The organism is Curtobacterium sp. PhB137, from assembly GCF_003814955.1.
Taxonomy (GTDB): Bacteria; Actinomycetota; Actinomycetes; order Actinomycetales; family Microbacteriaceae; genus Curtobacterium.
Window position 1 is genome coordinate 115,344 of record NZ_RKQO01000006.1, and the last position, 113,220, is coordinate 228,563.

General features: G+C 71.7%; 108 protein-coding genes, 3 tRNA genes and 1 pseudogene (2 of these 112 running past the window's edge). 41 read left to right on the forward strand and 71 right to left on the reverse strand.

Translation table 11 applies throughout. The annotated features are described in order from the left end of the window. Positions 1-645 carry the 5' portion of a heme oxygenase (biliverdin-producing) gene (locus tag EDF28_RS10205; RefSeq protein ID WP_123938194.1) on the reverse strand. It extends 39 nt beyond the left edge of the window, so only the first 645 of its 684 coding nucleotides appear in the window; its start codon is at positions 643-645; its stop codon lies beyond the left edge, outside the window. A 58-nt stretch (positions 646-703) separates the two neighbouring features. Between EDF28_RS10205 and EDF28_RS10210 the strand changes: the two genes are divergently transcribed. Both EDF28_RS10210 and EDF28_RS10215 read left to right on the forward strand, forming a co-directional pair. After that, positions 704-1,549, forward strand: coding sequence for a siderophore-interacting protein (locus EDF28_RS10210; protein ID WP_123938195.1), 846 nt, complete (start codon positions 704-706; stop codon positions 1,547-1,549). 495 nt (positions 1,550-2,044) lie between these two features. After that, the gene (locus tag EDF28_RS10215; RefSeq protein WP_123938196.1) at positions 2,045-2,611 is read left to right on the forward strand and encodes a GIY-YIG nuclease family protein; all 567 of its coding nucleotides are present in this window, start codon (positions 2,045-2,047) and stop codon (positions 2,609-2,611) included. Positions 2,612-2,691: 80 nt separating this feature from the next. Here EDF28_RS10215 and EDF28_RS10220 read toward each other — a convergent pair whose 3' ends face one another. The 4 genes from EDF28_RS10220 to EDF28_RS10235 all read right to left on the reverse strand — a co-directional run bounded on the left by EDF28_RS10220 (position 2,692) and on the right by EDF28_RS10235 (position 6,979). After that, positions 2,692-4,242 (reverse strand): GMC family oxidoreductase, encoded by a 1,551-nt coding sequence (locus EDF28_RS10220; protein ID WP_123938197.1) that lies wholly within the window; start codon positions 4,240-4,242, stop codon positions 2,692-2,694. Continuing rightward, positions 4,239-5,633 carry an alpha/beta fold hydrolase gene (locus EDF28_RS10225; protein ID WP_123938198.1) on the reverse strand — a complete coding sequence of 465 codons (1,395 nt, stop codon included), beginning with the start codon at positions 5,631-5,633 and terminating at the stop codon, positions 4,239-4,241. Before EDF28_RS10225 ends, EDF28_RS10220 begins: the two co-directional genes overlap by 4 nt. Before the next feature lie 76 nt (positions 5,634-5,709). Next, positions 5,710-6,678, reverse strand: a complete 969-nt coding sequence (locus EDF28_RS10230) for a hypothetical protein (RefSeq protein WP_123292853.1) — start codon at positions 6,676-6,678, stop codon at positions 5,710-5,712. Between the two features lie 49 nt (positions 6,679-6,727). Beyond that, a complete protein-coding gene (locus EDF28_RS10235; protein ID WP_123938199.1) occupies positions 6,728-6,979 on the reverse strand; it encodes a DUF4287 domain-containing protein in 252 nt (83 codons plus the stop codon). 131 nt (positions 6,980-7,110) lie between these two features. On the opposite strand from EDF28_RS10235, the gene EDF28_RS10240 reads away from it, so the two are divergent. The 3 genes from EDF28_RS10240 to EDF28_RS10250 all read left to right on the forward strand — a co-directional run bounded on the left by EDF28_RS10240 (position 7,111) and on the right by EDF28_RS10250 (position 10,168). Beyond that, positions 7,111-8,304 (forward strand): amino acid ABC transporter permease, encoded by a 1,194-nt coding sequence (locus tag EDF28_RS10240; protein WP_260154848.1) that lies wholly within the window; start codon positions 7,111-7,113, stop codon positions 8,302-8,304. Next, the gene (locus tag EDF28_RS10245) at positions 8,304-9,077 is read left to right on the forward strand and encodes an amino acid ABC transporter ATP-binding protein (protein WP_123938200.1); all 774 of its coding nucleotides are present in this window, start codon (positions 8,304-8,306) and stop codon (positions 9,075-9,077) included. The genes EDF28_RS10240 and EDF28_RS10245 overlap by 1 nt, the downstream gene beginning before the upstream one ends. Positions 9,078-9,142: 65 nt before the next feature. Then, positions 9,143-10,168: a transporter substrate-binding domain-containing protein gene (locus EDF28_RS10250; protein ID WP_123938201.1), complete on the forward strand. Its 1,026-nt coding sequence runs from the start codon at positions 9,143-9,145 to the stop codon at positions 10,166-10,168. 373 nt (positions 10,169-10,541) lie between these two features. Here EDF28_RS10250 and EDF28_RS10255 read toward each other — a convergent pair whose 3' ends face one another. From EDF28_RS10255 to EDF28_RS10315, 13 genes are all read right to left on the reverse strand, one after another. Then, complete coding sequence (locus EDF28_RS10255; protein WP_123938202.1) at positions 10,542-11,714, reverse strand: LLM class flavin-dependent oxidoreductase; 1,173 nt, start codon at positions 11,712-11,714, stop codon at positions 10,542-10,544. Then, complete coding sequence (locus EDF28_RS10260; RefSeq protein ID WP_123938203.1) at positions 11,711-13,375, reverse strand: ABC transporter substrate-binding protein; 1,665 nt, start codon at positions 13,373-13,375, stop codon at positions 11,711-11,713. Before EDF28_RS10260 ends, EDF28_RS10255 begins: the two co-directional genes overlap by 4 nt. After that, complete coding sequence (locus EDF28_RS10265) at positions 13,372-15,006, reverse strand: ABC transporter ATP-binding protein (RefSeq protein ID WP_123938204.1); 1,635 nt, start codon at positions 15,004-15,006, stop codon at positions 13,372-13,374. The genes EDF28_RS10260 and EDF28_RS10265 overlap by 4 nt, the downstream gene beginning before the upstream one ends. Beyond that, positions 15,003-15,896 carry an ABC transporter permease gene (locus EDF28_RS10270; protein WP_123938205.1) on the reverse strand — a complete coding sequence of 298 codons (894 nt, stop codon included), beginning with the start codon at positions 15,894-15,896 and terminating at the stop codon, positions 15,003-15,005. Before EDF28_RS10270 ends, EDF28_RS10265 begins: the two co-directional genes overlap by 4 nt. Continuing rightward, positions 15,893-16,921, reverse strand: coding sequence for an ABC transporter permease (locus EDF28_RS10275; RefSeq protein ID WP_123938206.1), 1,029 nt, complete (start codon positions 16,919-16,921; stop codon positions 15,893-15,895). Before EDF28_RS10275 ends, EDF28_RS10270 begins: the two co-directional genes overlap by 4 nt. Then, positions 16,918-17,940: an LLM class flavin-dependent oxidoreductase gene (locus tag EDF28_RS10280; protein WP_111085630.1), complete on the reverse strand. Its 1,023-nt coding sequence runs from the start codon at positions 17,938-17,940 to the stop codon at positions 16,918-16,920. Before EDF28_RS10280 ends, EDF28_RS10275 begins: the two co-directional genes overlap by 4 nt. Continuing rightward, positions 17,937-19,373, reverse strand: a complete 1,437-nt coding sequence (locus tag EDF28_RS10285; RefSeq protein WP_123938207.1) for an NtaA/DmoA family FMN-dependent monooxygenase — start codon at positions 19,371-19,373, stop codon at positions 17,937-17,939. Before EDF28_RS10285 ends, EDF28_RS10280 begins: the two co-directional genes overlap by 4 nt. Further along, positions 19,370-20,575 (reverse strand): LLM class flavin-dependent oxidoreductase, encoded by a 1,206-nt coding sequence (locus tag EDF28_RS10290; RefSeq protein WP_123938208.1) that lies wholly within the window; start codon positions 20,573-20,575, stop codon positions 19,370-19,372. Before EDF28_RS10290 ends, EDF28_RS10285 begins: the two co-directional genes overlap by 4 nt. A 10-nt stretch (positions 20,576-20,585) precedes the next feature. Beyond that, on the reverse strand, positions 20,586-20,957 hold the full coding sequence (locus EDF28_RS10295) for a carboxymuconolactone decarboxylase family protein (protein WP_123938209.1): 372 nt from the start codon (positions 20,955-20,957) through the stop codon (positions 20,586-20,588). Between the two features lie 408 nt (positions 20,958-21,365). Next, entirely contained in the window at positions 21,366-22,643 is a 1,278-nt protein-coding gene (locus EDF28_RS10300; RefSeq protein WP_207906708.1) for an NtaA/DmoA family FMN-dependent monooxygenase, read from the reverse strand. Beyond that, complete coding sequence (locus EDF28_RS10305; protein ID WP_123938210.1) at positions 22,640-23,461, reverse strand: LLM class flavin-dependent oxidoreductase; 822 nt, start codon at positions 23,459-23,461, stop codon at positions 22,640-22,642. Before EDF28_RS10305 ends, EDF28_RS10300 begins: the two co-directional genes overlap by 4 nt. Before the next feature lie 171 nt (positions 23,462-23,632). Beyond that, positions 23,633-24,232, reverse strand: a complete 600-nt coding sequence (locus tag EDF28_RS10310; RefSeq protein ID WP_123938211.1) for a hypothetical protein — start codon at positions 24,230-24,232, stop codon at positions 23,633-23,635. A 318-nt stretch (positions 24,233-24,550) separates the two neighbouring features. Next, positions 24,551-26,035 carry a reverse transcriptase family protein gene (locus EDF28_RS10315; protein WP_123938212.1) on the reverse strand — a complete coding sequence of 495 codons (1,485 nt, stop codon included), beginning with the start codon at positions 26,033-26,035 and terminating at the stop codon, positions 24,551-24,553. A 62-nt stretch (positions 26,036-26,097) separates the two neighbouring features. Between EDF28_RS10315 and EDF28_RS10320 the strand changes: the two genes are divergently transcribed. Further along, positions 26,098-26,658 carry a histidine phosphatase family protein gene (locus EDF28_RS10320; RefSeq protein ID WP_123938213.1) on the forward strand — a complete coding sequence of 187 codons (561 nt, stop codon included), beginning with the start codon at positions 26,098-26,100 and terminating at the stop codon, positions 26,656-26,658. A gap of 161 nt (positions 26,659-26,819) precedes the next feature. On the opposite strand, the gene EDF28_RS10325 is transcribed toward EDF28_RS10320, so the two are convergent. Next, entirely contained in the window at positions 26,820-27,629 is an 810-nt protein-coding gene (locus EDF28_RS10325; protein WP_123938214.1) for a DUF1684 domain-containing protein, read from the reverse strand. 93 nt (positions 27,630-27,722) lie between these two features. Beyond that, positions 27,723-29,003 carry an ROK family transcriptional regulator gene (locus tag EDF28_RS10330; protein ID WP_185094207.1) on the reverse strand — a complete coding sequence of 427 codons (1,281 nt, stop codon included), beginning with the start codon at positions 29,001-29,003 and terminating at the stop codon, positions 27,723-27,725. A gap of 134 nt (positions 29,004-29,137) precedes the next feature. Here EDF28_RS10330 and EDF28_RS10335 point away from each other — a divergent pair, with 134 nt between their 5' ends. Genes EDF28_RS10335 through EDF28_RS10355 form a run of 5 tightly spaced genes read left to right on the forward strand, consistent with a single transcriptional unit; the run spans position 29,138 to position 34,588 of the window. Beyond that, positions 29,138-30,136 (forward strand): carbohydrate ABC transporter permease, encoded by a 999-nt coding sequence (locus tag EDF28_RS10335; protein WP_111085648.1) that lies wholly within the window; start codon positions 29,138-29,140, stop codon positions 30,134-30,136. A 3-nt stretch (positions 30,137-30,139) separates the two neighbouring features. After that, entirely contained in the window at positions 30,140-31,084 is a 945-nt protein-coding gene (locus EDF28_RS10340) for a carbohydrate ABC transporter permease (RefSeq protein ID WP_111085649.1), read from the forward strand. Then, positions 31,081-32,472 carry an ABC transporter substrate-binding protein gene (locus tag EDF28_RS10345; RefSeq protein ID WP_185020955.1) on the forward strand — a complete coding sequence of 464 codons (1,392 nt, stop codon included), beginning with the start codon at positions 31,081-31,083 and terminating at the stop codon, positions 32,470-32,472. The genes EDF28_RS10340 and EDF28_RS10345 overlap by 4 nt, the downstream gene beginning before the upstream one ends. 44 nt (positions 32,473-32,516) lie before the next feature. Then, positions 32,517-33,521, forward strand: coding sequence for a Gfo/Idh/MocA family protein (locus tag EDF28_RS10350; RefSeq protein WP_123938216.1), 1,005 nt, complete (start codon positions 32,517-32,519; stop codon positions 33,519-33,521). Between the two features lie 44 nt (positions 33,522-33,565). After that, positions 33,566-34,588 carry a Gfo/Idh/MocA family protein gene (locus EDF28_RS10355; protein ID WP_123938217.1) on the forward strand — a complete coding sequence of 341 codons (1,023 nt, stop codon included), beginning with the start codon at positions 33,566-33,568 and terminating at the stop codon, positions 34,586-34,588. Between the two features lie 102 nt (positions 34,589-34,690). Here EDF28_RS10355 and EDF28_RS10360 read toward each other — a convergent pair whose 3' ends face one another. Further along, positions 34,691-35,698, reverse strand: a complete 1,008-nt coding sequence (locus EDF28_RS10360) for a transporter (protein WP_123938218.1) — start codon at positions 35,696-35,698, stop codon at positions 34,691-34,693. A gap of 79 nt (positions 35,699-35,777) precedes the next feature. On the opposite strand from EDF28_RS10360, the gene EDF28_RS10365 reads away from it, so the two are divergent. Next, positions 35,778-37,004, forward strand: coding sequence for a cobalamin-independent methionine synthase II family protein (locus tag EDF28_RS10365; protein ID WP_123938219.1), 1,227 nt, complete (start codon positions 35,778-35,780; stop codon positions 37,002-37,004). Positions 37,005-37,125: 121 nt separating this feature from the next. Here the strand turns inward: EDF28_RS10365 and EDF28_RS10370 are convergent, their stop codons facing one another. Further along, positions 37,126-38,088, reverse strand: a complete 963-nt coding sequence (locus EDF28_RS10370; RefSeq protein ID WP_185094208.1) for an SDR family oxidoreductase — start codon at positions 38,086-38,088, stop codon at positions 37,126-37,128. Positions 38,089-38,164: 76 nt separating this feature from the next. Between EDF28_RS10370 and EDF28_RS19240 the strand changes: the two genes are divergently transcribed. Beyond that, positions 38,165-38,428, forward strand: coding sequence for a hypothetical protein (locus EDF28_RS19240; RefSeq protein WP_123672725.1), 264 nt, complete (start codon positions 38,165-38,167; stop codon positions 38,426-38,428). A gap of 45 nt (positions 38,429-38,473) precedes the next feature. Here the strand turns inward: EDF28_RS19240 and EDF28_RS10375 are convergent, their stop codons facing one another. After that, positions 38,474-38,677: a hypothetical protein gene (locus EDF28_RS10375; RefSeq protein ID WP_123938221.1), complete on the reverse strand. Its 204-nt coding sequence runs from the start codon at positions 38,675-38,677 to the stop codon at positions 38,474-38,476. A 144-nt stretch (positions 38,678-38,821) separates the two neighbouring features. Between EDF28_RS10375 and EDF28_RS10380 the strand changes: the two genes are divergently transcribed. Further along, positions 38,822-39,820 (forward strand): alpha/beta fold hydrolase, encoded by a 999-nt coding sequence (locus EDF28_RS10380; protein ID WP_123938222.1) that lies wholly within the window; start codon positions 38,822-38,824, stop codon positions 39,818-39,820. Here EDF28_RS10380 and EDF28_RS10385 read toward each other — a convergent pair. Next, on the reverse strand, positions 39,814-40,068 hold the full coding sequence (locus EDF28_RS10385) for a Rho termination factor N-terminal domain-containing protein (protein WP_123938223.1): 255 nt from the start codon (positions 40,066-40,068) through the stop codon (positions 39,814-39,816). The two genes, EDF28_RS10380 and EDF28_RS10385, sit on opposite strands and share 7 nt — an antisense overlap. Before the next feature lie 53 nt (positions 40,069-40,121). After that, positions 40,122-40,460: a DUF3140 domain-containing protein gene (locus EDF28_RS10390; RefSeq protein WP_123938224.1), complete on the reverse strand. Its 339-nt coding sequence runs from the start codon at positions 40,458-40,460 to the stop codon at positions 40,122-40,124. A gap of 108 nt (positions 40,461-40,568) precedes the next feature. Here EDF28_RS10390 and EDF28_RS10395 point away from each other — a divergent pair, with 108 nt between their 5' ends. Both EDF28_RS10395 and EDF28_RS10400 read left to right on the forward strand, forming a co-directional pair. After that, entirely contained in the window at positions 40,569-41,468 is a 900-nt protein-coding gene (locus EDF28_RS10395) for an SDR family oxidoreductase (RefSeq protein WP_123938225.1), read from the forward strand. Positions 41,469-41,625: 157 nt separating this feature from the next. Next, positions 41,626-42,591, forward strand: a complete 966-nt coding sequence (locus EDF28_RS10400) for an isoprenylcysteine carboxylmethyltransferase family protein (RefSeq protein WP_123938226.1) — start codon at positions 41,626-41,628, stop codon at positions 42,589-42,591. Here EDF28_RS10400 and EDF28_RS10405 read toward each other — a convergent pair. The 3 genes from EDF28_RS10405 to EDF28_RS10415 all read right to left on the reverse strand — a co-directional run bounded on the left by EDF28_RS10405 (position 42,572) and on the right by EDF28_RS10415 (position 44,842). Then, positions 42,572-42,988: a VOC family protein gene (locus EDF28_RS10405; RefSeq protein WP_123672882.1), complete on the reverse strand. Its 417-nt coding sequence runs from the start codon at positions 42,986-42,988 to the stop codon at positions 42,572-42,574. The two genes, EDF28_RS10400 and EDF28_RS10405, sit on opposite strands and share 20 nt — an antisense overlap. Positions 42,989-43,200: 212 nt before the next feature. Continuing rightward, positions 43,201-43,782 (reverse strand): DapH/DapD/GlmU-related protein, encoded by a 582-nt coding sequence (locus EDF28_RS10410; protein WP_123938227.1) that lies wholly within the window; start codon positions 43,780-43,782, stop codon positions 43,201-43,203. 124 nt (positions 43,783-43,906) lie between these two features. After that, complete coding sequence (locus EDF28_RS10415) at positions 43,907-44,842, reverse strand: AraC family transcriptional regulator (RefSeq protein ID WP_243650021.1); 936 nt, start codon at positions 44,840-44,842, stop codon at positions 43,907-43,909. A gap of 104 nt (positions 44,843-44,946) precedes the next feature. Here EDF28_RS10415 and EDF28_RS10420 point away from each other — a divergent pair, with 104 nt between their 5' ends. Then, the gene (locus tag EDF28_RS10420; protein WP_123938229.1) at positions 44,947-45,279 is read left to right on the forward strand and encodes a hypothetical protein; all 333 of its coding nucleotides are present in this window, start codon (positions 44,947-44,949) and stop codon (positions 45,277-45,279) included. 68 nt (positions 45,280-45,347) lie between these two features. Here EDF28_RS10420 and EDF28_RS10425 read toward each other — a convergent pair whose 3' ends face one another. Further along, positions 45,348-45,662, reverse strand: a complete 315-nt coding sequence (locus tag EDF28_RS10425) for a hypothetical protein (RefSeq protein ID WP_123938230.1) — start codon at positions 45,660-45,662, stop codon at positions 45,348-45,350. A gap of 207 nt (positions 45,663-45,869) precedes the next feature. On the opposite strand from EDF28_RS10425, the gene EDF28_RS10430 reads away from it, so the two are divergent. After that, complete coding sequence (locus tag EDF28_RS10430; protein ID WP_123938231.1) at positions 45,870-46,706, forward strand: alpha/beta fold hydrolase; 837 nt, start codon at positions 45,870-45,872, stop codon at positions 46,704-46,706. Between the two features lie 172 nt (positions 46,707-46,878). Here EDF28_RS10430 and EDF28_RS10435 read toward each other — a convergent pair whose 3' ends face one another. Genes EDF28_RS10435 through EDF28_RS10465 form a run of 7 tightly spaced genes read right to left on the reverse strand, consistent with a single transcriptional unit; the run spans position 46,879 to position 55,725 of the window. After that, positions 46,879-48,504, reverse strand: coding sequence for an ABC transporter ATP-binding protein (locus EDF28_RS10435; RefSeq protein WP_185094209.1), 1,626 nt, complete (start codon positions 48,502-48,504; stop codon positions 46,879-46,881). Continuing rightward, positions 48,501-49,397, reverse strand: a complete 897-nt coding sequence (locus tag EDF28_RS10440; RefSeq protein ID WP_123938233.1) for an ABC transporter permease — start codon at positions 49,395-49,397, stop codon at positions 48,501-48,503. The genes EDF28_RS10435 and EDF28_RS10440 overlap by 4 nt, the downstream gene beginning before the upstream one ends. Beyond that, positions 49,394-50,377 (reverse strand): ABC transporter permease, encoded by a 984-nt coding sequence (locus EDF28_RS10445; protein ID WP_123938234.1) that lies wholly within the window; start codon positions 50,375-50,377, stop codon positions 49,394-49,396. Before EDF28_RS10445 ends, EDF28_RS10440 begins: the two co-directional genes overlap by 4 nt. Further along, on the reverse strand, positions 50,374-51,936 hold the full coding sequence (locus EDF28_RS10450) for an ABC transporter substrate-binding protein (RefSeq protein ID WP_123938235.1): 1,563 nt from the start codon (positions 51,934-51,936) through the stop codon (positions 50,374-50,376). Before EDF28_RS10450 ends, EDF28_RS10445 begins: the two co-directional genes overlap by 4 nt. A gap of 56 nt (positions 51,937-51,992) precedes the next feature. Next, a complete protein-coding gene (locus EDF28_RS10455; RefSeq protein ID WP_123938236.1) occupies positions 51,993-53,315 on the reverse strand; it encodes an NtaA/DmoA family FMN-dependent monooxygenase in 1,323 nt (440 codons plus the stop codon). Next, positions 53,312-54,688 (reverse strand): LLM class flavin-dependent oxidoreductase, encoded by a 1,377-nt coding sequence (locus tag EDF28_RS10460; RefSeq protein WP_123340444.1) that lies wholly within the window; start codon positions 54,686-54,688, stop codon positions 53,312-53,314. Before EDF28_RS10460 ends, EDF28_RS10455 begins: the two co-directional genes overlap by 4 nt. Beyond that, positions 54,685-55,725 carry an LLM class flavin-dependent oxidoreductase gene (locus tag EDF28_RS10465; protein ID WP_159573002.1) on the reverse strand — a complete coding sequence of 347 codons (1,041 nt, stop codon included), beginning with the start codon at positions 55,723-55,725 and terminating at the stop codon, positions 54,685-54,687. Before EDF28_RS10465 ends, EDF28_RS10460 begins: the two co-directional genes overlap by 4 nt. A 235-nt stretch (positions 55,726-55,960) precedes the next feature. On the opposite strand from EDF28_RS10465, the gene EDF28_RS10470 reads away from it, so the two are divergent. Further along, a complete protein-coding gene (locus EDF28_RS10470; protein WP_123938238.1) occupies positions 55,961-56,968 on the forward strand; it encodes an AraC family transcriptional regulator in 1,008 nt (335 codons plus the stop codon). A 118-nt stretch (positions 56,969-57,086) separates the two neighbouring features. Here the strand turns inward: EDF28_RS10470 and EDF28_RS10475 are convergent, their stop codons facing one another. Beyond that, on the reverse strand, positions 57,087-57,419 hold the full coding sequence (locus EDF28_RS10475) for an ASCH domain-containing protein (RefSeq protein ID WP_123938239.1): 333 nt from the start codon (positions 57,417-57,419) through the stop codon (positions 57,087-57,089). 3 nt (positions 57,420-57,422) lie between these two features. Continuing rightward, positions 57,423-58,412, reverse strand: coding sequence for a hypothetical protein (locus EDF28_RS10480; protein ID WP_123938240.1), 990 nt, complete (start codon positions 58,410-58,412; stop codon positions 57,423-57,425). 130 nt (positions 58,413-58,542) lie between these two features. Between EDF28_RS10480 and EDF28_RS10485 the strand changes: the two genes are divergently transcribed. Further along, positions 58,543-59,229, forward strand: coding sequence for an HAD family hydrolase (locus EDF28_RS10485; protein ID WP_123938241.1), 687 nt, complete (start codon positions 58,543-58,545; stop codon positions 59,227-59,229). An 80-nt stretch (positions 59,230-59,309) separates the two neighbouring features. After that, positions 59,310-60,476, forward strand: coding sequence for a N(5)-(carboxyethyl)ornithine synthase (locus tag EDF28_RS10490; protein ID WP_123938242.1), 1,167 nt, complete (start codon positions 59,310-59,312; stop codon positions 60,474-60,476). A 141-nt stretch (positions 60,477-60,617) separates the two neighbouring features. Here EDF28_RS10490 and EDF28_RS10495 read toward each other — a convergent pair whose 3' ends face one another. Further along, on the reverse strand, positions 60,618-60,815 hold the full coding sequence (locus EDF28_RS10495) for a hypothetical protein (protein WP_123938243.1): 198 nt from the start codon (positions 60,813-60,815) through the stop codon (positions 60,618-60,620). A 26-nt stretch (positions 60,816-60,841) separates the two neighbouring features. Next, a tRNA-Val gene (locus EDF28_RS10500) sits at positions 60,842-60,914 on the reverse strand. Positions 60,915-61,025: 111 nt separating this feature from the next. Here EDF28_RS10500 and EDF28_RS10505 point away from each other — a divergent pair. Then, positions 61,026-61,670 carry a SatD family protein gene (locus tag EDF28_RS10505; protein ID WP_123938244.1) on the forward strand — a complete coding sequence of 215 codons (645 nt, stop codon included), beginning with the start codon at positions 61,026-61,028 and terminating at the stop codon, positions 61,668-61,670. Next, positions 61,670-62,527: a hypothetical protein gene (locus EDF28_RS10510; RefSeq protein ID WP_123938245.1), complete on the forward strand. Its 858-nt coding sequence runs from the start codon at positions 61,670-61,672 to the stop codon at positions 62,525-62,527. Before EDF28_RS10505 ends, EDF28_RS10510 begins: the two co-directional genes overlap by 1 nt. Before the next feature lie 194 nt (positions 62,528-62,721). Here the strand turns inward: EDF28_RS10510 and EDF28_RS10515 are convergent, their stop codons facing one another. Further along, positions 62,722-63,738, reverse strand: a complete 1,017-nt coding sequence (locus EDF28_RS10515) for a hypothetical protein (protein WP_123938246.1) — start codon at positions 63,736-63,738, stop codon at positions 62,722-62,724. 142 nt (positions 63,739-63,880) lie between these two features. On the opposite strand from EDF28_RS10515, the gene EDF28_RS10520 reads away from it, so the two are divergent. Genes EDF28_RS10520 through EDF28_RS10530 form a run of 3 tightly spaced genes read left to right on the forward strand, consistent with a single transcriptional unit; the run spans position 63,881 to position 65,997 of the window. Next, entirely contained in the window at positions 63,881-64,408 is a 528-nt protein-coding gene (locus EDF28_RS10520; RefSeq protein ID WP_123938247.1) for a hypothetical protein, read from the forward strand. 60 nt (positions 64,409-64,468) lie between these two features. Continuing rightward, positions 64,469-65,449 (forward strand): aldo/keto reductase, encoded by a 981-nt coding sequence (locus EDF28_RS10525; protein WP_123938248.1) that lies wholly within the window; start codon positions 64,469-64,471, stop codon positions 65,447-65,449. Continuing rightward, a complete protein-coding gene (locus EDF28_RS10530) occupies positions 65,446-65,997 on the forward strand; it encodes a hypothetical protein (protein ID WP_123938249.1) in 552 nt (183 codons plus the stop codon). The genes EDF28_RS10525 and EDF28_RS10530 overlap by 4 nt, the downstream gene beginning before the upstream one ends. Positions 65,998-66,016: 19 nt before the next feature. Here the strand turns inward: EDF28_RS10530 and EDF28_RS10535 are convergent, their stop codons facing one another. Both EDF28_RS10535 and EDF28_RS10540 read right to left on the reverse strand, forming a co-directional pair. Next, complete coding sequence (locus tag EDF28_RS10535; RefSeq protein ID WP_260154859.1) at positions 66,017-67,600, reverse strand: phenylacetate--CoA ligase family protein; 1,584 nt, start codon at positions 67,598-67,600, stop codon at positions 66,017-66,019. After that, positions 67,597-68,634 carry a hypothetical protein gene (locus EDF28_RS10540; protein WP_123938250.1) on the reverse strand — a complete coding sequence of 346 codons (1,038 nt, stop codon included), beginning with the start codon at positions 68,632-68,634 and terminating at the stop codon, positions 67,597-67,599. The genes EDF28_RS10535 and EDF28_RS10540 overlap by 4 nt, the downstream gene beginning before the upstream one ends. Before the next feature lie 103 nt (positions 68,635-68,737). Between EDF28_RS10540 and EDF28_RS10545 the strand changes: the two genes are divergently transcribed. The 5 genes from EDF28_RS10545 (at position 68,738) to EDF28_RS10565 (ending at position 73,246) form a co-directional block, all read left to right on the forward strand. Continuing rightward, positions 68,738-69,115 (forward strand): holo-ACP synthase, encoded by a 378-nt coding sequence (locus EDF28_RS10545; protein WP_123938251.1) that lies wholly within the window; start codon positions 68,738-68,740, stop codon positions 69,113-69,115. A gap of 123 nt (positions 69,116-69,238) precedes the next feature. Then, entirely contained in the window at positions 69,239-69,547 is a 309-nt protein-coding gene (locus tag EDF28_RS10550) for an acyl carrier protein (RefSeq protein WP_123292585.1), read from the forward strand. Continuing rightward, a complete protein-coding gene (locus tag EDF28_RS10555) occupies positions 69,544-70,719 on the forward strand; it encodes an acyl-CoA dehydrogenase family protein (protein ID WP_221182558.1) in 1,176 nt (391 codons plus the stop codon). The genes EDF28_RS10550 and EDF28_RS10555 overlap by 4 nt, the downstream gene beginning before the upstream one ends. Beyond that, on the forward strand, positions 70,716-71,663 hold the full coding sequence (locus tag EDF28_RS10560) for an amino acid--[acyl-carrier-protein] ligase (RefSeq protein ID WP_123938252.1): 948 nt from the start codon (positions 70,716-70,718) through the stop codon (positions 71,661-71,663). Before EDF28_RS10555 ends, EDF28_RS10560 begins: the two co-directional genes overlap by 4 nt. After that, on the forward strand, positions 71,660-73,246 hold the full coding sequence (locus EDF28_RS10565) for an alpha/beta hydrolase (protein ID WP_123938253.1): 1,587 nt from the start codon (positions 71,660-71,662) through the stop codon (positions 73,244-73,246). The genes EDF28_RS10560 and EDF28_RS10565 overlap by 4 nt, the downstream gene beginning before the upstream one ends. A 172-nt stretch (positions 73,247-73,418) precedes the next feature. Here EDF28_RS10565 and EDF28_RS10570 read toward each other — a convergent pair whose 3' ends face one another. Next, the gene (locus tag EDF28_RS10570; protein WP_185094210.1) at positions 73,419-74,345 is read right to left on the reverse strand and encodes an alpha/beta fold hydrolase; all 927 of its coding nucleotides are present in this window, start codon (positions 74,343-74,345) and stop codon (positions 73,419-73,421) included. Between the two features lie 53 nt (positions 74,346-74,398). Further along, positions 74,399-74,887, reverse strand: coding sequence for a peroxiredoxin (locus EDF28_RS10575; RefSeq protein WP_111085695.1), 489 nt, complete (start codon positions 74,885-74,887; stop codon positions 74,399-74,401). A 241-nt stretch (positions 74,888-75,128) separates the two neighbouring features. On the opposite strand from EDF28_RS10575, the gene aceE reads away from it, so the two are divergent. The 6 genes from aceE (at position 75,129) to EDF28_RS10605 (ending at position 82,843) form a co-directional block, all read left to right on the forward strand. Further along, entirely contained in the window at positions 75,129-77,873 is a 2,745-nt protein-coding gene (aceE, locus tag EDF28_RS10580; protein WP_123292581.1) for a pyruvate dehydrogenase (acetyl-transferring), homodimeric type, read from the forward strand. Positions 77,874-77,910: 37 nt separating this feature from the next. Next, positions 77,911-79,125 carry a CdaR family transcriptional regulator gene (locus tag EDF28_RS10585; RefSeq protein ID WP_111085717.1) on the forward strand — a complete coding sequence of 405 codons (1,215 nt, stop codon included), beginning with the start codon at positions 77,911-77,913 and terminating at the stop codon, positions 79,123-79,125. Positions 79,126-79,203: 78 nt separating this feature from the next. Next, positions 79,204-80,145 carry an ACP S-malonyltransferase gene (locus EDF28_RS10590; RefSeq protein ID WP_123938255.1) on the forward strand — a complete coding sequence of 314 codons (942 nt, stop codon included), beginning with the start codon at positions 79,204-79,206 and terminating at the stop codon, positions 80,143-80,145. Further along, complete coding sequence (locus tag EDF28_RS10595; RefSeq protein ID WP_123938256.1) at positions 80,142-81,146, forward strand: beta-ketoacyl-ACP synthase III; 1,005 nt, start codon at positions 80,142-80,144, stop codon at positions 81,144-81,146. Before EDF28_RS10590 ends, EDF28_RS10595 begins: the two co-directional genes overlap by 4 nt. Before the next feature lie 120 nt (positions 81,147-81,266). Next, entirely contained in the window at positions 81,267-81,515 is a 249-nt protein-coding gene (locus tag EDF28_RS10600) for an acyl carrier protein (RefSeq protein WP_017886710.1), read from the forward strand. Positions 81,516-81,598: 83 nt separating this feature from the next. Then, on the forward strand, positions 81,599-82,843 hold the full coding sequence (locus tag EDF28_RS10605; protein ID WP_123292578.1) for a beta-ketoacyl synthase: 1,245 nt from the start codon (positions 81,599-81,601) through the stop codon (positions 82,841-82,843). A 202-nt stretch (positions 82,844-83,045) separates the two neighbouring features. On the opposite strand, the gene EDF28_RS10610 is transcribed toward EDF28_RS10605, so the two are convergent. The 6 genes from EDF28_RS10610 to EDF28_RS10635 all read right to left on the reverse strand — a co-directional run bounded on the left by EDF28_RS10610 (position 83,046) and on the right by EDF28_RS10635 (position 88,032). After that, positions 83,046-83,546 (reverse strand): DUF3145 domain-containing protein, encoded by a 501-nt coding sequence (locus EDF28_RS10610; protein ID WP_235035923.1) that lies wholly within the window; start codon positions 83,544-83,546, stop codon positions 83,046-83,048. Positions 83,547-83,716: 170 nt separating this feature from the next. Beyond that, on the reverse strand, positions 83,717-84,547 hold the full coding sequence (locus EDF28_RS10615) for a DUF1684 domain-containing protein (protein WP_123938257.1): 831 nt from the start codon (positions 84,545-84,547) through the stop codon (positions 83,717-83,719). Further along, positions 84,544-85,668 (reverse strand): AI-2E family transporter, encoded by a 1,125-nt coding sequence (locus tag EDF28_RS10620; RefSeq protein WP_185094211.1) that lies wholly within the window; start codon positions 85,666-85,668, stop codon positions 84,544-84,546. Before EDF28_RS10620 ends, EDF28_RS10615 begins: the two co-directional genes overlap by 4 nt. Positions 85,669-85,675: 7 nt before the next feature. Then, a tRNA-Ile gene (locus EDF28_RS10625) sits at positions 85,676-85,750 on the reverse strand. A gap of 10 nt (positions 85,751-85,760) precedes the next feature. Continuing rightward, positions 85,761-86,972 (reverse strand): glycosyltransferase, encoded by a 1,212-nt coding sequence (locus EDF28_RS10630; RefSeq protein WP_123938258.1) that lies wholly within the window; start codon positions 86,970-86,972, stop codon positions 85,761-85,763. Between the two features lie 148 nt (positions 86,973-87,120). Beyond that, positions 87,121-88,032, reverse strand: coding sequence for a DMT family transporter (locus EDF28_RS10635; protein WP_185094212.1), 912 nt, complete (start codon positions 88,030-88,032; stop codon positions 87,121-87,123). A gap of 39 nt (positions 88,033-88,071) precedes the next feature. On the opposite strand from EDF28_RS10635, the gene def reads away from it, so the two are divergent. After that, entirely contained in the window at positions 88,072-88,647 is a 576-nt protein-coding gene (gene def / locus EDF28_RS10640; RefSeq protein ID WP_123938259.1) for a peptide deformylase, read from the forward strand. A 59-nt stretch (positions 88,648-88,706) separates the two neighbouring features. Here the strand turns inward: def and EDF28_RS10645 are convergent, their stop codons facing one another. Further along, positions 88,707-89,195 (reverse strand): hypothetical protein, encoded by a 489-nt coding sequence (locus EDF28_RS10645; RefSeq protein WP_123938260.1) that lies wholly within the window; start codon positions 89,193-89,195, stop codon positions 88,707-88,709. 141 nt (positions 89,196-89,336) lie between these two features. Between EDF28_RS10645 and EDF28_RS10650 the strand changes: the two genes are divergently transcribed. After that, complete coding sequence (locus EDF28_RS10650; protein WP_123938261.1) at positions 89,337-90,755, forward strand: glycosyltransferase family 39 protein; 1,419 nt, start codon at positions 89,337-89,339, stop codon at positions 90,753-90,755. 106 nt (positions 90,756-90,861) lie between these two features. Here EDF28_RS10650 and EDF28_RS10655 read toward each other — a convergent pair. The 11 genes and pseudogenes from EDF28_RS10655 to dusB all read right to left on the reverse strand — a co-directional run bounded on the left by EDF28_RS10655 (position 90,862) and on the right by dusB (position 103,717). Next, positions 90,862-90,934, reverse strand: a tRNA-Asn gene (locus EDF28_RS10655). Positions 90,935-91,060: 126 nt separating this feature from the next. Next, on the reverse strand, positions 91,061-92,062 hold the full coding sequence (locus EDF28_RS10660) for a D-isomer specific 2-hydroxyacid dehydrogenase family protein (protein WP_243692470.1): 1,002 nt from the start codon (positions 92,060-92,062) through the stop codon (positions 91,061-91,063). Further along, entirely contained in the window at positions 92,059-92,988 is a 930-nt protein-coding gene (locus EDF28_RS10665; RefSeq protein ID WP_123938262.1) for an ATP-binding cassette domain-containing protein, read from the reverse strand. Before EDF28_RS10665 ends, EDF28_RS10660 begins: the two co-directional genes overlap by 4 nt. 175 nt (positions 92,989-93,163) lie before the next feature. Then, positions 93,164-94,840: an ABC transporter ATP-binding protein gene (locus EDF28_RS10670; protein ID WP_123292571.1), complete on the reverse strand. Its 1,677-nt coding sequence runs from the start codon at positions 94,838-94,840 to the stop codon at positions 93,164-93,166. After that, a complete protein-coding gene (locus tag EDF28_RS10675) occupies positions 94,837-95,841 on the reverse strand; it encodes an ABC transporter permease (RefSeq protein ID WP_123292570.1) in 1,005 nt (334 codons plus the stop codon). Before EDF28_RS10675 ends, EDF28_RS10670 begins: the two co-directional genes overlap by 4 nt. 2 nt (positions 95,842-95,843) lie before the next feature. After that, a complete protein-coding gene (locus EDF28_RS19700) occupies positions 95,844-96,509 on the reverse strand; it encodes an ABC transporter permease (RefSeq protein WP_395875174.1) in 666 nt (221 codons plus the stop codon). Between the two features lie 135 nt (positions 96,510-96,644). Continuing rightward, positions 96,645-96,953, reverse strand: a pseudogene (locus tag EDF28_RS19705) (ABC transporter permease); the annotation flags it as partial. 84 nt (positions 96,954-97,037) lie between these two features. Continuing rightward, on the reverse strand, positions 97,038-98,669 hold the full coding sequence (locus EDF28_RS10685; RefSeq protein ID WP_123938263.1) for an ABC transporter substrate-binding protein: 1,632 nt from the start codon (positions 98,667-98,669) through the stop codon (positions 97,038-97,040). A 553-nt stretch (positions 98,670-99,222) separates the two neighbouring features. Next, positions 99,223-101,136: a DNA primase gene (gene dnaG / locus EDF28_RS10690; RefSeq protein ID WP_123340415.1), complete on the reverse strand. Its 1,914-nt coding sequence runs from the start codon at positions 101,134-101,136 to the stop codon at positions 99,223-99,225. An 86-nt stretch (positions 101,137-101,222) separates the two neighbouring features. Then, positions 101,223-102,566 (reverse strand): deoxyguanosinetriphosphate triphosphohydrolase, encoded by a 1,344-nt coding sequence (locus tag EDF28_RS10695; protein ID WP_123938264.1) that lies wholly within the window; start codon positions 102,564-102,566, stop codon positions 101,223-101,225. Beyond that, positions 102,563-103,717 carry a tRNA dihydrouridine synthase DusB gene (gene dusB / locus EDF28_RS10700; protein ID WP_123292566.1) on the reverse strand — a complete coding sequence of 385 codons (1,155 nt, stop codon included), beginning with the start codon at positions 103,715-103,717 and terminating at the stop codon, positions 102,563-102,565. Before dusB ends, EDF28_RS10695 begins: the two co-directional genes overlap by 4 nt. Before the next feature lie 47 nt (positions 103,718-103,764). Here dusB and EDF28_RS10705 point away from each other — a divergent pair, with 47 nt between their 5' ends. Beyond that, on the forward strand, positions 103,765-104,250 hold the full coding sequence (locus EDF28_RS10705) for an aminoacyl-tRNA deacylase (RefSeq protein WP_123938265.1): 486 nt from the start codon (positions 103,765-103,767) through the stop codon (positions 104,248-104,250). A gap of 119 nt (positions 104,251-104,369) precedes the next feature. Here the strand turns inward: EDF28_RS10705 and EDF28_RS10710 are convergent, their stop codons facing one another. The 4 genes from EDF28_RS10710 to EDF28_RS10725 all read right to left on the reverse strand — a co-directional run bounded on the left by EDF28_RS10710 (position 104,370) and on the right by EDF28_RS10725 (position 107,987). After that, positions 104,370-104,579, reverse strand: coding sequence for a hypothetical protein (locus tag EDF28_RS10710; protein WP_123938266.1), 210 nt, complete (start codon positions 104,577-104,579; stop codon positions 104,370-104,372). Further along, entirely contained in the window at positions 104,576-105,310 is a 735-nt protein-coding gene (locus EDF28_RS10715; protein WP_123938267.1) for a DsbA family protein, read from the reverse strand. The genes EDF28_RS10710 and EDF28_RS10715 overlap by 4 nt, the downstream gene beginning before the upstream one ends. Positions 105,311-105,438: 128 nt before the next feature. Continuing rightward, the gene (locus EDF28_RS10720; protein ID WP_123938268.1) at positions 105,439-106,824 is read right to left on the reverse strand and encodes a glycine--tRNA ligase; all 1,386 of its coding nucleotides are present in this window, start codon (positions 106,822-106,824) and stop codon (positions 105,439-105,441) included. 107 nt (positions 106,825-106,931) lie between these two features. After that, a complete protein-coding gene (locus EDF28_RS10725) occupies positions 106,932-107,987 on the reverse strand; it encodes an aminotransferase class V-fold PLP-dependent enzyme (protein ID WP_123938269.1) in 1,056 nt (351 codons plus the stop codon). A gap of 70 nt (positions 107,988-108,057) precedes the next feature. On the opposite strand from EDF28_RS10725, the gene EDF28_RS10730 reads away from it, so the two are divergent. After that, positions 108,058-109,008 (forward strand): LysR family transcriptional regulator, encoded by a 951-nt coding sequence (locus tag EDF28_RS10730; RefSeq protein ID WP_123938270.1) that lies wholly within the window; start codon positions 108,058-108,060, stop codon positions 109,006-109,008. Between the two features lie 8 nt (positions 109,009-109,016). Here EDF28_RS10730 and EDF28_RS10735 read toward each other — a convergent pair whose 3' ends face one another. The 4 genes from EDF28_RS10735 to EDF28_RS10750 form a co-directional block, all read right to left on the reverse strand. After that, the gene (locus tag EDF28_RS10735) at positions 109,017-109,814 is read right to left on the reverse strand and encodes an isoprenyl transferase (RefSeq protein ID WP_123292559.1); all 798 of its coding nucleotides are present in this window, start codon (positions 109,812-109,814) and stop codon (positions 109,017-109,019) included. Continuing rightward, positions 109,811-110,677, reverse strand: coding sequence for a DNA repair protein RecO (recO, locus tag EDF28_RS10740; protein WP_123938271.1), 867 nt, complete (start codon positions 110,675-110,677; stop codon positions 109,811-109,813). The genes EDF28_RS10735 and recO overlap by 4 nt, the downstream gene beginning before the upstream one ends. 274 nt (positions 110,678-110,951) lie before the next feature. Continuing rightward, complete coding sequence (leuA, locus tag EDF28_RS10745) at positions 110,952-112,727, reverse strand: 2-isopropylmalate synthase (protein WP_123938272.1); 1,776 nt, start codon at positions 112,725-112,727, stop codon at positions 110,952-110,954. 431 nt (positions 112,728-113,158) lie between these two features. Beyond that, a protein-coding gene (locus tag EDF28_RS10750; RefSeq protein WP_123938273.1) for an ABC transporter permease crosses the window boundary here: on the reverse strand, positions 113,159-113,220 show its 3' portion. Its footprint extends 1,339 nt past the window's final position; only the last 62 of its 1,401 coding nucleotides appear in the window; its start codon lies beyond the right edge, outside the window; its stop codon occupies positions 113,159-113,161.

The window sequence follows — 113,220 nt, forward strand, 5'->3', positions numbered from 1 at the left end:
CGGGCGACGCCGGGCGTCGAGCCCCTCGAGCAGGCCGTTGTTGAGCGAGTACGCCAGTTCGACCTCGGCGATGACCCGCTCCTGCTCCGCGGCCGTCCACGGCGCCGCGTCGAGCTGCGCACGGTAGGTGTCCTTGAAGGCACTCGGGTCCGCGACCTGGTCGAAGATGTAGAACAGGACGCCGTTCGTGTCGAAGCCGAACTGGTCGGAGAGCATCCGCCCGATCATCTGCCCGCCGGACAGGTCGCCGAGGTACCGCGTGTAGTGGTGCGCGACGAAGCCGCCCGGCCACTCGGCCGCGACCTCGTTGAGCCGCCGCACGTACGCCGTCGTGGCGGGGAGTGGGCAGACCAGCTCGGACCAGTCCGGGCCGATCAGGTACTCGAGGTCGGCGCGGATCGCCGGCATCCGGGTCAGCTGCGAGGTGACGAACGGCGCCGCCACCGGGTGGTCCGCCATCCGTTCGGCCGCACGTTCGAGGGCGTCGTACACGAACGAGTACTGTCCGAGCAACGCCGCGTAGTCGGCGACGTCGCACTTCCCGCCGAGCAGGTCGTGCATGAAGCCGTTCCCGGCCGAGGAACCGTGCGAGCGACGCGTGCGCTTGCGCAGCAGCTCGGAGAACGGGATGACGGTCGTGTCCATGAGGTAAGGCTAACCTTAGTTCGACAAACGTCAAGCAGGAGAGAGGACGCTCGTACCGATGAGCTCCAAGCCCAAACGCCCCCAGCACGTCTTCGTCGTCGACCGCACCGAGCGACTGTCGCCCCACATGGTGCGCGTCCACCTCGGTGGCCCGGCCTTCGACGACTTCGTGGGCACGGCCGACCCGGACAAGCTGGCCGCCACCGACAAGTACGTCAAGCTCCTGCTCGCCAAGCCGTCGCTCGGCCTCGAGCCCCCGTACGACCTCGAGGAACTGCGCGAGACGCTGCCGAAGCAGGACCGACCGGCCCGCCGGACCTACACGGTGCGGGCCGTCGACCACTCGGCGAAGACGATCGCCGTCGACTTCGTCGTGCACGGCGACGACGGGCTCGCCGGGCCCTGGGCCGCAGCGGCGCAGCCGGGCGACAAGCTCGCGCTGTCCGGTCCCGGCGGTGGCTACGCGCCCGTCGACGACCCGGACGTCACCCACGTCCTGCTCGGCGACGACAGCGCCCTGCCGGCCATCGGCGCCGCGCTGGAGTCGATGTCCGACACGGCCACGGGCGTCGCCCTGGTCGAGGTCGCCGGCCCTGCCGACGAGCAGGAGATCGCGCACCCGGCCGGGGTCGACCTGCGGTGGCTGCACCGCGACGCCACCGGCGCCCAGCCGGGCACGCTCCTGCTGGACGCGGCCCGGGCGCTGCCCCGTGCCTCCCGGCCGGTCCAGGTGTTCGCACACGGCGAGCGGACCGCGATGAAGGCGATCCGTCGGCTGCTGCAGGACGACTGGGGGCTGGAGAAGCGCGAGATGTCGCTGTCGGCCTACTGGGCGCTCGGCCGCGGCGAGGACCAGTTCCAGGAGGAGAAGCGCGAGCCGGTCGGCGTGATCTTCACCGACTGACCAGTCTCGGCCTGCCCGGTTCTTCCCAGAGCGGTTGCGATGGGAAGCGGAAACGGGCGTACCTGGTCGTCCCAACCGACCAGGTACGCCCGTCCCCGGCAGGTACGCACCGGTCCGGCACGGGTGTGCCCGGTTTCGGTAGGTACGCCCGGTCCCGGCAGGTACGCCCGGTTCTTCCCAGAGCGGGTGCGGTGGGAAGCGGGAACGGGCGTACGTGGTCGTTCCAACCGACCAGGTACGCCCGTTCCCGGCAGGTACGCACCCGTCCGGCGCGGGCGCGCCCCGGTCCCGGTAGGTACGCCCGGTTCCGGCAGGTACGCCCGGTCCTTCCCAGAGCGGACGCGGTGGGAAGCGGAAACGGGCGTACCTGGTCGTTCCAACCGACCAGGTACGCCCGTTCCCGGCAGGGACGCACCGGTCCGGCACGGGTGCGCGGGTGCGCAGGGCGGCCGGGAGGCCCGGGGCGCGTCGGTGGGTCCGGCTAGCGTTCCGGGCATGGTCACCTCGTCGTGCTGCGTGCCGGGTTGCGCGGGTCCCGCTGCGGACGCGCTCGCGGGCGTGCCCCTGTGCGCGACGCACGTCACGCTGGTGACCGAGTTCGCGGCCGAGCACGTCGGCGTCGAGGACACCCTGCCGGGCCCGTGCCCGGTGTGCGGATCCCGTGTCGGGGTGCGGTTCCCGACGGCGTTCGTCTGCGCACGGTGCGAGTGGCGGTGGGGCGACGTGCCCGACGGCGACCTCGCTCCCCCGCGGGTCGACGTCGTGTACTACCTGCGGATGCGCGACGACTTCGGCGACCGGGTGAAGATCGGCACCACGATGAACCCGAGGCAGCGACTGGCCGCGATCCCGCACCAGGACCTCCTGGCGTTCGAGCGGGGCGATAGGACGCTCGAACGTCGGCGGCACGCGCAGTTCGCGACCACCCGGTACCCCGGCACCGAGTGGTTCCGAGCGACACCGGAGCTGCTCGCGCACGTCGACGCCGTCGCGGCCGGTGTGGAGGACCCGTGGGACCTGCACGCCCGGTGGACGAGCGAGGCACTCGCCCTGCGCGGCTGACCGAGCGGACCGGAACGCGTCCGCGCCAGCGGCCCGCCCACGCCGGCAGCCCGCCCACGTCGGCGGCCCGCCCAGGCCGGTCAGGCCGCGCGGAGCATCCGGTCGGCGGTGCGCAGGGACAGCGCCATGATCGTCAGCGCCGGGTTCGCGATGACGGCGCTCGGGAACACCGAATTGTCGGCGATCCACAGGTTCGGGACGTCCCACGAGCGGCCGTCCGGGTCGACGACCGAGGTCTCGCGGTCCGCGCCCATGCGTGCCGTGCCGATGGTGTGTGCGGTGCGCTCGAGGACCCGGACGTCCTTGCCGCCGGCGGCCTCGACGATGGTCGTCATGGTGCGGACGGCGTGGCGGCGGATCGCGTCCTCGTTCGCGCCCGGGGTGAACGAGACCCGGGCTCGTGGCACGCCGTGCTCGTCGACCTCGTCCGCGAGGACCAGCCGGTTGTCGTCGTACGGCAGGCACTCGGCGTTGATGCCGACGCCCGCGGAGTGCGGGTAGTCCTGCAGCGCCCGCACGAGCTCGGCGCCGCGCAGGCCGCCACCCCGGATGAGTGTGTTGGCGAAGGTCTGCGGCTGCACGCCGAGGCTCTGGATCAGGTACCCGCCGGCGAAGTCCGCGTCGGCGGGGCGGACGAAGTCCTCGGTGATGATCGACGACGGGTAGCCGCGGTAGGAGCGCATCGACTCGTCGAACCGTGCCCAGACCTGGGTGGCGCCGTGCGCGGTGAAGTTCCGGCCGACCTGGCCGTTGCTGTTCGCGAGCCCGGTGTGCAGCAGCAGGCGCGGGGTCTCGATGCCGCCGGCGGCGAGCACGAGGGCCCGGCAGCGCTGCCGGTGTTCGCGGCCGTCGTGGGTGTACAGCACGGCGCTGACCTCGCCGGAAGCATCGAGCTCGATGCCGTGCACGAAGGAGTCCGGCCGGATCTCGGCGCCGAACGCCACCGCGGCGGGCAGGTAGGTGGTGTCCATCGAGACCTTCGCGCCGTTGCGGCAGCCCTGGTGGCACGAGCCGCAGGAGACGCAGGCGTGCCGCAGGCCGTGGTGCTCCTGGTGGCGGTCCTCGGTGGTCAGCCCGACGGGGGCGTCGGTCGCGGTGATGCCGGCGGCCGCCGCCCCGCGCATCATCATGTCCGACGAGGCGTTGCGCGCCGGCGGACGCATCCGGTAGCGGCGCGACGGGTCCCACGGGTAGTGCTCGGGGCCAGCGACCCCGACGTCGTGTTCGACCTGCTCGATCCACCCGGTGAGCTCGGCGTGGCTGATCGGCCAGTCCTCGCCGACACCGGACGCGGAGCGCAGCGACAGGTCGTGCGTGCTCGGACGCGGGGTGAACGCGCCCCAGTGCAGCGTCGAACCACCGACGCCGGTGCCGCTGTTGTTCGGGCCGAACGCCGTCGGTGCGCCGCCGCCGCTCAGCCGCTCGTCCATCCAGTTGATGTCCCCGGGGGCGGCGACCTCGTCGGGCACGTGCTCGCCCGGCTCGGTGTTGCGACCGGCCTCGAGGGCGACGACCCGCAGGCCACGTCGGGCCAGGGAGGCCAGCAGGGGCGCTCCGCCGGCTCCGGTGCCGACGACCACCACGTCGACGACGTCGTCCGTGCCGTAGGTGCGCTGTCCGTCGAGTCTCATCGTGCTGCTTCCGTCGTCGTGGTGTCGTCGTGCGTGTCGTCGCGACGGTCGGGTGCCGCTGGCTCCCAGGCCTCGCGCTGGTCGGCGGCGAGCAGCTGGAAGCCCTGCTTGCGGACGCCGTCGCCCCCGTTCGCGAAGCCGTCGAAGTCGATGGCCGCCATCGTCGCGGGGTGCGCGAGCCAGTGCTTCACGAGGTCGACGCTGGCGTCCTCGTACCAAGCGCGCAGCTGTGCTGCATCCATCACGGCGTCGAGCACACCGTCGGCGCCGTACCGACCGGCGGCCACGTCCTGCAGGGCGCTGTCGAGCACGCCGTCGTGCGCCGGCCCGGCGAGTACGTCGAGCGCTGCCCGGTACGCCTCGAGGTCGGTGGGCATGCCGTCGACGCGCCATCCGTCACCGAGCCCCGCGGCGAGCTGGTCGTCGACGCGCAAGGCGAGGTCCACCTGACCGTCGCCGGGCTGCGGCACGACGATGCGCGCGATCGCACGGAGGGTGCCGAGTTGCCGAGCAGTGAGCGCTCGCGGTTCGGCGGACGGGTCATCGGGCAGCGCGCGGGCCGCCAACAGGGAGCGCATGCGCGCGCTGACCCGCGGCGAGGCGATCACCCGTGCCTGCTCGACGGGCACGACGGGCGCCCCGGTGAACCGGCGGGTCCAGAAGTCGCGGATGCGGTCCGCCACCGCCTCGGGCTGCTCCCACGGCAGCAGGTGGGCAGCACCCTCGACGACGTGGAGTTCCGAGTCGGGCCAGTGCGGCAGCGTCAGGCGCCGCTGTGCCTCGGCGTCGAGGTCGCCGTCCTCGGCACCGGCGAGCACGAGAGCCGGCACGGGGTTCGGGGCCGCGTCGGACCAGTCCTCGCGGCTGCCGCGTGTGAGCCACGCCGTCCACGCTTCGGGATCGGCGCGCTCGACGTCCTGCACGGCCGTCGTGTGCCGCTCGGGCGCCAGGGTGGACGCGGTGTTCGCGTCGACGAACTCGGCGGCGTGTGCCGCGCTGATCGGGCCGTCCGCCGCCCAGGAGAGCATCGCGGCGCGGCGGTCGTCGTCCATCGGTTCGGGCGCCAGCGGCGAGGCCGCGAGCAGCACCACGGCGCGCAACCCGAACAGGCCGTTCGCGCCGGACATCGTGCGGTCGGCGACGACCGTGGCGACCTTGCCCCCCATGGAGTGACCGACCAGTACCCACTCGCTCGCGCCACTGGCGCCGATCGCGCGCTCGACGAGGACGGCCATCTCCTCGACGGTGGTGCCGGACGACGCCGGGCTGCGGCCGAAGCCGGGCAGGTCGATCCCGATGAGTTCGAGGTCGTCGCGGATCAGGGCACGGCGGAGCAGGGCGAACTCCTCGGAGCTCGCCCCCAACGCGTGGAGGCAGAACGCAGGGGTCACTCCTCTTGCCTACCGGTCGCTCCGCGGTGGACCCAGGCGGGGTGTACCCCGTCGGCGAATCCTGTACCCCGATCTGTCACCGCGCGTACGCGTCCACGAAGAGGTCGCCGCGGATCTCCCGCAGGGTGTCGGCGAGCCGGTCGACGGTCCGGCCGGAGATGCCGGACACCTGCAGGTCGTACGGCCCGAGCGCCGGCAGGCGTCCGGTGCGGATGCGCACGACCTCCCAGCCGACGGCGCGGACGGCGCGGTCCTTCCTGCGGTCGGTGTCCTGCCGCGGGCCGACGTGCTCGAGGCCGTGGCGACCGGTCGAGTCGTACTCGATCGCGACGCGCAGCTCGGGCAGGATGATGTCCGGCCAGACCTCGACGTGGTCGAAGAACGGCCGGTCGAGGCGGATCGCGGAGTGGTCGTAGGTGAACGCGAACCGGTCGGACAGCGCCGCGCGGAGCTCCGCCTCGACCGCGGACGCCGTCGCCGGGGCGCAGACGCTCGTGAAGGACTCGCCCGAGGGCAGCCGCGGGGTCTTCGGGCAGATCGTGCGGGGCACCGGCTGACTCGGACGTCGCGGCGTGCCCGGCGCCGGTCGACGTGCGCGGGTGCGGCTCGAGGCGACGGCACCGGCCGGGGTGCCGCGGGAGGGCGCGGCCGGCAGGGTCTGGCGACCGGTGGCCCGGACGACCCGCTGTGGGACCGGTACCTGCGACGGCCAGTCGGACGGCAGGACCGGCCAGCGCTGGGGCTGCGCCTGCACCGCGCACTCCGGGCACCACACCGAGCGTCGGCGTTCACGACCCGGTCGGGACCGCTGTTCGGACGGCGTGGCGACGAAGACGTGGCCGACGTCGCACTCCCACGTCAGCAGGACCTCGGCCGCCGGCGGGACCTGGGTCAGGACGACGCCGTGGTTCCAGTCCGGGTGGTACTGCCGGATGAGCACCGGGTACGGCGCCCAGTCGGCGCGGAACTGCCCGACGGCGTACGGCACCGCCTCGCCGCGCGACCACTGTCGGCGGCGCCACCACGCGTCGACGGGTTCGGCCACGTCCACACGCTAGGCACCGCCACCGACACTGCGGGAAACCGGGGTGCACTCAGCCCGCGAGGGCCTGCTTCGCGTACGCGACGAGCGCGTTCGCGTGGCCGTGGCCGAGCCCGTGCTCGGTCTTCAGCCAGGCGACGACCTGCATGTGCGGGTGGTCGTCGAGCTGCTCGGCGACCAGGTCGAGCCACTCCTGGACCGGGCGGCCGTACGTCTTCTCGATGCTCGGGAAGTACGACGCCGGCCCCTTCGCCGTGCTGCCGTCCGCCGGGGGCGCTGGAGCGGTCACGCGGTGCGCTGTCATGGCAGAACAGTACTGCGCACCGGCCGTCACGGAACGTCATGCGCGCGGCGACTGTGACGCAGCGTTCCGCCCCGTAGCGGTGTGTTTCACGGTGCGTTGTCCAGGCACCGCGACCCTTCTACGGTCGCGACATGACCGACACCAGAACGGGACTGCCCCGCGACGCGACCAGCGCCGTCGCCGGCACCGACGGGGTCGACGCGACCGGCGTCGACCACGCGGCCGGAACGCCGGGCGCACCACGGGCCTCCCGGCCGACCGTCGCGACCGACGCGAGCGACGCGCCCGACCCGGCCGACGCGACCGACACCTCCGTCGACGCCGCCGGACGCGCCGCGCTCGACCGACCCGTCCTCCCGCTGCGGCACCCGCTGCGCTGGATCGCCGCGGCCGTCGTGCTCGTGGTGCTCCTGAACTTCGTCGAGACACTGTTCACGAACGAGTCGTGGGGCTGGCCGGCCGTCGGGAAGTGGCTGTTCAGCCCGGCGATCCTGACCGGCCTGCAGCTCACGCTCGTCGCGACGGCGCTGAGCGCGGTCATCAGCTTCACCGGCGGCATCGTCGTCGCGATCGCCCGGCTCTCGCACAACCCGGTGCTGTCCGGGTTGGCGTGGGGCTACGTCTGGCTGTTCCGCTCCGTGCCGCTCATCCTCGTGCTCGTCTTCCTGTACAACCTCGGGTCGCTGTACCCGACGATCGGCATCGGGATCCCGTTCGGGCCGCAGGTCGAGGTCACCACGGCCAACGTCCTCGGCGACCTGGCCATCGGGGTGATCGGCCTGAGCCTGAGTGAGATCGCCTACGCCTCCGAGATCGTCCGCGCCGGCGTGCTCGCCGTCGACCACGGCCAGCACGAGGCCGCGCAGGCCCTCGGGCTCCCCCGGCGTCGCCAGTTCGTGCGGGTGATCCTGCCGCAGGCACTGCGGTCGATCGTGCCGGCGTTCGTGAACCAGGTCGTCGGGCTGCTCAAGGCGTCGTCGCTGCTGTTCTACGTGTCGCTGCTCGACCTGTTCGGGGTGGTGCAGAACCTGTCGAGCACCTACCCGACCGACATCATCCCGCTGCTCGTGGTCGCGACGCTCTGGTACCTCGCGCTCACCAGCGCGGTGTCGGTCGTGCAGTACTACGTCGAGCGGTGGACCGCCCGCGGCTCGGTCCGGGCGTTGCCGCCCACGCCGTCCCAGCGGGTGCGGGCCGCCGTGCGTCGCGGTTCCGGACGTGGGTCGGGACGGCCTGGAGGCCCGGATCGCGCCCGGCAGGCCGCCTCCGGCGCGCGCGTGGTCGCGTCCGGCCCCGCTTCCACCATCGACGACAGGACCATCTGATGAGCGCAGCGATCAGCATCCACGGAGCCGTCAAGGCGTTCGGTGACACGGTCGTCGTCGACGGCGTCGACCTGTCGTTGCCGTCCGGGAGCGTCACCGTGGTGCTCGGCCCTTCCGGGTCCGGGAAGTCCACGCTGCTGCGCGCGATCAACCACCTCGAACCGCTCGACCGCGGCGTCGTCACGGTCGGCGGCGAGACGATCGGCGTCCGGCTCCGGACCGGGCGCGACGGGGTCCCCCGCTACAAGGAGCTGCCCGAGCGCCTGATCCTGCGGCAGCGGTCACGGATCGGGTTCGTGTTCCAGCACTTCAACCTGTTCCCGCACCTGACCGCGCTCGAGAACGTGGCCGAGGGGCCGATCGCCGCCGGGGTCCCCCGTGCCGTGGCGCGCGACCGTGCGGCGGCCCTGCTCGAGCGCGTCGGACTCGGCGACCGTGGCGACACCCGGCCGCGGCAGCTCTCCGGCGGGCAGCAGCAGCGCGTGGCCATCGCGCGGGCGCTGGCGCTCGAGCCGTCGGTCGTCCTGCTCGACGAACCGACCTCGGCACTCGACCCGGAGCTCGTCGGCGAGGTGCTCGGGGTCATCCGGGGGTTGGCGGACACGGGCACCACGCTCGTCATCGTCACGCACGAGATCACCTTCGCCCGCGAGGTCGCCGACCACGTCGTGTTCCTCGACCACGGCCGCGTCGTCGAGCAGGGCTCCCCCGCCCAGGTGCTCGACGATCCGCAGCACGCTCGCACGCGGGACTTCCTGTCCCGCGTCCGCTGACGCCGTCCCCTCGACGTTCCTTTCTCCCCTTCCGCCTTCCCCTTCCACCCGATCCCAGGAGAACCATGTCCCCCACCACCTCCGCACGCTGGCGGAACCGCGCCGGCGCCCTCATCCTCGCCACCGGAGTCGTCGTCGCCCTCGCCGGGTGCGCCACGTCGGCGTCCGCCGGCTCGGGCTCTGGCTCCGGCGCGTCCGACGGCACGGTCACGATCGGCGCCGCGTCGAACGGTGCCGCCACCGAGACGAAGGTCACCGTCGACGCGGACGAGAAGCTGCACGACGAACTCCCGGCGTCGATCAAGAAGTCCGGCAAGCTCGTCGTCGGCATCGGTGCGCTGCCGGCCGGGTTCCCGCCGCTCGCGTTCACCGGCGACGACCAGAAGACGCTGACCGGCTCCGAGCCCGACCTCGGTCGTCTCGTCGCCGCGAAGCTCGGCCTCGAGGCCCAGGTGCAGAACGCCACGTGGGACAACCTGTTCGTCGGGATCGACGGCGGCAAGTACGACGCCGGGTTCTCGAACATCACGGTGACCGAGCAGCGCAAGGAGAAGTACGACTTCGCCTCGTACCGCCAGGACAACCTCGCGCTGCAGGTGCCGGAGGACTCCTCGTTGGCGTTCGACGGCGACCCGTCCGTGCTCGCCGGCAAGACGGTCGCCGTCAGTTCCGGCACCAACCAGGAGCTCATCCTGCTCGGCTGGAAGGCCGACCTCGCGAAGCAGGGCAAGACGATCACGATCAAGTACTACCCGGACGGCAACGCCGTGAAGCTGGCGCTCGACTCCGGCAAGATCGACGCCTACTTCGGGCCGAACCCGACGGTCGCCTACCAGAACACGTTGAGCGCGGACGGCGCGAACCCCACGAAGACGGCCGGCACGTTCTCCGGCGCGGGCGGGGACCTGCAGGGGCTCATCGCGGCGACGACGAAGAAGGACAGCGGGCTCGCCGAGCCCATCGCGGACGCCATCGACGAGCTGATCGACGACGGCACGTACGCGAAGTGGCTCAAGTCGTACAACCTGTCGAACGAGGCCGTGGAGCACTCCGAGGTCAACCCCGAGGGGCTACCGCTCGACGCGAGCTGAGCCGGGTCCGAACGACTCGGAACGACTCGGAACGACTCCCTCGATGTCGCACGACGTCGAGGGAGTCGTTCTGTGCGCGCGCGGGTGGTCGGCGCCGATGCGGAACGAGATCGTCGACGTCGCACGACGACCACGATGTCGTTCGTCGCGCGCGCATCGTCCGACATTCCACGAGGCGATCGACGCGTGCATCGTCGGAACATGCACGCGCACGGACCGCACGCGCACCGACCCCGAACGACATCGTCGACGTCGCACGACGACCACGGTGTCGCTCGTTGCACGCGCCGCCGGTTGCACGCGCGCACGAACGACGAGCCCGATGTCGTGCGACATCGAGCTCGTCGTTCCGGGTCGACACGGACCCGTACGGTCAGCGCACCCCGGCACCCACGCCAGCCCCCACACGCGCAGCACCAGCACCCGCACCCCGCGCCGCCCACTCCGCCGCGAGCAGCTCGTACGAACGCACCCGGGCGTCGTGGTCGTGCGTGATCGTCGTCACCAGGAGCTCGTCCGCGCCGGTCGCCCGCTGCAGGACCTCGAGGCGGTCCGCGACGGCCGCAGCGTCGCCCACGAACCGGGTGGCGAGCCGATCGGCGACCGACGCCGCCTCTGCCGCAGCGAGCGGCGCAGCTCGTGCCGCGGACGGCGTCGGGTACTCGATCGCCCCGACGCCGGAGCGGATCGAGTGCACCCACTCCGCGTACCCGAGCGACAGCTCCGCGGCCTCGGCCTCGGTGCGCCCGACGACGACGTCCGCCGACACGATGACGTGCGGTGCGTCGAGCACCCCGGGGCGGAACGCGTCGCGGTAGGCCTGCACCGACGCCAGGACCGTGCCGGGCGACGTGTGGTAGTTCGCGCCGTACGGCAGTCCGAGTGCTCCGGCGACCCGGGCGCTCTCACCGCCGGTCGACCCGTGGATCCACAGTTCGACGGACGCTCCTGCTGCCGGCGGCGCCTCGACCACGGCGCCGTCCCGCGACCAGGTGCCGGCGAACAGCGCCCGGATGAGGGACAGCTCGCCCTCGAACCGGTCGACGTCACCGGGGACGCGTCCGAGCAGCTCCCCCTGCAGGGCGAACCGGCTGCCCGGTGCGATGTGGAAGTCGAACGGTGCGGGCACGAGCAGTCCGTCGACGACCTCGTCCGAACGGGGCGCGAGCGACGGCGGCTTGGGGGTACCGGGTGCCGGCGCCCCGGAGCGGCCGAGCCCGAGGTCGATCCGCGGCCCGTACAGCGCCGCGAGGGTGCCGAAGGTCTCGGCGATCTGCAGCCCGCGGACGTTGCCGACGAGCGTCGCCGCGCTGCCGACCCGGATCGTCGACGTGGCCGCGGCGACCGCTCCGATCACGATGGTCGGCGCGCTGCCCGCGACACCGGGGTTGAGGTGGTGCTCGGCGAGCCAGTAGCGGGCGTACCCGGCACGTTCCGCGGCGACGGCCAGGTCGACGGTGCGGTGCAGCGCCGTGGCTGCGGACGACCCGGCGGTGACCGGCACCAGGTCGAGCACCGAGAGCGGGACGGAGCCAGCGGCGCTCACGAGGCGTCCTTCCACGCGCCGGTCAGCTGGTCGAGCCGGGTGTCGGCCCCGAAGACGATGCCGTGCACGTCCGTCGCCGGCGCGATGATGCTGGTGAGTTCGTGCACCGGGACGAAGTCGACCTGCGACGCGATTCGCTGCTGGATCTCCCCGAAGGTGGCCGACCGGTCGGACGCCGACGACTGCGACAGTTCCTTCGTGAAGAGCGCGTCGAGCGTCTTGTCCGACGCGCCGATCGACTGTGCACCCGAGCTGGAGAACTTCGACCGCAGGACGTCACCGTCGGCGCGCGAGCTGTTGTCCCACGACAGGTCCCAGTCGCCGCTCGTCAGGTTGGCGAGGTACTGCGGCACGGTCCCGCTCTCGAGCGTGACGCCGACGCCGACCTTCCCGAGCTCCTGCTGGATCAGCTCGAGGGACGTCTGGTTCGGTCCGAAGTTCGTGATCCAGACGAGCTTGAGCTGCAGCTTCGTGCCGTCCTTCGAGCGGATGCCGTCGGAGCCCTTCTCCCAGCCAGCGTCGTCGAGCGCCTTCTTCGCTGCGGCGGGGTCGTACGCGGCCGAACCCGACGACGCGGCCGAGCCCGACGACGTGGACGAACCCGACGACGTGTCCGCGTACCCGGGCGTCGTCGACCCGAGGACCGAGTCCGCGACCTTGAACAATTCGTTCAGCGAGGTGTCGCGGACCGCCTTCGGGTCGACGGCCTGTGCGATCGCCTTCCGGACTGCGAGGTCCGACACGATCGGCCGCTTCTGGTTGAACGTCAGACCGAACACCTGGCCCGGGTTGGCGCGGGTGACGAGGTCGTACTGCGCCTGCAGGGTGTCGACGTCGCTCGGCTGCACGCTGCTGATCGCGTCGAGCTGCCCGGACTGCAGGCTGCCGGTGCGGACGCTCGCCTCGGGCACGACCTGGAACGTGACCTTCGACAGGTGCGCTGCTCCGGAGCCGCCGCGGGCAGCGGGACCCCAGTCGTAGTCCTTTCGCTTCGTCAGGATCGTGGACGTGTTCTTCGTGTACGACTGCAGCGTGAACGGTCCGGTCCCGATCACGGCCTTCCCGTCGGCGCGGTCCTCGAACGGGGTCTCGGTGGTCTTCGGGGCGACGATGCCGAGGGCGACCGACGACGTGGCGTTCGGGAACGCGGCGTTCGGCGTCGAAAAGTCGACCTCGACCGTGTCGTCGTCGACGACCTTCGTCCCCTCGTAGCCGGAGAAGTACGCGGCGGCCGTGCTCGATGCGCCGGCCGAGGCGATGTCGTCGAAGGTGTCCTTGACGGCCGTCGCGTCGAACGCGGTGCCGTCCGAGAACGTGACACCGGAGCGCAGGTCGAACGTGAACGCGGTGGCGTCGGCGTTCGCCGAGTACTTCGTCGCGAGCCACGGCTTGAGCGAGCCGTCGGACGGGTCCTGCCAGAGCAGCGAGTCGACGAGCTGCCGGGTGATCGCGAGCGTGTCGTTGCCCGCGCCGGTACCCGTCGGGTTGAGCGTGATCGGGTCGTTCGCGATGGCGTAGGTGAGCGAGCCGCCGTCGACGGGCTTCGACGACGAGGACGTCGACGCGGTACCGCCCGATGAGCAGCCCGCCATGACCAGGGCCGCCGCGGTGCCGGCCGCGATCGCGGCCACCAGACGGAACGGGGTGCGGTGGGTGGTCATGAGACTCCTTCGGTGGTGGGGACGCGCCGGGATCGTCCCGGGATCGCGTCGAGCAGTGCGCGCGTGTACTCGTGCTGCGGGTCGTGCAGCACCTGCGCCACATCGCCGTGCTCCACGACGCGGCCGCCCCGCAGGACGGACACCTCGTGCGCGATGCGACGGACGACGGCGAGGTCGTGCGAGATGAACAGGTAGGAGACGCCGAGCGTCGACTGCAGCTCCGCGAGCAGGTCGAGGATCTGCGCCTGGACGGACACGTCGAGTGCGGAGACGGGTTCGTCGAGGACGATGAACGACGGGTCGAGTGCGAGCGCGCGGGCGATCGCCACACGCTGCCGCTGTCCGCCGGACAGCTCCGCCGGTCGACGACCGAGCACGGACGACGGCAGCGCGACGAGGTCGAGCAGCTCCGCCGCCCGAGCCGTACGGGACCGCCGGGTGCCGATGCCGAAGGCCGCGAGCGGGTCCGCGATCACCGCCCCCACCGACAGCCGCGGGTGCAGCGCCGCGTACGGGTTCTGCTGCACGATCTGCGCCTGCCGCCGGTACGCCCGCAGCGCCGCACCGCGGGCTCCGCCCACGTCGGCACCGTCGAACCGCACGCTGCCGGCGTCCGAGCGTTCGAGTCCGAGCACGAGGCGCGCGGTGGTCGACTTGCCCGACCCGGACTCCCCCACCAGCGCCAGGGTGCGGCCCCGCGGGACGGTCACGTCCACCCCGTCGACGGCGGTCACGCGGTCGAAGGACTTCCGCAGTCCGGTCGCGACGACGAGTGGGTCGCCGTCTGCCGGGAGGCCCGTGCGGACCCCCACGGACGCGGTCACGTCGTCGAGACTGGGCGCCGCTGCGATCAGCGCGCGCGTGTACGCCTCACGGGGTGCGCCGAGCACCTCAGCCGGGGTGCCCTGCTCGACGATCCGCCCCTCGGACATCACGACGATGCGGTCGGCCCGGTCAGCGGCGACCCCGAGGTCGTGCGTGATGAACAGCACGCTCGTGCCCCGTTCGGCGACGAGCCGGTCCAGGTGGTCCAGGATCGTCCGCTGGACCGTGACGTCGAGCGCGCTCGTCGGTTCGTCCGCGACGAGCAGCTCGGGGTCGCCGATCAGGGCGATCGCGATGAGCACCCGCTGCCGCATCCCGCCGGACAGCTCGTGCGGGTACTGCCGCGCGCGGAGCTCGGGACGGTCGATGCCGGCACGGCGGAGCTCCTCGACGGCGCGTTCCCGGGCCTCGGCGCCGGTGGCGAGTCCGTGGATCCGGAGCACCTCGGCGACCTGGGTGCCGATCCGCGTCACGGGGTTGAGCGACACCGTCGGGTCCTGCGGCACGAAGCCGATCCGGACGCCGCGCACGGACCGCACCTGGCGGTCGGTCGCGGTGACCAGGTCGAGGTCCCCGGATCCGTCGGCCGCCCCGGCGAGCCGCACAGTGCCTCCCGTCAGGTCCGCCGCTGCGGGCAGGAGCCGGAGGACCGCGTGCGCCGTCGTCGACTTGCCCGAACCGGACTCGCCGACGATGGCGACGCGCTCGCCGCGGCCGACCTCGAGCGAGACGCCGTGGAGGGCGGTGCGCGCACTGCTGCCGCGGCCGTAGGTGACGGTCAGGTCCTGGATGCTGAGCAGGCTCATCGGACGGCCCTCCGTTCGGTGTCGAGCGCACGGGCGACGCGGTTGCCGGCGAGCACCGTGACGGCGATCACCAGGCCGGGGATGGTCGTGAGCCACCACGAGGACGCGATGTAGTCGCGCCCGGTGGCGACGAGGGAACCCCACTCGGGCTGCGGTGGCTGCGCGCCGTAGCCGAGGAAGCTCAGGCTGGAGACGGCGAGGATCGCGGTGCCGAACTCGAGGGCGGCGAGCACCAGGACGGGACCGGCCGCGTTCGGCAGCACGTGCACGAACAGCACGCGCCACCAGCGGTTGCCGTTCGCGCTCGCGGCCTCGACGTACGGCGCGGTGCGGACCCGGACGACCTCGGAACGCATGATGCGGGCGATCGTGGCGATGCTCGCGACGCCGACCGCCACCGCGACGTTCACGGTGCCGAAGCCGAGCACGGTGACGATCGTCAGCGAGAGCAGCAGGCTCGGGATCGCCAGCAGGACGTCGGCGACGCGCATGAGCACGGCGTCGACGACCCCGCCGACGAAACCGGCGACGAGCCCGACGAGCGAGCCGCCGACCAGCCCGATGACGATCGCGAGGACCGCGGCCTGCAGTGTGAGCGCGGTGCCGTGCACGACGCGGGCGTACAGGTCGCGGCCGAGCTGGTCGGTGCCGAACCAGTGCGCGGCGTCGGGAGCGGTGAGCTTGGCGGCCGGATCGGCGGCGAGCGGGTCGTGGTGGGTGAGCGCTCCGGGCAGGAGCGCGGCGAGGACGACGAGGGCGAGCCAGACGATGGCGATGGTGAGCGTCGGACGGGCGACGAGCGCGCGGAGCGCTGTCGTCGTGCTGCCGGGGACGCGGTCGCTGACGAGCGACGCGGGGCGGCCGATGGCGAGCTGCGTGGTCTCGGTCATGCGGGGACCGCCTTCGGTTCGGTGGCGCTGGACGGGGTGGTGCCGGGCGTCGCTCCCGGTGTCGCTCCGTCGTGGTCGCGGAGCTTCCGACGGCTGCCGGCGACGACGACGCGTGGGTCGAGCAGCGGGTACACGAGGTCGACGACCAGGTTCACGACGACGAAGACCGCGGCGGCGAGCAGCACGATGCCCTGCACGACGGGGATGTCCTGCTGCTGCACGGCGGTGGCGGTGACCCGGCCGAGGCCCGGGCGGGAGAACACCGTCTCGGTGACGACGGTGCCGGAGAACAGCTGCCCGACGATGAGTCCCGTCACGGTGAGTGCGGGCAGCGCAGCGTTCTTGAGCGCGTGCCGGAGCTGTACCCGCCACCGTCCGGCACCCTTGGCGTACGCGGTGTCCACGTACGGCTCACGGAGCGTCTGGACGAGGGACTTCGACAGCAGCTGGGCGATCGTGGCACCGGTCGGCAGCGCCAGGGTGATCGCCGGCAGGACGACCGACGCTGGGCCCTCGCCACCGAACGCCGGGAACACGTGCAGCCCGAACGAGAACCACTGCACCAGCAGCAGCGCGAACCAGAACCCGGGGACGGCGACGCCGATCGGGGGCAGCTGGAGCAGGAACTGGCCGAGGGCCCGGTTCCGGGTCCACGTCGCGAGGACCGCGATCCCGCCGCCGAACACGATCGCGAGCACGAGGCCGGCGACCGCGATCTGGGCGGTCGGCGCGATCGCTTCGCCGATGACGTCGGCGACCGGTCGACCGACGCCGATCGAGCGGCCGAGGTCGCCGGTGAGCAGGGCGCCGAGGTGCTGGACGTACTGCACGAGCACCGGCTGGTCGAGGCCGTACTGGTGCCGGAGCGCGTCGAGCTGCGCCGCCGTGACGTCGGTGGCGTCCGGGCCGACCATGATGCGGGCCGGGTCGCTCGGCAGCACGTAGAGGACGAAGAACGAGATCGTCCACGCCGCCCAGAGCACGAGCACGGCCTGGCCGATGCGGGAGAGCACGTAGCGGGTCATGCAGCCACCGCCGTCCGGGCGCGCGTCCACCCGAGCGCCGGTGCGACCTTCGCCACGACGTCCGAGACGATCTGCTCGTACTCGTCACCGGCGAACTCGTAGGGCAGCTCGACCCGGAACTCGTCGACCTCGGCGAGCGTGGCGTCGTGCACGAGCTGCTCGACGATCTGCTCGGCGGGCCCCACCAGGTCGGCCGAGAACAGGGTCCGCCGCGGTCCCTGGGGCGCGGTCTGCCGTGCGAGACGGGACTCGTACCAGGTGCGGTACCGCTCGCGCGAGACCCGGTCGGCCGAGTCGGTCGGCACGACGCACCGGCCCCAGGCCACGCGGGGCGTTCGCCCGGTCGGCAGCGCGGCGCGGTACGCGGCGAGCTGGTTCCGCTGGGCGGTGCCGTAGTCGTCAGTGCCCTCGCCCGAGGTGAGGTTGCCGAGCAGCAGGTTGAGCCCGGAACTGCCGGCGAAGGAGGCCGACCGGAGCGACCCGCCGCCGTACCAGACCCGGTCGACCAGACCTGGCGCGTAGGGCTGCAGCCGGGGGCGCTGGACGTTCCCGGGGCTCTGGATGACGGTGTCGTCCGCGCCGAGGAACGCGCCGCGCAGGTTCTCCACGAACCGGGAGACCCGCCCGTACCCACGGTCGAAGGCGCGCCAGTCACCGTCGAACACCAGGTCGCCGAGGATCTCGGCGTGCGGCGACCCGGTGGACAGCCCGACCTGCAGCCGACCGTGCGACAGGACGTCGGCGAGCGAGAAGTCCTCGGCCAGGCGGAAGGGACTCTCCCACCCGATCGGCACGACGGCGACGCCGAGCTCGATGGACGTGGTGCGCTGCGACGCCGCCGCCAGGAAGACCGCGGCCGAGCCGATGCCGTGCTCGAGGTGCCGGTGCCGGACCCAGGCGCCGTCGACGCCGAGCCGCTCGGCCGTGGCGAACAGGTCGAGGGTGGCCTCGAGACCGTCGGCTGGGGCGTCGTCCTCGAAGTTGCCGGGGACCAGGATCGCGAGGCTCGAGATCGTCACGCGAGCACCCCGGCGGACGCTGCCGCACGCGCCGGACCCGCCGCAGCGGCCGTGCGTGCGGCGGCCGAACGGTCGCGGATCGTGCCGGGCAGGTCGAGCGTCTGCCGGAGGGTCGCCCCCTCGTCGTAGGACTTCCGGTAGACGCCACGCTCCTGCAGCAGCGGGACGACCGTGTCGACGAACTCGTCGAGGCCGTACGGGTTGGTGTGCGGCACGACGACGAACCCGTCGGTGGCGCGCTCCTGCACGTACCGGTCGATCTCGGCGGCGATGTGCGACGCCGTCCCGACGAACCCGCCGCGGGTCGAGGCGCGGATGACGAGGTCGCGGATGGACAGGTGCTCGGCCTCGGCCAGGTCCCGCCAGGACTGCACCAGGGCGGGGACGTCGCGGGTGTGCCGTGCGCGCCCGCGGGTGATCGCGGTGCCCTCGTAGTCGGGCTCGATCGTCGGCAGCGGGCCGTCGACGTCGTACGACGACAGGTCGCGGTTCCAGACCTGCTCGAGGAACGCGATCGCCGTGGCCGGGCTGACCTGGGCGCGACGGATGGCGTTCGACCGTTCTTCGGCGTCCTCCGCCGACGACCCGATCACGAACGTCGCGCCGGGCAGGATCTGCAGCTCGTCCTTCGATCGTCCGACCCGTTCGAGCCGCTCGGTCACGTCGCGGTAGAACGCCTGCGCGTCGTCGAACTCGGTGTGCAGCGAGAAGATCACCTCGGCGTTCGTGGCGGCGAGGTCGCGCCCCTCGTCGGAGTCACCGGCCTGCACGATCACCGGGTGCCGCTGCGGACTGCGGGGCACCGGGAACGTGCCGGTGACGTCGAACTGCGCGCCGTGGTGGTCGACGTCGCGGATGCGCGACCGGTCGGCGAACACGTCGTCCGCCAGCGCGCCGCCCGCGGCGGTGCCGGCGACGACGGCGTCGGCCTGCCACGAGTCCCAGAGCTCGCGGGACAGCCCGATGAACTCGGCTGCGCGCGTGTACCGGTCGGCGTGGTCGAGGAACCCGCCGCGGCGGAAGTTCGCGCCGTGGAACGCGTCCGAGCTCGTCACGACGTTCCACCCGGCACGGCCGTCGGTCAGGTGGTCGAGCGTGGCGAGCTGCTTCGCGAGCTCCACGGGCTCGTTGAACGTCGTCTGCAGGGTGCCGACCAGACCGATGTGGTCGGTGACCCCGGCCAGGGCGGCCAGGACCGCGAGGGTGTTCGGGCGCCCGACGACGTCGAGGTCGTGGATGCGCCCCTTCTGCTCGCGGAGCCGCAGGCCCTCGGCGAGGAACAGGAAGTCGAAGAACCCGCGCTCGGCGTTGCGGGCGAAGTGCTCGAACGACGAGAACGCGATCTGGCTCTCGGCGCGGTCGTCGCTCCAGATCGTGGTGTTGTTCACGCCGGGGAAGTGGGCGGCGAGGTGGACCTGACGCTTGGTGCTCATGCTGAGACCTCCACAGAGACGGAACCGGCGGGTGCGGACGCGTACCGGCTGACCGCCGGGGCGATGCCGAGCCGCGTGCGCAGGTCGGCGGTGGGACGGGACGTCACGTCGGCGCGGAGCCCGGCGGTGACGAGGGCGGGGACGAGCTGCCTGGCGATGGCGGTGCTGTCGATCGGGATGCGCAGGGGGCGGAGCCGGACGCCGGCGAAACCGAGGCCCCGCAGGTCCCCGATCAGCGACACGAGTTCGGGCACTGTCGTCGCGAGCACGGACGTGTCCGAGCCGGAGCCGACGGCGTACGGGGCACCGGCAGCGGCGTCGAGCGCGGCGAGCTCGTCAACCGCGGCAGCGGTCGAGGACCCGATCAGCACCGCGAGGTCGGCGAGGACCGGGCGACGGACGTCCGACCCGGCCACCTGCTCGAGGTGACGGACCTCGTCCACCAGGTCACGGGCCTCCCGGCCCTGGTACCCGGGCGTGACCAGCACGACGTCCGCAGCGTCCACGGCGAACGCGGCAGCGTCGGCACGGTGGGCCAGGGCGAAGACCGGCGGCCGGCCCTGCGGCGACCGCGGCACGATCGACGCGCCGTGCACGGACAGGTGGCGGCCCGCGTACTCGGCGTTGTGGATCCGGTCGCGGTCGATGAAGCGGCCGGTCGTGACGTCACGGATGATCGCGTCGTCGTCCCAGCTGTCCCAGAGGCGGGAGACGACCTCCGCCGCCTCGCGGGCCTCGTCGAACAGCGTGGCCGCGTCGTCGCCGCCGGGGCGGCGGCCGAACAGGGCCGCCTCGCGGGTCGTCGGGCTCACCTGGATCCGCCACCCGGCTCGCCCGAGCGAGACGTGGTCGAGGGTCTGGAGGCCCGTGGCGACGTGGAACGGCTCGGTGTGCGTCACCGAGACGGTCGGCACCAGACCGACGGCGCGGGTCGCGGGGGCGACCGCGTTCGCGACGAGCAGGGCGTCGAGCCGCCCGACGACGGTCGTGGTGTCGAGGTCGTGGTCTGCAGCCGTCGGGCCCGCGGTGAACGAGTCCTCGATGGTGACGGCGTCGATGCCGAGGCGGTCCTGCTCGACGACGACGTCGCGCCAGTGCCGGAGGCTCGACAGGCGCTGCGCGGCCGGGCCGGCGACGCGCCAGGCGGCGGGGTGCCAGCCGGCGCCCTGCAGCGCGGTGACGAGGGTGATGCGGTCGGGCATGGCGGTCCTCCTAGTGGGTGTGCGCGGCGTGGTCGGCGGCGGCCGGGGTCGCGTCGGCGCCGAACTTGAAGCCGAGTCGGCCGTGCGCGAACCCGCCGCCGGCGCGGATGGCGGTGGCGACCCAGGCGGCCTCGGCGAGCTCGGCCTCGGTCGCACCGGCCGTCACCGCGCGCTGGCTGTGGCCGTCGATGCAGTAGACGCACTGCGTGGTGATGCCGACGGCGAGGGCGATGAGCTCGCGGTACTTCAGCGGGATCGCGCGGCCCTCGGCCTGGAACACCGACTCGTCGAACTGGACGAAGGCCTTGAGGATGTCCGGGGTCTGCTGCTTGTAGACCTTCGTGAAGGTCTTGTCCTGTTCGCGGTCGAGGTAGTCGGTCATGTCGGCGACGCTAGGACGGTCGGGGCCCCGAGGCGACGGGTGTTGCGGACCGTGACCGGCGGTGTCGCCGTGTGACACGGTGCCGCCGGCCGGCCGTCACACGGCGTCACGCGCGGCGCGGGCGCGGCCGCGCGGCGGCGGCGGCGGTCGGCCGGCGGCGGCGGGGTCGGCCGGCGGGCGGCGGCGGGGTTGGCCGGCGGCGGGGTCGGCCGGCGGCGGCGGGGTTGGCCGGCGGTGGGGTCGGCCGGCGGCGGCGGGGTCGGCCGGCGGCGGGGTCGGCCGGCGGCGGCGGGGTCGGCCGGCGGTGCGAGGTTGATCACCTGGTGCGGGGCTGCAAGCCCGCACGGGGTGAACAACCTCGCACCGTGCGGCAGCGCGGCCGTACCGCGGACCGCGCACCGTGCGGCGTCAGAGCCCCCGGGCGCGCGCCGCGAACCGCCCGCGCAACGTCACGTCCTCGTACGACCGGTGGAACACCCCGCGGCGCTGCAGGATCGGCACGAGTTCGTCCACGACGGTCTCGAGGCCCCGCGGGAACTCGTCGATCATCAGGTTGAAGCCGTCGGCGGCACCGGTGCGGTACCAGTCCTCGATGGTGTCGGCAGCCTGTTCGGGCGTGCCGACCACGATGCGGGCGCCGTACCCGCCGAAGCCCCGCAGCACGTCCCGCAACGAGGTGTTGTTGGCCCGCACCCACCGCACCACCGTCTCGTGGTAGCCGAGCGAGGGCCCGTAGGTGACCGGGTCGACCTCGCGGTCCAGGACCGCCGACGGGATCGGCGCGTCCGGGTCGAGCCCCGACAGGTCGGCGTCGAGGTGCGTCCCGAGCGCCCGGAGCGAGTAGCCGTCCGGCGCGAGGGCCTCGAGCTCGTCGAACCGGCGCTGCGCCTCGGCCTCGGTGCTGCCGAGCACGAGCGACAGTCCGGGCACGACGGCGACGTCGGCTGCACTCCGGCCGTACGTCTCGGCGGCGACCTTGACCGCACGCAGGTGCTCGCGGGCGGGTTCCGGCGTCAGCTCGACGGCGAAGACGCCCTCGGCGACCCGCGCCGCCAGGTCACGACCGTGCGGCGATCCCCCGGCCTGGAACACGACCGGGTGCCCCTGCGCCGACGGCGGGACCCGGAGCACGCCCTCGAGGTCGAGGAACTCGCCGTGGTGCAGGACCGGCTTCCCCGTCGCAGCGGACCGCCAGAGCGCCGTCACCAGGTCGACGAACTCCCCCGCGCGGGCGTACCGCTCGGGCCGGTCGGGGTTCGTCGCGACACCGAAGTTGGCGGAGACCGAGCGGTCGTAGGTGGTGACGGCGTTCCAGGCGACGCGCCCGCCGGACACCGTGTCCAGCGACAGCAGCCGCTCGGCGACGTCGAACGGGTCGTTGTACGTCGTCGACGCGGTGCCGACCAACCCGAGGTGGCTCGTCGCGTCGGCGATCGCCCCGAGCGCCACGAACGGCTCGAGCAGTCCGTAGGCGCGGACGTTCGGGTCGCCGAACGCCGGGTGGTCGGCGAAGAAGACCATGTCGAGCAGCCCGCGTTCGGCGGTGCGCCCGAGGTCGCCCCAGAACTCGGCCGTGAGCAGGTCGGTCGGGTCGACGTCCTGGGTGCGCCAGGCCGCCGGACGCTGCCCGAAGCCCTGCAGGTTCACGCCGAGGATCAGGCCGGCGTCGCCGCCAGCGCCCGTCACGCGGTCACCGCCGCGGCGTCCGGCACGGCCAGCCCGAGCAGGGCGCGGAGCGTCGGACGTGTCGGTCGCGTTGGTCGCGTCGGTCGTGGAGGTCGCGTCACGGTCGACCGGGAGGCCCGGTGCGGCTCCGCCCCGTCCGTCGCCCCCGGCAGCGGTGCGAGCGGGTGCGCCGCACCGCCGAGCACCAGGTCCGCTCCGGGCACGTCGACGTCGTGCCAGACCGCGAGGACGGGTTCGCCCTGCCGACTCGACGGCGTCGTGAGCGGTCCCCGGACGCGGTAGCCGTCCGGTCCGCCGTCGTGGTCGAGCGGTCGGATCCGGTCGGTGTGCGCGAAGACCCCCGACGTGCGGTCACCGACGATGCTGTCGAGCGGCCAGGTGCGCCACAGCCCGCGGAGCACCCGGGCGAACTCGGCAGGGTCGTGCGGTGCGCCGGCGCTCGGGGCTCCGGTGCTCGGTGCGCCGTGGTCCCGGGCGCCGACGACGATGCCCACCCGGCCGTCCAGGACGTGGTCGAGCGAGAGCACCCGACGGGCGACGTTGTACGGGTGCTCGCGGGTCGGTGCCACGGCGACGAGGAAGCCGTGCTCCGGCAGGGCACGGCCGAGGGTGAGCGCCGCGGTCGTCGGGTCGAGTCGGTGGCCGGTGCTCGTCGCCGCGTCGAAGCGGTCGGTGCCGATCGCCACGACGGCGGCTCCGGAACCGACGATGCGGACCGCGAGTCGGGCGATGCCGCCGGGTGTGGCGGCCGCCGCGGCGAGGTCCGTGTCCGGAACGGCGACGACGAGTGGTGCGGGGGCGCTGGGCGCGGTGGTCACGGTGGTCCTCCCGTTCGAGGTGCGCAGAACGGCCCGCCACGGTCACCTCCCCAGCGTCCGTGGCGAGCCGGTGCACCGACCGTAGGTGCTCACCTCGGCCCGCTGCACGCAGGTGTCGGCGGGTTGCGCCCCGTGACGGTCCGTTACGGCGGAGCGTTCAGCGGTCTGCCGTCAGCGGTCCAGCGGACTCGCGCCGTTGACGAGCAGGTCGGCGACGATGCGGCGCTTGTGCACGCGCGGGTTGTGCGACGCCAGGGTGCGGGCGTTCCGCCAGTGCCGGTCGAGGCCGAGCGAGCGGAACGTCCCCGAGGACCCGAGCGCGTCGAACACGAGCGTCGTCGCGTCGAGCACGGCGTCCGTGACGATGGTCTGGGCGCGCGCCACCGCGACCCAGCTGCGCTCGAGCGCCGCACGCAGCGCCGGGTCCGTCGACGCGTCCGCACCGGCCGCACGCAGGGCGGTGTGCCGGTCGACAGCCGCGTCCACCGGGCCGAGGCTCGCGGCGAACGCGGCGTCGGCGGCGTGCACCCGGGCGTCGACGGTGCCGATCACGCTCAACAGCTCCGGATCGTGGGTCGGATCCGCCGCGGTGCCGTTGTGGTGTCCGCGCGCCCGGGACCGCAGCGCCTCGACGCCCTCGCGCAGGGCAGCGCGGCCGATGCCGACCAGGATCGCGTGCATCACGGTCTGGTAGTACTGCTCCTGGTACGGGTACCGGGTCGCGTACGGCAGCACCCGCTCGTCGGGCACCGGCACGTCGGTGTAGGTCACGCTCCCGCAACACGTCGGACAGACGGGCACCGACGCCTCCCCACGCGACCGGCGTCCGCCACCGTGCGAAGCCGGCGTCGACGAGCCAACCGAGCTGGTCCGTGGCGAGACGCTCCTCGCGTTCCCGTTGGCGGGCGTCGAGACCGATCCGCTCGATGACGGGCCGGAGCGGCGCGATCAGCGCGTCGTAGTGGTCGTCGGCCGGGAGCTCACTCGGACACATGGCGGCACGCTACCCAGGTGCGCGCGGCGCGCGGCAGGGCGCCGCAACGCGGGGCAACCGGGCGCAACCGGACGTCACACGGTGCGCGGACGGCCTCACCACACGATGCGCGCGAACTCCTCGCGGAGCCGTCGGGCCCGGCTCGGGTTGACCTGCTCGACCCACCCGATGCGCCCGAGCAGGTGCGCCCGGAACTCCGGGTGTCCCGCACGGTTCTGCGAGGCCGGCCCGTGCACCGCGGCGTTGTGCAGGACGGCGTGCAGCCGGTCGACCTCGCGGCGCCCTGGTGAGGTCCGCTCGTTGACGACGACGCCCGTGACCGACTGCCGGACCCCGCGGCGCCGCACCCGGGTCTTCGACGGGTTGAGGCGGTGCCCCTGCTCGGTCACGATCCGGTCGACGCCCCGCACGAACGCGTCCGGTCGCGCGGCGAGCTGGTCGCCCCCGCTGAACGTCAGGTCGTCGGCGTAGCGGGTGTACACCGCGCCGACGGCGCCGGCCCACCCGGCCAGCCGGGTGTCGAGGTGCCGGAGCGAGGTGTTCGCCAGCGCGGGCGACGTCGGTGCGCCCTGGGGCAGGTGCGCCGTCGCCAGCGCCTGGCGGAGCGCGTGGCGTTCCTCCGGCGAGCCGCCGGCGGGCATCGCGCTGAGCACGTGCACCGGAACCCGGTGGGTGCACAGCCCGGTCAGCACGTGCGCGAGCGGTTCGGCGAACCCAGCGGCCCGGAAGACGCCGTAGACCGTCGGGGCGCTGACGCTCGCGAAGAACGTCGTGAGGTCGGCGGTGACCACGACCTGCTGGCCGGTGTGCACGGCCGCTCCCGTGACGACGCTCCGGCCGGCCACGAACCCGTGCGCGGCGTCGTGCACGGGCAGCATCGTCAGGAGTTCGTCGAGGATCGTCCGTTGCGTGCGGCGGAGCATGTCCATCGGCTTCTCGAGCAGGCGCGGTGCTCGACCGGGTCGGGTGATCCACTCGTGTCGGTAGTGGTGGAGCGGGCTCGAGGGCCCGGAGCGACGGTTCCACGCGCGGGTGTCGGCGAGCCAGAGCAACCGGCCGACGGTGAGGTCGAGGGCCCGGGCGAGCTCGGGCAGGGTGTCGACGAGCAACGGGCTCGCGGTCTCCGGACGGGCACGCACCGCGGTGGCCCGGCGCACGAGCACACGGACCGGCCGGCGGTCTTCGCGCGACCGGTGCAGCGCCACGAGCCGGGGTGCGACGGCGAGCACGGCGGCGAGCTGGCGCGGAGCGTCCACCGGTGGCCGGGGGTACGCCTCGAGCGCAGCCGCGACCGCGAGCCCGACGTACGCGCGCTCGACGCCGACGACCACGTACCCGACGGCCGCCAGTTCGTCCGGCTCCCACCGCTCGGCCGTCAGGAACGCATCGGCCAGCGCCGCGGTGACGACGGAGAGGGGCGTGGGGTTCCCGGAGGACCTGTCGGTGCCTCCGTGCAGCGTCGCGCGCGGAGCGCGCTCGCCTGCTCGGGGCGTGTCGTCCTGCTGGTCCTGCGTGCCCCGGGGTGACCCCGGAGAGGTCGACGCGTCACGCGCGTCGGCCGCCTCCCCCGGGAACTCCACGCGCTCACCCTACGGCGGGCCCCCGACGCGCGCACCACCCCGGTCCGTGCCAGGATCGCCGGATGGTCTCGTACTTCCTGAGCCACGCCGAGGTCGTCGTGGAACCCGCCGAGCCGATCGAGTCGTGGGGTCTCTCCGCCGCGGGACGCGCACGCGCAGCGCGGTCGGGTCCGCTGGCCTGGGAGCCGGGCGTCCGGACACTCGTGTCGAGCACCGAGCGCAAGGCCGTCGAGACCGCCGAGCTGCTCGGGGCCGCGGTCGGGCTCGTGCCCACGCAGGATCCCCTGCTCGGCGAGATCGACCGCAGCGCCACGGGCTACCTGCCGCCGAAGGAGTTCGAGGGTGTCGTCGACCGGTTCTTCGCGGAGCCGACCCGATCGGTCCGCGGATGGGAGCGGGCCGTCGACGCCCAGGCCCGCATCGTCGGAGCGGTCCGGCGGCTCACTGCGGCGGGCGACGCGACCATCGTGTCGCACGGTGCGGTCGGGGCGCTGCTCCTCGCCGACCTGACGGGAGCGCCGGTGTCACGCGCGCTCGACCAACCCGGCATGGGCAGCGTGTTCGCGTTCGATGCGCGGGCGTGGCGGGCGACGAGCACCTGGCAGCGCGTGCCCTCAGGCTGAGGCGCACGCCGACCGCCGACGCCGAACGACACCGTGGACGTCGCACGACATCGGCCCTGTCGCTCCCGCGCGGCTGCAACGACCCGCGCGCGCAACGAACGTCGTCCTCGACGTCGTACGACATCGAGGACGTCGTACCGCGTCGCACCGCGGCGGCGCGCTCAGACGGGCAGCCGCTCCCCCGCCTCGACCGCGACGTCGAGCCGGTTCTCGGCCGGTGGCAGCGGGCACGTGGCGTGCGCGGTGTACGCGCACGGCAGGTTCGTGGCGCGGTTGAAGTCGATCCGGGTCGCGCCGGCGGCATCCGGTGCGGCGATGTCCAGGCTCCGGTTCGCGGCGTAGGTCGTGACGCCGCTGGTGCGGTCGGTGAACAGGACGTGCAGACCGTCGCCGTGCCCGTTGAACGCGAGGAGCGACCGCGGCCCGTCGAGGTCGAAGGTGAGGACGCCCGGGGCCGAGTACACGTGCTGCAGCCCGTCGACGACCGAGCCGACGGTGACCTCGCGCGGTTCGTCGAACGGTTCGAAGTGCGCGTCGACGACGAACCGGTCCGACGGCTCGTACGTCGGGGTGCCGGGGTACTCGGTCCGGGTCGGGTTGCCCGGGTGCCGGGGCCGGATGACGTCACTGCCGCCACGACGGGCGACCTCGATCACGACGGTCTCGTCGCCGTCCTGCCACACGACGTTCGTGCTCGAGCGCTCGGGCAGTGGTCCGAAGCGGTGGGTGCCGGTGACCGGCTGCCCGTCGACCGTGATGGTCTCGCCGTCCGCGAGCTCGACGACGGGGCCGTCCTCGCCCGTCGACCAGGTGCCCGGGGCGTCGTCGAACCGCTCGGGCGTGCTCGTCAGCCACCGGATGCTCGTGATGGCGAGGAAGCCGTGCTCGCTCGCCCGGGCTCGTTCGTGGGCGTCGTGCCAGGCCGCCCACTCGGTGGCGGATTCGGGTGCGGTCGGCGTCGTCGTGCTCATGCCCCCGACGCTACGACGCCCGGGCCGCGAACGCGACGTCCCCGTCGCGCGACGTCACGCGCACGGCCGACCCGACGCCCTGGACCCTCCCGCTCACCAGGGGTGGGCGATGCTGCGGACGTGCACCGGGCCTCCCGGTCGACGCCCCGTAGCGACGCCGGCGCCGCGGCCGACGGGGGCAGGCACGGCGAGGTCGGCCTGCAGCACCGCGCAGGCGGCGCCACGGGCCACCGAGGCCTCGCCGAAGGCGGTCGCCGCGACCGTCGGGAACGGCCCGTTCGGCAGCCGGACCGCGAGCCGCTCCCGGACGGCCGCGATGAAGACGTCGCCGCCGGCGAGGGCCGCGCTGCCACCGATCACGACGCGTGGCACGTCGAGCAGCTCGACGACGTGGGCGAGCGCGGATCCGAGCGCGGCACCGGCCTCGGCGACCAGCGGCGCTGCGGACGGCGTCGCGCAGAGCCGCTCGAACGCGTGCCGGACGTCGCTCGCGCGGTCGAGCGGGATGCCCGGGGGGAGCAGCCCGGCATCGATCCCGCGCCGGACTTGCTGCAGGGGCTGGCAGGCTTCCCAGACCTCGGTCCAGCGCCCGTGGGCTTCGACGGGCATGCCACCGAACTCGCCGGCGTTGCCGGTCGCGCCGCGGACCACCTCGCCCGCGGCGACCGTCGCGGCGCTGATGCCGTGGCCGAGGAACACGGAGACCAGGTCGTCGGCACCGGCAGCGGACCAGACCTCGCCGAGGGCGCTCGCGACGCCGTCCTTCTCGAGCCGCACGGGCAGCCCCGCCCGGGCGGCGAGCTCGTCGGTGACCGGCAGCGACCACCAGGCGGGCAACTGCGCGGGGGTGCCCATGCGGACGCCGTCGGGGTCGATCGAGCCGGGGACGGCGAGGCCGATGCCGGCAGGGGCGCGCACGCCCGTGCGCGAGCGGGCCCGACTGCCGTCGCCGCGGACCCGGTGCACCGCCGCCGCCATCGTGTCGAGCGTCCGCGCCGGGTCGTCCGTCGCGTCCAGGTCGACGTGCTCGACGGCCAGCACGGCTCCGGTCAGGTCGGTGCGCACGACGACGAGGTGCGCCGGGTCGAGGTGGACCCCGATCGCCGACCGCGACCCCGCGACGACCTCGAGTCGTCGCCCGCCGCCCGGTGCTTCGCGCACGAGTCCCGCTGCCACGAGTCCGGCCGCGATGTTCGACACCGTCTGCGCGCTGAGCCCGGTCGCACGCATCAGCTCGGCGCGGGCGAACGGTCCCCGGCGACGGACGAGATCGAGCACCAGCGCACGGTTCTGGACCCCGACGCGCACGAGGTTCGTGCCGCCCGTTCTGCCCTGCACCACGGTGTCAGGAAGGGGTTGACGCGGCTCGGACATGGTCCCTAGCATCTCTGGTCATACGAATTTGTCAATCAATTGGATTGAAACCGCGACGGTGCGATCGGTTCGCCCGTCCGACGACGGATTCGCCCGTGCCACACCGGCGTGGCACGGGGTCGGAAGGGACGCTCGTGACGACGACCGCACGATCCGGAACCACTGCACCACCACGGACGCGCACGGGCGGTGACGTCGCGGTCCGTCGACGACCACGCGAGAAGCATCCGTGGACCCCGGCCGAGAAGCGCCGGCTGCGCGTCGGCATCGCGTTCATCTCGCCGTGGATCCTCGGCGTGCTGGTGTTCATCGCCTACCCCCTGATCTACTCGTTCGCGATCAGCCTGACCCGGTACTCGGGCATGGCCGACATCACCTGGGTCGGGTTCGCCAACTACGTCGCCGCGTTCATCGACCCGCTCGTGCACACCGCGGTCGGCAACACCCTGTTCTACGCCGTCATCGCGGTGCCCGTCGGGATCGTCATCGCCATCGTGATCGCCATCGCGATGAACCAGGACGTCCGCGAGATCGGCTGGTACCGGACGGCCCTCTACATCCCGTCGCTCATCCCGACCTTCGCGCTGGCGTTCATCTTCGTGGTGCTCGTCAACCCGCAGACCGGCCTCGTCAACCAGGTCATGAAGCTCGTCGGCATCCCGGCGACGAACCTGCTCGGCGACCCGACCACGGCGAAGCTCGTCATCGTCGCACTCGCCCAGATGGGTGCCGGCAACGCGGCACTGATCTTCCTCGCCGGGCTGCGCGGGATCCCGAAGACCCTGTACGAAGCCGCCCGCGTGGACGGGGCTGGACCGCTCCGGCAGTTCTTCGCGCTGACGCTGCCGCTGCTCTCCCCCGTGATCCTGTTCAACCTGATCACCGGCATCAGCAACGGCCTGCAGGTCTTCACCGAGGCGTACGTGATCTCGTCCGGCACCGGAGGACTCGGCAGCCCGGACAACGGGACCTTGTTCTACATGCTCTACCTCTACAAGAACGCGTTCAGCTACGCGCAGCTCGGGTTCGCCAGCGCCATGGCCGTGCTGCTGTTCCTGGCCGGCATGATCCTGTCAGGGCTCGTGTACTGGCTGTCCAAGCGCTTCGTCAACTACGACGTGACCGGGGAGTGACCGATGACACTGCGCACTGAACGACACCCGGACCGCGACACCGTCACCTCGTCGATCGAGTCCGTCCGGCCCCGCGGTCGCAAGGGTGCCGACGACCGCTCCCGGAACGCCGACGGCTCGATCCGCTCACCGTGGTCGTCCGTCCTCGCCCGCGTGCTCCTCATCGCGATGAGCCTGCTGTTCCTCATCCCCATCTACTGGATGGTCATCTCGGCGCTGAAGGGCAACTCCGAACTCGGCGCCTTCCCGCCCACCTGGTTCCCGCAGTGGCTCGACTGGTCGAACTTCGGCAAGGCGATCGACGCGATGCCGTTCTTCACGTTCTTCCGGAACACGCTCATCATCACGGTCTGCGTGACGCTCTTCTCGATGGTGTCGAACCTCGTGATCGCGTACGGGTTCTCGTGCCTCGAGTGGCGCGGCCGCGACAAGGTGTTCTACGTCGTGCTCGCCACGCTGTTCATCCCGTTCCCCGTCACGCTCATCCCGATGTTCGACCTGTACGCCCGACTCGGCTGGATCAACACCTTCCTGCCCCTGATCGTGCCGAGTCTGTTCGGGTCCGCGTTCTACGTGTTCCTGCTCCGTCAGTTCCTGCTGCAGATCCCGAAGGACCTGCTCAACGCAGCGCGGATGGACGGCGCCTCCGAGTGGGGCATCCTCTGGCGGATCGTCTTCCCGCAGGCCAAGGCGGCGCTCGTCACGGTCGGGATCTTCGCGGCGGTGGGTGCCTGGAACGACTTCCTCGGGCCGCTCATCTACCTGCAGGACGAGAACGTGCAGACGCTGTCCATCGGCCTGCAGATCTTCCGCCTCAACAACTCGCAGGACTTCCAGTTCAACCAGCTGATGGCGGCATCGGTGCTCATCATCCTGCCGCTCGTGGTCCTGTTCTTCGTGTTCCAGCGGACGTTCATCAAGGGCGTCCAGATCGGGAGCTTCAAGTGAGCAGCGCATTCGACCGACGAACGTTCCTGCGCGGTGCGGCCGCGACCGGCGGTGCGGGGGCGCTCGCGCTCCTCGCAGCATCGTGCGCCTCCGGCTCGAGCGGCCGGAGCAACCCGAACCAGGTCACGATCTGGGGTGTCACCGGCACGTTCGTGCCGTTCCAGACGAAGGTGATCAAGGACTTCAACAAGATCCACCCCGAGGTCGACGTCAAGGTGAACGTCGTCCCGTCGCAGGGCACCGGCGACGCCACGAGCATCATCACCGCCGTGCGCGGCGGCACCGCCCCCGACCTGTGGCTCCTCGACCGGTTCAGCGCGGCGCAGTACGCGGCGATCGGGCTCATCGAACCGATCGACGACATGATCGAGGAGTTCGAGGACCAGCCGAAGGACGAGTTCCTGGCGCAGTGGCTCGGGTTCACGATCGGCGAGGTCAGCTACCAGGGCAAGACCTACGGCCTCCCCCACGACACCGACGCCCGCGGCATGTTCGTGAACCGGAAGATGCTCACCGGCGCCGGCATCGACCCGGACGAGTTCGACTGGGAGCACAACGGCCCGGTGAGCATGGACCGGATGTGGGACGTCAGCGAACGCATCACGAAGAAGTCCGGTGGCAACTACACCCACATGGGACTGCTCCCCTGGTACGGCGAAGGCTGGCCGTTCACGTGGGGGCTCGGCCTCGGTGCGTCGTACTTCGACCAGCAGGACTCGAAGATGACGATGGACTCGAAGAGCGTCCGCAGCATCTTCGAGTTCTACGAGGACTGGGCGAAGCGGTACGGCTACAAGGACGCCGACACCTTCATCGCGACCTACGAGCCGACCGGGCACCCGCCGGGACAGACCGCGTTCATGGCGGACCGGATGGCGTTCATGGTCAGCGTCCCCTCCACCATCCAGACCTTCGACAACTACGGCCCGAAGGACCTCGACTGGGGCACCGCGTACCTGCCGACCCAGCAGGACGGCGGCGACAAGTACACGTGGTCCGGTGGCTTCGCGCTGTGCGTGCCGAAGGGGTCGAAGAAGAACAAGGCCGTGTGGGAGCTCATGAAGTACTTCACGAGCAAGCAGGGCCAGGAGACCTACATGGTGCCGGCCACGAGCGTGCCGTCGAACATCGCGGCGCTCAAGGACCCGAAGGGCTCCGCGAAGTCGATCCGCTTCTTCACCGAGTCGATCGGCGCGTCCACCTGCCGCCCGCCGCTGCCCGTCGGCGGCGCGTGGTGGGACTCCCTCGCCGACGCGCGCTCGAGCGTGCTGCTCGGTACCGCGAGTCCGCAGGAAGCCGTCGAGCGGGCGCAGAACCGCGTCGACCCGATGATGCAGACCTACTCGCCGTTCAAGTTGCCGAAGGACTACGACAAGGTCCGGATCTGAGCGGGAACGCTCTGGTCGTCCCCCACGAAAGGAACCACCGACACATGCCCTCCACCCCCTTGCGCGTCGCCGTCCTCGGCTTCTGGCACGTCCACGCCGGCGACTACGCACAGCAGACCGTCGACCACCCCGGCACCGAGCTCGTGGCCGTCTGGGACGACGACACCGAGCGCGGCCGAGCCGGCGCCGAACGGTTCGGCGTCGAGTACACCGACGACCTCGATGCGCTGCTCGCCCGCACCGACGTCGACGCCGTCACCATCACGACCTCGACCGACGTCCACCGCGACGTGATCGAGCGCGCGGCAGCGGCCGGCAAGCACGTCTTCACCGAGAAGCTCCTCGCCCCCACCGTCGAGGAGTGCGACGCGGTCATCGCCGCCTGCGACGCCGCCGGGGTCACGCTCGTGGTCTCGCTCCCGCGGCTCTACCACGGCTACACGGCCGCGATCCGGCGCGAGCTCGACGCGGGCCGCCTCGGCGACGTCACGTACTCCCGCGTCCGACTCTCGCACGACGGTGCCGTCGCACCGTGGCTGCCGGAGCGCTTCTTCGACCCGGCGACGGCGATCGGCGGCGCCCTCACCGACCTCGGCTGCCACCCCGTCTACCTGACGCAGCTGTTCCTCGGCGCCCGCCCCGACACCGTCGAGGCCGTCTACCGCTCCTACACCGGCCGCGCGGTCGAGGACCACGCCGTGGTCACCGTCGGCTACGCCTCGCAGGCGATCGGCGTCATTGAGGCCGGCTTCGTCGCGGGCACACCGTTCACGATCGACGTGGCCGGCACCCGGGGCTGGCTCGCGTACTCCGACCAGGAGGCCCGGCTCACCGCCGGCGGACCGGCCTACGGCGACGAGCCGGTCACCCTCGACGTCCCCGCCGACGCCCAGGACGCCTTCGGTCAGTGGGTGGACCACATCGCCGCCGACACGCGTGCCGACGACAACCTCGCCCGCGCCGTCGAGCTCACCCGCCTGGTGGTCGCCGCGAACGAGGCCGCGGGTCAGCCCGCGACCAGCGACGCCCTCGTCGGCGCACCCGCCTGACCGTCCCAGCAGTCCAGCACCTCGAACCAACCACAGGAGTCACCATGTCCAGCGACATCATCCGCGTCGGCCTCATCGGCGGGGGCGGCATCGCGTCCGCGCACATCGCCGGGTACGCCGAGCACCCCGACACGATCCGCATCGCCGCGGTCGCCGACGCGTTCGCGGCCACGGCCGAGGAACGCGGGGCGGAGCTCGGCGTCCCGTTCTTCACCGACTACCTCGCCATGCTCGAGCAGGCGGACATCGACGCCGTCGACATCTGCCTGCCGCACCACCTGCACCGCGACGCGATCGTCGCCGCGGCGAAGGCGGGCAAGCACGTGCTGTGCGAGAAGCCGCTGTGCCTGAGCCCCGACGAGGCCGCCGACGTGCAGCGCGCGGTGTCCGAGTCCGGCATCACCCTGATGTGCGCGCACAACCAGCTGTTCATGCCCGCGGTCGCCAGGGCCAAGGAACTCATCGACGGCGGGGCGCTCGGCACCGTCTACGAGGTCCGCACCACCGACTCGTTCCGCAACGAGTTCGACCCGTCGAACATGGGGTGGCGTGCCCACGCGTCGACGAGCGGCGGCGGTGAGCTCATCGACACCGGCTACCACCCGAGCTACCTGCTCATGCACCTGGCCGGGGGCGTCCCGGTGCAGGCCACCGCGATGCTGTCCACGCATCGGCTGGCGTTCATGGAGGGCGAGGACTCGGCACAGGCCCTGTTCCGGTTCGACAACGGCGCCGTGGGCCAGCTCGTGACGAGCTGGGCGTACGACCCGGCCGCCGGCACCGAGCGGTTCAGCGTCGTCGGCGAACACGGCGCCCTGACGAGCGACGGCACCACGCTGCGGTGGGACCTGCGGGACGGCACGAGCGAGTCGGTCACCTTCAACGAGGTCGACACCTTCGCGGCCGAGATCGGCGCATTCGGGGCATGCCTGCGCGATGGTACGCGGCCGATCCACACCGAGCGCGAGGGCATCGCGGTGCTCGGCATGATCCTGGCGGCGTACGAGGGCGCCCGGACGGGGACGATCGCCCCGGTGCTGACGGCGGACGAGACCGTCAGCGCCTGACCCGCGCGGATCGCGTCGCACTGCGCACCCGTTCTGCGACGAACCACGAGTCGTTCGACGCGTGGTTCGTCGCAGAACGGGTGCTGACGCACCGCGCCACCGTCAGTGCGTCGCGGGTGCCGCGTCCTCGTCGTCGGCGGCGTGCAGCACCGACTCGGCCTGCCCGAGCAGGTGCCGCGCGGCCAGGCTCAGCGACCGCACCCCGACCACGACGACGAGCAAGGTGAGCAGCACGAGCAGCACGGTCGTGGGCACCCACGCCACCGGAAGGTCGAGCACCCGGAACCACTCGATCGCCGCCGTCGCGACCGCCGCGGCCGGGAACACGAACGACCAGAACCCGAGCGAGAACCCGAGCCGGACGTACCGGGGCAGCAGGGCGAGCTGCACGAGGAGCATGAGGACCCCGAGTCCGGCGATCGCCTGCACGGGCAGGGTCCGGGCGTCGTCGGTGAGCGCGAACAGGGACACCGTCGCCACCGCGGGCGGAGCCACGAGGATCGCCATCGTGGGGACGAGCGGGTCGGGTAGTGCGGGACGGAACGACAGCCGGATGAGGAGCAGCCCGGTCATCACGCCCCAGAAGAACACGCCGACGCCGAAGCACGCCCAGGACAGCCAGCCCACACCGACCTCGTGCGTGGCGACGGCGGCGACGAGAGCCGCGGCGACCGTCGGCAGCAGGTAGCCGCCGTGCACGGCCTCCAGGGTCAGGCGCCCCTCGAACCACGTGCTCAGCAACCACGCCGCGAACCCGGCAGCGACCGCCACCGCGAGCAGCACGAGGACCTGCCCCCCGATCTCCCAGAACCGCGCGAGGTCGACGCCGAGGAGCATCGCCGTCGCGGGGACCAGGGCGGCGATCGGGCCCTGCGCCGGGTGGCGGAGCTGGTCGACCAGGCGTTCGTCGACCCGGACGCCCCGCAGGACGTGCGCGCCGAGCAGCCACGACCACGCCACCGCCGCGACCACCCAGAACACCTGCGGGACGACGGCTGGCACCCCGAGAACGGGTGCCGCGTACGACCACGTCTCCGCGAACCCGGCCAGGCCGAACGGTGCGGCGAGGGTGTTGAGCGGGATGCGGGAGGTCGGGCGTGCGCTGGGCATAGGGGTCCCATTGTCCCCGGCTCGCGTCGTGCCGCGTAACGGAGCCCGGCTCGCAGGCGGCCCGTGGCACATTGGGCCGATGCCCTTCGAGAACAGCGACCACGTCCAGGCCACAACCGCCGGGTCGCTCCCGCGCACGCCGGAGCTCATCGCCGCGAACGCCGCCCGCCCCGTGGGCGCCGACGGCTTCACGCTCGAGACCACCGACGAGGTCCGCGCGATGACGAGCGCGGCCGTCGACGACGTCGTCGCCCGCCAGACCGCCCTCGGCATCACGCAGCCGGGTGACGGCGAGTTCGGCAAGGCGATGTCGAACAGCGTCGACTACGGCGCGTGGTGGGGCTACTCGTTCCAGCGCGTCAGCGGACTCTCGCTCACGGACGCCGACATCTTCACGCAGGAGCCGGTCCGCTCGAGCCCGGGCAACGTGCAGCTGACCAGCTTCCCGGACCGTCGCGACTGGACGATCTTCCGCGAGGCCTACACCGACCCGGCGTCGGGCATCGGTACCGGCAAGAACGCCACCGCCTTCCCCACCACGACCGGCCCGATCGCCTACACCGGGCACGAGGCCGCACGCACCGACGCCGTCAACCTCAAGCACGCGGTCGAGGCCGCCGGTGCCGAGAACGGCTTCATCACGGCACTCTCCCCCGGCTCCGCGGCCCGGGTCGCGAACGAGTACTACGCCACCGACGAAGAGCACATCTGGGCCTGGGCCGACGCCCTGCGCGAGGAGTACCGGATCATCCTCGACGCGGGCCTCGTGCTGCAGATCGACGACCCCTCGATCGCCGAGAACTGGGACCAGATCAACCCGGAACCGAGCCTCGAGGACTACCGCGCCTTCACCCGCATCCGCGTCGAGGCGCTCAACCACGCGCTCGAGGGGCTCGACACCAGCCGCGTCCGCTTCCACCTGTGCTGGGGCTCGTGGCACGGCCCGCACACCACCGACATCGAGCTCCGTCACATCGTCGACCTCATGCTCGACATCGACGCCGGCGCGTACTCGTTCGAGGCCGCGAACGCCCGCCACGAACACGAGTGGACCGTGTGGCAGGACGTCACGCTGCCCGACGGGAAGGTGATCGTCCCCGGCGTCGTCAGCCACGCCACGAACGTCGTCGAGCACCCCGACCTGGTCGCGCAGCGCATCGAGCGGTTCGCCTCGGTCGTCGGGCGCGAGCGCGTCATCGCCGGCACCGACTGCGGCCTGGGCGGCCGCATCCACCCGCAGATCGCCGCCGCGAAGCTCGAGTCGCTCGGCGAGGGTGCACGACGCGCGAGCGCGAAGCTCTTCTGAGCCGCACGTTCCTTCCCAGAACGGCTGCGGTAGCAAGCAAGAACGGGCGTACCTGCCACGAAGATCACGGCAGGTACGCCCGTTTCGGAGCGGTACGCCCGGTTTCGGCAGGCCTCAGGGGCTACCGCCGTGCGCGGCCGAGGACGATCGCGCCGACCGCGGCAGCGCCACCGAGCCACACGAGCGGACGCGTGACACGCCGACGCTTCGCGACCCAGCCGCCGTTCGTGGCGTTGCCGGCGTCCGCCGGGGCGTAGAGGTTGCCGTCGGTCGGGTCGCCCTTCCCGCGCAGCGCGAAGGTCTCGACCATGGGCTTCGTGATCTTGTGGAACAGCCCCGGGAACACGTACTGCAGCGGGACGAGCGACGCCTGGACGCGGCCGACGTAGCGGTACCGCTTCGGGTGTGTGGCGGCGGTCACGACGGCACGACCCGCGCGCTCGACCGACACCGTCGGCGGCAGCGGGTGCGAGTTCTTGCCGGTGTAGTTGGCGCCGTTCTGGTAGATCGGCGTGTCGATCGTCGACGGCAGCAGCGTGGTGAAGCGGATGCCGGTGTGCGCGAACTCGTCACCGAGGACGTCGACCAGGCCGAGCGCCGCGTGCTTGCTCGTGACGTACGCCGACTGGTAGGGCGCTGACAGCAGTGACTGGATCGAGCCGACGAGCACGTACGTGCCCGTGCCGCGCTGCTTCCAGTGCGGGAGCAGGTGGGTGATCGCGTTGAGGTGGCCGTAGAGGTTCGTGTCGACGACCCGCTTGAACGACTCGGTGGGGGTCTGCTCGAACAGGCCGTAGACGAACAGGGCCGCGTTGCCGACGAAGACGTCGATCCGCCCGTGCCGACTCGTCACCGTGCCGATGAGGTCCTTGACCTGGTGCTCGTCGGCGACGTCCGTCGGGATCGCGACCGCGTCGGCCCCGAGTGCACGGCACTCGGCGGCGGCGGCCTCGAGGGAGTCGTGGCCGCGTGCGGCGAGCACGAGCGTGGCACCCTGTCGGGCGAACTCGTGCGCCGCGGCCCTCCCGATGCCGCTCGATGCTCCGGTGACGACGACGATCTTCCCGCGGTACCGATGTCCCATGCGTCCTTGGTACGCGCCTGCTGGTCCGTTCCCGCACAGACGGGCCGTACCCCTCGCCCCGGTGCGAGGATGGAGCATGCGCAAGGACGACCTGACCGTCGACGAAGCCACGGTCATCGCCGAACACGCCCGGTCCGGTGCCCTCGAGCTGGACGACCCCGAGGTCCGCAAGGTCGTCGAGCAGGCGAACCGGGTGCTCGTCCGCGCACAGATGTGGGGCGAGGAGCGGAGTCCGAAGCTGCGTCGTCGCCGTCGGTTCATCGCGATCGGTGCGCTCGTGATGGTGCTCGTCTGGGTGGCCGGCTTGCTCGTGCCGCTCGCGCTGCGCTTCGGCGTGTAGCCGGAGCCGATCCGAGACCGGAGACGAAGCGTCGACCCCCTCGGTTCAGCGGCCGGTGCGGGCGTTCCGGGCGAGGAGCCCGAGGTACGTGCTGTGCCCGACGAGCGCCAGGCCGAAGAAGATCGCGGCGACGGCGTAGACGCGGTCGAGCTTCCCCTGCCCGATGACGAGCATCACGATGCAGAAGGCAACGGCGATCGCCAGCACGCCGACCTGCACGGTCGACCAGATCCGTCGGAAGCGCGGCATGCCCGTCTCGTTCACCCGGCCATTCTCCCCCATGCCGAGCCCGCCGTGCGGTCGCCCGACGTCAGCCCGCGGTACGACGCGGGCGAGGCACGTCGGTACCGTGCTCCGATGTGCGGCCCCGCAGGCCGGACCTAGCGTGCAGGCATGGACACGCACCACCCCACGGCCACCCCCACCAGCACCCCGGCCCGCCCTGCACGCCGACGCCGTCGCCCGCTCCGGATCATCGGCTTCTCGCTCGTCGGGCTCGTCGGCCTCGGCGCCCTCACGCTCGGCGGCACGGCCACCTACGACGCGATCGCGACGGCGGCGGAACGGGACGACATCCGCCCGTACGGCGAACTCGTCCCCGTCACCGGCGGCCGGGTCAACGTCGCCGTCACCGGGTCCGGGGCGACGACCGTCGTGCTGCTGCCAGGCTTCGGCACGGCATCCCCCGTGATCGACTTCGCCCCGCTCGTCGACCGGCTGCAGGACACGCACCGGGTGGTGGTCGTCGAGCCGCTCGGGTACGGCCTGAGCGACGGCACCGACCGGCCCCGGACCAGCGCGAACATCGTCGACGAGGTGCACCAGGCGCTGTCGACCCTCGGCATCGACCGGTACGTGCTCGCGGGGCACTCGGTCGCCGGGATCTACGCGCTCGAGTACACGAACACGTACCCGGACGAGGTGCAGGCGTTCGTCGGCATCGACAGCAGTGTGCCGACGCAGCCCGGCATCGACGAGGCCGTCGGGTCTGGCCTGTTCCGCTTCGTGAAGGCCACCGGGCTCGCCCGTGTGCTCGCTGCCGTGTCCGGCGACGCGTACGCCGGGTTGCCCTACACCGATGCGCAGAAGGAGCAGATGACCCTGCTGTCACACCGCACCAGCATGCGCGCGACGTACCTGGACGAGTACGAGCACCTCGGCGCGAACTTCCGGCACGCCCGCAGCCTCGCGTTCCCCGCCGATCTGCCGGTCCGCCTGTTCGTCGTGGGCGACGACCCGGATGTGCCGGGGTGGGAGCGCCTGCACCGTGAGCAGGCGGCGTCGGTCACCGACGGCCAGGTCGTCCTGCTCGACGGCGGGCACTACCTGCACCACACGCACGCGGCGGAGATCGCCGAGGGCATCGACGCGGTCGCCGACCTCGGTCAGTGATCCCGCAGCGCCTCGACGAGCTCGGCCTTGCGCTTCGACGAGTACCCGGTCAGGCCGAGCTCCTTCGCCCGCTTCCGGAGGTCGGCGACGGTCCATTCGTCGTACGAGCCGGACTCGCCGCCCTTCTTCCCGACGGCCTCCTCGCCGCGGGCCGCTGCGGCGTTGCTGATCCGCGCGGCCTTCTCCTTCAAGTTGCCCTCCTTGCGGAGCTCCTCGTACATGTCCGGCTTCTTGAGTTGGTTCGGCATGGTGCGTCACGGTACGCGCGCCGACCCGGCGTCGTTCCGAGCCGGCGCGCGGCTCAGCGCTTCTCGGGGTCGTGGCCCCAGTTCATCAACGAGTACCGCCACGGGGCGTCGTGCACGTCACCGTCCGGCCGCTGCTCCGAGTGCCGGGCGACGTAGCCGACGACCTTCCGCATGTGGGCGTGGTCGTCGTCGGTCCGGTCCGCCTTGTGCTTCTCGAGGATCCGGATGATGTGCCGCCCGCTCTCGTGCCCGGTCGACTCACCGCCGCCCGGGGGCTTCTGCCCGACCTGCTTCGACTCGTCGGTGTCGAGCCACTCGCGGAGCTCCGACGGGGTCATGTTCACCGCGTCGGCGAAGTCGCGCTCGGTCTGCTGGTCGTCGTCGTCACTCATGGTCCCGAGGCAACCCCGCGGTCCTGGACGGGTGCGCAGGGCGGATGGCGCTCCGCCGCCGTCCAGCCGGGACGGGTTCCGTGGAGGCACGAGCAGGAAGGAACTCGCATGCCCACCGACCAGTACGAACACGGCGACCCGCGCACCCGCTACCCCGACGTCAAGCCGGAGCCGCAGACGCAGGACGAGCCGGGCCTCCAGTCCGCCATGGACCCGGTCCCCGACCTGGGCGAGACGAGCTACCGGGGCACCGGCCGGCTCGCCGGCCGCAAGGCCCTGATCACCGGCGGTGACTCCGGCATCGGCGGCGCCGTCGCGATCGCGTTCGCCCGCGAGGGCGCCGACGTCGCGATCGCCTACCTGCCGGAGGAGCAGTCCGACGCCGACCACGTGCTCGAGCAGATCCGTGCCGCCGGACGCACCGCCGTGGCGATCCCCGGCGACCTGCGTGACAAGGCGTACGCGCAGGAGCTCGTCGACCAGGCCGTCGCCGGACTCGGCGGACTCGACGCCCTGGTGAGCGTCGCCGGCAAGCAGCGCTGGCAGCCGGACGTGCTCGACATCACCGACGACCAGTTCGAAGCGACCTTCGACGTGAACGTCTTCGGGCTGTTCCGCCTCGTCAAGGCGGCGCTGCCGCACCTGGAGCCCGGTGCGACGATCACCACGACGGCGTCCATGGAGGCGTACAAGCCGGCACCCGACCGGCTCGACTACGCGGCGTCGAAGGGCGCGATCAACAACCTGTCGAAGGGGCTGTCGCAGCTGCTCGTCGAGCGTGGCATCCGCGTGAACGTCGTCGCTCCCGGGCCGACGTGGACGGTCCTGCAGCCGAGCGGCGGCGTCGACCCGTCGACGCTGCCCGAGTTCGGCAGCAGCGAGTCGCCGATGGGCCGCGCCGGACAGCCGGCCGAACTCGCACCGGCCTACGTGTTCCTGGCGTCGGACGAGTCGAGCTACGTCGTCGGCGAGACGCTCAACGTGAACGGCGGCATGGTCACGCCCTGACCTGCACCGCGCGCCGACGGGCAGATCAACCGCGAGGACTGATCCGCGGTACATCGTGAGCAGGAATGGTCGGGTTCGCTTGCAGCACCCGACCATTCCTGCTCACGAAGCGCCCCCGGCGCCCGCCGCCGCGGTCGCCCACTGCTAGCGTGCAGACGTGTCCTGGGGCCGGCTCTACTTCGCACTGCAGGCCATCGGCGGCGCAGTGTGGTGGATCACCGTCGCGACCGTCCCCGCCGTCCGGACGCTCACGCTCGGCTCGCTGGACCCGGTGGTCGTCGCGGCCCTCGACGTCCCGCTCTTCGTCGTGGCCTCGGCGCTCGCGGCGGTCTCCGCCGGCATGGTCGGACGGATCGCGGCGACCGTCGCCACCGTGTGGACCGCGCTCGTCCTCGCCGGACTCGCCGTCTGGGCGACCGTCACCGGCGAGGCCGGCTGGGGCGTCGTCGTCATGACCGCGGCGACCGTCGGTTCCGTGCTGGCCCTCGCCCTCGTCCTGCTCGGCCGGGTACCGACTGAGTGGTTGACGTCCGGTCCGCTGCGGTTCCGCACGGCCGACCCGGGTGCCGCGACGTCACGGCACGTGGTCGCGACGACCGTGCAGATCGTCGTCTTCTGGGGGCTGTTCCTCGGGGTGTTCCCCGTGGCCATCGCCGTCGCCGAGCACCGCTGGCGGCTGCACCCCGCACTGCCCGGACCGGTCGTGACCGCGCTGCTGGTGGTCGGGCTCGTCGTCCTCGCGCTCGCCAGCGCGCTCGGCATCGCGTCGGCGGCGGCGATGTCGACCAAGGGCGCTGGCACCCCGCTGCCGTCCGCCAGTGCGAACCGGTTGGTCGTCGCCGGCCCGTACCGCTCGGTGCGCAACCCGATGGCGCTCGCCGGCATCACCCAGGGCGTCGCCGTCGGGCTGCTGCTCGGGTCGTGGATGGTCGTCGTCTACGCACTCGCCGGGTCGATCGTGTGGAACTGCGTCGTCCGGCCGCTCGAGGAGGCCGACCTCGAGGCCCGCTTCGGCGAGGACTTCCGCCGCTACGCCGCCCGTGTCCGGTGCTGGGTGCCACGGTGGCCGATCGCGGCGAGCGTCGGCGGGGTCCCGGTCCCCCTCAGCTCGCCGCGCCGGTGATGTTCACGAGCCACGTGACGCGGAACCGGTCGGTGAGCATCCCGAAGGTGTCGCCCCACGGGGCCGTCGTGAGCGGTTCGATGATCGACGCGCCCTCGGCGAGCCCGTTCCAGTAGCGGGTCAGGGCCTCGTGGTCGTCGCCGCTGAGCGACAACGAGATCGTGCTCTCCGACGGCGTCTCCATGCCCGTCGGCGCGTCCGAGGCCATCAGCAGCAGGCCGTTCTCGCCCTCGAGCTGCCCGTGCATGACCTTGTCGGCATCGGCGGGGTCCTGGCTCATGCCGGCTTCGCCGAAGGTGCCGATCGTGAGCTCGCCGTGGAACACCGAGTGGTAGAAGTCGAGGGCTTCGCGGGCCCCCGAGCGGAAGCCGAGGTACGGGTTGAGACGCACGGACATGGTGGACTCCTCACGACGGGCGGGCGTCGTCGCCCGCTGCGCGCCCATCGTCGCAGACGCGACGTGCCCGCGGAAGGGCGCGGTGCCTTGGACGGACGTGCGATGCGGACGGGCGCGACCCGCTCAGCGGTGACGCGCCAGCGGCACGCGGGCCGCGCCGACCGAGCTTGCGAGGGGGGGGGGTGGCGGCGCCGCTCCGCGCCTCCAGGCCGTCAGGCGGTCGCGTCGCGGACCGTGGTCGGGTCCGCCCCGGCGAGGTCACGGATGCGCTTCGCCGGCACGCCGGCGTAGACGCCGTGCGCCAGCAGGCGCCCGGTGACGACCGCGCCGGCCGCGACGACCACGTCGTGCTCGATGTGCGCGCCGGGCAGGATCGTCGCACGGCCGCCGATCCACACGCGGTCCTCGATGACCACCGGACGGCCGGTCGGCGTCTCGCTCCACCGGCCGTCGGCGTCGATCGGGTGGTGGCTCGTCATGATGAGGACCTGCATGCCGATCGCGGCGTTCGCACCGATGCTGACGGGGGCGATGGCCTCGATGGTCACTCCTCGGTTGCAGTAGACGCCGCGAGCCACGGAGAGGTTGCGCGGGTCACCCGTGAGCGAGAAGCCGGGGCCCGGCGCCGACTCCGCGCGCGCCCCAGCCGCCTTCAGGATCAGCTGTCGCAGCACGCGCGGCAGGAACGGCGAACCGAGCAGAACGGTGAGGACGAGGTGCTCCCGAGCGTGCGCGGCGTCCTCGCGCAGCAGGCGGACCAACATCGAGGGGACGGGGACGGCTGGCGTGGCCATGCGGCCTCCTGGGCTCGGGGGACTCGTGCGGCGACACCACACACCGGAAACGTAAGCGCTCCCCAGGAGACCGACAACGGAGTCCCGGGCCGTTGCGTGATCCTTGCGGTAACGCCCCGGACCGCTACTCCCGCGCCGCCAGCGCCGTCTGCCGGGGCAGCTCCCCGAACTCCTGCCGGTAGCTCCCCGCGAACCGGCCCAGGTGCGCGAACCCCGTCGCCCGGGCGATCTCGGCGACGCTGCGGTCGTCGCCCGCCTCGAGCTGTTCCCGGGCGAGCAGGAGCCGGATCCGACGCAGGTACATCGTCGGCGTGATGCCGTGGTGCCGCTGGAACGCCGCCTGCACCCCGCGGACACTCAGCCCCGCGGCCTCGGCAACGTCGTTGACGGTGATCTGCTCGGTCGCGTGGTCGAGCAGGAACGTCTCGGCACGGGCGAAGCGCGCGGTCGACGCCATGACCGGCTCGTGCTGCCCCACCGGCCAGTGCGGGATCGCGGTCAGCAAGCCGCCGGCGGCGAACCGGGCGAGCTCGCGCTCCCGCTCGAGCGGCACGTCTGTCGGACCCTGCAGGACCTCCTGCGCGACCGACCGGACCATGAGCCACCAGGCGGCGAGCGGCGCCCCCTCTGGCACGTGTCGGGGACGGAACTCCAGCGGACCCGGCGCCCAATCACCGCGCTCGGCGGCGACCTGCTCGACGATCGACCGGTCGATGCGCAGCACGTCGTGCTGGAAGTCCACCCACCGGAACCGCTGCGGGTCCTGTCGGTAGAGCACGGGGCGGCCGATCTGCACCGGGTTGTCGTCGACCTGCGCCGAACCGGCCTTCACCCAGACGATCATCATCGCCCGCCCGGGCTCGACCGCGCCGCTCAGGGCACCCGTGCACCGCGTCGACTCGAGGGAGAGCAGGGCGGTGCCTCGCACGCGCTCCTCGAAGACGAAGCCCTCTCCGGTCGCCTCGACGGTGAGTCCGTGGGTCACGTGGGTCACCGACAGTGCCTCGGCCGCGACCGACGGCTCGTCTGTCCTGATCTCCCGCTGCGTGCGGTGCATCATCTCGGGCACGTGATGATCCTCGCGACATGTCGGCATCCGCGCAACGCACGACGCGCCGGGTTTCCTGGACGACGACCAGCATCCGCGCGTTTGACTGATGCGACATGAAGTACATCCAGTACGACCGCTCCACGTTCCTGACGAGCGACGACGTCGCCGACGCCGTGATCGAGTACGCCGCGGCGCTCGCCGGCGGCAGTCGCGCCGACGCGATCGCGGTCCCGACGGTGGCGGAGGACGGCACGATGACGACCACGAAGATCCTCATCGGCCCGTCGAGCGAGATCGTCGTCGCCGACGCGGACGAGGACGAGCTCGAGGTCGAGAACGGTGAGTTCGTGGAACGCCTGCGTGCTGCAGCGCAGACGTTCGACCACCCTGAGACGATCCACGCCGACACCCGCTCGGACCTGACGGGCGACGGACCGGTCGCCTGACCGCAGCGCGGTCGGAGCGACACGCACCGCGCGCACAGCGCCCACCGCGCTCACCGCGCGCACCGCGCTCACCGCCCGAGGTCGGTCGGGAACCTGCTGGCGTCGACCGCCAGGACCGCCTCGGTCCGTCGGCTCAGCTCGGCCAGGAACGCCCCACTCTCGGGTTCCAGGTCGTCGTCCGGCGCCGGCTCCAGGGCGACCGCCACCGCTGGTGCGAGGAGCAGCTCCACCGTGCTGGCCGCGCCGAACTCGTCGGTCGTCGGGACCGACACGACGTCGCTCAACCGGCTCTGGTGCAGGGCGGCCGCGTACCGGATCACCGCGTCGGCGACCGTGTCACCGGTCAGGACCCGGACGGTCCCCGCGTAGTTGACGTACTTCATCGGTGCTCCCTCGTGACGAGGGGCATCCGCCGCGGTGACGGTTCCCTGATCCTGCTGGACAGTAGGCCGTGGTCGCCGCGCGCGTCACAGACACCGACGCCAGAGACGGCGCCGAGGGGTCTGTCCAATCCGCGCTGTCGCTCGGGATCCCGCTGGTAGCAACGAGGTGCGTGCCGCCACCCGTGCGGCGCGGGAAGGAAGCGACTCTTGACCGAGATCACCGCCCACCACGGGCTCTTCAAGGACACGAACCTGCACGTCGACGACACCGGCGGCTCCGGCCGCACCGTCGTCCTGATCCACGGCTGGCCGCTGTCCGGCGAGTCCTGGAGCAAGCAGGTCCCGGCGTTCGTCGACGCCGGACACCGCGTCGTCACCTACGACCGTCGCGGCTTCGGTCGCAGCGACAAGCCGAAGACCGGCTACGACTACGACCACCTCACCGAGGACCTGCACACGATCCTCACCGAGCTCGACCTGCAGGACGTCACCCTCGTCGGCTTCTCGATGGGCGGCGGCGAGGTCGCCCGCTACTTCTCGAAGTACGGCACCGAGCGGCTGCACAGCGTCGTCTTCGCCTCGGCCGTGCCGCCGTACCTGCTGCAGACTTCGGACAACCCGGACGGCCCGCTGCCGAAGGAGCAGGCGGCCGAGATGACCGCGGGCCTGACGAAGGACGAGGACGCGTTCTACGACCAGTTCACGACCGACTTCTTCTCGGTGGACGGCACCCTGGTCGTCTCCGAGGAGGACCGGCAGCAGGCACTCACGCTCGCGAAGCAGGCGTCGAAGACCGCCGCGCTCGAGGCGATGGCGTCCTTCGCGAACACCGACTTCCGTGACGACCTGCCGAAGGTCACCGTGCCGACGCTCGTCATCCACGGTGACGGAGACGCGACCGTGCCGTTCGACGGCTCGGGTGCCCGCACGCACGCCGCGATCGCCGGCTCCGAGCTGCACGTCGTGGCCGGCGGCCCGCACGGCGTCAACGTCAGCCACCCGGACGAGTGGAACCGCGTGGTGCTGGCGTTCCTCGCGAAGTAGCGCGGAACGCTCAGCGTCCGCGGCACGGAACGCGACCGACAGGCGGACGGGAGGCCCGTGGCAGACCCGCCACCCCTCCCTCGCAGGCTCGGTCGGCGCGGCCCGCGTGCCGCTGGCGCGTCACGCTGATCGGCCCGCGCCCGTCCTCCTGTGCGCAGGTCCAGGGCCCCACTCAGGCCGCGGGAGCCACCAGACCGGCGCGCCGGCGCAGGTCGAGCGCGGCCGCGACGAGCTCGCGGGTACGCGGGTGCGCGTCCGCGTCGAACAGCCGCTCCGCGGGGCCCACGTCGACGACACGACCGCCGTCGAAGACCGCGATGCGGTCGGCGACCCGGCGCACGACGGCGAGGTCGTGCGAGATGAACACGCAGGTCGTGCCGGTGGTGCGCTGCAGGTCGAGCACCAGGTCGAGGATCCGCGCCTGCACCGAGACATCGAGGGCCGACGTGGGTTCGTCGCACACCACCAGCGGCACCGGTCCGGCGAACGCCCGGGCGATGGCGACGCGCTGCTTCTGCCCGCCGGACAGCTGGGCCGGCCGGCGGTCGAGGACGTCGGCGGGCAGCCCGACCCGCGCCGCGAGCTGCTCGGCGGTGCCGTCGCCGTGCAGCAGCCGGATCGCCCGTCCCAGCACCTGTCGGACCGTGCGCCGCGGGTTGAGCGAGGCGTCCGCGTTCTGGAACACGACCTGCACGGGTGGGGTGCCGGCCGGCGTTCGGTCGCCGGCGTCCAGCGCGATCGTGCCGTCGTGTCGGACCAGTCCGGCGAGTGCTCGGCCGAAGGTCGTCTTGCCGGAACCGGACTCCCCCACGACGCCCAGCACCTCACCGCGGCGCAGCTCGAGGTCGATGCCGTCGAGGGCGACGGCGCCGTCGTACTCCTTGCGGAGGCCCCTGATCGTCGCGAGCACGTCGTGCTGCGCGGTCTCGGCGGTGGTGCCCGTCGTTCCCGCCTTGCCCGCCGTTCCCGCCTTGCCCGTCGTGATGTCTGGCAGGGCGTCGACGAGCTGCTTCGTGTACGGCTCCGTGGGGTGGAGCAGCACCTGGGTCGCGGTGCCCTCCTCGACGAGCACCCCGTGGCGGAGCACCCCGACCCGTCCGCAGTGCGCCGCGACCAGCGGCAGGTTGTGGCTGATGAGCAGGGTCGCGAAGCCGATCTCGGTCCGGAGCTCGTCGATGAGCGCCATGATGCCCGCCTCGACCGTGCTGTCCAGGCCGGTCGTCGGTTCGTCGAGCACGAGCAGGCGCGGACGGGCCACCAGGGCCATCGCGATCGCGACGCGCTGCTGCTGACCGCCGGACAGCTCGTGCGGGTACCGCACCCCGATCGTCGTCGGAGACGGCAGCCCGACCCGCGTGAACGCCTCGATCGTCGCGGTGTCCGCAGCCGCGCGGCCGGAGCCCGTGGCGCGCAGGACCTCGGCGACCTGGCGTCCGACCGTCATCGTCGGGTTGAGGGCGAGGCCGGGTTCCTGGTGGACGACCGCCACGACGTCGCGCCGGAACCGCCGGAGGCGCTCACCGCGCAGGGACGCGACGTCGACGCCGTAGACGACCAGCGCCGACGACCCGACGGCGGCGTCCGGGCCGAGCGACGCCGTCAGCGTGCCGGCCACGGTGCTCTTGCCGGAGCCGGACTCGCCCACGAGCCCGTACGAGCCACCGGGCTCGATCACGAAGGCGACGTCGTCGACCACCCGGGTGCCGCGGTACGACACGGTGAGACCCTCGACGCGGACCAGTGCGTCGGTCGTGCCGGTGGTCCGGGGCTGCTGGCTCGTGCCGGTCTGCTCGGTCACTCGGAGACCTCCTTGAGGTTGTCGGCGATCAGGTTCGCGGACACGACGATCGACGCCACGGCGACACCCGGGAACACGACCGTCCACCACGCGGCCTGCAGGTAGGCGCGGTTCGCGTTGATGTCGAGCCCCCAGTCGGCGGCCGGTGGTTGCGAACCGAGCCCGAGGAACGACAGCGACGCGGTGATGAAGATCGCGGCACCGAGGCTCAGGACCGCCTGGATCACGAAGACCCCGATCACGTTCGGCAGCAACTCGGTGACCATCGCCCGGACGGCGCTCTCGCCCTGCAGCCGTGCGGCCTGGACGTAGGACTTGCCCATCTCGACGAGCACCGCGGCCCGGACGATCCGCGCGATGCCCGGCGCGAAGAGCACGCCGACGATGAGGACGAGCGCGGGCGTCGACACCCCGAACGCACCGACGAGCACGACCAGGAAGATCAGGCTGGGCAACGCGAGCAGCACGTCGAAGAACCGCATCAGGGCGGTGTCGACCCAGCCGCGGTGGTAGCCGGCGAGCAGGCCGAGGGTGCCGCCGACGACGGTCGCCAGCGCCGCGCCGAACGGGCCGATGACGAGCGCCGGCCGGGCCCCGGCGGCGACGCGGGCGAAGACGTCGCGGCCGAGCGAGTCGGTGCCGAACCAGTGCGCAGCGCTCGGCGCCTGCAGGAGCTCACCGGTGCGAGCGAAGGGCTGCAGGCCGAGCAGGTGCCAGCCCACGGCCAGGACGACCCACCAGAGCAGGATCGCCACGGAGACCAGGAACGTGGGACGCCGGAGGAGTCCGCGCCACCCGCGGCGGGTGACCCGTGCGGTGCCCGTGGTGGTCGACGCCGACGGCCGACCGGCGAGGGCGTCGGTCTCGACGGCGCCGGGGACGACGGCGGTCATGCGGTGGCCACCCGTTCGAAGCGGATCCGGGGATCGACCACCACGAACAGCAGGTCGGTGAGCAGGAGCGCGCCGAGCGAGAGCGCCCCGGCGAGCATCACCCCGCTCTCGAGCAGCAGGGCGTCCTTACGCTCGGCGGCCGACACGAGCAGGGCGCCGAGGCCCGGGTAGGAGAACAGGGTCTCCACGATGACGCTGCCGCCGAGCAGGGTGCCGAGGTAGATGCCGAGCACCGAGAACGTCGGGATGAGCGCGTTGCGGACGACGTGCCGGCGGACGACCTGGCCGGTGGTCAGGCCCTTGAGCACGGCGGTGCGGTGGAACTGCGACCGGATCGTCTCGATCGTCCCCGCACGCACCATCCGGGTCAGGACGGCGAGGTACGCCAGGGCGAGCACCACGGCGGGCAGCGTGAGCACCCGGAGCCGCTCGCCGAACCCGGCGTCGAGCGCACCGGACGCCTGCACGGGCACCACCCGCAGCCAGACCGCGAAGACGAGCAGCAGCACGATCCCGACGACGAACTCCGGCACCGCCGAGATCGTCAGCAGCGCGACCGTGACGGCACGGTCGGAGCGGCGACCCTGCCGGTACGCCTGCACGGCACCGAGCGTGATCGCAACCGGCACCATGATGACGAACGCGTACGCGCCGAGCAGCAGGGAGTTGCCGAGACGGCCGAGCACCAGGTCGCGGACCGGCTCGGAGTAGACGAAGCTCGTGCCCCAGTCCCCCGTGACGAACCCGCTGATCCAGTGCAGGTACCGGCTGACGAGGGACCCGTCGAGCCCGTGGTCGACGTTCCACGCGCGCACCTGCGCCGCCGTCGCGTACTGCCCGAGGGCGTTCCGGCCCGGGTCCCCCGGCACGACCTGGACGAGCCAGAACGTCAGGACGGAGACCACGACCAGGACGAGCGGGATCTGGACGACCCGTTGCCCGACCAGGGTCAGCAGACGACGGCGGCGCGCGGTGCTCATGACGCGGTGACCCCGATGCCCCGGAAGTCGAACCCGCCCGGGAAGTCCTGCCCCGACCGGAAGGTGCCCGTGACGCGCTTCTGCAGCAGGATGCTGCTCGACGCGAACGCGGGGACGATCACGGGCAGGTCGGTCCACTCGATCTCGGCGATCTGGTTCGCCAGGTCCTGCCGCTCCGACTCGTCGGTCGTCGACTCGTACCGGTCGGTCAGCTGCTCGAGCTCTGGGCTCGAGTACTTCGAGGCGTTCCAGACGGCGCCGTCGCGGTAGATCAGGTCGACGTACTGCGCGGGCAGGCGCTGCGCCCAGTTGGTGATCGTCACCGGGGCGTTCAGCCACGGGGTGTCGTCGCCGTCGGCGTAGTACTGCGCGCTCGTCAGCACCTTGAGGGTGACGTCGAACCCGCCGACCGCCTCGAGCTGCTGCTGCACCACCTGGGCGAGGGCCTTCTCGGCGTCGAGCGTCGTGATCTCGAACGAGACCGTCCTGCCGCCGAGCAGGTCCGCGACCTTCGCCTTGTCCTGCTCGCGCTGCTCGAGTCCCTTCGGCTGGATCGCCGAACTCGGGAAGAACGTGGTGTCGTTGCCGACCTCGGCTGCGCCGCCGTAGACCGTCTTGACGATCTCCTCACGGTCGAGCGCGAGGGCGAAGGCCTCACGGACCTTCGGGTCGTCGAAGGGCGCCTTGGTGACGTCGAGGAAGATGCCGTCGAACTTGTTGAAGTACGGCTCGGTCTCGGTGTGGTCCGAGGCCTGCAGCGTCGACGTCGCGGTGGGGCTGGCGGCGATCTGGTCGATCTCCCCGCTCTGGAACGCGAGCAGCTGGGCCTGGTCGTCGGCGTAGAACTTCACGTCGACCTGCTGCAGCTCCACGTCCTTCGCGTCCCAGTAGTCCGGGTTCTTCGTGAACGTGGCGCCCTGGCCGGCCGAGTACTTCGTCAGCACGAACTGTCCGGCGCCGACGGGCTGCTTGGCCCAGTTCGCGCCGGCGTCGAAGCCGGCCGGCTGGATGGTCGTGTTCGAGCCCGTGAGCAGGTAGGGAAAGTCGGCGTACGGCTTGGCGAGCGTGAAGTCGATGGTCGAGGCACCGTCGGCGGCGACCGACTGCAGGATGCCGTCGAAGCTCGACTTGCCGGGCGACTGGCTGTCCTTGCCGATGATCGAGTCGAACGTCGCGACGACGTCCTTGCTCGTGAGCGCGGCACCGTCCGAGAACTGCAGGTCGTCGCGGAGCTGCACCGTCCAGGTGCGTCCGTCTGACGACGCCTTCCACGAGTCGGCCAGACGGCCCTCGAGCTTGCCCTTCGCGTCCTGGCTGAGCAGACCCTCGGACGCCAACCCCACGATGAACATCGCGTTGTAGTCCGAGGTGGTGAGCGGGTTGATCGTGCTGTCGGGCTCCTGGAGTCCGAGCGTGTAGGTGCCGGTGTCCGAGGACGATCCGGGCGAGGCATCGCCGCCGGACGAGCACGCGGCGAGCGTGAGGGCGAGGGCGGACGCGGTGGCCGCGAGGGCGAGGCGCTTGAGGCGACGCCGCCGCGACGTGAGGTCGACGGTCACGGATGACTCCTAGGGGTTCGGGTTGCAGGGGTGCGGTGCTGGGAGGGGTGGTGCGGTCAGCGGTGCGCGCGGTCCGGCACCCGGGGGTGTCCGAAGCGCTCGCGCAGGGTGAGGTCGTCGTACGCCGTGGCGGTCCGGCCGCGGCGCTGCAGTTCCGGCACGACGTGGTCGACGAACCGGTCGATCCCGCCGGGCAGGTACGGGAACTGCACGATGAAGCCGTCGGCGCCACCGTCGTCGGCGAGCTCCTCGAACCGGTCGGCGATCTCCGGTCCGGTGCCCGTCAGCAGGCTGCGGCGGTACGACCACTCGTAGACGTCGCGGGGCGTCGCGGGGCCGTCGGCGAGCAGCCGGTCGACCGCGGGCTTCGGCGAGCGGGTCTCGTTCGAGGTGTCGAACTCCTCGGCGTAGTCGAACGGCACGTCGACGTCGCGGCCGGACAGGTCCTGCCCGATCTGGTGCGACACGTCCTCGAGGATGAGGGCGTCCGGCGTCAGGGCGAGGATCGCGTCCGCCTCGGCTCGGGCGTCGGCGGCGGTCTCCCCCACGACCGGCATCACCGACGGCATGATCTTCACCGCGTCGGCGGAGCGGCCGTGCCGGACGGCGCGGGCGCGCAGGTCGTCGACGAAGCGTCGGACGTCCGCGGTGGAGCCACCACGGGTGAACACCGCGTCGGCCGTGTCCGCGGCGAGTTCCAGCCCGGACTCGGACCCGCCGGCCTGGAACAGCAGCGGGTGGCCCTGCGGCGGCCGGGCGATGTTGAGCGGCCCGCGCACCCGGAAGAACTCGCCCTCGTGGTCGAGACGGTGCAGGCCGTCGCGGCGCGCGAAGACCCCGGACGCCGGGTCGGCCACGATCGCGTCGTCGTCCCAGCTGTCCAGCAGCCCGTTCACGACGTCGACGAACTCGCGACCGCGCTCGTACCGTCGGGAGTGGTCGATGTGGGCGTCACCACCGAAGTTGCGGGCCTCTTCGTCGTAGCGGCTCGTGACGAGGTTCCACGCGGCCCGCCCACCGCTGAGGTGGTCGAGCGAGGCGAGGGTCCTGGCCACGTGGTACGGCTCGTTGTACGTCGTCGACACGGTCGCGGCGAGGCCGATCCGCGACGTCACCTGGGACAGCGCGGCGAGCAGCGTGAACGGTTCGGGCCGCAGCGCCCCGTAGTGGTCGACGCCCGACGGGTACCGGTCCCAGAAGTACAGGCCGTCGGCGAGGAAGAGCGTGTCGAACACGCCGCGCTCGGCGGTCTGCGCGATGTGCCGGTGGTGCCGCATGCTCAGGTGCTCGGCGGGGCGAGAGGACGGGTGCCGCCACCCGGTGACGTGCGCGCCGCCCGGGTGGAAGGCGAAGGCGCCCAGCAGGATGCGGTCGCTCATGCGGACGCCTCCTGGTCGACAGCCGCGGGCGCGGGCGCGGCTGCCGAACCGTCGTACCGGCTCGCCGGTCGCGCCAACCCGAGGTGCTCCCGCAGGGTGTCGCCGCGGTACGTGCGGTCGTACACGCCGCGACGTTCGAGCTCCGGCACGACCTGGTCGACGAACCGGTCGACGCTCACCGGGATCGACGAGAACGCGAGCATGTAGCCGTCGGCGGCGTCCTGCTGGTAGCGCTCGGTCAGCCAGTCGGCGATCTGCTCGGGCGTGCCCGGCAGGAACCGACGGCGCAGGATCGTCCGGTAGACCTCGCGCAGCGTGGTGGCCTCGGCGGCGATGCGGCGGATCGACTCGTAGACGGACTTCGACTGGTTGATCGCCGTCTCGTCGAAGACGTGCTCGAACGGTGCGTCGAGCGGCCGGTCGGACAGGTCGGTCTGCAGGTAGTGGGACAGCAGGTCGAGCGAGACGCGGTCCGGTGTCAGCTCCTCGATCTCGTCGAGCTGCCGCAGCGCGTCGGCCTCGGTGTCGCCGATCACCGGCGACACCGCCGGCAGGATCAGCATCGACGACGCGTCACGTCCGTGCTCGACGGCGCGGCGCTTGTAGTCGGCGTACAGGGCCTGCGCGTCGGCGAGGTCGTCCTGCCAGAGGGTGAAGACGCCCTCGGCCTTCGCCCCGGCCAGCGCGCGGCCGGCCTCGGACGCCCCGGCCTGGAACAGCACCGGGTGGGCCTGCGGCGGCCGGGCGATGTTGAGCGGCCCGCGCACGCGGAAGAACTCGCCCTCGTGGTCGAGCACGTGCAGTCCGTCGCGCTTCGCGAAGTACCCGGACTCCTGGTCGTACAGGAACGCGTCGTCGTCCCAGCTGTCCCAGAGGCCCTGCACGACGTCGACGAACTCGGCACCCCGGCGGTAGCGGACGGCGTGGTCGAGGTTCGCGTCGCGACCGAAGTTCCAGGCCTCTTCGTCCGAGGCGCTCGTGACGAGGTTCCAGGCGGCCCGGCCCTCGCTGAGGTGGTCGATCGACGCCAGCTTCCGGGCCACGTGGTACGGCTCGTTGTAGGTGGTCGAGACGGTCGCGGCGAGCCCGATGTGCTCGGTCCGCTGCGACAGGGCACCGAGCAGGGTGAAGGGTTCGGTGCGGATGTTCACGGCGTGGTCGATGCCCGATGCGAAGCGGTCCCAGACGTACAGCTCGTCGGCGATGAACAGCGTCGCGAACCCACCGCGCTCGAGCGTCTGCGCGAACCGGACGTAGTACTCGACGTCCAGGTAGGCGTCCGGTTCGCTGCCCGGCAGGCGCCAGCTCGTGACGTGCTCGCCGCCGGGGTAGAACACCATCCCGCCGAGCACCAGGCCGCCGTCGCGGGTCATGCCGTCACCGCCTCGTGGGCCAGGACGGCGCCGAGCTGCGGGGCCACCTGCTCGGCGAACAGCGCGAGGGCGTCCGTCCGTGCACCGACGTCGGAGTAGCCGTCGTCGACCTGCACGTTGAGCTGCGTCGCGTACCGGGAGTACGGCTTCGACGCGATCGACTCCGCGATGTCGTCGGCCGTGCCGTAGTGCAGGTTGAGCGACGCGGCCTTCTCGGCCAGGGTCGTCGCCGGCGGCAGGAACGACTCGCCCCACGCGTACTTCGCCTCGATGCCCGCACGCGCCTCGCGCAGCGCGGTCTCGCGGTCCGGGGCCGGGTAGATCGCCGTCGAGAGCGCGACGCGGGGAACAGCGCCGTCCGGCAGTGCGGCGTGGTAGGCGTCCGCGGTGACCTCGGCCGGCACGGTCTGCGTGGTGCCGATCAGCACCCCGTGCCCCCGACGGGCGGCGATCGCGGCGCTCTCGGCGCTGAGCGTGGCGTCCCAGATCCGGTCGAGCAGCCCGCTGCCGTCCGGGTTCAGGCGTGCGGTCCCCGTGCCGAGTGACGCACCACGCAGCGCGTCGAGCAGCCGTGCGAGCTGCTCGTCGAACGCGGCACGACGGGTGTCGTGGTCGGCCCCGACCAGACCGGGTGCGAAGACGTCGAGGGTCTCCGGGCCGCCACCGTTCGCGACGCCGAGTTCCACGCGGCCGTCGCTGATCGCGTCGAGGACGGCGGCGTCCTCGGCAACCCGGACCGGGTCCTCGTGCGGCAGCGTGACCGCTCCGAGCCCGAGCCGCAGGGTGGACGTCCGCTCGGCGAGGGCCGCGAAGAACACGAACGGTGACGGCAGTCCGCCGCGCGCCGGTGCGTCGTCGTGTCGGAAGTGGAACTGGCGCACCCAGGCCCCGTCGTACCCGAGGCGTTCCGCCGCGGTGAAGAGCTCGAGCTCCTCGCGGTAGGCCCGGGTCGCCGGCGGCGCCTCGGTGCCGTGCGAGAACACCGCGATCCGCAACGGCACCGTGGCCGCGCGGGCGGTGCGTTCGACGTGCGTCATGCAACACTCCCTCGTCAGTGGAGCGATGCAAACACGAGCGAGCGACGCGCACGAGCGTCGACGTAACGGGGCGCAGTGATTCGTCACGGAACGTAGGAGAGCGCGCACAGCGCGGAACAGGAGCATCATCACCGCCCTTGTGCCCGGAGCAGGACCGACGTAGCTTGGCGGCAGCTGCCCCGGACCCCGGTCGCCGGAACTCCTGTGTTCCTCGAGACGATCAGGGAGTGTCACCGTGCCGCAACAATCCGTCGACGAGACGTCATCCGCGACCACCACCGAACCGAACACCGCCACCGCTGCCGCACCGGTCCGCCTGGAGGCCTCGGCGTCCTCGCCCGAACAGGCCCTCGAGCAGTTGCCGGGCCTCGTCACGGGCACCTCGTGGCAGACCCGTCCGACCACCGGGGCGTACTCGTTCCGGTACCTGGCCGTCGGTGACGGCAACGTGACGCTCCGCCGGTCGCAGATGCGCGGCTACGTCCGCGGCACCGTGGCCCCCGACGACGCGTACATCGTCGTCCTGGTGCTCGGCGGCGTCGTCACGCTCGACCTCCTGCGCGGCGGCGGGCCGGTCGACAACGGCGTGCCGGCGCTGATGCCCACCGAACGACGCGCCGTCGTCGAGGCCAGCAACCACGACGCCGTCATGGTGCACCTCACCCGCGCGTTCGTGCGGTCCGTCGCCGAGGAGCGCCACGGACTGCCCTCCGGCGGCCTGCACCTCGACGAGCGTGCCGTCCCCGCAGCGGACGCCGTCGTGCGCTGGCGGCAGGTCCTCGAGTCCGCTCGTCGGGTCCTCGCGGCGCAGGGTGTGGCCTCCACCGCCTGGTCGGACGCCACCCGGGCCGTCGCCGTCGCCTTCCTCGCCCTGTACCCACCGAAGGCCGCCGAACCGTCGAGCGCCCTGTGGGCACCCCGGAACGCCCGGATCCGGCGAGCGGTCGACCACGTGCACGAGCACGCGGCGGAACCCATCGCCGTGTCGGACCTCGCCGCGGTGTCCGGCTTGAGCGTCCGTGCCGTGCAGGAGTCGTTCCAGCGGCTGTTCGGGATGCCGCCGTCGGCCTACGTCCGGTCCGTCCGGCTCCAGCGCGTCCGGGGCGACCTGCTGCGACTCGACACCGCGACCACCTCGGTGAGCGAGGTCGCACGCAGCTGGGGGTTCGCCCACCTCGGCCGGTTCTCGGCGGAGTACACGAGCCGCTACGGCGAGTACCCGAAGGCCACGCTGCACCGGTGACCGGTCGAGCGCGCACCACGCGCCCTGGGCAGGGCCGACGGGCGGACGGGAGGCGCAGGGCGGGCCCGGACCGCGCCTCCCGTCCGTCAGGTCGTCCCGTCCACCGCCCTGGCGGACGTCACGCAGACGGCGTCGCGTCGAGCGCGATGACCGCGACCTGGACCACCGCGTCGTCCGGCATGTCCGGGTAGTAGTTGGCGCGCAGCTGCCGGGCGAAGTCGACCATGTCGGTGTCGGCCGGCTGGTGCGCCGCCCGAGGGGTGAGCTCCGCCAGGCGGTGGTCGGTCACCTCGGTGACCTGGCCGGCCAACGGCGTCGCCGAGGGGTGCTCGTCGAAGACGAACACCGCGGGGCCGGTGCGAACGTCCTCGTGCCAGCGCACCGTCGTGACCTTCTCGCCGCGCTGGACGGCGTCGTGGTGCTTCTGGTGGAAGTGGATCGTCTGGGACACGGATCAAGTCTGGTCGATGTCGACCAGGTCCGCGTGCCGCGCGGCGTAGGCCGTCGCACGGCGGATCCGGCGGAGCGTCAGCGGGACGATCCAGACGAGCACCGCCACCATGAGCGCGAGGAACACCGGCGGCAGGATCCCGAGGTCGCCGCGGATCCACGTCGACACCATCTGGAACGCGAGCGCTGTGTAGAGCAGCCCGATGTACGCGAGCTGGAACCGCAGCGCGAGTGGGACCACCGTGGCGTACCGGACGGCGCCGACCTGCTCAGCCGGGTCGAGCGGCAGGTCCGCGCCGCGGGCCACGATCTTCGCGAAGCGACGGAGTCGACCGAGGTCGTGGCCGGCGGACGCCCGCAAGAGCCCGTTCAACGGCAGCGACTGGAGCAGGGCCGCGAACGCGGTCGCAGTGAAGACCAGCTGGCCGGCGAGGAAGGCCGCCTGGGTGAGTCCAGCGGGGTCGTCCCCGGTGAAGGCGGCCAGGACCACCACGCCGATCGTCACGACGACGATGGACACGCCGAAGGTCACCGCGATCACCATGATCGTGTGGCGGAGTTCGGCCGGTCCGAACCGGTAGCCGACCGGGTACGCCGCCGGCGACGGCTCCGTGCGCCGGAACAGCGCACCGAGTGGTCGCGCGATCACCAGCAGCACCGCCGCTCCCCCGATCAGCACGACCGGCACCCAGACCGGCGCGCCGGCCGAGACCGACGCGAGCACGACGACCACCGCACCCGCCACGTCCACGGCGACCACGCCCAGCAGCCACCACCGCAGGTACCGGGAGCTGTCCGTGGACGACCGGTGGTCCCAGTAGCCCGCCAACGACCCGACCACCGCAGGTCCGACGACGAACATCGGGATGCTGACGCTCACCGCGATGATCAGGACGTCCGAAACGTCGCTGAGTTCGAACACCGCCAGCAGGGTGCCCCCGAGGGTGAGCGCTGTGATCAGCACGATGAGCAGGACGTAGCTCAGGACCCGCATGGGGTGACTCCTCTTCCGGCAGGACGACGCCTCCCAGTGCATCCTGGCCGAGCTCCGACGGGCCGGCCCATTTCGTGCGGAGAACCGCATCACGTCAGGTCGTCGAGGTCGCCGTCCCTACGCTGAGGACATGGCGCATCTGCGAGCGGTCGGGTTCGACCTCGACGGGACGCTGTTCGACCACCGTGGCGCAGCGACCGCCGGTGCCGCCCGGTTCCTCGAGTCACTCGGCGTGCACGCCTCGGCGTTCGCCATCGGCCGCTGGTTCGCCGCCGAGACCGAGCAGTTCGAGCGGTGGCGAACAGGGCAGATCAGCTTCCCCGAGCAGCGGCGCGAACGGCTGCGGGCCGTCCTTCCCGCGCTCGGCGTGCCGATCCCCGCCGACGACGGTGGGCTGGACGAGCTCTTCGACGCGTACCGGCACCAGTACGAGGCATCGTGGCGTGCGTACCCGAGGAGCCTGCCGCTGCTGCGGACGCTCCGTGTGCAGGGGAACCGCATCGGCGTGCTGACGAACGGCACCGAGACGCAGCAGGTCGACAAGCTGCGCCGCACCGGCTTGCTCGACGCGGTCGACGTCGTGTGCACCTCGGAGCGGATCGGGGTGCAGAAGCCGGACCGTCGCGCGTTCGAGACCCTGTCCGCCGAACTCGGCGTCGAGCCGAGCGGCTGCTTGTTCGTCGGGGACAGTGTCGCGCACGACGTGGAGGCGGCCTGGGCCGCCGGGATGCACGGGCTGTTGATCGACCACGAGGCCACGGACGGCCCCGACATGGAGACCCTGGTGCTCACGGCGCTCGCCGACCGCCGCGGGTGACGTGGCCGCTCGGCCGCTCGGCCGCTCGACGGCTCGACGGCTCGGCCGCTCGGCGGCGGCAAGCGGCCGTAGAGTGCACCATGACCCAAACACCGGCAGCATCGCCGCTGCTGCACCTCGGGGTGCTGGCCGAGTCGCGGAAACCCGACGAACGCCGCCTCCCGATCCACCCCGCCCACTTCGAGCGCATCGACCCCGATCTGCGCGCGAACATCATCCTGGAACGCGGGTACGGTCGCCGCTTCGGCGTCACGGACGACCAGCTCGAACCCCTCGTCGGCGCCATGGCGGACCGAGCCGAGCTCATCGCCGCGTCGGACGTCGTCCTGCTGCCCAAGCCCCAGGTGTCCGACCTCGAGGACCTGCGGGACGGGCAGGTCCTGTGGGGCTGGCCGCACTGCGTGCAGGACCCCGCCCTCACCCAGGTCGCGATCGACAAGCGCCTGACCCTCATCGCGTGGGAGTCGATGAACCACTGGCGGTCGGACGGCGGGTTCAGCCTGCACGTGTTCCACAAGAACAACGAGCTCGCGGGCTACTGCTCGGTCATCCACGCCCTGCAGCTCTGTGGTTCCACCGGGGACTACGGCCGCCGCCTCACCGCGGTCGTGATCGGCTTCGGGGCCACCGCCCGCGGTGCCGTCACCGCGCTGAACGCCCACGGGATCCACGACGTCCGCGTCCTGACCAACCGCGACATCGCCGCCGTGGGGTCGCCGATCCCCTCCGTCGACATGCTGCAGATCAGCCAGGACGACCACGACCCCAGCGGCAACACGGTCAAGACCGAGGACGGTCCGGTGCCGCTGGCGCCGTACCTGGCCGAGAACGACATCGTCGTGAACTGCACGCTCCAGGACCCGAACGCGCCGCTCACGTACCTGCGCACCGAGGACCTGGGCGTGTTCCGTCCGGGCAGCCTCATCGTCGACGTCTCGATCGACGTGGGGATGGGGTTCGAATGGGCGCAGGCGACGACCTTCGCCGAACCGATGACCACCGTCGGCGAGAGCACGAACTACTACGCCGTCGACCACAGCCCGTCGCTGCTCTGGAACTCGACGACGTGGGAGATCAGCGACGCGCTGATGCCGTTCCTCAGGCCGGTGATGGCCGGTGCGGCTGCGTGGGCCGACTCGGAGACGATCCGACGCGCCGTCGAGATCGCGGACGGCCACGTGCGGAACCCGGCGATCCTCGCGTTCCAGGGGCGCTCGGACGAGTACCCGCACGCGGTGGCCGGCTGACCCGGGCGCTGGGCGGGCGCTGACCCGATGCGGAACGACGAGGTCGACGTCGTGCGACAACGGCCTCGTCGTACCGCGTCGCATCACGATCGCGGTGTGGGTCAGTCGTCGGGCGCCGACACGGGTCGACCGTTCACGAGGTCAGTTCCCCCACACGAAGAACGCGATGACCCCGCCGACCAAGACCGCGCCGATCGGGACGAGGTACACCCAGTCGTGACGGATCGGACCCTGTCCGGGCTGGTGGTCGCGCTGGAACGGGGCGACCGGGTTCCCACTCGTTCCCGGCAAGAAGTCGACGGAGTGCTGTCGGACCGGCTCGTGTCGTCGGCTGTTCATCGGACCCCCCGTGATCGCGTCTGCGGTGGGCTCTGGCGGGCTCGAACCGCCGACCACTTCGGTGTAAACGAAGTGCTCTACCAACTGAGCTAAGAGCCCGCGACACGATCCTAGAGGTCGATTCCCCGTATCGTTGCGCTGGACATCCCGTCCGTTGGCCAGTTCAGCGCTCGGCTTCATTTCGCCGATAGTAAGCCGTACACTTAACCCATGTCCGACGACCCCGTCTACGCCGTGATCCTCGACCTCGTCGACTCACGAACGCTCGACGACCGCCCCGCCGCACAGCGCGAGGTCGAGCAGGCGTTCCGCGAGACGACGGACGTCACCCCGGTGGACCCGGTGCACGCGACCGTCGGCGACGAGTTCCAGGTCATCTACGCCACGCTCACGGACGCGCTCGTCGCCAGCACCGCCGCCATGCTCGCGCTGCCACCGACGGTGCAGGTCCGGCTCGGGATGGGTCGCGGGACGGTGCGCACGGTGGGGTCCGGCACGAGCGGTCCGCTCCAGGACGGCCCGGCGTGGTGGTCCGCCCGCGACGCCATCAACGAGACGCACCGCCGCGAAGACGGCCGGACGTCCTTCCTCCGGTCGTGGTTCCACGCGTCCGACGATCGCCACGGCACCGAGGAGCGACTCGTGAACGCCTACTTCCTCAGCCGCGACCACGTCCTGGCCCGCCTGACACCCCGGGCAAGACGCATCGCGCTCGGCCTCGTCCAGGGCCGGACCCAAGCGCAGATCGCCGTGACCGAGGGGATCACCCCGTCAGCGGTGTCCCAGTCGGTGCAGAAGTCGGGTGTGGCCGCGATCGTCGAGGGCCTCCGCGTCCTCGTGGGACAGGAACGCTGATGCTCGCCGGGATCCTCCTCGCACTCATCGGTCTGGGCGACGTCGTCCGGGCCCGCACCGGTGCCGATGCACACCGGCAGCGCGCGCTGACCACCATCGCGGTCGTCGTGCTGTGGGCCGGGGTGTCCGCCGTGGCGTGGCTCGGTCTCGGTGTCCCCGTGTGGGGCGTCCTCGTCACGGTGGTGCTCGCGGCGGCGTGGATCGCCACGACCGCGCCCGTCCGAGCCGGTGCCGGGACCGCCGACGACGACCGTGACGCGCCGACGACCCGGGGGCTGCTGCGGCGGTCCGGGTCCTGGCCCGCGGTCCTGCTCGCCGTCGCCGTCGCCGTGCTGCTGCTCTGGGGGCCGCTGCCCGACGGCACGGGCTTCGTGGTCGACTGGCACGACGGCTCAGGCCTGGCGTTCGTCGACGCCGTTCCGCTCGCCGCCGTCGTGGGCGGTGTCGGCTCGGCGCTGTTCCTCGTCGACTCCGCGAACGTGGTCGTCGCCCAGGCACTCCCGCCGGGACTGCAGCGCGGAGCCACCACGGGCGCCGAGGCCGATGACCTCCGCCGCCGGTTCGGGCGACGCCGACGCTCCGACGCCGACGCCGAACAGTCCGGGGACAGCACGGTGAGCCTCAAGGGTGGACGACTGATCGGCCCGATCGAACGGCTGCTCCTGGCCGGGTTCGCGGTGGCGGGGGCCTTCCCGGTGGTCGCCGCACTGATCGCGGCCAAGGGCATCGTCCGGTTCCCCGAGATCCGGCGCGAGACGACCGGCTACCAGGCGGAGTACTTCCTGATCGGCAGCCTGGTGAGCTGGGCGATGGCCTTCGCCGCTGCTGGCATGTGCTGGCTCCTGGCGCACAGCTGACCCGCGCGGAGCCCGTCGCTCCCGCCCACTCGCCCACCCGTCCATCGGTCGGTCGGTCGGTCCCCGAGGTTCCGAAATCTCGGCATCTCGCGGCCCCGAGCGTGCCGCCGTGGAACCTCGGCGATGAACCGGCGGCGAGTCGTGGAACCTCGGCCCAGCGAGTCCGCCCGGCATCGGGCGCTTTCGGAGCCTCGTCAGGCTGCGCGGCGGGCCCGACCCTCGACCTGACGTTGGACGAACGCCTGTCGGAGTCGCTCGAGCAGCACGGCCGGACGCCCGGTGTCGGCAGCTGTCGCGTGGATGACGATCCAGCCGTTCACCGCGAACCCGCTCGACCGTCGCTGATCGTGCTGGAAGGTCCGGCGGTCACGGTGGTGATCGCCGTCGTACTCGAGGGCGATCCGGAGCGTCGGCCAGGCGAGGTCTGCTCGGCCGAGGAAGGAACCGTGGTCGTCCACGACGTCGACGTTCACCTCGGGTTCCGGGAACCCCGCATCGACCACTCCGAGCCGGAGACGGGTCTCCATGGGCGACTCGACTCCGGTCCGCACCCTGTCGAGTGCGGCTCGTGCTCGTCGTGCCGAGCGACTCCCGGCAACGATCGCGGCCGCCAGTCCGTCGATGGTGGCGAGCCCGCTCGGACCGACGAGGTGGTCACCCAGGACGACGAGTTCGACGGCGGTCAGCACTGACGCGGATTCGAACCACGCGCGCGCTGGCGGACTGACCGGGATGCCGCGGACGAGTTCCGGCCGGAAGCCCTCGATCCGAAGCCGGTGCGGGATGACCTGGGGGCGGCGCATGATCGGCGCGGTCCCGATCGCCGTCACGTGCACGAGTTCGTCGTCGAGCCGTGACGGGAGCGGCGCTCCCCAGAGCCGAGCGGCCGTGGTGTGGCTGACGAACTGGTCGCTCCGGAGGACGACGGCGATCGCTTCCACGACCGTCACGGGGACGTCCGCTCGGACGCGGACGCCGTGGACCGGAGCCCTGAGGTCGCGGCGGGTCAGCCACGCAGGGCTCGCTCCGGCCGCGATGGCCTGCCGCACCAGGAACGGCCTCGGCGAGTGGTCGTGTCGTGCTCGGCTCCCCATGACGAGAGCATCGCGCACGAGGCGCCGGGCCCGACCGCGGTCGGACGCATCTGTGGAGAACGACGTGGGACGGGCCTCCAGTCCGAACCCGGAGGACGCGGTGAGGTTCCACGACATGCCGCGCGATGATCACCGAGGTGCCGATCCCGGGCGAACAGCGGCCCGAGATGCCGAGATTTCGGAACCTCGGCGGCACACCGCGGAACCTCGGGCGCACCCGCACCCGAGAACCACGGGGGTGGCGGGTACCCTCTCCCTCGTGAACGGTGCCGGTGTCCTCGACGAATCCGGGCGGCTGCGGCTCCTCGGCTCCGGGCTGACGGGTGCCGCGTTCGCGGTCGTCCTCGTCATGCTCGTGCTGTCGTCGTGGACCGAGGCGACCACCACCGTCCTGGTCTCCGTCGGCATCCCGTCCGCGGCGGCAGGTGCCGCGATCGCCGTGTACCTGCAGCTCCGGTCCTGGCGCGCCGAGGGCGGGTACGAGAACTCGGTCCTGGTCCGCGACTGGGTCGCCGAGGGCCAGATCCCGGTCGGAGTACCCGCCGAGCTGTGGATCCCGCTCGTCCAGGCGCAGGCCGACCGCGAAGGAGCCGGCTGGGGCAAGGTCGTCCTCGGCACGCTGTGGATCGCGATGACGTGGTCGATGCGTGACCAGCACGACGCCCTCATCACGACGATGTTGATCCTGCTCTGGGCCGGAATGGTCCTGTGGGCGGCGGTGTGGGTCATCCCCCGCGCTCGAGCGGCCCGTGCGCTGCTCCGCCGCGGCGTCTCCACGATCGGCTGAGCGACCGCGCGGGACCATTGGCTGAGCGACCGCCGGAACCCGCTGACTACGCTCGGCGGCATGCAGAGTCGCACCCTCGGTCGCACCGGCCGCGAAGTCTCCCCCATCAGTCTCGGTACGTGGCAGTTCGGCGGTGACTGGGGTCCGGTGAGCGAAGCGGACGCGAACGCCGTGATGGACGCCTCGGTCGACTCCGGTGTCACGCTCTTCGACACCGCCGACGTGTACGGCGACGGTCGCAGCGAGCAGCTCATCGGTTCGTGGCGCGCATCGAACCCCGACGTGCCGTTGACGGTCACGACGAAGATGGGCCGCCGTGCCGAGCAAGTCCCGGCGAACTACGTCGCGGCGAACTTCCGCGAGTGGGTCGACCGCTCCCGGACGAACCTGCGGCAGGACACGCTCGACCTGGTGCAGCTGCACTGCCCGCCGTCCGACGTGATCGGCGACGACGCCGTGTACGACGCCCTCGACGCGCTGGTCGCCGACGGCTCGGTCGCCGCCTACGGCGTCAGCGTCGAGACGGCCGACCAGGCACTCGCCGCGATCGCCCGGCCCGGCGTCGCGAGCGTCCAGATCATCCTCAACGCGTTCCGGCTCAAGCCGCTCGACCGCGTGCTGCCGGCAGCCCTGGAGGCAGGGGTCGGCATCCTCGCGCGCGTCCCGTTGGCATCGGGGTTGCTGTCCGGCAAGTACACGACGGAGACGTCGTTCGCCGAGGGCGACCACCGCAACTACAACCGCCACGGCGAGGCCTTCGACCAGGGCGAGACGTTCAGCGGTGTGGACTACGACGACGGCGTGCGCGCGGCGCAGACCTTCGCAGCGTCGCTGCCGGACGCCGTCTCGGTGCCCCAGGCGGCGCTCGCCTGGGTCATCGCGCAGGACGGCGTGACCGCGGCGATCCCCGGAGCCCGCAACCCGGAGCAGGCCCGGTCGAACGCGGCGGCCGGCGACCTGCCGGAGATCGACGGCCTGGACGCCACGGTGCGCGACCTCTACGACACGTGGTTCCGCGCCACGGTCCACGACCGCTGGTGAGGACCCGCGTCGTCGCGGTCGCGGTGGCCGCACTCCTGCTGCTGTCGGGATGCGCAGCGCCGGGGGCGGGGGCGTCGCGCGACGCTCCGCCGTGGCCGCGGCCGACCGACCTGTCCGCCCGTGCCGACGCTGCGGGCCTCCGGAACGTGTGGGGCGAGCGGCTCGCCGAGCACGTCCACACCCACCTGACGATCCTCGACGGTGACACCCCGGTGACGGTCCCGGCGAACATCGGGCACTCGGACCGGGGGAAGTTCGCCGCCGAGATCCACACGCACGACACCTCGGGCATCGTGCACGTCGAGTCCCCCACCGAGCAGACGTTCACGCTCGGTCAGTTCTTCGACGAGTGGGGTGTCTCGCTCGGTCCGGAACACGTCGGTGGCCTGCGCGGTGAGCTCACGGTGTGGGTGGACGGGCGCCGGACGATCGGCAACCCACGCTCCATCGAGCTGACGAACCGGCGCGAGGTCGTCCTGATCGTCACGACGATCGGCGAGGTCCCGCGCCTGCCGGCCCCCTTTCACTGGCCGCCGCAGTACGGCTAGCGAGCACCGCACCGCCCGCTCACGCCTCCTTCGGCGCGACCCACGCCAGGTCGAGCTCCCACCGCTCCACCGAGCCGGCCGGCAACTGCCACACGTACTCGTTCTTGAGCTTCTTACCGTCCTCGCGGAACGGCCCCGTCCGGTACGGGTAGAACGCCACCGTCGGCAGTGTGCCGGGCGGCGCAGTGCGGATCGCGTTCGAGAAGTCCTTGTTCAGCTGCCGCAGTTCGGCGATGACCGCGGGGCGCGCCGCGTCCGAGTCGAAGGACCCGGCGCCCGCCGCGAGCTGGAACGCGATGTGCAGCTGGCGGTCGCCCCGGTCGTCCTCGTAGCTGATGAGCCGGTGGTTCTCGACGGCCTCGAGCAGCTCCGGGTCGCCGTAGACCACGTCGCGCACGACGTCGGGTGCGACGACCGCGCCGTTGTAGTCGACGGACAGGTCGGACCGGCCGTAGTGGAACAGCAGCGGCAGGTCGAGCTCGGCGGCGTCGGCGAGTTCGTCGAAGCCGTGTGCGCGGAGCGTCTGCCGCAGTGGACGCATCCGCACGACGTGCCCGCGGTCGTGGATGTTGTACCGGATCCGCGGGCTGATGTTCTCGGACCGGGTGATCGTGACGACGAGTTCGCCGAGTTCGTTCGTCTCGATCAGGTACCCGAACGGGTTGAACTGGAACACCATCGGCAGCACGCCGTACTCGGCTTGCTTCGTCAGCGCGGCGGACAGCTCGGGCGACGCCGCGATCGCCCGACGCAGCTGCACGCTGAACGGCGTCTCGATGCCGAGGTTGATCTCGAGGTCGCTCGCCCCGTACGACCCGAGGACGGCCTGCGCGTACTGCTCGATGTGGGCTCGCATGTTCTCGCTGATGCCCTCGCCACCGAACGCCGCGACGATCGTGTACTCGCTCCAGTCGAGCCGGTCGTCCTCGAACAGCGCCTTCAGGAACGGCGGGTAGCTGCAGATGATGTACGTGAAGTCGGTGCCGAACTCGCGCATCGTCTGCACGATCTTGTCGCGGTCGGGCCCGATCGACTTGATCATCGACGACTCGGTGAGCGACGCCGTCACGTTCATGCCGGTTGCCCACGCCCCGAGCGAGAACGCGTTGAGCACGAACGGCTGCTTCGGCAGGTCCTTCGCGGTGCGCGAGAACCCGAGCTGCAGCAGTTGCCGTGTGGCCTGGCGTTCGTCGGGACCGCGCACCCAGCTGGTCGGCGTGCCGCTCGACCCGCTCGACTCGTCGACGACGACCCCGCGCCGTGGCAGCCGTCCGTCGACGCAGCGCTCGGGGATGCTCCACCGCTTGACGTACGACTCCTTGTCCATCTCGGGCAGCCCCGAGATCGCTGCGGCGATCCCGCCACGCGTGTCGAGACGGAACGGACGGGAGGCCCGCCCCGCCTCCGCCAGGAAGGCCCCGTACGCAGGCACCCGCTTCGCAGCCCGCTCCACGGTCCGCCAGGCACGCCAGCGTCCGAGGGTCCAGCGGAGCGGCTCGATGCCCGGCGTGAGCAGGAGCTTGTGGGTGCCGACGCGCGGCATGAACAGCGCCACGAAGGTCTCGACGACCCAGACGACCGAGAACACCGCGGCGCGCTTCACCGTGCACCCCCGAGCGTCATGGCGGCCGCGGGTCTGCGGTGCGCCAAGGGTGGTGGCGCGCTGTGCCCGAAGCGGAACAGCATCCACGCCATCCGGCCGTCGGACTCGTCGACGCCGGCCTGTTCGACGAAGGCGGCGTGCGAGCGCGGGTTCGTGATCACGGTTCCGAACGGGTGCAGGGCGATCCCCCGCGCGGTGAACTCGAGCCAGATCCGCATGAACACGCGGCCGGCCTCGACGTACTCGGCCGGCGTGCGGAACGGCCCTTCGAGCCAGCCGAGCTGCCGGACCCCGCGCATCGTCGACAGGTACACGCGCTTGAAGACCCCGCCGACTCCGGGTGCTTCCCACAGCCCGCGGTGCTCCATCGCGAACCGGAGCACCGGTCCGGGCATGAGCATCGTCTCGGCCGACAAGCCGTCACCGGTCGTCGCCGCCTGCCGCTTCGAGAACCGCAGCCAGTGCAGGATCTCGTCGTGCACGGCGTCGTGCTGCAGGTCGTCGAACAGCGTCTCCTGGTTGACGCGCACGATCTCGTCGACGGTCGGCCGGTCAGACGTGGTGCGGAAGCGCTGCCCGGCTGCCGACGCGATGGCGGACGCGGCCTCGATCGCCGAATCGTCCACCAGGGTGGCGTCGTAGGGCCTGCGTGAGGTGCGCCGCGCGAGGAAGCGGGCCAGGGCCTCCCGGTCGTCCGCCGTGACCGCCCGCGGACGCAAGGTCACGCTGCCCAAGCGGTGCAGACGGTCATCGGCCGCGCCGTCCAGCCGGCCGAAGTCCATCTCGGCGTGGTCGAGCCGCTCCTGCACGGTGAAGCCGTGCGCCCGGGCGACGACCTCGAGCCCGGCCAGGAACACCCCCGCGCAGACGTGCCCGAACGGGATGCCGAAGGACTCCGCCGGCAGCCCCCGTCGCAGGTCGTAGAACACGGTCGCGGTGCGTTCGTCCTCGACGCGCACGACGATCGGTTGCGAGTTGTGCGGCGACGGGTAGTGTCGCGCGTCCTCGATGATGCCGGTCCACGGTGATGCCATCGGTTCCCCCTCGGTGGTCTCTGGCACCGATCATACGAACCCCCTCCGACGCCCATGCCGCTGCCGGCATGCGGGGTCGCCGCGACCTGCGTAGCCTGCTGCCATGGGCACGATCCGGACCGGCACCGACCTCGCCGCGGTCGAGGACGTCGTCGCGAGCATCTCCGCCCACGGTGAGCGGTACCTGGACCGGCTCTTCACCGTGCGGGAGCGTACCGACGCGGGCGACGACCCGGAGCGTCTGGCGGCACGGTTCGCGGGCAAGGAAGCGGTGGTGAAGCTCCTCCGCCCCGCGCCGGAACAGGCGATCCCGCTGCGCGACGTGGCGATCGTCCTCGACGACCGCGGGGCGCCGACGGTCGAGCTGACCGGGGCCGCCGCCGCGCTGGCCGAGTCGGTCGGGTGCGGCCCGATCGCGGTGTCACTCGCGCACGAGCGGGGGCTGGCCGTGGCGACGGCGGTCGCGCTGTCCGACCGCTGACGGGCGCACCGGCACCACCGCCCGCGCCACCCTGTACCACCGCACAGGGGCGTCGGACGCCGTGCGGTTTCGCGCACCCGCACGGCGGTTTCCCGAGGCCCGGTCTTCCTTATCGTTGCCGTCATGGACCAGGAACCACAGCTCTCCAGCACGACCGCACCGACGGCGACCACGACCGCGACGCTCGCCGACCCGGCGATCGAGCAGGCCGTCCGCCGCGCCCTCGCCGACCACGGGCGCCTGACCGTGGACGCGCAGGACGTCGCCTCGATCGCCGACCTGTACGCGCTCGGGCTGTCGTCGCACGCCACGGTGAACGTCATGCTCGCCGTCGAGTCCGAGCTCGACGTCGAGTTCCCCGACTCGGTCCTGAACCGGTCCACCTTCGCCACCGTCGAGTCGATCGTGGCCGCTGCGGAGCTCGCCTCGTGACCCTGACCATGGCGGCGACCGCGGTCGTCGACCGGTTCGCCGAGCGTGCCGCCGCCGTCGCCGCGGTCGCCGCGCAGGTCGCGGACGAGGTCGACCGCGACGCCCGTCCGCCGCGCGAGGCCATCGCTGCGATGCGCGAGTACGGTCTGCTCGCCGCTGCCGTCCCCGCCGAGCACGGGGGCGAGGGCGCCTCGGTGTCCGAGCTCTCCGCGATCGCCACCGAGCTCGGGCGTGCCTGTGCCGCCACCGGGATGGTCTTCGCGATGCACCAGGGCCAGGTGATGGCGCTCTGGCGGCACGGCGGCGACGGTGCCGGCGTGCTCGAGACCATCGCAGCGGTCCGCGACGGCGCACTCGTCGCCTCGGCCACCACGGAGCGCGGTGTCGGCGGCGACGCCCGCCGTTCCACGTGCTCGATCGAGGCCACCGACGACGGCCGGATCCGCCTGCGCAAGGACGCGCCGGTGATCTCGTACGCCACCGAGGCCGACGCGGTGTTCGTCACCGCCCGCCGCGACCCGGACGCCCCGGCCTCCGACCAGCGGCTGCTCATCTGCCGGACCGACTCGATGGTGCTGTCGCAGACCTCCACCTGGGACACCATGGGGCTGCGCGGGACCTGCAGCAACGGCTGGATCCTCGACACCGAGACCACCGTCGACCGGGTGTTCCGCGACGACTACGCCGCCATCTCGGCGCAGACGGTCCTGCCGGTCTCGCACGTGCTCTGGGCCTCGGTGTGGCTCGGCATCGCCGCCTCGGCGAGCGAGCGCGCCCGGACGGCCGTCCGCAAGCAGGCCCGCGCCGCGATCGGGACGACCCCGCCCGGAGCACTCCGGCTCGCCGAACTCCTGGTCGACCTGCAGGCCCTCGCCGACTCCGTCCGGCACGCCGCCGAGCGGTTCGACGCCGCGGCCGACGACCCCGAGGTGCTCGCCTCGAGCGCCTACGCCCTCGCCGCGAACGCCCTGAAGATCGGGGCGTCCGAGCGCGTCACCGACATCGTCACGAAGGCGATGCGGATCGTCGGGATCGCGGGCTACGCGGCCTCCGGCCCGATGAGCATCGCCCGACACCTCCGAGACGCCCACGGCGCCGCCGTCATGGTGAGCAACGACCGTCTCCTCAAGAACGACGCCGACCTGGCCCTCATGACGGGAGTGATCCTGTGACCCTCACGGACCCCACCACCACCACCGCTCCGGACCTCGACGCCGCCCGCGCCGCACTCCGTGCCCGCCTGCTCGCCGACCGCGTGCTCATCGACCTCGGCTCCCCCGGGCTGTACGGCCGCACCGGCGTGTTCGAGCGCGTGTACACGGCCGTCGACGCCGCAGCCGAGCGCAGCCAGCAGGACCTCGACGCCGAGGTGCTGCGGTTCCCGCCGGTCGAGCCGCTCGCCGCGTTCGAGCGCACTGACTACATCGCGTCGTTCCCGGACCTCGCCGCGTCGATCTCCGGCTTCACCGGCGACGACCGCACGCACCGGGCACTGCTCGCCGCCCGCGAGCGCGGTGAGCGCTGGGAGGGCTTCCTCGAGCCTGCCGACCTCATGCTCACCCCCGCGGTCTGCCACCCGGTGTACGGCCTGGTCGGCGACACGATCCCGCAGGAGGGCCGCTTCTTCGACATCGTCGGCGACTCCTTCCGCCGCGAGCCGTCGCTCGACCCGATGCGCCTGCAGGCCTTCCACATGCACGAGTTCGTGCACATCGGCACGCCGGCGTCGGCCCAGCAGCACCGCGACGGCCGGATCCCGGTGATGCGCGAGTTGCTCGAGTCGTTCGGCCTCGAGATCGACGTCGTCCCCGCCAACGACCCGTTCTTCGGCCGCGTCGGGCAGATGCTCGCCCGCAACCAGGTCGAGCAGGCGCTCAAGTTCGAGTTCGTCACGCCGGTCTACGGCGACGACCACCCGACCACGGCGATCAGCTCGGCGAACCTGCACGAGGACCACTTCGGCACCTCGTTCGGCCTCCGCACCGCCGACGGTGAGGTCGCCCACAGCGCCTGCATCGCCTTCGGCCTGGAGCGCATCACCATCGCCCTGTTCGCCGCACACGGCACGGACGTCGACGCCTGGCCGGCGTCGGTCCGCGCGGCACTCGAGCTGTGACGACGCTGCACGGATGGTCCGGTTCACCGGCCGTCCGGGCCGCCGTGCAGCTGCCACCCGCGGCGCGGGCCGGCGTCGTCATCTGCCCGCCGCTGGGACAGGAGGGCGTGATCGCGTACCGCACGCTCCGCCTGCTCGCAGACCGCCTGGAGGCCCGTGGCATCGCCTCGGTGCGCTACGACCCGTCCGGACGTGGTGACGGTGCACCCGACACCGACCCCGACGCGCAGGTCCGGTCCGCACGCCACGCGGCCGCCGTGCTCCACACGTCGGGAGTGCAGCACGTCGCGTTCGTCGGACTCGCCTCCGCAGCCCTCGTCGCCGCGGCCGCCGCGGAGGACGCCGACGCCCTGCTCGTCTGGGACGCCCCGGCGTCCGGTCGGGGCTGGCTCCGTCGGCAACGTGCCCTCGCGACGATCACGATCGGCAGCGAGCGGATCGTGGACGGCGTCGAGAGCCTGATCGGCATCGAGGTCGAACCCGACGAGGCGACGGCGCTCTCCGCCCTCGCCTTCGCGCCGCGCACCGGTCCGACCGTGGCGCTGGTGCGGCCCGAGACCCGCGCGCCGAAGGCCCTCGGACCCGTCGAGACCGTCGAGGTGCCCGGCAGCGCCGAGTTGCTCGACGGCACGAGCATCCACGCCCGGATCCCCGGAGCCGCGGTCGACCGAGCCGTCGCCTGGCTCGACGCCTGGGCGCCGACCGCTGCGGCGCAGGTGGTGCCGCCCGTGCTCGACGAGGTCCTGGACGTCGACGGCCGCGTGTCGGAGCGCATCGTCCGCCTCGGCCCCGACGCGCTGTTCGCCGTCGAGACCGTGTCGTCCGCCCAGCACCACGACGCCCCGCTCGTCGTCCTGCACAACGGCGCCGCCGAACACCGGGTCGGTGCCACCGACTACCAGGTCGACCTCGCCCGTGCGCTCGCGCGAGACGGCGCCCGCGTCGTCCGGGTCGACCGCCGTGCCACCGGCGAGAGCACCAGCGTGCGCGAGGACGAACGCAGCTTCCTCTTCGCCCAGGAGTGGGTGGAGGACCAGTCCGCCGTCGTCGCCGACCTCGGTACCCCTTCGGACCGCCTGGTGCTCGTCGGCATGTGCGCCGGCGCGTGGCTCGCCGGTCGGTCGGCGGACGAGGCCCCGCGCTTGGTCGTCGAGATCAGCCCGAACGACTACCGCCGGCAGCCGGCGGCCCCCGGCAGCTACGAGGACGCCGTCCGCGCGGTCGACGCTCCCTCGGCACGTCGGCTGTGGGTCCGTCGGCGGTACAACGCCGTCGTGCCGAAGGCCCTGCGCGAGTGGATCGCGCGGCGGGACCGCGTCGGCGGCGTCGTCGAGCACGTCCGGCCGCTCGTGGAGCACGGCACCGACGTCGTCGTGATCGCCGCCCCGGACGACGCCGCGCTGTTCGACCGGCTCGGCGGACAGAAGGCCCTGCGCCGCTACGGCGGTGTCGGTCGGCGCGGTTCGGTGTCGATCGTGCGGGTCGAGGACGGCGACCACTCGCTGTTCTCCCCCGTGATGCGTCGCGCCGTGCGCGCCGAGGTGCGCTCCCGCGTCGCGGCGACGTTCCCCGTCCCCGCCTGACCCTCGCGTCCCGACTCCGAACGACACCCTCGACGTCGTACGACATCGAGGGTGTCGTAGCCGCGCGACCGCAACTGTTGCGGCCACGCGGGGACGACATGGTCGACGTCGTACGACAACCGCTTTGTCGCGCGGGGCACGCCCGGATCGAGCGCATCGGCGCCGGACGCGGTCAGACGAGCCCGAGCTCCCGGGCCACGGCGTCCGGGTGCTCGACGTGCGCGAAGTGCCCGCAGTCGTCGAGCAGCACCGTGCGGACCTGCGGCACGAACTCCCGCAGGGCCTCGAGGTCCGAGACGCGCGCGAACACGTCGTCGCGCCCGGCGATCGCGGTGACCGGGCAGGTGATCCCCCGCCAGCGGCCGAGGTCGTAGCCCGCAGCGGTCCGCGCCGCGTCGGTGAACCGGGTCGGCCGGAGTTCCTGGACGAAGGCGTCGAGCACGCTGCGGTCGAGGCGTCGCACGTGCGTGAACACGGGTGCGGCGAGCAGCGGCAGCAGCCCGACGCGGGACAGCGCCCGGAGCATCGGCCGCGCGGCCTCGCCGGTGATCGACAGGCCAGCACGCAGCAGGGTGAACGACGGCAGCGTCCGGAGCCCTCGGAGCGGGTGCCGTGCGGCGTCCGCGGTCGCGACGGTCGTGCCGGACACCAGGGCGACGGAGCGCACGCGCCGGGGTGCGACGACCGCCAGGTGCATGCCGACGAAGGCCCCCATCGAGTGCCCGACGACGTCCACCGTCGTGATCCCGAGCGCATCCAGCACCGTGACCAGCGACACGGTCACGTCGTCGAGGTCGAACGCACCGCTCGGCGCCGGCGACGATCCCCATCCCGGCAGGTCGACGAGCACCAGGCCACGGGCACCGACGCCGCGCGCCGCGGTCAGCAGCGGGGTCCACGTCGACCAGGAGCCCGCGACGCCGTGCAGCAGCAGGAGCGGGTCGGGACCCGGGCGGTGGTGCACCACGACGGGTCCGGCGGGCGTCAGGACCTCGGTGCGCCGGAGGTGCCACGCGGCGGGCGTGGGCGACACCGCGTAGGGGGCGTACGCCTCGGCGGTGACCTCACGGTCACGTGCGTCCGTGTCGATGGCGTGCACCGGGCCTCCTGTCCGCTGTCGACGCGGATGCGTCGCAGGAGGGATTCGGAACGCTAGCCGACCGGGACGGGTGCGGTGCAGGCGGCGAGGCGGTCTAGCGCGGCCTTGTACTCGGCGACGTCGCGCTGCAGGCCGGGCTCCGTGATGATCGAGGCCTTGATCCGGCCCTGCACGTCGATGACGAAGGTCGCGCGGGTGGCGAAGCCCTTGTGCTCGAGGAAGACGCCGTACTCCTTCGAGACCGCGCCGTGCGGCCAGAAGTCGGCGAGGAGCTCGAAGTCGTAGCCGTTGAGCTCGGCGAAGGAGCGGAGCGTCGCCTTGGAGTCGACCGAGATGCCGATCAGCTCGACGCGCTGGTCCTGGAACATCGCGACGTTGTCCTGCAGGGCGCAGAGCTCGTTCGTGCAGTTCGACGAGAACGCGAGCGGGAAGAAGACGAGTGCGACCGGGCGGTTGCCGCGGAAGTCGCTGAGTCGGACGTGCTCACCGAACTGGTTCGGGAGCTCGAAGTCCGGCGCGAGAGAGCCGATCTCGAGAGCCATCGGGACGTGTGCTTCTTCCTCGGGTGTGGGGTGTACCCGTCGGGTCCGTGCGCACGCGGGTCGCGTGTGCACGATCGGCCATGCTACGCCGACCGCACCCGAATGCAAGCACCCGCCACGTGCACCGCACCATCAGCATCACCGTCGGTGCTGGGGCCTAGAGTGGACGGGGCCCCATCCGGTCGTGACCCGACCACCGGAGCCACCATGTCCACCACCACGAGAACGAACGAGGTCAAGGGTGACGGTGAACGACCAGGACCCGTACAGCACCGGGGCGAACGACCAGGACCCGCAGGAGACCGCCGAATGGCGTGAGTCCCTCGACGGATTGGTCCAGACCCACGGACACCAGCGCGGTCGCGAGATCATGCTGAGCCTGCTCAAGCGGTCCAAGGAACTGCACCTCGGTGTGCCGATGGTCCCGACGACGGACTACGTGAACACCATCGCGCCGGAGAACGAACCCGAGTTCCCCGGCGACGAGGAACTGGAGCGCCGGTACCGCCGGTGGATCCGCTGGAACGCGGCCATCACGGTGCACCGCGCGCAGCGTCCGGGCATCAGCGTCGGCGGCCACATCTCGACGTACGCGTCGAGCGCCGCGCTGTACGAGGTCGGCTACAACCACTTCTTCCGCGCGCAGGACCACGCGTCCGGCGGCGACCAGGTGTTCTTCCAGGGCCACGCCTCCCCCGGCATGTACGCCCGCGCTTACATGGAAGGGCGTCTCGGCGAGGACCAGCTCGACGGGTTCCGTCAGGAGAAGTCCCACGCCGGCGGCGGCCTGTCGTCGTACCCGCACCCCCGGCTCATGCCGCACTTCTGGCAGTTCCCGACCGTGTCGATGGGCATCGGCCCGATCAACGCGATCTACCAGGCGCAGCAGGCCAAGTACCTCACCAACCGCGGCATCAAGGACGCCTCCGACCAGCAGGTCTGGGCGTTCCTCGGCGACGGCGAGATGGACGAGGTCGAGTCGCGCGGACAGCTCCAGGTCGCGGCGAACGACGGCCTCGACAACCTGAACTTCGTGATCAACTGCAACCTGCAGCGACTCGACGGTCCGGTGCGCGGCAACGGCAAGATCATCCAGGAGCTCGAGGCGTTCTTCCGCGGTGCGGGCTGGAACGTCATCAAGGTCGTCTGGGGGCGTGAGTGGGACGACCTGCTCGCCCGCGACACCGAGGGCGCGCTGCTCAACCTGATGAACCAGACGCCGGACGGCGACTACCAGACGTACAAGGCCGAGAACGGCGCGTACGTCCGCGAGAACTTCTTCGGGCGCGACCCGAAGGCGCTCGAGCTCATCGAGGGCTACAGCGACGACCAGGTCTGGAACCTCAAGCGCGGTGGTCACGACTACCGGAAGGTCTACGCCGCGTTCAAGGCTGCGACCGAGCACAAGGGCCAGCCGACGGTCATCCTGGCGAAGACGGTCAAGGGCTACGGCCTCGGCCCGAGCTTCGAGGGCCGCAACGCGACCCACCAGATGAAGAAGCTCACGCTCGACAACCTCAAGCAGTTCCGCGACGAGATGCGCATCCCGATCTCCGACGCGCAGCTGGAGGAGAACCCCTACACGCCGCCGTACTACCACCCGGGCAACGACGACGAGGCGATCCAGTACATGCACGAGCGTCGTCAGGCGCTCGGCGGCTACGTGCCGGAGCGTCGGACCAAGTACACCTCGATCACCCTCCCCGAGGATGCGAAGTACCAGGTCGTCAAGAAGGGCTCCGGCAAGCAGGAGATCGCCACCACCATGGCGTTCGCCCGGCTGCTGAAGGACCTGCTCCGCTCCCCGGACTTCGGCAACCGCGTGGTGCCGATCATCCCGGACGAAGCGCGCACGTTCGGCATGGACGCGTACTTCCCGACGGCGAAGATCTACAACCCGAACGGCCAGCACTACACTTCGGTCGACCGCGAGCTGCTCCTGGCGTACAAGGAGAGCCCGCAGGGCCAGATCATCCACGTCGGCATCAACGAGGCCGGGGCCATGGCGGCGTTCACCGCGGTCGGCACCTCGTACTCGACGCAGGGCGAGCCGCTCATCCCGGTCTACGTCTTCTACTCGATGTTCGGGTTCCAGCGCACGGGTGACGCCATCTGGGCCGCCGGCGACCAGATGACCCGTGGCTTCATGATCGGCGCCACCGCCGGTCGCACGACGCTGACGGGCGAGGGGCTGCAGCACGCCGACGGCCACTCGCTGCTCCTCGCGACGACGAACCCCGCCGTGGTGTCGTACGACCCCGCGTACGGGTACGAGATCGGGCACATCGTGCAGGCCGGCCTCGACCGGATGTACGGCACGAACGAGGACGGCTCGCCGAAGCACAGCGACCCGAACGTCATGTACTACCTGACGGTCTACAACGAGCCGATCGTCCAGCCGGCCGAGCCCGAGGGCATCGACGTCGACGGCATCGTCAAGGGCATGTACCTGCTCAAGCCGAGCGAGCACGACGGCCCGAAGGCCCAGCTGCTCGCTTCCGGTGTGGCCGTGCCGTGGATCCTCGAGGCGCAGCAGCTCCTCGCCGAGGACTGGGGCGTCTCCGCCGACGTCTGGAGCGTCACGAGCTGGGGTGAGCTGTACCGCGACGGTCTCGACGCGGAGCAGCACGCGTTCCTCAACCCGAACGAGTCGCCGCGCACGCCGTACGTCACCGAGCGCCTGCTCGCCACCGAGGGGCCGGTCGTCGCCGTCAGCGACTTCATGCACCAGGTGCAGGAGCAGATCCGCCCGTTCGTGCCGACCGACTACGCCACGCTCGGCGCCGACGGCTTCGGCTTCTCGGACACCCGTCCGGCCGCTCGTCGCTTCTTCCACATCGACGGCCCCTCGGTCGTCGTGCGGACGCTGCAGCAGCTCGCCCGCCAGGGCAAGGTCGACGGCGCACTCGTCCAGCAGGCGATCGACAAGTACCGCCTGCACGACGTGACCGCCGGCACCACGGGCAGCGCGGGCGGCGAGAGCTGATCAGCAGGTGACGCCCGTCCAGCCGGACACCGAGGGCCTGTCGAAGGCCCAGAGCCAGGAGAGCGCGCGCGAGCGGGCGCTCTCCTGGCTCCGTCAGGTGTCCGGAGAACTCTCCACCGCCACGATCAAGCGGCTCGAGGACACCCTTCCCTGGTACAGCGAGATGCCGCCGGGGCGCCGCTCCGCCGTGGGCCTCGTCGCCCAGGCAGGCATCACCTCGTTCATCAGCTGGCTCGAGGGCACCGCGTCGACGCCGTGGATCGCCGCGGCCGACGTCTTCGGTTCGGCCCCGCGTGAGCTGCTGCGCTCGGTGAGCCTGCAGCAGACCCTGCAGCTCATCCGCGTGGTCGTGACCGTGGTCGAGGAACGCGCCGCCGACGACGAGATGCTGCAGGAAGCGATCCTGAAGTACTCGCGGGACATCGCCTTCGCGGCGGCGGACGTCTACGCCCGGGCGGCCGAGGCCCGCGGGCTGTGGGACGCCCGACTCGAAGCGCTCGTGGTCGACTCGATCCTGTCGGGCGAGTACGACGACGAGCTGCCGTCCCGCATCGCCGCCCTCGGGTGGCACGGGCACGGCGAGGTCGCGGTGCTCGTCGGCACGGCACCGAAGCAGCTCGAGGTCGACCAGGTCCGCCGCACCGCCCGCCACATGGACGCCGACGTGCTCGTCGGCGTGCAGGGCTCGCGGCTCGTCGTGGTGATCGGGCGCTCGACCCCGCGGGACGACGTCCCCGAAGGAGAGGACCCGGTCTCGTTCACCGCCATCGCGCAGGCCCTCGAACCGCTGTTCGGCGAGGGCCACCTGGTGCTCGGCAACGAGGTCCCCGGGGTCGTCGACGCCTCGACCAGCGCGAAGGCAGCCCTCGCCGGGTTCGCCGTCGCGCGGGCATGGCGCGGGGTCCCCCGTCCGGCGCTGGCCGACGACCTGCTGCCCGAACGTGCCCTGGCCGGCGACCCGCTCGCCCGGTCCGCCCTGGTGCAGCGGATCTACGTGCCGCTCAAGGACCAGTCCACCGAGCTCCTGCAGACCCTGTGGTGCTACCTGGACACCGGTCGGTCGCTCGAGGCCACGGCGCGCGAGCTCTTCGTGCACCCGAACACCGTCCGCTACCGCCTGCGCCGCGTCGCGGACATCATCGGGTGGGACGCCACGCACGCTCGGGACGCCCTGATCGTGCAGTCGGCCCTGATCCTCGGCGCGATGTCCGAATCGGCCACGGGTCGTCGCCGCATCACCCCTCGCCGGTAGGGAACCGACAATGTCACGCGGGGTTTCGTGTGGGAAGCCCACACGGGCCCCGCGGTGCATGAGCGACAGGATTGTCCGGTGATCGTCGTCGTCGCGCCCGGACAGGGCTCCCAGACCCCCGGCTTCCTCGCCCCCTGGCTCGAGGACGCCGCCGTTCGTGAACGTGTCGGGCAGTGGTCCGAGTCGATCGGGGTAGACCTCGCCGCACACGGCACCACGTCGGACGCGGACACCATCAAGGACACCGCACTCGCGCAGCCCCTCATCGTCGCCGCCGGTCTCGTGACCGCCGACGCGCTGCTGGCCGACGGCCGCCGTGCGCTCGTCGGCGGGGTCGCCGGGCACTCGGTCGGCGAGTTCACCGCCGCCGCGGTCGCCGGGGTCCTCGAGCCGACCGACGCCGTGTCGCTCGTCGCCGAGCGAGGCCGGGCCATGGCGGACGCCGCTGCCCTCGAAGCGACCTCGATGGCCGCCGTGCTCGGTGGCGACGCCGACGCGGTCGCCGCAGCACTGCAGTCCCACGGGCTCGTCCCCGCGAACCACAACGGCGGCGGCCAGACCGTCGTCGCCGGCACGGCCGCCGGCATCGCCGCGCTCGTGGCGGACCCGCCCGCCAAGGCCCGCGTGGTCCCGCTCGCGGTCGCCGGTGCGTTCCACACCCACTTCATGGCCCCCGCGGTCGAGCGCGTGGCCCCGGTCGCCGCGGCCGCCACGGTGCACGACCCGACCCTGCCGATCTGGACCAACGCCGACGGTTCACGGGTCGACGACGGTCGCCGGTTCGTCGACCTGATGGTCCAGCAGATCGCGAGCCCCGTGCACTGGGACGCCGTGATGGAGTCGTTCGGGGCCGCCGGCGTCACCGGCATCATCGAGCTCGCGCCGGCCGGCGCCCTGGTCGGGCTCGCCAAGCGCGGCCTGCGCGGTACGCCGTCCGTCGCCATCAAGACCCCCGAGGACCTGCCCGCAGCGATCGACCTGCTGCAGCGCGCGGACCAGGAAGCAGACGCCACCGCATGACCGAACGTCCCGCACTCTCCCAGCGCCGCGGCCACGAGTTCACCCGGATCCTGGCCTTCGGCGCCGCCCGCGGCGAGAACGTCGTGCCGAACGACGACCTGGTCGGCCCGATCGACTCGTCCGACGAGTGGATCCGCCAGCGCACCGGGATCATCACGCGCAAGCGTGCCGGCAAGGACGTCGAGGCCGTCGACCTCGCCGAGGCCGCCGCGCGCGAGGCGATCGAGAAGGCCGGCCTGTCCCCCGACCAGATCGGTGTCGTGCTGGTAAGCACCGTGACGCACACCGTCGCGACTCCGTCGATGGCGTCGCTGCTCGCCGAGCGGATCGGCGCGACGCCCGCCGCCGCGTACGACATCAGCGCCGCGTGCGCCGGGTACGCCTACGGCATCGCCCAGGCCGACTCGTTCATCAAGTCCGGCCTCGCCGACCACGTCCTGGTCGTCGGTGCCGAGAAGCTCAGCGACGTCGTCGACCCGACCGACCGCTCGATCTCGTTCCTGCTCGGCGACGGTGCGGGCGCGGCCGTCGTCGGCCCGAGCGACTTCCCCGGAATCGCCCCGACCATCTGGGGCTCGGACGGCTCGAAGTGGGACGCCATCGGCATGACGGCGACCTACAACGAGTGGGAGGCCGGCGCGCCCCGCCCGACCATGCGCCAGGCGGGCCAGACGGTCTTCCGCTGGGCCGTGTGGGAGATGGTGAAGGTCGCCCGCGAAGCGCTCGAGACCGCCGGTGTCCGACCGGAGGACCTCGCGGCGTTCGTGCCGCACCAGGCGAACATCCGCATCATCGACGAGTTCGCGAAGCAGCTCGGCCTGCCCGAGTCGGTCACGATCGCCCGTGACATCACCACCACCGGCAACACCTCCGCCGCGAGCATCCCGCTCGCCACCCACCGCCTGCTCGAGGAACACCCCGAGCTGTCCGGCGGGCTCGCCCTGCAGATCGGCTTCGGTGCCGGGCTCGTGTTCGGCGCCCAGGTCGTCGTCCTGCCCTGATCCCACCCGGCCGCGCATCCCGCGCGACCAGCGACCACCCCGACGAGTCTCCGGGCGCGAGCACGCTGCGTGCCCTAGGCTGGTCCACGGTCAAACGACACCCCCCTCAAGGAGAAACTCATGGCCCTGTCCAACGAAGAAGTCCTCGCCGGCCTGGCCGAGCTGATCAACGACGAGACCGGTATCGCCACCGACACCGTCGCCGCCGACAAGTCCTTCACGGACGACCTCGACATCGACTCCATCTCGATGATGACCATCGTGGTCAACGCCGAGGAGAAGTTCGACGTGAAGATCCCGGACGAAGAGGTCAAGAACCTCAAGACCGTGGGCAACGCGGTCGACTACATCGTCAAGGCCCAGGCCTGACACGAGCTTCCTGAGCGCCGCGGCCAGCGGTCACCGTCGGCCGCGGCGCTCATCTTGTTCCCCAACGAAAGAACCGTCGTTCCATGACCAAGAAGACCGTCGTCGTCACCGGGATCGGTGCGATCTCACCCCTCGCCGCGACTGCCCCGGAAACGTGGGACGCGCTGCTCGCCGGCAAGTCCGGCATCACCCGCATCGAGGACCCGCGCTACGCCGAGCTCGAACTCCCCGTGGAGTTCGCCGGCCAGGCACGTCGGTTCCTCACCGACCAGCTCACCCGCCCCGAGTCGAAGCGCCTGGACCCCTCGTCGCAGCTGTCGCTCGTCGCGGCGCGTGAGGCGTGGGCCGACGCCGGCATCGACGCCGAGTCCGTCGTCCCCGAGCGCCTCATCGTCGACTGGGCGACCGGCATCGGTGGCGTGAACACCCTGCTCGACGCCTGGGACACCCTGCGCGAGAAGGGCCCGCGTCGGGTCCTGCCGATGACGGTCCCGATGCTCATGGCGAACGGTCCGGCCGCTGCCATCGAGATGGAGTTCGGCGCCCGTGGCGGCGCCCGCACCTACCTGTCGGCCTGTGCCTCGTCGACCGAGTCGCTGGCCGAGGCGTACCGCCACGTCGCCGACGGGGACGCCGACATCGTCATCACCGGTGGCGCCGAGGCCGCACTGCACCCGCTGCCCCTGGCGGCGTTCGCGGCGATGCAGGCCCTGTCGCGCCGCAACGACTCCCCCGAGACCGCGTCGCGTCCGTACGACGTCACCCGTGACGGCTTCGTCCTCGGTGACGGCGCCGCGGCGCTCATCCTCGAGTCGAAGGAGCACGCCGAGGCCCGCGGTGCGACCATCTACGCCGAGGTCGCCGGCGCCGGCATCACCTCGGACGCGTTCCACATCACGGCACCGGACCCCGAGGGCAGCGCGGCCGCCCGTGCGGTCCTGCAGGCCCTCGACCACGCCGGAGCCAGCCGCGAGGACGTCGTGCACGTCAACGCGCACGCCACCTCGACCCCGGTGGGCGACGTCGCCGAGTACCACGCCATGCGTCGCGTCTTCGGTGACCACCTCGACGACATCGTCGTGTCGGCGACCAAGGCGTCCACTGGGCACCTGCTCGGTGGCGCCGGTGCGATCGAAGCCGCGTTCACGGTCCTCGCGCTGCACAACCGCGTCGCACCGCCGACGATCAACCTCAACGACCAGGATCCGGAGATCGTCATGGACGTCGCGCGCGAGCCGCGCGCGCTGCCCGACGGCGACCTCCTCGCGGTGAGCAACTCGTTCGGCTTCGGCGGGCACAACGCCGTGGTCGCGTTCCGCAGCGTCTGATCCGTCGCACCCTGCCAGGAGGCCCGTCCCGCGTCGTCGGGGCGGGCTTCCGTCGTGTGTGTTGCCGGCTTCAGTGCCGCGAAGGCGACAGTTTGCGGCCACACGTTCACGACCGCACCGCCAAAGCGACAGTCTGCGGCCGAATGTTGGCGGCACAGTGTCGCTTTCGCGAAACGGCGGAGACGCCAGCGCGGCCCGAGTCTCAGCCGACGCGGTGCAGCCAGACGACGGGGTTGCCCTCGGCCGCGTGCCGGAAGGGCTCGAGCTCGTCGTCCCAGGCCTGTCCGAGCGCGAGCCGGAGCTCACGGTGGAGTTCGAGCGCGTTGCTGCCCGCGACCTCCATCGCGTAGCGGACGCGGTCCTCGGGAATGACCATGTTCCCGGTCACGTCGGTCTGCGCGTAGAAGACCCCGAGGTCAGGCGTGTGCATCCAACGGCCGCCGTCGGACTCGGTCGTCGGCTCCTCGGTCACCTCGTAGCGCAGGTGCTCCCAGCCGCGCAGCGCGGAGGCGATCGCGGCACCGGCACCGACCGCGCCGGTCCAGGTGAACTCGGTCCGCCGGGCACCGTCCTGTGCCGGCTGGTCGAGCCACGAGAAGTTCACGGCGCGGTTCATCGCGCGACCTGCTGCCCATTCGACGTGCGGGCAGAGCGCGCGGGGTGAGGAGTGCACGTAGAGCACTCCTGTCGTCGTTCCGTTCACGGTTCCTCCGATACGTCAGGTGCGACTTCCCCATCGACCTGGTGCGGAGGATCCGAGCGGCTGCGAGCCACGGAACCATTCGGTATGCGATTGTGATGTCCCGACAGGACACGCCCATTATGCAGCGTTCCGGCTGGGAACGGCAAGGACCCCGCCGAGCGCGGTCCGGTTCAGTGCAGGACGGTGCCCGCAGCGTCGACGGGGTGCCGCTCGCCCGCCGTGATCGGCGCGGGCACGCGGTTCTCGGCCGGCGGGATCGGGCAGGCGAACTGGTAGGAGAACGCGCAGGGCGGCAGCACGAGCAGGTTCCAGTCGAGCTCGACCGGGCCCGCGGCGCCGGGGTCGTCGAGGTACAGGAAGCGGCCCATCGAGTAGGTGCTGCCAGGGTCGTCCTCGGCGAGGACGCTCGTGGCGTCCTGCACGATGAGCTGCAGCCGCGGCGCACCCCGGAACGCCGCGGACCGAACCGCGACGAGCCGCATGGTCGTGCTGCCGACGGCCGTCTCGATGTGCCCGGCGACCGGCAGAGCGTCGCCGGCGGCGTCGAGGACGCTGCCACGGGCCTCCCGGTCGTCGCCCGCACCGGCGTCCAGCGGGACGTACGTGCCGGAAGCCACCCAGTCGTCGGACCGGTCGAACCGGTCGATGCGCGCGAAGCGGTGGATCGGCTCCGCCGCGGGGTCCCAGACGCGCAGCGTCGAGCCGGACACCGTGCCCGCGAAGCCGTCGGGGAACGCGACGGCGGACGGCACCACGGCGGTGTCACCGGCGACCAGCACCGTGCCGTCGACCGGGACGCCGTCCACGACGACACCGTCGGTGGCGGCGGCCGTCACCGTGAGGCCGCCGACCGTGGGTGCCCAGGTGCCGGGGACCGGCCACACCGGCTGCGGGTGGTCGACGTGCTGGGCGTTCACGAGAGCCAAGGGGCCACGGGGACTGCGTGCCCAGCGATCGCGTTCGGCGACGTGGTCGGCGAAGTCGGCGGCGGTGTCCGTCACGCCAGCTCCTGCCGCGGGTAGATGACCTTCTGCACGATGATGATGATCGACGCGGCGACGGGCAGGGCGACCAGGGCACCGAGCACGCCGCCGATCGTGCCACCGGCCACCGCGGCGATCACCACGAGGGCCCCGGGCACCTGCACCGCACGCGACATGATGCGCGGCGAGATGAGGTACGCCTCGACCTGCATGTAGACGAGGTAGTAGATCGCCGCGGCGAGTGCTGTGGCGGGCGACGCGAACAGGCAGAGCAGCGAGATGACGATCGCGGCGCCGAGGGTGCCGACGAGCGGGATGAGCGAGCCGAGGAACGCGAACGAGGCCAGCAGCACGGGCAGCGGCGCACCGATGATGAGCAGGAACACCAGGCTCAGGATGCCGTTGATGAGTGCCTGCGACACCTGGCCGACGACGTACCGACCGACCGCCTGGGTGATCTGCTCACTGACGTCGATGAAGTTCTCGCGGCGGGACGCCGGAACGAACCGGTACGCCGCACGCTTCATGCCCCGCATCGACGCGAGGAAGTAGAGCATCAAGATGAGGACGATGAGCACGCCGGTGAGCCCCGACAGGATGCCGCTGCCGACCGCCAGGATGCCGCCGCCGACGCTGAGCAGGTTGCCCGGGTTCTCGACGAACGACTGCACCGACTCGAGGGCGTGGTCGATGTCGAACGACCCGGCGAACTGCTTCGACAGGTCCTGCACCCACTGCTGTTTCGAGATGTCGTCGACGACCTCGGGGAAGTTCTGGATCAGGTTGGTCGCCTGCTCGACCAGGATCGGGACGACCGCGAAGACGACCCCGGCGAACGCCGCAAGGACCCCCACGACGACGACGGTGATCGCCGCCCACCGCGGGATGAGCCGCTCGAGGAACGAGACGAGCGGGTCGATGCCGAGCGCGAGGAAGAGCGCGACCCCGATGTAGACGAGGACGGTGCTGAGCTCGCCGATGATGGTGCCGGCGAGCAGCGCGACGAGCACACCGATGGCACCCATGAACCCGATGCGGAAGGCGTTGACGCGCACGCCGGTGCCACCACGGTTCACCTGGAACGTGACGTTCGGCGTCGGACCAGCTGCGTCGTGGTCGTCCTCGCGCTTGCGTTTCATCTGCACGTAGGGCGGGCGGGACTTGAACCCGCGAATCGTTCGGTTATGAGCCGACTGCCTTGACCAGCTTGGCTACCGCCCCTCGACGACCGTCAGGCCACCGGTTCCCCACGATACAGCGCCTCGAACGTCGTGAGCGTGCGGTTGATGTCGTGTGCCTCGATCATGGCCGAACTGCGCTCCCGCATGGCCGTGTACTCCGCTTCCGACGCCGTCAACACCGCCTCGAGCTTGGCGGCGAGGGCGTGTTCGTCGCCGGGGGCGAACAGGTACCCGTTGCCGTCGATCAGGTGGGGCAGCGCCATCGAGTCGGCGGCGACGACCGGCAGCCCGGACGCCATGGCCTCGAGCGAGGAGATGCTCTGCAGCTCGGCGGTGGAGGGCATCGCGAACACGGTGCCGTTCGTCAGGGCGGTGCGCTTGACCTCGTCCGAGACGAACCCGAGGAACCGGACGCGGTCCTCGAGCCCGAGCTCCTTCGCCAGGGCGGTCAGCTTCGGGATCATCTCGCCGTCACCGACGATCGTCAGGGTCGCCGTGAGCGAACCGGGCAGCAGCGCCACGGCCCGGACCAGCACGTCGAGGTTCTTCTCCGGCGCCACGCGGCCGACGAACACGATGTCGTTGTTGACCGGACGGCCCTCGCGCGCGACGTACCGCGACGCGTCGATCCCGCACGAGATCGCCAGCACCCGCTGACCGGCGATGGCCTTGCGCAGGTAGTCGGCAGCCAGGTTCGTCGGCGTCGTGATGGTGTCGGCGAGCCGGTAGGTCTTCGCCGCGTCGCTCCACGCGATCTTCAGCGCGATGGGCAGCGTCCACTTGCCGAACGGCGTGTACTCGAGCAGGTTCTCGGGCATGAAGTGGTTCGTCGCGATGACCCGGATGCCGCGCGCGTTCGCCTCGGGGACGATCCCGCGACCGATGACGACGTGCGACTGGATGTGCAGGACGTCGGGCTTCACGGCGTCGAGGATCGGGCCGGTCCACTTCTTGACGCTCCACGGCCACACGAAACGGAGCCAGGCGTGCAGCGGCCACTTGTACGACTTCAGGCGGTGCACGACGAGGGTCACGCCCTGGTGTTCCTCGTCGAAGGTGCCGTAGTTGCGGCTCGAGGCCGGGGCGACGACGTGGACCTCGTGCCCGCGCTCGGCCAGGCCGACGGCGAGCTGCTCGGCGAAGGTGGCGGCGCCGTTGACGTCCGGCGGGAAGGTGTCCGCGGCGATCAGGATGCGCAAGGGTCGGTGTCCGCCCGTCGCACCCGTCGGTTCGGCGGTGGCGGTGGTGACGTCTCCTGACACGGCTGGCGTCGTCCTCTCGTGGGCGATTGCTGGTCGGACTGCCGACGGTACCGCACCTGGTTCCGCGGCCGCGTCAGCCGCGCGGAGGACCCCGTGGTACCCCAGGGTGACGGTGCGACGGCGCGGCGCCGCCCCGCGGCCCGCGCGGTCAGGCGCGGGCCTGCGGGTGGTGCTTGGCGAGCAGGAACACCCCGGTGATGGCGATGCCGGCCGCGACCACGAACCCGGCGACCGCACCCCACGGTGCCCCGGACGCCTCGTCGAGCACGACCACGCCGATCCCGACGGCGACGATCGGGTCGATCACGGTCAGCCCCGCGATGACGAGGTCCGCCGAACCGGCCGAGTACGCGTTCTGCACGAAGTACCCGCCGAGCGACGCCGCGACGACCACCCCGATGATCGCCAGGACCGTCAACCAGTCGAACGTGCCGTTCACGAACCGGTTCAGCACGACCTTGGCGAGCGTCGCGACGAACCCGTAGAGGATGCCCGCGCCGACGATGTAGTAGAGCGCGCTCTTGTGCTTGGCCACGAGTCGGAACGACACCAGCACCAGTACCAGCACCACGGCCAGGATGATCAGGACGGTCACCAGCTGCTGCCGGGTGATCGCGCTCTCGTGCCCGACGAACGCCGCGATGCCGACGAAGATCGCGACACCGATGATGCAGGTCCACACCGCACGCTTCGCCCGACGGCCCAGCGGCACGCCCGACGACCGGGAGGAGAACCACGTGGTGATCACGAGCGCGACCGCCCCGAGCGGCTGCACGACGATCAGCGGCGCGTACGTGATGCTGATGAGCTGCAGCACGACGGCGATGCCGAGCATCAGCGTTCCGAGCACCCAGTAGCCGCTCGAGACCAGCCCGACGACGTGCCGGACGCTCAGTCCCTTCGACTGCCGCCCCAGCCGCGCCTCGACCCGCTGCACACCACGACTCTGGAACTGCGCTCCCAGCGACAGGAACACCGCACCGATGAGCGCGACGGGGATCATGAGGGCCTGGAACGGCGTCAGGTTCACTGCGTCGGGCAGCTGGAGGTCCGTCGTCACGCGTCGAGGCTACCGTCCACCGCCGGATAACCTGGGTGAATGGCCGTTCTCCCGATCCGCATCACCGGCGAACCCGTCCTGCACGAGCGTGCAGCCGAGGTCACCGAGTTCGATGACGACCTCCGTTCCCTCGTCGCCGACATGTTCGAGACCATGGACCTCGCCCCCGGCGTCGGGCTGGCCGGACCCCAGGTCGGCGTCGGCAAGCGCCTGTTCGTGTACTCGTACACCGACGACGACGACGTACTGCACCGCGCCGCGGCCGTGAACCCGGTCCTCTGGATCAGCCCGCCGGTCCCCGAGTCGGTCGACGAGCTCGACGAGGACGACGAGTCCGAGGGCTGCCTGTCCGTGCCGGGCGAGCGCTTCCCGCTGCGCCGCTCCGGCAGCGCGCTGCTCCGGGCGTTCGACGAGCACGGCGAACCGTTCGAGGTCCGGGCCGACGGATGGCTCGCACGCATCTTCCAGCACGAGTACGACCACCTGGACGGCTGGCTCTACGCCGACCGCCTGGCGCACCCCTACGCCAAGCAGGTCGCCAAGGCCATCCGCAAGAACAGCTGGGGCGGCCCCGGCCAGTCGTGGCTACCGGGTCGCGACCACCCCGAGGGCTGACGGGTCGGTCCGGCCCGCGCGTCGCCTGCCGTGGTCGGCTGACGGCCGGGAGGCCCGGCTCAGCTCCGGTACGTCGTCAGCGCGTCGCGCAGGTGGTCGGTCTCCGGGTGCCCCGGGCAGTACTGCAGGAGGCCGGCGGCGAGGTGCGCTGCGCCGTCGTCGGCCACGGCCGACGTCCACGGGTCCGTGCCGGTCACGGCGCAGGTGCTCGCGAGCTCGACGAGGGTGGCGTCGCCCCGGGTCGCGTCGACAGCGGCCTGCTGCTGCGTCGACGGCACCGAGCCCGTGAGCCGCTTCGCGGTGCACGAGGTCCGCTCGTCCTCCCACACCGCCGAGTAGGTCGTGTAGGTCTCGCGGTCGCCGTCGTCGCACACGAAGGCGAACACCACCGGCGAGGCACCCGACCCGAGCCCGGTCTCCGAGCTCGTGGGCTCCTCTGACGAGTCGGTGTAGGGTCCGGCACCGCTGCATCCGACCAGCACGGGCGCGATGACCGCCGCGAGCAGCACGCCGAGGAGCACGGCGCGGGGCGGACGGGATCGGTGCACCTGTGAACGCTAACAGCAACTGCCCGGCAGGACCCGCACGGTCGCTCCTGCGATGATGGTCGGGCACGCCCCGCCCTGGAGGTCCTCATCCCCCGCCTGCACTCCCGCCCCGTCCGCGTCGCCGCCCTCGTGGTCGTCGCCGTGGCTGCCCTGTTCGTCGCCTTCTGGCACCTCGGCCGGCCGACCATCGTCAACGACGAGTTCGTCTACCTCCGGGCGAGCTGGGCGTACGTGCACGGCAACTTCTCGCTCAACCTCGAGCACCCGCCGACGGCGAAGTACCTGTACGGCATCGCGCAGCTCGTCGTCGGACAGGGGCCGCTCGGGCCCCGCCTGGTCGCCGCGGCCGCGATGCTCGGCACCGGCGTGGTCCTGTTCGTCTGGTTGCGCCGCGAGGTCGGCTTCTGGACGGGGCTCCTCGCCGCCGGTGCGTGGTGGCTGACGCCGCGCGGGTCCGGTGCGTCGTGGGCCGAGGCGGGTTCGGTGATCGGCGCGCGGATCGACCGCTTCGCGATGCTCGAGCCCCTCATGGTCTTCTTCGCGATCGCCTCGCTCGCCGCCGCGTGGACCTGGATGCGCACCGGCAACCGGTGGTGGATCGCCGCAGCAGGGGCGCTGCTCGCGATGTCCGTCACGTCGAAGGTCTCGACCGCCGTGCTCGTGCTCGCGATCGGCGCCCTGCCGCTGCTGTTCCGCCGCTGGCGCGACCTGGGCGTGGGCGCACTGTACGGCGGCGTCGCGTTCGTGGTGGTCTTCGTGCTCCTGTACCTGCCGGTGGGGCTCTTCACCGCCATCGGACACATGCTGAAGTTCCAGGCACAGCAGAACGCGCACGGACACCCGACGACGATCCTCGGCACGATCTACCCCCAGGCGCCGTGGTGGGCGAACTTCGCGTTCCTGGCGGCGGGCACCGGCTGGTTGCTGCTCACGGTGCTGGTCGTCGGCGTCGCCTGCGCTCTGGCGATCCGGCCGGACCGGCTCGTCGCGTTCCTCGGCATCGCGCTCGGTGTCTTCCTCGTCTTCTACGTCATCGTCGCGAACGTCTCGCTCCCGTACTACTACGACGCCTGGATGCCGCTGATCATCGCCCTGGCCGCCATCGGGTACGGCCGACTGGCATCGGTGCGGCCACCCGTCGGACGCATCGCGGCGGCCGTCCTCGTCGCCTGCCTGCTCGTGCCGGCGGTGCGGCTCGGGGTCGCGGTGGCGCAGTCCCGCCCGAGCGGCATCGCCCTGCTCTCCGACGCCCTGCACGTGCGCGGCAAGGACTCCGAGGGCGTGCTGTTCGCCCGCTTCAGTGCGAACACCTGGCGGATCTACCTGCCCGACCGGGGCACGCAGAAGCCGCAGTACGGACCGTTCGACGCGATCGTGGTCGGCCACGACCACCGTCGGGCCATGCCCCACCAGGTCACGGAGTTCCTGTCCGAGTACGCCGATCAGCTCGACCACTTCCGGCTCGACTACCTCGACGTCTACGTGCCGAAGACCGGCACGATCGACGACAACAACCGCGACGGCACGCTGCACATCGAGCCGAGCACCCCCGCGTCCTGACCGGCGCGCCCGTGCGGCGCGCGGCCGCGCGGCGCGCGGCCGCGCGGCCGTGGGCACCGCGCCGGAAACGCAAAAGGCCCGGATCCGTGAGGATCCGGGCCAGACGCTCCCCGAGTTGGACTCGAACCAACAACCTGCCGGTTAACAGCCGGCTGCTCTGCCAATTGAGCTATCGAGGATCACTGTTCGCTGGCGAATGTCGTGCGAACAACGGGTAACAGCATAGCAGCACCGCAGGGCCCCTCACCGCATCGGACACGCCGCCCGGGCGCGCCGCGCTGCGGGCCCCGGTGCAGCGCTGCTCCTCAGTACCCGGCGACCGGGTCGACGACGCCGACGAAGCCCTCGCCGCTGCCGTCGAGGAACGCCGTGGTGTTGAGTCGCACCCGCTCGGCGAGCAGCGGCGCGACCATCTCCGGGGTGTCGGCCTGGTGCGGCGTGATGACCGCGCCGGGCTCGGACCACAGCGGGTGGCCGTCCGGCAACGGCTCGGGGTCGGTGACGTCGAGCCCTGCGGCGGCGATCGCACCGGTGCGCAGGGCCTCGACCAGGGCGTCGGTGTCGACGAGTCCCCCGCGGGCGATGTTGACGAGCCGGGCGGACGGCTTCATGATCGCGAACTGCCGCTCGCCGAAGAGCTTCGCGGTGCCCGAGGTCATGGCTGCTGCGATCATCACGACGTCGGCGTCGGGCAGGACCTCGTCGAGCTGGTCGGTGGTGACGGTGCGCGATGCGCCGGCCACCGGGTCGGCGGAGCGACGCACCACGGTGACGTCGACGTCGAACGGGGCGAGCAGGCGGATGTACTCGAGCGCGATCCCGCCGGCGCCGATGACGACGACGTTCCGGCCGTACAGCGACACACCCTCGGGCTCGGTGGCCCACGAGTGTGCACGGGCACGCTTCTGCAGGACCCGCAGCGTCCCGAGCGTCAGTGCCAGGGCGTGCTCGGCGACGGGCTCCGCGTACGCGCCCTTCGCCGAGGTGAAGAGCACACGGTCCCCGTGCTCCTGGATGAGGTGTGCGAAGGCGTCGACCCCGGCGAACGGCAGCTGCACCCAGCCGATCCCCGGTGCGGCGTCGAGCGCGTCCGCCAGGCCGGACGGGTCGCGGGGGTCGAGCCAGACGAGCCCGCGGGTGTCCGCGTCGAGCGGCGCGACGGTCCCGCCGGCCTCGGTCACGGCGGTGACGTGCAGGTCGGTCGGCTCCGGCAGCACGGCGACGGGGCCGGACTGCGGTGCGTCGATCGGCAGCGGGGCGCCGGAGGTGGGGACGACGGCGCGGTGGCCTCGGGTGGCGGTGCTCACGGGTTCTCCTGTCGGTCCGTGCGGGGGCCGGTGCCGGCGGCGACCGGTCGGCGTGGCGCCGTCGAGCGGCGCGGGGCGGTGGGTGCCGGGCGACGCTTCACGCCGCGGGCCGCGGTCGCGGCCAGGGTCTTGACGTAGGGGTCGACGGGGTTGTCGAGGACCTCGTCGAAGGTGCCGAGGCCGACCAACCGGGCATCGGCCATCACGGCGACGCGGTCGGCCAGGGCGCCGGCTTCGCGCAGGTCGCTGGACACCACGACGGCGGAGAACTGCCGGTTGCGCTGCAGGGTCGCCAGGGCCTCGAGCACCGACTGGCGCACGAGCACGTCGACGCCGCGGGCGGGTTCGTCGGCGACCAGGAGCTGGGGTTCGAGCACGAGGGCCCGCGCCAGGGCGACACGCTGCCGCTGCCCGCTGGAGAGCTCCCAGGTGTTCAGCCGCATCACGCCGAGCGGCAGGTGCACGGCGTCGACCAGGCGCGCGACGATCATGCCCGCTTCCTTGCGGTCGAAGCGGCGGTCGCGCTGGTAGATCGGTTCGGCGATGGCCTCGCCGACGGTGAGGTCCGGACTGAGCCGATCGGCGCCGTCCTGCGGCAGGTAGCCGATCCGGCCGCTCAGCCGCTCGAGCTTGCGGGACGAACCGCGCAGCCCGCGGGTCTTCTGGCCGAGGACGGTCAGTTCGCCTCCGACGATGTGCCGGCGCAGCGCACCGTCACCCTCGCCGTGCGACCCGAGCTGCCCCGCGATCGCGGCGGCGAAGGTCGACTTGCCCGACCCCGACTCACCGAGCAGTGCGAGGATCTCGCCCTGCCGCACCGTCAGGCTGACCCCGTCGACCGCTCGGATCGACTCGGACCCCCGTCCGCCCCGGTACTCGATCGACACGTCGTCCGCGACGACCGCCGGTCCGTTGACCGCGATCATGGGTCCCCTTCCACGCCGCCCCCTGGCGGCGGTTCGCGACGGACCGCGCTGGCAGGACCGTCGTGCGTACAGCTGTGGAGGCGACCGTCCAGGAGGCCCGGCGTGCGTCGACGACGCTGGACGGGCCTCCTGGACGGGTCGCGCCGGGTCGAGACCAGACGCGGGTCGCATCGGGTCAGGACCCGACGTTCTCCAGTTGCTCCAGCGTACGCCGTCGCTCGGCCTGCTCCGCAGGGTCCGGCACCGGGAGCGACGCCAGCAGGCGCTGCGTGTACGGGTGCTGCGGGGCGCCGAGGACCTGCGCCGTCGTGCCCACCTCGACCAGGTCGCCGCGGTACAGCACCGCGATCCGGTCGGACAGCGCGCCCACGACCGCCAGGTCGTGGCTGATGAACAGCGACGCGAAGCCCAGGTCCTGCTGGAGCTCGAGGAAGAGCTCGAGCACGCGGGCCTGCACCGACACGTCGAGCGCACTCGTCGGCTCGTCGGCGATGAGCAGCTTCGGCCGGAGCGCGAGCGACCGGGCGAGCGAGGCGCGCTGGCGCTGCCCACCGGAGAGCTCGTGCGGGTAGCGGTCCCCGTACGCCTTCGGCAGCTGGACCGCCTCGAGGAGTTCGTCGACGCGCTTACGGGCCGCACGCGGGCTCGACACCTCCTTGTGGACGACCAGCGGCTCGGCGACGCACTCGGCGATCGTGAGCAGCGGGTTGAACGACGTCGCCGGGTCCTGGAACACGAACCCGATGTCCTTGCGCAGGTGCTTGAAGTCGCGCTCCCGGTAGCCGAGCATCTCGGCGCCGAGGACCTTCAGCGAGCCGCCGGTGACCTTCGTCAGCCCGGCCATGGCGCGACCGATCGTGGTCTTGCCGGAGCCGGACTCCCCCACCAAGCCGAGGACCTCGCCGGGACGGATCGCCAGGTCGACGCCCTTCACGGCACGGAACGCGGGCGAACCGAGGCGGCCGGGGTACTCGATCTCGAGCCCCTTCGCCTCGACCAGCGGGGTGACGTCCTCGGTGATCGCGGCACGGCGGGCGGTGCCCGTCGACGCCTCGAGCCGGGGCACGGCGGCGAGCAGCCGCTTCGTGTAGTCGGCCTGCGGACGCGCGAACAGGTCCGTCGCCGATGCCTCTTCGACGATCTCGCCCTGGTACATCACGGCGACGCGGTCGGCCAGGTCGGCCACCACACCCATGTTGTGCGTGATGATCACGATCGCCGTGCCGAACTCGTCGCGGCAGCGGCGGAGCAGGTCGAGGATCTCGGCCTGCACCGTGACGTCGAGCGCCGTGGTCGGCTCGTCGGCGATGATCACCGACGGCTCGAGGGCCAGGGCACTCGCGATGACGACACGCTGCTTCTGGCCGCCGGAGAACTGGTGTGGGTAGTGGTCGACGCGGGTCTCGGGGTCGGGGATGCCGACGCGGCCGAGGTAGTCGATGGCCTTCGCCCGCGCCTCCTTCTTGGACATGCCGCCGTGGGCGCGGAGCCCCTCGGCGATCTGCCACCCGACCGTGAAGACCGGGTTGAGGGCGGTCGACGGCTCCTGGAAGACCATCGCACCGGCGGTCCCCCGCAGGCTGCGGAGCTTCTGCGCGCCGACGGTGACGACGTCGGTGCCGTCGAGCAGCACCGCGCCGCCGAGCGTCGCCGTCTCGGGCATGAGCCGGAGCATGGCGCGAGCCGTGACGGACTTGCCGGAGCCGGACTCGCCGACCAGGGCGAGGACCTCGCCGGGGCGGACGTCGAGGCTGACGCCCTTCACCGCGTCGACCGCGCCGCCGTCGGTGGCGAAGGTGACCGTGAGGTCGTCGACGACGACCACGGGTGCGTTCTCGGTGTCGGTCGTCATGCGCCCGATCCTTCCGCGGTGGCCGTGTTGCGCGCGTCGCGCGTGGACACCAGCTGCTTCAGCCGTCGGCGCGCACGAAGACGGGGGTCGGAGATGTCGTTGAGGCTCTCGCCGATGAACGTCACACCGAGCACCAGCACCACGATCGCGACACCCGGGTAGACACCGGTCCACCAGACGCCGCTCGCGACGTCGGACAGCGCACGGCTGAGGTCGTAGCCCCACTCGGCGCCGGACGTCGGACCGATGCCGAACCCGAGGAAGCCGAGGCCGGCCAGGGTCAGGATCGCGTCGCTGGCGTTGAGCGTCAGGATGAGCGGCAGGGACCTGGTCGAGTTGCGCAGCACGTGGCGGGTCATGATGCGCCACGGGTTCGTGCCCATCACGCGCGCCGACTCGACGAACGCGTCGTTCTTCAGACGCACGGCCTCGGCACGGACCACCCGGAAGTACTGCGGCACGTAGACGACGGTGATCGAGATCGCCGCCGCGATGATGCCGCCCGAGTAGCTCGAGTTGCCGCCGGAGATCACGATCGACACGACGATCGCGAGCAGCAGCGAGGGGAACGCGTAGATCGCGTCGGCGACCACGACGAGGACCCGGTCGAGCCAACCGCCCAGGTAGCCGGAGACCAGCCCGAGCAGCACGCCGACGATGATCGACACGACGACCGCGACGATCACGACGAGGACCGCCGTCCGGGCGCCGTAGACCACCCGGCTGAACACGTCGAACCCGCCGACGGTGGTGCCCCAGATGTGCTCGGCGCTCGGTGCGCCCGTGCGCGGGAAGCTCTCGCCGTCCGCGCCCTGCAGCTGGCCGAAGCCGTACGGGGCCAGCAGCGGCGCGAAGACCGCGACGAGCAGGTACAGGGCGCAGATGACCACGCCGACGATGAGCATGGCGCGCTGCCAGCCGGTGCTCTTGCGGAGCTGGACCACCACGGGCAGCCGCTTCCAGAGCGGCTCGTGGCGGTCGACGAGGGTGGTGTCGGCCATCGTCAGAACCTCACTCTCGGGTCGATCAGGGCGGCGACGACGTCGACGATGAAGTTGGTCACCGCGACGATCACCGCCAGCATCGCGACGATGCCCTGGACCGCGACGAAGTCACGGGCCGACAGGTACTGGTTGAGCTCGAAGCCCAGGCCGCGCCACCCGAAGGTGGTCTCGGTCAGGACCGAACCGCCCAGCAGCATCGCGATCTGCAGGCCCATGACCGTGATGATCGGCACGAGGGCGGGGCGGAACGCGTGCGTCCGCACCAGCCGCGACTCGCGGACACCGCGGGAGCGGGCCGCGTCGACGTACTCGGAGCCGAGCGACCCGATCATGTTCGCGCGCACCAGGCGCAGGAAGATGCCGGCGGTCAGCAGTCCGAGGGTCAGCGCCGGCAGGACGGCGTGCTGCAGCACGTCGCCGATGACCGCCGCGTTGCCGGTCCGCAGTGCATCGATGATGTAGATGCCGCTCGCGCCGGGGATGCCGTCGAGGATGAGCTCCACCCTGGTCGACGCGCGGTCGCCGAGCGGCAGCCAACCGAGCCACACCGAGAAGACGAGCTTGAGCAGCAGACCGCCGAAGAACACCGGGGTCGCGTACGTCAGGATCGCGAGGGCACGGAGCAGCACGTCGGGCCACTTGTCGCGCGTGTACGCGGCCAGCATGCCGAGCGGGATGCCGAGCACGAGCGCGACGACGAGGGCGTAGAAGACGAGCTCGGCGGTCGCGCCGCCGTACTGCAGGATGATCTCGGTGATCGGCCGGTTGTCGGTCGACGCGTTGCCGAAGTCACCGCGCAGGATGCCGCCGAGGTACTCGAAGTACTGCACGAGCACGGGACGGTCGTACCCGGCGGCGTGCAGGCGTTCCTGCAGCTGCGTCGGGGTGAGTCGGCCGCCGACCGACGCGGTGATCGGGTTCCCGATGACGCGCATCAGGAAGAACACGAGCGTCACCAGGATGAAGACGGTCGGGATGATGAGGAGGAACCTGACGAGGACGTACCGGCCGAGTCCGCCGCCACTGCTCTTGGCACGACGTTGTGCCTGTGGCTTGGTCGGATCGGTGCCGTTCACGTCCTGGGTCGCCTCTGGGGTGCTCAGGGTCACGGGGAGGGGTGCCTTTCATGCCGGTGCGCAGGCACGCGGGCGTTCCTCGTGGGAACGCCCGCGGCCTGCGCGAGGGGCGTGGTGCTACTTGCTGAGGGTGGCGTACCGGAACTTGAACGAGGCGTCGAGGGTCAGACCCTTGACGTCCTTGCCGGCGACGGCGACGGACTTGCCCTGCAGCAGGGGCAGCGTCGAGATCTGCGATGCCTCGCGCTCCTGGGCCTGCTCGATCAGGTCGGCACGCTTGTCCGGGTCGGACTCCGCCTGCTCCTTCGCGATGAGGTCCTGGATGACCGAGTCGTCGTAGTGGTTCTGGACGAAGTTCTCCTTGGTGAAGAACGGCGACAGGTAGTTGTCGGCGTCGGAGAAGTCCGGGAACCAACCGAGCTGGTACTCCGGGTACGCGTCCTTGGTGCGCTCCTGGGCGTAGGTCGTGTAGACCGTCGACTGGATGTTGACGGTGAACAGGCCCGAGTCCTCGAGCTGCGTCTTCAGCAGCGCGTACTCGTCGTCCGACGCCGAACCGTAGTGGTCGGGCGCGTACTGGATGTCGAGCTGCACCTTGCCGGAGACACCGGCGTCGGCGAGGGTCTTCTTCGCCTTGTCGACGTCGGGGCCACCGTCGCCGTCGCCGTACATGTCCTTGAACGGCTGGACCGCACCGGTGAGGCCGTCCGGCACCATCGAGTACAGCGGCGTGAAGGTGTCGTTGTAGACCTCCTTCGCCAGGGCGGCGCGGTCGACCACGTCGGCGGCGGCCTGTCGCACGGCGAGGGCCTTCGCCTCGTCGGCGTCGTCCTGACCGGTGCCGAACGGCTGCGTCTTGAAGTTGAAGACCACGTAGCGGATCTCGCCGCCGGGGCCGTCGGTGACCTTGAGCTTGTCGTCCTTGCGCAGGTCCGAGATGTCGGTCGGCGTCAGGGAGCGGTACGCAACGTCGACGTCGCCCTGCTGCACGGCGAGCTTGAGGTCGGTCTCCTTGGTGTAGTAGTTGGCCGTCACCTCGGAGGTCTTCGCCTTGCCGAGCAGGCCGTCGTACTTCGGGTTCGTCTTGTACTGGATCAGCTGGTTCTCCTTGTAGGAGCTGATCTGGTACTGCCCGGCGAACGCCTTGCCCTTGACGATGTCGTCGGCGCTGGTGAGCTTCGTCGCGCTGAAGACGTCCTCGTCGACGATCGGGCCGGCGGGGCTCGAGAGCACCTGCGGCCAGGTCTGGTCGGCGTGGTCGAGGTTGAACACCACGGTCGTGTCGTCCGGGGTGTCGATGCTCTTGAGGTTGGCGAGCAGCGACTGCGGGCCGTTCTCGTTGTTGATCTTGAGTTCACGGTCGAACGAGAACTTAACGTCACTCGAGGTGAGCTTGTTGCCGTTCGCGAACTCGAGGCCGTCCTTGAGGGTGACCTCGTACGTGGTCGGGCTCGTGAACTCCGCCTTCGTGGCGATGTCCGGCTCGACGTCCGGGCTGCCCACGGGCGTGTTCATCAGGAACGGGAAGACCTGGTTCTGCACGGCGAACGAGCCGTTGTCGTAGGAGCCGGCCGGGTCGAGGGACGTGATCTTGTCCGTCGTCCCGATGCTCAGGCCGTTCAGCTCGGTGTCGCTCACGCTGCTGCTCGCGCAGCCGGTCAGCACCAGCGCCGTCGCTGCTGCTCCGGCGCCGAGCGCGATGCCGCGCCTGCCCCACGTGGCTGTGCGCTTCTTGAACACGGATGCCATGTTCGATGCCTCTCTTGAAGTTGGGTGCAAGTGTCCGGACCGGCGGGTGGTACGTCTGTGTGCCCGGCCAGGAACGCTCATTGGTATCACCCTGTCACGGAACAGATCGAACCGGGAGCGATTTGTTTACACCGCTGTAATGCAAGCACCCGTCGCGTGATGCATCATTCGTGCGCATCGACCCGGCGCGCCGCACACGAAAGTTGCGCGCTGCAACCTGGGTGGTCCGGGGCTCGCCGACCGGTCACGACACACCGCCCGTCCCACCCCGAGCGGTCACGTCCCGTCGGCCGGACGCCGGCCAGCCGACGCCCTGCGACCACTCGACGCCCGACACGCGGCACGTCGTGCGGCCACACCGTCGGCCTGGAGGCTCGCCCCACGTCGGCCCCGTCCCTCGCCCCCGCCGACCGGTCACGACACACCGCCCGTCCCACCCCGAGCGGTCACGTCCCGTCGGCCGAACCCCGGCCAGCCGACGCCTTGCGACCACTCGACGCCCGACACGGCCGCGCGGCAGGCGCCCCGACACTCGCGCGGCGAGAGGGAGGGGCTAGGACGCCTCGGCGTCGGCGCGGAGCCGCATGCGCTGCGCGTCGATGTCCACGAGCTGCCGCTGGATCTCAGCGCGCCGCTCGGCCTGCTCGTGCGGGTCCGCACGCTGCAGTTGTCCGAGCAACGAGGCCTTGCGGGCGAGCAGGTCCCGCTCGACCAGGGCGACGACGATGCTCCGGCAGTACGCGGCGAGGTCCTCGGCGTTGCGGGCGGGGATCGGCGCGAGGGCCAGCTCGTGCGTCAGGGTGCGCAAGGGGGTCGGCACGTCGGCGAGCAACCGGTCGAGCCAGTCCCCCGCCCCGATGACGTCGACGTTGGCGACCACGGCGTCCCGCACGACGGCGAGCATCGGCGCCGAGAACGTGGCCGATGCGGCGAGCCCGAGCAGCGGCGCTCCGACCGAGGTCGGCTGCTGCACCATCGCCATGACGGCGTCGCGCTCCATGCGGCTGATCGGGTCGTTCGGCAGCGAGCGGATCCCGGCGACGGGCTCCTCGACCACACCGGCCCCGTCGGTGGCGTGACCGGCGCGACCGTCGCGCCCCGGGCCTCCTGACCGATCGTCCGTCGACCCCGCACGCCGACGCGCGGTCTCGACCGATCGACGGACCTCGGGCATGTCCATGCCGAGCCAGCCGGCGAGCTCGCGGACGTACCCCTGCGTGAGCGAGCGGTCGCGGATGCCGGCGAGAACGGGCGCGGCGGCGCGGAGGGCACTGACGCGGCCCTCGACCGTCTCGAGGTCGTGGCCCTCCAACGTGCGGCGGATCATGAACTCGAACATCGGGCGCTTGTTCGTGATCAGGCGGCGGATGGCGTCGTCGCCGCGGGCGAGCCGGAGGTCGCACGGGTCGAGGCCACCGGGTGCCACGGCGACGAAGGTCTGCGCCGCGAACCGCTGTTCCTCGGCGAAGGCGCGAGATGCGGCACGCTGCCCGGCCTCGTCCGGGTCGAAGGTGAAGACGACCTCGCCGTTGGCGTTCGGGTCGGCGCCGGCCAGGTCGCCGAGCATCGGTCGGAGCACCTTGATGTGGTCGACGCCGAACGAGGTGCCGCACGTGGCGACCGCGGTGGTGATGCCGGCGACGTGGCAGGCCATGACGTCGGTGTAGCCCTCGACGATCACGACCTGCTTCTGCTTCGAGATGTCGCGGCGGGCCAGGTCGAGCCCGTAGAGCACCTGGCTCTTGTGGTAGATCGGGGTCTCGGGCGTGTTGAGGTACTTCGGGCCCTTGTCGTCGTCGAGCAGGCGACGGGCGCCGAACCCGATCGTCGCTCCGGTGACGTCGCGGATCGGCCACATCAGGCGACCACGGAACCGATCGTACGGCGACCGGTCGCCCTGGCTGACGAGCCCGGCCGAGGTGAGTTCCTCGAGCGTGAAGCCCCGACCGCGCAGGTGGTCCTTGAGCATGTCGAACGACTTCGGGGCGAAGCCGACACCGAAGTGCTGCGCCGCCGAGGGATCGAACCCGCGCTCCCCCAGGAACCGCCGTGCGGGGTCGGCCGCGGCGGTGGTGAGCTGCGCCGTGTAGAACTCGAGCGCGGCTTCGTTGGCGGCGATCAGCCGGGCGCGGGTGTTGTAGTCGGTGCGCGGCCCGTCGCCCTCTTCGTAGTGCAGGGTGAAGCCGATCTTCGCGGCCATGCGCTCGACGGCCTCGGCGAAGGTGGTGTGGTCCTGCGCCATGATGAAGCTGAAGACGTCGCCGTCCTCGCCGCAGCCGAAGCAGTGGTACCGGCCGACCTGGGGCCGGACGTGGAACGACGGGGAACGTTCGTCGTGGAAGGGGCAGAGCCCCTTCATCGACCCGACGCCCGCGTTCTTCAGCGTGACGTAGTCGCCGACGACGTCGGCGATGTTGACACGCGAGCGGACCTCGTCGATGTCGTTCCGCGCGATCCTGCCAGCCACCCTCTGATCCTAGTTCGTGGGACCGACCTCGGCCGACCGCGGCCCCGAGATGTGGACGAACCACCGAGGCCGACGGAGCACCCCGCTCACACCGGGATGTGGACCGCTTCCCGCTCGCCGACGACCAACCGCCGGTGCCAGGCGATCGCCCCTTGGTCCGTCAGGCTCGCGACCTGGTCGACCACGGCGCGGAGTCGGCCGTCGTCGTCGGACGCCGCACGCCAGTCGGCGGCGAAGCCGGGCTCGAGGTCCGACGCACCCGACGCCGCCAGGGCGTCGAGCAGCTCCGTCAGGATCCGACGCTGGTCTTCGTACACGGGCTGCCGGTCGCCCTGCGTCATCACGAACGCCGCCACGATCCCCTTGAGGACCGCGATCTCGCCGATGATCTCCGGCGGCGTCACCACCGACGCCGCGAACCGCACCAGGGACCCGGAGGCGTAGGACTCACGGGTCGCGGCCGTTGCCGTCCGCGCGAAGCGGCCGATCAGCTGCGAGGTCAGGTTCTTCAGGTGCGCTGCGTCACGCCGGGACCCGTCGTACGAGGTCATCCAGAGCGGCAGGGCCCGGAGGCGGTCGAACGCCTCGAGCAGTTCCTCACGACTCAGGTCGTCGCCCACCCACGCGTGCATCGCGGTGACGATGTCGTTCTCGCCGACGCGGTCGCCGAGCGCCGCGACGTCGATGAACCCGGCGACGACGGCGTCCTCGAAGTCGTGCACCGAGTACGCGATGTCGTCGGACAGGTCCATGACCTGCGCCTCGATGCACCGCTGCCGCCGGGGCGCCCCGGCACGGAGCCACTCGAAGGCGTCGTGGTCGTCGTCGTAGAAGCCGAACTTGGTCCGACCCGATGACGACTCGGAGACGCCCTGCGCCGCGGGCCACGGGTACTTGCAGCTGGCGTCGAGTGACGCGCGCGTCAGGTTGAGCCCGAAGGGACGCTCGACGCCAGCGCCAGCGCCAGCCCCCGCGCCAGCGCCGGCAGCGACAGCGGCGCCCGACCCAGGCCGCACCCCGTACACCTTCGGCTCGAGCCGGGTGAGCAGCCGTAGCGTCTGCGCGTTGCCCTCGAACCCGCCGATGCCGGCGGCCCAGGTGTTGACGGCGGTCTCACCGTTGTGGCCGAAGGGCGGGTGGCCGATGTCGTGCGCCAGGCACGCGGTGTCCACCACGTCGGGGTCGAGGCCCAGCGAGTCCGCGAGCTCTCGACCGACCTGCGCCACCTCGAGCGAGTGGGTCAGGCGGTTGCGGGCGAAGTCGAGCCCGGTTGTCGGGCTGAGCACCTGGGTCTTCGCGGCGAGGCGACGGAGCGCGCTGGAGTGCAGCAGCCGTGCGCGGTCGCGGGCGAAGTCCGATCGGCGGTTGCCGTGCTCTTCGGGGAGCCAGCGCTCGGCGTCGGCCGGGCCGTACGAGGCGGTGGCGCTCATCCGCCGCTGTGGTGCAGCTCGGCGGCGGCGAGGACCTTGCGGAACTCGCTGTCGACGTCGCGGGACTCGAGCCAGCGGTCGGGCAGGGCGGTGCGCTTCGGGTTGCCGGAGCGACCACGGGGACCCTCGGCGCCCTCGCCGGGGTACGGTGCGTCGCGGTCGAGCTGCCCGAGCAGGTCGTCGATCTCCTGCAGGCTCGACGACAGCGCGAGACCGGACCGCACGTCGCTGCCGATCGGGTACCCCTTGAAGTACCAGGCCACGTGCTTGCGGGCGTCGCGACAGCCGTGGTCTTCGGACCCGAAGAACTCGACGAGCAGTTCGGCGTGCCGACGGAACCCGTCGGCGACCTCGCCCAGGGTCGGCATGTACCGCAGCCCTTCGCCGCGGAACGCCGCAGCCAGGTCGCCGAACAGCCACGGACGCCCGAGGCACCCGCGTCCGACGACGACGCCGTCGACGCCGGTCTCGTCGACCATGCGCAGGGCGTCGGCTGCCGACCAGATGTCCCCGTTGCCGAGGATCGGGATGTCGGTGACGGTCTCCTTCAGCGTCGCGATCGCCGACCAGTCGGCATGACCGGAGTAGTGCTCGTTCGCCGTGCGGGCGTGCAGCGACACCGCGGCGACGCCGGCGTCCCGCGCGATGCGGGCGGCGTCGAGGTAGGTCAGGTGGTCTTCGTCGATGCCCTTGCGCATCTTCACGGTGACCGGCACGTTCCCTGCGGCGCGGACGGTCTTCGTGACGAGTTCGCGGAACAGCTCGAGCTTCCAGGGCAGGGCCGCGCCGCCGCCCTTGCGGGTGACCTTGGGCACCGGGCAGCCGAAGTTCAGGTCGATGTGGTCGGCACGGTCCTCGCCCACCAGGATCGACGCGGCCTCGGCCACGGTGTTCGGCTCGACGCCGTACAGCTGGATCGACCGCGGGGTCTCGGACTCGTGGTGCTGGATGAGCTGCATCGACACGGGAGTGCGTTCGACCAGTGCGCGCGAGGTGATCATCTCGCAGACGTAGAGACCGGCGCCGTACTCGCGGCAGAGCCGGCGGTACGCCATGTTCGTGATGCCCGCCATGGGCGCGAGCACGACCGGCACGTCGACCTCGATCGGGCCGATGCGCAGAGGCCGTGCTGGGGCTTGTGTGATCGTCATACCTGGTCCATCCTCCCACGTCGGTGCTCGCCGGTAGCGTTCTCCACATGACGATCGACGCCAGCACCCGCTTCGACACCGACGCAGCGGCCCGCGGCCTGTCCGTCGAGGTCGTCGAACGCCCCGCCGCGGACTCCCTGCAGCAGGCCGCCGAACTGCTCGGCATCGACCCCGGCGACATCGTGAAGACGCTGGTCGTCAAGCGGCACGACGGCGGCTTCCTGCTCGCGCTCGTTCCGGGCGGCCGGAGCATCGCGTGGAAGAAGCTCCGCACCGTCGTCGGCGTGAACAAGCTCTCGATGCCCGACGCGGCGACCGCGCTCCAGGCGTCCGGCTACGAACGCGGCACGATCACGCCCATCGGAGCGACCGGCGACCTGCCCGTCTACGCCGACGAACGCATCGTCGGTCGACGGGTCGCCCTCGGCGCCGGTCGCCACGGCGCGAGTGCCTTCGTCGACGCCGACGACCTCGTCGCCGCGTACGGCGCGACGGTCGCCGACATCACCGACGAGGAACCGCAGCGCGCCTGATCGGTCCGGCGACCGACGGATCGCGCCCCCGCACAGCCGTTGCGCCCCGCAGAGTCGGGGCGCAACGACCGCACGGGGGCGCGGGACCAGCAGCGCGCGAGGCGCGACCGACGGAACCGTCAGTCCGGCACCTCGGTCCAGTCGCCCTCGGCACCGGCGAACGATCCGGCGTCGATCAGGCACGAATCACCGTCGCAGACCGGCGCACCGCCGGGCGTGACCAGCGTGAGCAGGCCGGGGCGCGCCTCCAGACCGGAGATCGCATCCGGGACCGACAGGGCGGACGGGAGGCCCGCCCCACCCCCGACGGTGACCGTCGCGCCCGTCATCGGGTCGCCGCCACGTCGGCGCTCGCGTCGTCCGCAGCGCGTTCGGTCGCCGAGGCGACCTCGTCCGGAGTCGTCCCGCGCAGCGCGACGACCTGCGTCAGCACCTGCTCGAACGCGGCCGGGTCCTGCGCCCCCGAGACGCCGTACTTGCCGTCGATGACGAAGAAGGGGACGCCGTTGATGCCGAAGGCCTGCGCCTGGGCCTGGTCGGCGCGGACGGCTGCGAGCTGGGAGTCGTCGCGGAGCGTGGCGAGGACCTCGTCGCGGTCGAGCCCGATCTCGGCGGCCAGGTCGGCCAGCGTCGCGTCGTCGCCGACGTGCTCGCCGCGCTCGAAGTAGGCGGTGAACAGGCGCTCGACCATGTCGAGCTGCTTGCCGTGCTGCTTGGCGAGGTGGATGACCTGGTGCGCCTTCACGGTGTTCGTGTGGTGCATGGCCTCGAAGTCGTAGTCCAGCCCGACCGAGGCCGCGATGCCGGTGACCTGGTCGAGCATCTGCTGCGCCAGCTCGACGGGCATGCCCTTGTGCTCCGACAGGAACTCGGCCTCGGTGCCCTCGAAGTCGACGGGGGTGTCCGGGCTGAGCTCGAAGGAGTGGTACTCGACCTCGACCGGGCGGCCGTCCGCCGAGGCGCCGAACGCGGCGACGCCGGCCTCGAACTTGCGCTTGCCGATGTAGCACCAGGGGCAGGCGATGTCCGACCAGACATCGACCTTCACGGAGTCGTTCATGCTGATCCCAACGCGGACGTTGCGCGCGCATTCCCGCCGCTGGCAGCAGAACACCGGTGTTCGCAGGTCGAACACCCGACTGCGGGTGTGCAACGCACGAACACCGGTGTTCTGCGGAGCCGAAACCCCTACGCGCCGAGCAGGCGCTGCGCCAGGTAGCCCTGCAGCTGGTCGAGGGCGACCCGCTCCTGCGCCATCGTGTCGCGCTCGCGCACCGTGACGGCCTTGTCCTCGAGCGTGTCGAAGTCGACCGTGATGCAGAACGGCGTGCCGATCTCGTCGTGGCGACGGTAGCGACGGCCGATCGCCCCGGCGTCGTCGAAGTCCACGTTCCAGTTCTTGCGCAGGTCGTCGGCCAGGCCGCGGGCGACCGGCGAGAGCTGCTCGTTGCGCGACAGCGGCAGCACCGCGGCCTTGACGGGCGCCAGGCGCGGGTCGAGTCGCAGCACGGTGCGCTTGTCGACGCCGCCCTTCGCGTTCGGTGCTTCGTCCTCGTGGTACGAGTCGAGCAGGAACGCCATGAGCGCACGGGTCAGGCCGAAGGACGGCTCGATGACGTACGGCACGTACTTCTCGTTCGCCGCCTGGTCGAAGAAGCGCAGGTCCTGGCCGGACGACTCGATGTGGTTGTTGAGGTCGAAGTCGGTGCGGTTCGCGACGCCCATGAGCTCGCCCCACTCCGATCCGGTGAACCCGAAGCGGTACTCGATGTCGGCGGTGGCGTCGGAGTAGTGCGCCCGCTCGCCGTCCGGCACGTCGAAGCGGCGGAGGTTCTCCGGGTCGATGCCGAGCTCGGTGTAGAACGCGATCGAGTCGGCGATCCACTGCTCGTAGTGCTCCCCAGCCTCGGCCGGCGGCACGAAGTACTCGATCTCCATCTGCTCGAACTCGCGGGTGCGGAAGATGAAGTTGCCGGGCGTGATCTCGTTGCGGAACGCCTTGCCGACCTGGCCGATGCCGAACGGGGGCTTCATCCGGCTGGTCGTCACGACCTGCGCGAAGTCGACGAAGATGCCCTGGGCGGTCTCGGGGCGCAGGAAGTTCAGGCCCTCTTCGGACTCGACCGGGCCGAGGTACGTCTTGAGCATCCCGGAGAACTCGCGGGGCTCGGTCCACTCGCCGCGGGTGCCGCAGTTCGGGCAGGCGATCTCGGCCATGCGGCCCTCGGGGTCGCGGCCCTTCTTGGCGACGAACGCCTCGATCAGGTGGTCCTCGCGGAACCGGTGGTGGCAGTGCAGGCACTCCACGAGCGGGTCGGTGAAGGTCGCGACGTGGCCGGAGGCCTCCCACACCTTGCGGGGCAGGATGACGGCGGAGTCGAGGCCGACCATGTCGCCACGGCCGCGGACGAACCGCTGCCACCACTGACGCTTGATGTTCTCCTTGAGCTCCACACCGAGGGGCCCGTAGTCCCACGCGGAGCGGGAGCCTCCGTAGATCTCACCCGACTGGAAGACGAAGCCGCGGCGCTTGGCCAGGGCGATGACGCTGTCGAGACGGGTGGGCTGTGCCAAAGAGTGCTCCAGAGGTCGCCGAGCTGGGTGCTCGGTGCGGAAACGGTCCGGGCAAGACTACCGGCGATCGTCGGCCGGGAGGCCCGCCCCGCGTCCGCCCGTCACGCTCACCTCGCCGACGTGGTCGCCCCCACCCCGCGCAGTGCGGCCGCCACGTCGGTCACGTCGGACTCGTCGTTCCACAGGTGGAACGCGATCCGGAGTCGCCCGGCACGCCCCGACGCGGTGAGCCCGGCGGCGGTGAGGGCCCGGAGGGCCGACCCATCGGCGTCCGCGAACGTCACGATCGCCTGCCCGTCGCCCTGCCGAGGCGACCCGAGGGCGTCGCACAGCCGGTCTGCGAGACCGGTGGCGTGCCTCCAGACCGCCTGCTGGTCGAGCGCGACCGCGTGTTCGAGCGCGGCCACGGCACCGGGCCACGCCTGCCAGGCCGGCGAGACGTCGAAGCGACGGGCGTCGTCGGCCAGGCGCATGTCGGGGCCGTAGCAGGACGACCAGACGTCCGCGCCGGCGTACCAGCCGGCCTGGACCGGGCGGAGCCGACCGAGGGCGGTGTCGGAGAGTGTCATGAAGGCGACGCCGCGCGGTGCGCAGAGCCACTTGTAGCCGTGCGTGAGCGTCACGTCGAACAGTGCCGCGTCGACGGGCAGGACGCCGGCTGCTTGCGTGAGGTCGCAGAGAGTGAGGGCACCGACCCGCCGGGCCGCGGCGACGACCGGGTGAGGATCCGTGACGGCGCCGGTGGCGGACTGCACCGCGGACCACGCGACGAGGGCGGTGTCGGGCCCGACGGACGCGGCGAGCCGGTCGAGCGGGACGTGCCGGACGCGGACGCCTCGGTGCGCCTGGGCGAGGAACGGGAAGACGACCGAGCTGAAGTCGCCGTCGGGGACGACCACCTCAGCACCGTCCGGCAGGGCGTCGGCGACGACCGCGGCCATCACCGAGGTCTGCGAGCCGGTTGCCACGTGGGACACCGGCACCCCGACGAGGGCGGCGAACAGCGCGCGGCCCTCCTCGACCAACGCCCCGTAGTGGGCCGGCGAGGTCTCGGCGCGGGACCACGCGTCGAGGTCGGCCCGCTGGGCGGCGAGCGTGGCCCGGGTCGGCAGACCGGCGGTGCACGCCGCGAGGTAGCCACGACCGGCGGGGAAGGAGTCCATGCGGACAGCGTCCCGGCTCGTGCTCCATCACACCAGGCCGGGTTCGTTGTGCAGCCGATAACATCGCGTGATGGACGACATCGATCCCCAGCTGCTCCGGGTCCTCCGCGCCGTGGCCGACGGTGGGTCGATCACCCGCGCCGCCGCAGCGCTCGGGTCGAGCCAACCCGCGGTCAGCCAGTTGCTCGCCCGGGCCGAACGGCGGCTCGGGCACACCCTGGTGCTGCGGTCCGGGCAGGACGGTCGCGGCGGGCGCGGTGCCACCCTGACGGACGCCGGTCGGGTGCTCGCGGACCACGCCCTGCACGTGCAGGCCGCGCTGACCGCCGCGCGCGAGGACCTCGACGCCGTCGGGGGCCTGACCCGCGGCCGAGTGCGCCTCGCCGGGTTCCCGAGCGCGTCCTCGGCCCTCGTGCCAGCCGTGCTCGCTCGGCTGGCGTCGACGGCTCCGGGGGTGACGACCTCGTACGTCGAGGTCGAACCGCCCGAGGCGCTCGACCTGCTGCGGAGCGGGGAGGTCGACGTCGCCCTGACCTTCACCTACGTCGGCGACGAGGTCGGGTCTGCCCCGGACCCCGGGCTCGTCACGCGGGCACTCGGGCGGGATCCGCTCGCCCTGGTGACGCCGTCCGGAGGCTCGGGCACCGCGGACGCCGGTGTCGTGGACCTTGCGTCGCACCGCGACGCCCGCTGGATCGGCGGCTGCCCACGGTGCCGCGGCCACCTGCTCGCCTCGTGTGCGACCGCCGGGTTCACCCCGGACATCGTGCTCGAGACCGACAACGCGGCAGCGGTGGTGGGGCTCGTCGCCGCCGGACTCGGCGTGGCGCTGCTCCCCCGGTTGGCGCTCGCGACGACGGTGATCCCCGCCGAGGTCCGGGTCGACCCCGTGGACGACGACCTGGCCCGACGGGTCGAGGTCGTCGTCGCCCGAGGGGCCGAGCGCGTCCCGAGCGTCCGTGCGGCCCTGGACGCGGTGCGGTCGGCGGCGCACCTGCTCGACGGGCCGCTGCCCGGCTGACGGGTGCGTCAGGCGGTCGGGGCGTCGACCGCACCGCCGTAGCGACGGTCGCGGCGTGCGTACTCCTCGATCGCGCCCCACAGGTCGGTGCGCCGGAAGTCCGGCCACAGGCGGTCCAGGAACACCATCTCGGCGTACGCCGACTGCCACAGCAGGAAGTTGCTCGTGCGCTGCTCCCCCGAACTGCGCAGGAACAGGTCGACGTCGGGCATCTCGGGCACGTAGAGCCGCTTCGCCAGGGCCTTCTCGGTGACCTGGCTCGGCTTGAGGCGTCCGGCGGCGACCTCTTCGGCCATCCCCCGCACGGCGTCGACGATCTCGTTCCGGCCGCCGTAGTTGACGCACATCGTCAGGGTCAGCACGTCGTTGCCCGCGGTCATCTGCTCGGCACGGTCGAGTTCGTCGATGACGCTCCGCCACAGCCGCGGACGCCGTCCGGCCCACCGCACCTTGACGCCCCACTCGTTCAGTTGGTCGCGCCGACGACGGATCACGTCACGGTTGAAGCCCATCAGGAACCGGACCTCTTCCGGCGAACGCTTCCAGTTCTCGGTGGAGAACGCGTACGCCGAAATGTGTTTGACGCCGATCTGGATCCCGCCGGCGACGACGTCGAGCAGCGAGGCCTCGCCCGCCTTGTGTCCCTCGATCCGGGTGAGCCCGCGGCCGTTGGCCCACCGACCGTTGCCGTCCATCACGATCGCGACGTGGTCCGGCACGAACCGGGCCGGGATCGCCGGAGGCGTCTCACCGGTCCAGTCGATCGGGCGGAACGGCTCGGCGTCGTCGGGGCGGCGGGGGCTCATGCGGTGGGGGTTCCTTCCACGGTGCGGGTTCCTTCCACGGCGGGATCGGGCTCGGGGACGGCGGGTGCGGGGGTCGAGGCCACCGCGCGTGCTGTCGCCTCGGGTCCATCATGGGTCAGCGGCACGGGCAGCGGGTGCTCCGAGCGGTCGACGTGCGGCAGGGACCGGAGCGATCGTTCCAGGTGCCACTGGGCGTAGGCCGCGACCACGCCGGAGGCCCGCGACCGCGTCCGTTCGTCGGTGGCGTCGACGCTCGCCCAGTCGCCGGCGAGCAGCGAGCCGAGCACGCCGAGGGTCGCCGGGTCGAGCCGCGGCGTGCCGGGAGGCGCAGCCCGGTCGGCGACGACCCCGCCGAGCTGCACCACGAACGCGGAGTGCGGCCCGGGCTCCCCCGTGACCGCGCAGTCGCTGAACGACGGCGCCCACCCCGCGATGCTCATCGCGCGGAGCAGGTAGGAGTCGAGCGTGGCGCTGGAGTGGTGCTCACCGCGCGACAGCGACCGCAGCGCGCCGACGAGCAACAGGTACTGCTGCAGCCCGGCGTCGGCCTCGCTCAGGCGGTCGGCGGTCTCGACCATCGCGCTGGCCGCCGTGTACGCGCCGTAGTCGGCGACGATCTGCGCCCCGTAGGCCCCGAGCGACTCGGCCTGCGTGACGATGTCGAGCGACCGGCCCTCGTAGAACTGGGCGTCGACGACCATGAACGGCTCGAGCCGGCTGCCGAACTTCGACGCCGTCCGCCGCACGCCCTTGGCCACCGCACGGATCTTGCCGTGCTGCCGGCTGAGCATGGTGACGATGCGGTCGGCTTCCCCGAGCTTGTGGGTGCGCAACACGACGCACTCGTCCCGGTACAGCGGCATGCCCCCAGTATCCCCTGCCCCGCCGACACCGCGTGCGGCGCGCAGCGCGCGCGCGGGGGCGTACTTGGCGGAATCGGGCGTACCTGGTCGAAAGAAACGACCAGGTACGCCCGATTCGACTTGCCATCGCGCGTGACGGGGGAAGGACCGGGCACAGACGGGAGGCTCCCCACCGGGCACGGCCGGTCCGCCGCTGGCGCGTCGGCCCGGAACCGGCCGGCGTGGGCCCAGGTGAAGGACGGACCCGCACCGCGCCTCCCGGTCTGGCCGCGTCTCAGGCGGAGACGAGCTCCGGCGAGTCGGCGCCGGCAGCAGCACCGGCGCGCACCGCGCGGTTCACCGCGGACACGATCGCCTTGAGCGAGGCCGTCGAGATGTCGGCGTCGATGCCGACGCCCCACAGGCGCACGCCGTCGACGTCGAGCTCGACGTACGACGCCGCCTTGGCGTCACCGGAGGCGCTCATCGTGTGCTCCGAGTAGTCGTACAGCGTGACCTGGACGCCCTGCTCGGCGAGGACCTTGAGGAACGCGTCGATCGGACCTGTGCCCACGGCGTCGGCGGTGACGGAGCCCTCGTCGACGCGGAGTGCGACCGACAGCGAGGTCGTGCCGTCGAAGTCGCTCGAGGTCGCCGTCTTGGTGAGTTCGTACCGGCCCCACTTGTCGTCGTCGGTCGAGGCGGGCAGGTACTCGTCCTGGAACACGTCCCAGATGCGCTGCGACGAGAACTCGCCGCCCTCGGTGTCGGTGTGCCGCTGCACGACGCCGGAGAACTCGATCTGCAGCTTGCGGGGCAGGTCGAGGGCGTGGTCGGTCTTGAGCAGGTACGCGACGCCGCCCTTGCCGGACTGCGAGTTGACGCGGATGACGGCCTCGTACGACCGGCCGATGTCCTTCGGGTCGACGGGCAGGTACGGCACCGCCCACTCGATCTCGTCGATGTCCTTGCCCGCGGCCGCGGCCTTGGCCTTCATCGCCTCGAAGCCCTTGTTGATGGCGTCCTGGTGCGAACCGCTGAACGCCGTGTAGACGAGGTCGCCCGCCCACGGCTGACGCTCCGGCACCGGCAGCTGGTTGCAGTACTCGACGGTGCGCTTCACCTGGTCGATGTCCGCGAACGAGATCTCCGGGTCGATGCCCTGCGTGAACAGGTTCATGCCCAGCGCGACGAGGTCGACGTTGCCGGTGCGCTCACCGTTGCCGAACAGGCAGCCCTCGATGCGGTCCGCGCCGGCCATGTAGCCCAGCTCGGCGGCGGCGACGGCGGTGCCACGGTCGTTGTGCGGGTGCAGCGAGAGGATGACGTCCTGGCGGTGCGCGAGGTTGCGCGACATCCACTCGATCGAGTCGGCGTAGACGTTCGGCGTCGCCATCTCGACGGTGGCCGGCAGGTTGATGATGACCTTGCGGTCGGGGGTGGGCTCGAAGACCTCGAGCACGGCGTTGCAGATCTGCAGCGCGACCTCGAGCTCGGTGCCCGTGTAGGACTCCGGCGAGTACTCGTAGTAGACCGTCGTGTCGTGCTGCAGCGTCGCCTCGGCCGCCTTGCACAGCTTCGCGCCGGCCACCGCGATGTCGACGACACCCTGGACGTCGGTGCGGAAGACGACCTCGCGCTGCACGATCGACGTCGAGTTGTACAGGTGGACGATGGCCTGCTTCGCGCCGTCGATCGCCTCGTACGTGCGCTGGATGAGGTGCTCGCGCGCCTGGGTCAGCACCTGGATGGTGACGTCGTCGGGGATCGCGCCCTCGTCGATCAGGCTGCGGACGAAGTCGAAGTCGGTCTGCGAGGCGCTCGGGAACCCGACCTCGATCTCCTTGTAGCCCATGCCGACGAGCAGGTCGAACATGGCGCGCTTGCGCTCGGCGTCCATCGGGTCGATGAGGGCCTGGTTGCCGTCGCGCAGGTCGACCGCACACCAGCGCGGGGCCCGCTCGATGCGCTTCGTCGGCCAGGTGCGGTCGGGCAGGTCGACCGAGATCTGTTCGTGGAAGGGGACGTACTTGTGGATCGGCATCCCGGAGGGCTGCTGCGTGTTCTGCATCGTTCGTCGCTTTCGTCGCGTGTTCGTGTGCTCTGGTGAGTGCGGCCACGACGGACTCCGCGACGAGGTGGGCCGGTGTGTCAGGCCTCGTCGCGGCAGCGAAGGAGGAGGAGTGCCGAGTACATCGAGTCCACGGTAGCACCGGCGGGCTGCTGTGTGACAAGCGCGTGACGCGGGGGCGGCCAGGCACGGTCCGAGCCGGACACCGGACGGGGGGCGAGCGGTCACGACATGCCGCGGGTCGGCCGCCGAGCGGTCACGTTCTGTCACCTGAGCCGCGTCAAGGCGACAGTTCGTGACCATTCAACGGACGTGAGCGGCGTGGCACTGCGGTGCGGCACACGTCCACGCGACCACGCGGCGGACGGGAGGCACGGTGCAAGCTGGCACCGTGCCTCCCGTCCGCCGCGTGGTGCGACCAGGGCGCCGCGTCAGTCGACCGCGAGCGCCTCGGTCGGGGGCACGCGCATCGCGCGCCGCACCGGCGCGATCG

Bases quoted from the DNA above. Each gene is read 5' to 3' on its own strand.
- EDF28_RS10285 (WP_123938207.1), bottom strand. From the start codon at position 19,373: ATGAGCACCAAGCGTCAGGTCCACCTCGCCGCCCACTTCCCCGGCGTG.
- EDF28_RS10455 (WP_123938236.1), bottom strand. From the start codon at position 53,315: ATGAGCGACCGCATCCTGCTGGGCGCCTTCGCCTTCCACCCGGGCGGC.
- EDF28_RS10420 (WP_123938229.1), top strand. From the start codon at position 44,947: ATGAAGTACATCCAGTACGACCGCTCCACGTTCCTGACGAGCGACGAC.
- EDF28_RS10265 (WP_123938204.1), bottom strand. From the start codon at position 15,006: ATGAGCCTGCTCAGCATCCAGGACCTGACCGTCACCTACGGCCGCGGC.
- EDF28_RS10295 (WP_123938209.1), bottom strand. From the start codon at position 20,957: ATGACCGACTACCTCGACCGCGAACAGGACAAGACCTTCACGAAGGTC.
- EDF28_RS10270 (WP_123938205.1), bottom strand. From the start codon at position 15,896: ATGACCGAGACCACGCAGCTCGCCATCGGCCGCCCCGCGTCGCTCGTC.
- EDF28_RS10405 (WP_123672882.1), bottom strand. From the start codon at position 42,988: ATGTCCGTGCGTCTCAACCCGTACCTCGGCTTCCGCTCGGGGGCCCGC.
- EDF28_RS10410 (WP_123938227.1), bottom strand. From the start codon at position 43,782: ATGGCCACGCCAGCCGTCCCCGTCCCCTCGATGTTGGTCCGCCTGCTG.
- EDF28_RS10515 (WP_123938246.1), bottom strand. From the start codon at position 63,738: ATGTCGTGGAACCTCACCGCGTCCTCCGGGTTCGGACTGGAGGCCCGT.
- EDF28_RS10490 (WP_123938242.1), top strand. From the start codon at position 59,310: ATGACCCAAACACCGGCAGCATCGCCGCTGCTGCACCTCGGGGTGCTG.
- EDF28_RS10620 (WP_185094211.1), bottom strand. From the start codon at position 85,668: ATGAAACGCAAGCGCGAGGACGACCACGACGCAGCTGGTCCGACGCCG.
- EDF28_RS19240 (WP_123672725.1), top strand. From the start codon at position 38,165: ATGCGCAAGGACGACCTGACCGTCGACGAAGCCACGGTCATCGCCGAA.
- EDF28_RS10245 (WP_123938200.1), top strand. From the start codon at position 8,304: ATGAGCGCAGCGATCAGCATCCACGGAGCCGTCAAGGCGTTCGGTGAC.
- EDF28_RS10290 (WP_123938208.1), bottom strand. From the start codon at position 20,575: ATGCCCGACCGCATCACCCTCGTCACCGCGCTGCAGGGCGCCGGCTGG.
- EDF28_RS10665 (WP_123938262.1), bottom strand. From the start codon at position 92,988: ATGATCGCGGTCAACGGACCGGCGGTCGTCGCGGACGACGTGTCGATC.
- EDF28_RS10550 (WP_123292585.1), top strand. From the start codon at position 69,239: ATGGACCAGGAACCACAGCTCTCCAGCACGACCGCACCGACGGCGACC.
- def (WP_123938259.1), top strand. From the start codon at position 88,072: ATGGCCGTTCTCCCGATCCGCATCACCGGCGAACCCGTCCTGCACGAG.
- EDF28_RS10425 (WP_123938230.1), bottom strand. From the start codon at position 45,662: ATGAAGTACGTCAACTACGCGGGGACCGTCCGGGTCCTGACCGGTGAC.
- EDF28_RS10715 (WP_123938267.1), bottom strand. From the start codon at position 105,310: ATGAACGACTCCGTGAAGGTCGATGTCTGGTCGGACATCGCCTGCCCC.
- EDF28_RS10350 (WP_123938216.1), top strand. From the start codon at position 32,517: ATGCCCTCCACCCCCTTGCGCGTCGCCGTCCTCGGCTTCTGGCACGTC.
- EDF28_RS10600 (WP_017886710.1), top strand. From the start codon at position 81,267: ATGGCCCTGTCCAACGAAGAAGTCCTCGCCGGCCTGGCCGAGCTGATC.
- EDF28_RS10415 (WP_243650021.1), bottom strand. From the start codon at position 44,842: ATGATGCACCGCACGCAGCGGGAGATCAGGACAGACGAGCCGTCGGTC.
- leuA (WP_123938272.1), bottom strand. From the start codon at position 112,727: ATGCAGAACACGCAGCAGCCCTCCGGGATGCCGATCCACAAGTACGTC.
- EDF28_RS10505 (WP_123938244.1), top strand. From the start codon at position 61,026: ATGTCCGACGACCCCGTCTACGCCGTGATCCTCGACCTCGTCGACTCA.
- EDF28_RS10540 (WP_123938250.1), bottom strand. From the start codon at position 68,634: ATGGCATCACCGTGGACCGGCATCATCGAGGACGCGCGACACTACCCG.
- EDF28_RS10675 (WP_123292570.1), bottom strand. From the start codon at position 95,841: ATGGCCGACACCACCCTCGTCGACCGCCACGAGCCGCTCTGGAAGCGG.
- EDF28_RS10510 (WP_123938245.1), top strand. From the start codon at position 61,670: ATGCTCGCCGGGATCCTCCTCGCACTCATCGGTCTGGGCGACGTCGTC.
- EDF28_RS10605 (WP_123292578.1), top strand. From the start codon at position 81,599: ATGACCAAGAAGACCGTCGTCGTCACCGGGATCGGTGCGATCTCACCC.
- EDF28_RS19700 (WP_395875174.1), bottom strand. From the start codon at position 96,509: ATGCTGGCCGCGTACACGCGCGACAAGTGGCCCGACGTGCTGCTCCGT.
- EDF28_RS10735 (WP_123292559.1), bottom strand. From the start codon at position 109,814: ATGAGCCCCCGCCGCCCCGACGACGCCGAGCCGTTCCGCCCGATCGAC.
- EDF28_RS10485 (WP_123938241.1), top strand. From the start codon at position 58,543: ATGGCGCATCTGCGAGCGGTCGGGTTCGACCTCGACGGGACGCTGTTC.
- EDF28_RS10495 (WP_123938243.1), bottom strand. From the start codon at position 60,815: ATGAACAGCCGACGACACGAGCCGGTCCGACAGCACTCCGTCGACTTC.
- EDF28_RS10320 (WP_123938213.1), top strand. From the start codon at position 26,098: ATGGTCTCGTACTTCCTGAGCCACGCCGAGGTCGTCGTGGAACCCGCC.
- EDF28_RS10545 (WP_123938251.1), top strand. From the start codon at position 68,738: ATGGGCACGATCCGGACCGGCACCGACCTCGCCGCGGTCGAGGACGTC.
- EDF28_RS10710 (WP_123938266.1), bottom strand. From the start codon at position 104,579: ATGACGGGCGCGACGGTCACCGTCGGGGGTGGGGCGGGCCTCCCGTCC.
- EDF28_RS10360 (WP_123938218.1), bottom strand. From the start codon at position 35,698: ATGCCCAGCGCACGCCCGACCTCCCGCATCCCGCTCAACACCCTCGCC.
- EDF28_RS10390 (WP_123938224.1), bottom strand. From the start codon at position 40,460: ATGAGTGACGACGACGACCAGCAGACCGAGCGCGACTTCGCCGACGCG.
- EDF28_RS10465 (WP_159573002.1), bottom strand. From the start codon at position 55,725: ATGACGCACGTCGAACGCACCGCCCGCGCGGCCACGGTGCCGTTGCGG.
- EDF28_RS10250 (WP_123938201.1), top strand. From the start codon at position 9,143: ATGTCCCCCACCACCTCCGCACGCTGGCGGAACCGCGCCGGCGCCCTC.
- recO (WP_123938271.1), bottom strand. From the start codon at position 110,677: ATGCCGCTGTACCGGGACGAGTGCGTCGTGTTGCGCACCCACAAGCTC.
- EDF28_RS10375 (WP_123938221.1), bottom strand. From the start codon at position 38,677: ATGCCGCGCTTCCGACGGATCTGGTCGACCGTGCAGGTCGGCGTGCTG.
- EDF28_RS10325 (WP_123938214.1), bottom strand. From the start codon at position 27,629: ATGAGCACGACGACGCCGACCGCACCCGAATCCGCCACCGAGTGGGCG.
- EDF28_RS10395 (WP_123938225.1), top strand. From the start codon at position 40,569: ATGCCCACCGACCAGTACGAACACGGCGACCCGCGCACCCGCTACCCC.
- EDF28_RS10370 (WP_185094208.1), bottom strand. From the start codon at position 38,088: ATGGGACATCGGTACCGCGGGAAGATCGTCGTCGTCACCGGAGCATCG.
- EDF28_RS10260 (WP_123938203.1), bottom strand. From the start codon at position 13,375: ATGACCACCCACCGCACCCCGTTCCGTCTGGTGGCCGCGATCGCGGCC.
- EDF28_RS10705 (WP_123938265.1), top strand. From the start codon at position 103,765: ATGACGATCGACGCCAGCACCCGCTTCGACACCGACGCAGCGGCCCGC.
- EDF28_RS10215 (WP_123938196.1), top strand. From the start codon at position 2,045: ATGGTCACCTCGTCGTGCTGCGTGCCGGGTTGCGCGGGTCCCGCTGCG.
- EDF28_RS10725 (WP_123938269.1), bottom strand. From the start codon at position 107,987: ATGGACTCCTTCCCCGCCGGTCGTGGCTACCTCGCGGCGTGCACCGCC.
- EDF28_RS10380 (WP_123938222.1), top strand. From the start codon at position 38,822: ATGGACACGCACCACCCCACGGCCACCCCCACCAGCACCCCGGCCCGC.
- EDF28_RS10275 (WP_123938206.1), bottom strand. From the start codon at position 16,921: ATGACCCGCTACGTGCTCTCCCGCATCGGCCAGGCCGTGCTCGTGCTC.
- EDF28_RS10240 (WP_260154848.1), top strand. From the start codon at position 7,111: ATGACCGACACCAGAACGGGACTGCCCCGCGACGCGACCAGCGCCGTC.
- EDF28_RS10340 (WP_111085649.1), top strand. From the start codon at position 30,140: ATGACACTGCGCACTGAACGACACCCGGACCGCGACACCGTCACCTCG.
- EDF28_RS10365 (WP_123938219.1), top strand. From the start codon at position 35,778: ATGCCCTTCGAGAACAGCGACCACGTCCAGGCCACAACCGCCGGGTCG.
- EDF28_RS10210 (WP_123938195.1), top strand. From the start codon at position 704: ATGAGCTCCAAGCCCAAACGCCCCCAGCACGTCTTCGTCGTCGACCGC.
- EDF28_RS10670 (WP_123292571.1), bottom strand. From the start codon at position 94,840: ATGACGACCGACACCGAGAACGCACCCGTGGTCGTCGTCGACGACCTC.
- EDF28_RS10685 (WP_123938263.1), bottom strand. From the start codon at position 98,669: ATGGCATCCGTGTTCAAGAAGCGCACAGCCACGTGGGGCAGGCGCGGC.
- EDF28_RS10730 (WP_123938270.1), top strand. From the start codon at position 108,058: ATGGACGACATCGATCCCCAGCTGCTCCGGGTCCTCCGCGCCGTGGCC.
- EDF28_RS10460 (WP_123340444.1), bottom strand. From the start codon at position 54,688: ATGACCCGCGACGGCGGCCTGGTGCTCGGCGGGATGGTGTTCTACCCC.
- EDF28_RS10355 (WP_123938217.1), top strand. From the start codon at position 33,566: ATGTCCAGCGACATCATCCGCGTCGGCCTCATCGGCGGGGGCGGCATC.
- EDF28_RS10330 (WP_185094207.1), bottom strand. From the start codon at position 29,003: ATGTCCGAGCCGCGTCAACCCCTTCCTGACACCGTGGTGCAGGGCAGA.
- EDF28_RS10220 (WP_123938197.1), bottom strand. From the start codon at position 4,242: ATGAGACTCGACGGACAGCGCACCTACGGCACGGACGACGTCGTCGAC.
- EDF28_RS10595 (WP_123938256.1), top strand. From the start codon at position 80,142: ATGACCGAACGTCCCGCACTCTCCCAGCGCCGCGGCCACGAGTTCACC.
- EDF28_RS10385 (WP_123938223.1), bottom strand. From the start codon at position 40,068: ATGCCGAACCAACTCAAGAAGCCGGACATGTACGAGGAGCTCCGCAAG.
- EDF28_RS10235 (WP_123938199.1), bottom strand. From the start codon at position 6,979: ATGACAGCGCACCGCGTGACCGCTCCAGCGCCCCCGGCGGACGGCAGC.
- EDF28_RS10695 (WP_123938264.1), bottom strand. From the start codon at position 102,566: ATGAGCGCCACCGCCTCGTACGGCCCGGCCGACGCCGAGCGCTGGCTC.
- EDF28_RS10480 (WP_123938240.1), bottom strand. From the start codon at position 58,412: ATGCGGGTCCTGAGCTACGTCCTGCTCATCGTGCTGATCACAGCGCTC.
- dusB (WP_123292566.1), bottom strand. From the start codon at position 103,717: ATGACGATCACACAAGCCCCAGCACGGCCTCTGCGCATCGGCCCGATC.
- EDF28_RS10440 (WP_123938233.1), bottom strand. From the start codon at position 49,397: ATGACCGCCGTCGTCCCCGGCGCCGTCGAGACCGACGCCCTCGCCGGT.
- EDF28_RS10575 (WP_111085695.1), bottom strand. From the start codon at position 74,887: ATGGCTCTCGAGATCGGCTCTCTCGCGCCGGACTTCGAGCTCCCGAAC.
- EDF28_RS10525 (WP_123938248.1), top strand. From the start codon at position 64,469: ATGCAGAGTCGCACCCTCGGTCGCACCGGCCGCGAAGTCTCCCCCATC.
- EDF28_RS10445 (WP_123938234.1), bottom strand. From the start codon at position 50,377: ATGAGCACCGCGCGCCGCCGTCGTCTGCTGACCCTGGTCGGGCAACGG.